We start from the raw sequence: 115,343 nt of genomic DNA, 5'->3' as shown, positions 1-115,343 counted from the left end.
GCCGGGGAGATGGGCCGTGGTTTCGCCGTAGTCGCCGAGGAAGTGCGCTCGCTGGCACAACGTACCGCCGGGGCCACGGCAGAAATCCAGACGCTGATCGCCGGCCTGCAGACGGCCGCGCGGCAATCGGTCGAAGGCATGCGCGCGCAGGTCGAACACGCCGAAGCCACGGCCAGTCAGGCGCAAGCGGCCGACGGTGCATTGGACAAAATCGTCGGCGCGATCCAGACCATCGCCGACACCGCCGTGCGCATCGCCGATGTCACCGCGCAGCAAAGTGGCGCGGTCAGCGAGATCCGCGATCACAGCGAGCGCATTCATCAATTGGGTGGGGATAACCTGCTGCGCATCGGTCAAGGGCGCGAACAGGGCGAGAATCTGTTGGTTCTCGGCGGCCAATTGCATACGGCCGTTCAGGCCTTCCGCGTCTGACATACCACCTTCGCCAGCAGGCTCACTCCCACTTTGGAATGCATACCCCTGTGGGAGCGAGCCTGCTTGCGAAGGCAGCGGCCCTGTCATTACAAGTGACCGGATCCTGATCCTCGGTCACAAATTTCGCGCAAACATCGCCCATCGTGCCGCCTATTGCATGGAACTGGACAGTCACAAAGGCTTTGCGGCATAGTCGCCGGGTTCTGACGACTGCTCATTGATAACAAGGACAACGCAGATGGCGACGCTACTGGTGCTGCACGGCCCCAATCTGAACCTGCTCGGCACCCGGGAACCGGGGACCTACGGGTCGACGACCCTGGCGCAGATCAATCAGGATCTGGAGCGGCGCGCCCGTGAAGCCGGCCATCATCTGCTGCATCTGCAAAGCAACGCCGAGTACGAATTGATCGATCGCATCCACGCTGCGCGCGGTGAAGGCGTGGACTTCATTCTGATCAATCCGGCGGCTTTTACGCACACAAGTGTCGCATTACGTGACGCGCTGCTGGGAGTGAGCATCCCATTCATCGAAGTGCATTTGTCCAACGTGCACAAGCGCGAACCTTTCCGCCATCACTCCTACTTCTCCGATGTAGCGGTAGGAGTGATCTGCGGCCTTGGCGCCAGCGGTTACCGACTGGCCCTGGAGGCCGCACTAGAGCAGCTTGAACACCAAGCTATACGCCCCTGACCGACCCTTGGGAGTTGATGATTCATGGATATCCGTAAAGTTAAGAAACTGATCGAATTGCTGGAAGAGTCCGGCATCGACGAGCTCGAGATCAAGGAAGGCGAAGAGTCCGTACGCATCAGCCGTCACAGCAAGACCCCGGCGCAGCAGTACTACGCGCCAGCCCCGATGCAGGCTCCGGCTGCTGCCCCTGCTGCCGCGCCAGTCGCTGCCGCTGCTCCGGCTGCCGCTGCTGCACCCGCGCTGAACGGCACCGTTGCCCGTTCGCCGATGGTCGGCACCTTCTACCGTAAATCTTCGCCAACCTCGCCAGCCTTCGTTGAAGTCGGCCAGACCGTGAAGAAAGGCGACACCCTGTGCATCGTCGAAGCCATGAAGATGATGAACCACATCGAAGCTGAAACCAGCGGTGTGATCGAATCCATCCTCGTCGAAGACGGCCAGCCGGTTGAGTACGACCAACCGCTGTTCACCATCGTTTGAACCGCGGAGAGCCTTTGATGACTGCGAAGTTGGAAAAAGTTCTGATCGCTAACCGCGGTGAGATCGCCCTGCGGATTCTGCGTGCCTGCAAAGAGATGGGCATCAAGACCGTCGCCGTTTACTCCAAGGCCGACAAAGAGCTGATGCACCTGGGTCTGGCAGACGAATCCGTCTGCATCGGCCCGGCGTCCGCCGCTCAGTCTTACCTGCACATTCCGGCCATCATCGCTGCCGCTGAAGTGACCGGCGCTACCGCCATTCACCCAGGCTACGGTTTCCTAGCGGAAAACGCCGATTTTGCCGAGCAGGTCGAGAACTCCGGCTTCGCCTTCATCGGCCCGAAAGCCGACACCATTCGCCTGATGGGCGACAAGGTATCGGCCAAGCACGCGATGATCGAAGCAGGCGTACCGACCGTTCCTGGTTCTGACGGCCCGCTGCCGGAAGACGAAGAAACGGCGCTGCGCATCGGTCGTGAAGTCGGCTACCCGGTGATCATCAAGGCCGCCGGTGGCGGTGGTGGTCGCGGCATGCGTGTGGTGCACAAGGAAGAAGACCTGATCGCCTCGGCGAAACTGACCCGCTCCGAAGCAGGTGCGGCGTTCGGCAACCCGATGGTCTATCTGGAAAAATTCCTCACCAACCCGCGCCACGTCGAAGTGCAGGTACTGTCCGACGGCCAGGGCCACGCCATCCACCTGGGCGACCGCGACTGCTCGCTGCAGCGTCGGCACCAGAAGGTTCTCGAAGAAGCACCGGCACCGGGCATCGACGAGAAGGCGCGCCAGGAAGTATTGGCTCGCTGCGTCAAGGCATGCATCGACATCGGCTACCGTGGCGCCGGTACTTTCGAGTTCCTCTACGAGAACGGACGTTTCTACTTCATCGAAATGAACACCCGTGTTCAGGTGGAGCACCCGGTTTCGGAGATGGTCACCGGTATCGACATCGTCAAGGAGATGCTCAGCATCGCCGCTGGCAACAAGCTGTCGTTCACTCAGGATGACGTGGTCATCCGCGGTCACTCGCTGGAGTGCCGGATCAACGCTGAAGATCCGAAGACCTTCATGCCGAGCCCGGGCACGGTCAAGCATTTCCACGCCCCAGGCGGCAACGGCGTTCGCGTCGACTCGCACCTGTACAGCGGTTATGCCGTGCCACCGAACTACGACTCGCTGATCGGCAAGCTGATCACTTACGGCGCAACCCGCGACGAAGCCATGGCACGCATGCGCAATGCCCTGGACGAAATCGTGGTTGACGGGATCAAGACCAACATCCCGCTGCACCGTGACCTGGTTCGTGACGAAGGCTTCTGCAAGGGCGGTGTGAACATTCACTACCTCGAGCACAAGCTGGCCAAACAGTCGTAAGGCTGAAGCGGCATGAAAAACCCGATCCCTGCGGATCGGGTTTTTTTATGCCTGCAACAAACCCATCAGAGCATTACCGTGGAGAACGCCTGCTGCTCGACCATTGCGGCAGATGCCCGCAGGCCGGCATCATCGACCACCGCTCCTGCGGCGTTTTCATGTAACGGCCTGCGGGTGAACCGTCTCGTAAAGTGTCGGGCACGTACCGAGAGCCCGTCCTTGGCATAGCTCGATCTGGCGATAAGCGGGTCGTACAGCCTGCCAATCTGACCAGGGGAATGCTTGAACACTCTCGAGACTCCATTGCTCAGATTCAGCACCACGCCATAGCTGTTGCCCAGGCACGACGAGTACGACCAGTAATCCCAGGTCGGCTGCAGGCCCTGTTCGCGCAACACGCGCCTGACCGGACTGCCGATGTCAGCGCCCGCCGACAGCCAGTCGCCACCCACCAGCGTGGCGCGAATGTTCTGCGGTGCGCCCCCCAGACGCTCCAGCACCTGCGTGACACTTCGCTCGATCAACGGGCGAATATTGTGATCAAAATGAATGACCGCCCCCACCCTTGTCGTCGGGTTATACAGCGAGGCGATGACGCAACTCTGCGCATTCAAAGAAAACAGATAGTTATCTGGCGATCCCGGACGAAAATGCGCCACCACCGCTTCGCCCTGCAGCGCGCCGCGGTTCAGCACTGGCTCGACACCTCCAGGAAAAGCATCATTCAAATCGCTCACGCGCCCAAGGTTGCGCACGTTGCCACCCGTGAGCCCGACCCTGGCGTGTGTCCACTTGCCCCCCGGAGCAAGCCGAATCGGTTGCTGATAGATGGCGGTCGGGCGACGGGCATCGACCAGGCTCAGCCCACCAAAATGCGGATTTTCCCTGACCAGGAAATACTTGCCCTTGTTGCGAATGTAATAGGCCGGTTGCGGCTGCGCAGCGCTGGGCGGACTGCGCCATGTGCCGAAAAAGACGCCTTCTTCGGTCACCTTTTGCAAACGCTCGGGCGCCTTGCTGACGGCCTGCCTGGCATGGAAGCGTACTTCCCGGATCGCTGGCAGTGCTTCCCTGCGCAGCGGAGCCACGGCGTTCAGACGCTCTGACAATAACGAGACCGGCCGCATGGTGTGCTTCAGACTTCTGGCCGCACCGCCCAGGTACTTGATCGCACTGCCGGCGCCGACCATAGCGAACAACGCGCCCCACGACGCCTCCAGCCAGTGGCCGAGCGCGCCATCGACGTCACCCTCCAGATGCGCAGCGACCGCCTGACCGGCGCTGACGGCGATGAACACGACATCGAGCAGCAAGGCAAACGGAGGGAACACCATGCAAAACGGTGCAGCTGCAAACATCAGCCCCTTGACCACTTGGCGTTCGATCATTTGCGCGCGGCTGGTGGTGATGTCCTGCACATCCGTGACCGCGCGCTCGATGTACGCGTTGAACTCGCTGCGCGCGTCAATCAGGCGCTGCGCTTCGTACAGCGTATCGACGCGTTGTTTTTTTGCCGCAATCGCATACAGGGTGCGCGACACGATGCTGCGCGCGGCAACCGGCGTACGCGCCATCAAGTAGTCATGCAAAGCGCCGGCGATGTCGCCGAACAGTGATTGATATGCGCGCACCACAATGCCGTCGGGCGCATCAGGCGTGTACAGCCACCAGGACGGCTCGGGGTTGAACGAGGTCAGGACATAAACCCCGAGCACGACGTGATGGCGCACGGTGAACCTGAACACGCCGTCACTTTCAACCATGCTGGCGCCGGGAAAATGCGTATCCGGCGCTGGCACCTGGCTCAACAGAGAGACCTGACGGACCAGCGCTGAATACACCGCGTCGCTCAATCGCGCCTGACTTCTGGCCACGCGCAAATCACGGTCCATCTTTGACAGCAATACGTTGCGGTAGGCAAAGCGACGCGGTTCGTAGGCAGCATCACGCGGGTCGAGATATTTGCCACGGATCTCGCTGGCGTATTTTTCACCCAGCCACGCCCGGCGCAGATACAGCGCCAGATCGGCGCTGCGCACCTGGCTCAGATCCTGGCCAACCGACGATCGCACGCCTCTTTTCGGATGTTCGATGCCGGAGTTGTCATCGTAGCCGTGAATGGCCAGGTCGAGCAGCGTGGCTACCTGCTGCTTCCTGCGGTCAGCGACGCCAGGGTTGTAATCGATCAACACAGTGGCCGGATCGACCGGTTCCAGCACGTTCTTGCTGCGCATATAGGGCGTGATCGCTGCGGCAACCGTGCGCCTGGCGAAATCGACGAAAACCTCGAAACCGCCCAGCAGCTCGTTGAACACCTGCTGATGAACGATCAGTTCCTGATTGAGGCTGCTGATGCGCCGGCGAGCCTCAAGCCCGAGCGTCGTGTACCAGCGCAGCGAGTTGTCCTGCTCGACCCGCTGCAGGTTGTTCGCCAGGCCCATTTTTGCAGCGGCTTCGACGCATTCGGTGAACGGCAGTGGCGCTCGGCGAAGGTCACTCTGCATGCCCCAGAGAGCGGGGCTGGCCGCAGCGGCCAACAGATAATCCCGTGCAGGGTGATGTGCAGCCGGCGAAAGCTGCTGCAACAGATACTCACGACCGGATTCGCTCTGCGTCCAGCTCCATACTTCGCCGGTCAACGCCGCGATCGAAGGTAACCGGACCCACTCCTGACCGTCCGGCTTGTTGGGCGCGTACAGCACCAGGTTATTCACCGCTTGCTCAGTCTCTGCCTGGTAGAACACCAGAAGATCGGCGCATTGCATGCCGTTGGGCAGCGTCAGTGCGGCCACTTGCAACGGTTTCTTTGTGGTTTGCCCAGACCACATCTGCTCCAGACGCTCATGGTCGGAGTCCGACAGATGAGCTGCGCAGCGCGCGACGAATGCGCTCTGCCTGAGCCGTAAGGCAAACCAGTCGACAAGTGCCTTTTGCACTTCTATACGCTGGTACTGCTCGGCGAGGGCTCGCAGGTAGTCCGCCGGATAATCCTGTTCCGCCAGCATGTCGACAATGAATGTCGGCTTCAGTGACTGGTTGCGCAATGGCGCAGGACCGCTGATCTCCAGTACCGCTGCGAAGTCCTGTCCGATCGGCCCGCATGCCAGCAGGTCACTGAGGCTGCGATTGTGGGTCGGCTCACCCACCGCCGAGCGCCATCTGAGCCGCACGTCGATCCGGTCCGGTTCAACCGTCATGTCGAGCTTGAGCTGAATGTATTCGATGGCCTGCTGGCGGGCAAAGTCGCGCAACGAGCCGTAGCCCAGCAGCAGGTCATCAAGTGCTGCCTGGGCCAGTGAGGTCTGCTCCTGATAATCACGCAACAAGGCGCGATCCGGCTCCTTCAGCGCCTTCATCCATGACGGCAGTTGCGCGAATGAATGGGCCTCGAGAATCTTTTTCTCTGCACCGGTTGCCAGGGCAGTCAATCGATACCGACGCGTGCTGCGGGCCTGAACCCGGTCGATTTTGCTGCGCAATTGATCCAGTGTCAGGCCAGCCAGTTGGTCACGGCGCAACAGCAACTCGATGTCCTTGATATAGCGCCGCAGCTTGCGTTTGATCAGGCGATCGAACAACGCCTCTCGCCCTTTTGTCGCCCAATGTTCTCGCAGGTATTTTTTGTACTGGTCGAGAAAGTGCAACGAAACGCTATCCACCGTCCGGATCACATGCTCATGACGGCTGGACGGCAAACCGGGATCGGCGCCCCCAGGCCAGCGAAATGGCGCGTCCTGGAGCGCCAGGAACATGACTGGCCGGCCGTCGATAAGCTTTTGCAGAATGGCGTCAAGCAGGGCAACCACAAAGCCCGGGGCGAAATGGCCGTCCGGGTAATGCCTGCGCAGTTCAGTCAGTGCGAAGTGCTCCAGCGCCTCGAGCAACGTCATCTGGCTGTTCAAGCGCTTGTCGATCATCACCTGCCAGCGCGTGATGCGCAGGAGGATCTCCTGCACCGACCCCGTAGACGCAGCGGCTATCGGTGGTTTTTCTTCTACAGTCCCTTGTTGATCCGCCATGTCGTCCAGCCTTTTGTTGCGTAGAGATGAGCGCTCACTCTATTTGCCGACAAAAGTGCTCAGGCCATACATATGTATATCGCGGCCGCGAATGTGTAACAGCCAAGCGGTGTGTCCACTTTGCCGGCGACCTGGCGTAAACTGCGCGCTTTTGCAGCTTCGGGCTGCCCCACAGATTTTCAAAGGTGCCCGCCATGCCTTGGCTGCAAGTCCGTCTCGCCATCACCCCGGAACAAGCTGAAACCTACGAGGACGCATTCCTCGAAGTCGGCGCCGTGTCGGTGACTTTCATGGACGCCGAAGACCAGCCGATCTTCGAACCGGAACTCAACACTACGCCGCTGTGGTCGCACACCCACTTGCTGGCCCTGTTTGAAGGCGGTACCGAACCGGCACCGGTGCTGGCCCACCTGGAGTTGCTGACCGGCAGCCCGTTGCCCGAGCACCACAGCGAAGTCATCGAGGACCAGGACTGGGAACGCAGCTGGATGGACGGTTTCGAGCCGATGCGTTTCGGCCAGCGCCTGTGGATCGTGCCGAGCTGGCACGCCGCGCCCGAGCCTGACGCAGTCAATCTGCTGCTGGACCCGGGCCTGGCGTTCGGCACCGGCACCCACCCGACCACCGCACTGTGCCTGGAATGGCTCGACGGTCAGGATCTGAAAGACTGCCACGTGCTCGACTTCGGCTGTGGCTCGGGGATTCTGGCGATTGCCGCCCTGCTGCTCGGCGCCAAGAAAGCCGTGGGCACCGACATCGACGTACAGGCACTGGAAGCCTCGCGCGACAACGCCGGGCGCAACAACATTGCCGATGAGCTGTTCCCGCTGTACCTGCCCGAGGATCTGCCGCCGGTTCCGGCCGACGTGCTGGTGGCCAATATTCTCGCCGGCCCGCTGGTGTCGCTGGCGCCGCAGCTGTCCAGCCTGGTCAAGAGCGGTGGGCGCCTGGCGCTGTCGGGCATTCTCGCCGAGCAGGGCGAAGAAGTAGCGGCAGCTTATGCGCAGGACTTCGAGCTCGACCCGATCGCCAATCGCGACGGCTGGGTGCGCATCACCGGGCGTCGGCGCTAAAATGACCGCTTGCCTGAACCGGATCGCCGCATGACCGACAGTTTCGTCACCCAATGCCCGCATTGCCAGACCAGTTTCCGCGTCAACCATGCTCAGTTGAGCGTGGCGCGCGGCGTGGTTCGTTGCGGCTCCTGCCTGCAAGTGTTCAATGCCGCCAAGCAGCTGCTCGAGCAACATTCTGGCAAGGACACGGTGACGCCGCTCGCACCAGCGCTGCCTGAAACGCCCGCGCCTGTCAGCGATTCTGCGGTCGTCGAACAGATCCCCGCGCCGCGCGCCATCAGCCAGAAGCAATGGAGCGCGTCGGAACTGGATCTGGACAGCCTCGATCTGGACGAAGAACTCGCCCGCCTCGAACAGCGTGAAATCCAACCAGCCGCCGAATTCGGCCGTACCCGCGAAGAATCCTTGAGCGCCCGGCGCGACAGCCCGGAACCGGACGAAGGCACATGGCCCGACAGCCTGTTCAGCGAACCTGCCGATGAGCGCAGCGCAGCGCCGGATGTCGAGCCGGATATCGACGGCATCGAAACCCTCGAACCCGAGCGCACCGAACCCTCGTTATCACTGGAACCGGTGGATCTGGATGACGAGCCGCCGATCCCGCAACTGCGCCTGCACGATCCGATTGACCCGGCCGCCCGCCGCGAACGCTTCTCGGCCAGCGACGACAGCGATGACGACGATCTGCCATTGATCACTTCGCCGCGCAAAAAACGCGAACGGGCCGAGCCCGGCGTGCGCGCCGAGGTCCTGCAGGATCTGACCGACGACCCGCTGCAACTGGACTGGCAGCAACGCCGCTCGCCCTGGGGCCGGCGCCTGCTGTGGCTGGTGCTGGTGGTGTTGGCGGCCGGCGGCCTTGCCGCCCAGTACATCGCCTATCACTTCGAGGAGCTGGCGCGGCAGGATCAATATCGACCGTGGTTCCAGCAGATCTGCCCGCAGATCGGCTGCACCGTGCCGTCGAAAGTCGATATCGGCAAAATCAAGAGCAGCAACCTGGTGGTGCGCAGCCATCCCGAGTTCAGCGGGGCACTGGTGGTCGATGCGATCATTTACAACCGGGCGACGTTTTCCCAACCGTTCCCCTTGCTCGAACTGCGTTTTGCCGACCTCAACGGTCATCTGATCGCCAGTCGTCGCTTCAAACCCGGCGAGTATCTGAGCGGCGATCTCGAAGGCCTGGCGGAAATGCCGCCGCAGACGCCGATCCACATCGCTCTGGATATTCTCGATCCGGGGCCGAAAGCGGTGAATTACAGCCTGAACTTCCACTCGCCGGAATGAACCGCTTCAGCGTTTCCCGATTGACGGCATTTTTCTGACTGATCGCGGCCGACCAAACCGTTGGCGATAACAGAATAACTGTTCAGATTTTGTTCAATTCAGCCTTTAACCAGTCATCGAGAGCGGGTATCATGCCCACCCTTTTTCGAACTCTCATGATCCGGCCCCACTTCAGGGAAGTCCTATGTCGGCGGTACGCATCGGCCCATATACATTGCAGAACGGTTTGATTCTCGCCCCGATGGCGGGCGTCACCGACCAGCCCTTTCGTCAGCTGTGCAAGCGTCTGGGCGCAGGGCTTGTAGTCTCGGAAATGGTCACCAGCGACATGAGCCTGTGGAATACCCGCAAGTCGCGCATGCGCATGATCCACGAAGGCGATCCCGAGCCGCGCTCGGTGCAGATTGCCGGTGGCGACGCGCAGATGCTGGCCGATGCGGCACGGGCCAACGTCGAGCTGGGCGCACAGATTATCGATATCAACATGGGTTGCCCGGCCAAGAAGGTCTGCAACAAGGCCGCCGGCTCCGCGTTGCTGAAAGACGAAGCACTGGTGACCGAGATCCTGCAGGCCGTAGTGGCCGCGGTTGATGTGCCGGTCACCCTGAAGATCCGCACGGGCTGGGATCGCGAGAACAAGAACGGTCTGAACGTGGCGAAGATCGCCGAACAGGCCGGGATCACAGCGCTGGCCGTACATGGCCGTACGCGCGCCGATCTGTACACAGGGGAAGCCGAGTACGACACGATTGCCGCGATCAAGCAGGCGGTGTCGATCCCGGTGTTTGCCAATGGCGATATCGATTCGCCGGAAAAGGCCCGATACGTGCTTGATGCGACCGGTGCCGATGGCCTGCTGATAGGCCGGGCCGCTCAAGGGCGGCCATGGATTTTTCGCGAGATCGATCACTTCCTGCGCACCGGCGAGAAATTGCCCGCGCCGGAACTGAGCGAAGTGGAACGCATCCTGCTGGAGCATCTGGCTGCCCTTCACGCCTTCTATGGCGACGTGATGGGCGTGCGCATTGCCCGCAAGCATGTGGGCTGGTATCTCGCAACCTTGCCGGGCGCCAGGGAGTTTCGCGCCCGTTTCAATCGTTTGGATGGTACGGAAACACAATGCGCCGACGTTCGGGAGTTCTTCGCCGAGCGTTACAAGAGCCTGACAGGGGACGAAGAAGGGGTGGCCGCATGACGATGATGACCGAGACTTTAGTGAGTGGAACAACACCCGTGAGCGACAACGTGAATTTGAAACAGCACCTCAACACGCCGAGCGAAGAAGGCCAGACCCTTCGCGGGAGTGTCGAGAAGGCGCTGCACAATTATTTCGCCCACCTTGAGGGCGCGTCCGTCACGGATGTGTACAACCTGGTGCTGTCCGAAGTCGAGGCGCCCCTGCTCGAAAGCGTGATGAACTACGTCAAGGGCAACCAGACCAAGGCCAGTGAGCTGCTGGGACTGAACCGCGGCACGCTGCGCAAGAAACTCAAGCAGTACGATCTGCTGTAAGCATTCAATCAAACCAGAAAGGCGCCCGCGTAAAAAACGGTCGCCTTTTTTGCTGACTTCCTTTGCTTTTGATGGAAATTGAGATGACCGACCAGACTACCCGCCTGCCGATCCGCCGCGCCTTGATCAGCGTTTCCGACAAGACCGGGATCCTCGAATTCGCCAAGGAGCTCGAAGCTCTGGGCGTCGAGATCCTCTCCACCGGCGGAACGTTCAAGCTGCTGCGTGACAACGGCGTTGCCGCAGTGGAAGTCGCGGATTACACCGGTTTCGCCGAGATGATGGACGGTCGGGTGAAAACCCTGCACCCGAAAATCCACGGCGGCATCCTCGGTCGTCGCGGTACTGACGATGCGATCATGAACGAGCACGGCATCAAGCCGATCGATCTGGTAGCGGTCAACCTGTACCCGTTCGAAGCGACCATCAACAAGCCAGGCTGCGACCTGCCGACCGCCATCGAGAACATCGACATCGGCGGGCCAACCATGGTCCGTTCCGCAGCGAAAAACCACAAAGACGTGGCCATCGTGGTGAATGCCAGCGATTACGCCAGCGTCCTGGAAAACCTCAAGGCCGGCGGCCTGACCTACGCCCAGCGTTTCGACCTGATGCTCAAGGCCTTCGAACACACCGCCGCCTACGACGGCATGATCGCCAACTACATGGGCACCGTGAACCAGGCCGCTGAAACTTTGAGCACTGAAGGTCGCAGCGAATTCCCGCGCACTTTCAACAGCCAGTTCATCAAGGCTCAGGAAATGCGCTACGGCGAGAACCCGCACCAGAGCGCGGCGTTCTACGTGGAAGCCAAGCCTGCCGAAGTCGGCATCGCCACCGCCACCCAGCTGCAAGGCAAAGAACTGTCGTACAACAACGTCGCCGACACCGACGCGGCGCTGGAATGCGTGAAGAGCTTCGTCAAGCCAGCCTGCGTGATCGTCAAGCACGCCAACCCGTGCGGCGTGGCGGTCAGCCCGGACGCTGAAGGCGGCATCCGTCAGGCTTACGAACTGGCCTACGCCACCGACACCGAGTCGGCGTTCGGCGGCATCATCGCCTTCAACCGTGAACTGGATGCCGAGACCGCCAAAGCGATCGTCGAGCGCCAGTTCGTTGAAGTGATCATCGCCCCATCGGTCAGCGAAGAAGCCCGTGCCATTGTTGCCGCGAAAGCCAACGTACGCCTGCTGGCCTGCGGCGAGTGGTCGGCTGAGCGCGCCGCTGCCTGGGATTACAAGCGCGTCAACGGTGGCCTGCTGGTGCAGAGCCGCGATATCGGCATGATCAGCGCCGATGACCTGAAAGTGGTGACCAAACGCGCGCCGACCGAACAGGAAATCCACGACCTGATCTTCGCCTGGAAAGTCGCCAAATACGTCAAATCCAATGCCATTGTCTACGCCAAGAATCGCCAGACCATCGGTGTCGGCGCCGGCCAGATGAGCCGCGTCAACTCAGCGCGTATCGCTGCGATCAAGGCTGAGCACGCCGGTTTGCAGGTGGCCGGTTCGGTCATGGCGTCCGATGCATTCTTCCCGTTCCGCGACGGTCTGGACAATGCGGCCAAGGTCGGCATCACTGCGGTGATCCAGCCGGGCGGCTCGATGCGTGACAACGAAGTGATTGCTGCTGCTGATGAAGCCGGCATCGCAATGGTATTCACCGGCATGCGCCACTTCCGTCACTGATTATTTTGCTTGATCGTACCCACGCTTTGCGTGGGCACGCAGCCCGGGACGCTCCGCGTCCCTCGGACGCGGAGCGTCCGTAGAGGCATTCCCACGCGGAGCGTGGGAACGATCAGCCCCCACAGAATTAGCGTCATCCGAGGTTTTTGAAATGAATGTTTTGATCATTGGCAGCGGTGGCCGTGAACATGCTCTGGCCTGGAAAGTGGCTCAGGATCCGCGTGTGCAGAAGGTTTTCGTTGCACCGGGCAACGCTGGCACCGCTATTGAAGCCAAGTGCGAGAACGTCGCCATCGACGTGCTGGCGCTGGAGCAACTGGCTGACTTCGCCGAGAAAAACGTTTCCCTGACCATCGTCGGCCCGGAAGTGCCGCTGGTGGCTGGCGTGGTCGATCTGTTCCGCTCCCGCGGCCTGGACTGCTTCGGTCCGACCGCCGGTGCTGCGCAACTGGAAGGCTCGAAAGCCTTCACCAAGGATTTCCTCGCGCGCCACAAGATCCCGACCGCCGATTACCAGAACTTCACCGAGATCGAGCCGGCCCTGGCTTATCTGCGTGAGAAAGGCGCGCCGATCGTGATCAAGGCCGATGGCCTGGCTGCCGGCAAAGGCGTGATCGTCGCCATGACCCTGGCCGAAGCCGAAGACGCCGTGCGTGACATGCTCGCCGGCAACTCGTTTGGCGACGCCGGTTCGCGCGTGGTGATCGAAGAATTTCTCGACGGCGAAGAGGCTTCGTTTATTGTCATGGTCGACGGCAAGAACGTGCTGCCGATGGCCACCAGCCAGGACCACAAACGCGTCGGTGACGGCGACAGCGGCCCGAACACCGGTGGCATGGGTGCCTACTCCCCTGCCCCGGTGGTCACCGCCCACGTGCATCAGCGCGTGATGGACCAGGTGATCTGGCCGACCGTGCGCGGCATGGCCGACGAAGGTAACGTCTACACTGGTTTCCTCTATGCCGGTCTGATGATCGACAAGGCCGGCAATCCGAAGGTTATCGAGTTCAACTGCCGCTTCGGCGATCCGGAAACCCAACCGGTGATGCTGCGTCTGCAATCGAGCCTGGTGCTGCTGGTTGAAGCCGCATTGGCGCAAGCGCTGGACAAGATCGAAGCGCAATGGGATCCGCGTCCGAGCGTTGGCATCGTGCTGGCCGCTGGCGGCTACCCGGGCGACTACGCCAAAGGCGCAGCGATCAACGGTCTGGATGCAGCGGCGGGCCTGGAAGGCAAAGTCTTCCACGCCGGCACCGCGTTGAAGGACGGTCAGGTCGTTACTGCCGGTGGTCGTGTACTGTGTGCCACGGCCATGGGCGCCACCGTGGGTGAAGCTCAGCAGCAGGCCTACAAACTGGCCGCTGCCATCGACTGGGAAGGCTGCTTCTACCGCAAGGACATCGGCTACCGCGCCATTGCCCGTGAACGCGGCGAAACCCAGGAGTAAGCGATCCATCAGGCCCGGCGCGGGATGCCATTCCTCGCCGGGCTGTTCGGTCGTCGCGCATCGTTATATTCTGGCATCAACCTACGAAGGGATTTCGCCGTGCGCTGGCTCAGGATTGCCATAAGCTTCACCGTCACGCTGATGACCTTGCTCTGCACGCTCCCGGCCCAGGCCGCGCAAGGCAGTGGCTGGTCGGTATTGCTTGACGATCAGGGCATCCTGCAACTGAGCGACATCCGCTCCGCTCGCTACACCAATCAATTCAGCCCCATCGAGCTTGACCGTCTGACCGCGGCCGAACCCGACGGCGCCCTGTGGCTGCGCTTCAAACTGGCGCCGGGCAAGCACGAACAAGTGCTGCGCATCTTTGCCCCCGACCTGTCCCAACTCAATCTCTACGTGCTTGACGGCGACCGGCTGATCGAGCAACGCAATACCGGCAACGAACGGCCGCAGGCCGAACATCCTTTGCCAAGCAGCGATTTCATGCTGCCCCTGCCCCAGGCCGACAAGCCGCTGGACGTCTACGTACGCATGGTCTCCGGCCATCAGCTACGCCCGCACATCACCCTGCAAGCGGCAATCGAGGGCGCAGCCGATCAGAAGCAGACGCTGATTTTCGGCCTGCTGTTCGGCTGCCTCGCCATGCTCCTGCTGCACAACCTGGTGCGCTACGCCTACTCGCGCTCGCGCAGCAGTCTGTGGCTGGCGATCTGTGAAGGCCTGCTGGGGCTGAGTCTGTTTCTGTTGCTCAACCTCGCCGGTCCGTGGCTGCCGAACTGGCAAGCCATTCAAACGCCGGGCGCTTATCTGGCACTGCTGCTGACCGCCCCAGCCGGGTTGATGTTCGCCCTGCGCTTCTTTGCACCACTGGGCCAGCACGCGCTGAACAAACTGCTGTGGGGCGACATTCTGTTGATCGTCACGTGCAGCCTGTTGCTGCTGTTCGTCAACACCTTGCCGCTGAACATCATCACCTACGCATTGGTCGCACTGGCCGGCCTGAGCATGTTGCTGGTGGGTTTCTATCACTGGCAAAAAGGCTATCGCCCGGCGCGTCTGTTCGTCGCCGCCATGGTCGTGTTCAACATCGGCACCCTGGTTATCCTGCCGGCGCTGCTGGGGCTGACACTGGTCACGCCGCAAGGCCTGATCATGACGCTGATGGTATTCATCTGCATCAGCGGCCTGCTGATGAGCATTGCCTTGGGCGAGCGACAGCGCAGCATCACCGAAAGCCGTTTCAGCATCAGCCGCGACCTCGCGGCAAGCAACGCCGAAATCAACGCCAAAGCCGAATTCCTCGCCAAGATCAGCCACGAAATCCGCACACCGATGAACGGCGTACTGGGCATGACCGAGCTGCTGCTGGGCACGCCGTTGTCGGTCAAGCAACGCGATTACGTGCAGACCATCCACAGCGCCGGCAACGAACTGCTGACGCTGATCAATGAGATCCTCGACATCTCCAAGCTCGAATCCGGGCAGATCGAACTCGATGACGTGCAGTTCGACCTCAACGCCCTGATCGATGATTGCCTGAGCATCTACCGGGCCAAAGCCGAGCAACAGAACGTCGAGCTGATCAGCTTCATCCAGCCGCAAGTGCCACGGGTGATCAGCGGCGATCCGACGCGCCTGCGCCAGACCTTGCTGAGCCTGCTGGAAAACGCCCTGAAGAAAACCGAAGAAGGCGAAGTGCTGATCGTCGTTGCACTGGACGAGCGCAGCAGCAAACCGCGCCTGCGCATTGCCGTGCAGGACAGCGGCGTGCCGATGGAGCCGGAAGAGCGCGAAGCACTGTTGCACGCCGAATTGCACAGCAAGCACTTCCTCTCGGCCAATCGCCTGGGCGGCAATCTCGGCCTGGTGATTGCGCGCCAACTGATCCGTCTGATGCAGGGCGAGTTCGGCATCAAGAGCGGCGCCACTCAGGGCAGCACCTTGTGGCTGACCCTGCCGCTGGACCCGGATCGCCTCGAACACCCGACATCCGATCTGGACAGCCCGCTGCAAGGCGCGCGGGTATTGGTGGTCGACGATAACGACACCTGCCGCAAAGTGCTGGTACAGCAATGCAGCGCCTGGGGCCTGAATGTCAGCGCCGTGCCGTCGGGCAAGGAAGCGCTGGCGCTGCTGCGCACCAAGGCGCACCTGCGCGATTACTTCGACGTGGTTCTGCTCGACCAGAACATGCCCGGCATGACCGGCATGCAACTGGCGGCGAAGATCAAGGAAGACCCGAGCCTGAACCACGACATTCTGCTGATCATGCTCACCGGCATCAGCAACGCGCCGAGCAAGATCATTGCGCGCAATTCGGGGATCAAACGAATACTGGCCAAACCGGTGGCCGGTTATACGCTCAAGACCACGCTGGCGGACGAACTCAATCAGCGCAACAAGGGCCAGGTGGTGTTCCAGCCGCAAGTCGTTACGGCGGCCACTGCTGCGAAAGTGCCGAGCGACTTCCGCATCCTCGTCGCCGAAGACAACACCATTTCCACCAAAGTGATCCGTGGCATGCTCGGCAAGCTCAATCTGCAACCGGACACCGCGAGCAATGGCGAAGAAGCGCTGCAAGCGATGAAGGCCCAGCGTTACGACCTGGTGCTGATGGACTGCGAAATGCCGATCCTCGATGGCTTCTCAGCCACTCAGCAACTGCGCGCCTGGGAAGTCAGCAATCAGCGCATCCGCACACCGATCGTCGCCCTCACCGCGCACATTCTCGCCGAACATAAAGAACGCGCACGCCAGGCCGGCATGGACGGGCACATGTCCAAACCGGTGGAGCTGTCACAACTGCGTGAACTGATCGAGCATTGGGTCGCCGAACGCGATCAGCAGAACCGGGCCACGACCCAGCCGTCGTAAACCGACAGATTGTCCGGTGCCTGATAGACTCCCCCCGACTCCATCGCCAGTGAGCTTGCATCATGCTCCATGTGTTGTTCAGCGTTTATCTGAAGATGCTGGTGCTCTACAGCCCGTTCTTCGTGTTGTCCTGCTTTATCAGCCTGACCCGTGGCTATTCGCGCAAGGAACAGCGGCGTCTGGCGTGGAAGGTCGCCCTCGCCACACTGATTTCCAGTGTTCTGCTGTATTTGTTCGGGCGGGTGATTTTCGATGTCTTCGGCATCACCGTGGACGCCTTCCGCATCGGTGCCGGCAGCGTGTTGTTCATATCCGCGCTGGGCATGGCTCAGGGCAAACCGGCGGTGCAGGCCGATAACGTGCAGCAGGATGTAACCATCGTGCCGCTGACCATTCCGCTGACGGTCGGCCCCGGCACCATCGGCGCCTTGCTGGTAATGGGCGTCAGCCAGCCACACTGGGACGACAAGCTCACCGCAATCATGAGTATTGCGCTCGCCAGTTTCACTGTCGGTGTGGTGCTGTACCTGTCCAATCGCATCGAGCGGATTCTCGGCGATCAGGGCTTGCAGATTGTCAGCCGCTTGATGGGATTGTTTGTTTGCGCGCTGGCAGCACAAATCATCTTTACCGGTGTGAAGGGTTACCTGGTGCCTTGAGCATTGCCGCAATGCAACCGCCACAACAAAACGCCGCGTACGGTCACCGTTCGCGGCGTTTTGCTGTGCGGAGCGACCTCAGCGCAGCGCTGCGATCAGCGCTGTCAGGCTGACCGTTGCTTCTGCGCCGCGCACAGTGGCAAACGCTTGCAGCCCTTGAGCCAGCGTGAACGTGTGTGGCCGCCCGGCAATGGGCAGCATCAGTAGCAGTGGGCGTTGTCCGTCGAAATTACGCAAGATCAGACTGTGCCCGGAGTCCGGATCGGTCAGTACCACATCGTCATCGACCCGCGACATCCACCAATGCCCGCACTCGTCCAGATCCAGATCCAGCAGGCAAGGTTCTGCCGTTTCAGCACCTGAAGCCTGTCGCCCATCGACCACGATGCAGTCCAGGCGCTGGAAGGACGCTTGCGACAGCCGATAACCCGAGGTCTGCGCACCGTAAGCCAGCAGCAGCCTGGCGACGCCTTCGGGCAGCAATGGCTCGATCTCTGTCATGTCATCACCCACCTCGAGCGCCAGGACTTCGGCGTCGCGATGGGCATAACTGCCGGGCAGCCAGACGCCGTCGTTCGGGCCGGCGCTGAAAATCAACTGGTCGACCGGGTCGAACAGCATCGGCTGCTTCGACCCGCGCGTACCGAGGAATGCCGACCACTGTCCGTCACTGCGACCGGCCAGATCGAACAGCCGGTCAAGTTGCGGCAGGTAATACAGATAGCGTCCGGTTGCACTTGCCACTTGTACGACAGGCGCGTGGGCATGCCCGTGCAACAATGCTCGCAGGCGCGCACGTAACTGTTGATCGCTGTGCCCCGGCACATGAGACCAGCGATTTTCCACGCCTACGATCATTGCCGGCTGGTTATCCAGCAATTGCAGATGCACCCCATCAAGGGTCTGCGCGGCCAGCCCTTCACCCTGGCGCCGCACCTCAGCAAAAGTCCATGACGTCCAGACCTTTTCAGGCCTGCCGAGCGCCTGCGGTTTCAGCAAGCGATGGTCCTCGGCAAACACTCCCCGCAGTGCTTCGATCGCCATCAGCGGCTGGCGATAAAGTTGTCCGGCGCTGACCTCAAGCAACCAGACAGCGCTTTGATCCGGGGTCAGACCGAGCAGCGCCAGCTCCTTGCCCTGACCGATATCGGCCACAGCGATTCTGCCATCGACACACCATGCCGCCAGGAAAGCCTGACCTGCCACATCACGTAGACCGAAGATCGGCAACGGCAGTAACGGCGCTTTCGTGGCCAACGCGGGCAATGCGCTCAACCAATCGGGATGTCGCTGCAGCCAACGCTGCCCGACACCGGCGAAGCGGAGAATCGAGGGCTTATCGGCCTGATCGAGCCACGCCTCATCGCTTCTGTGGGCAAGGGAAGGTACCCCGTACTGAAACACAATCGCGTCGTCGATCGCTGCCGCTGCCGGCACGTCGACGATATCGATTTCGAACAGTCGGCCGTCGTCCTTGGTGGCGATGAAACGCTGATTGGTCTGAGTGACCTCCACCACATCGTGTTCGATCACCACATTCTGCCAATGCCCGGCACGGGGTTCGATGCCGCGGCTGATCGTCCGCTCCTGCGGGCTATAGAACAGCACTGCGTTGTTTTCAGGATTGGACGGCGTCAGCATCAACAAGTCCTCGGGCCAGGACCGGTCCTGCCCGGCCTGAATGCACTTGCCCGTCGCCTTGTTCAGCCAGGCCCGGTCGCGCAGCTGCAACCCGGCATAGCCTTCCACGACAATGAACGGAGCATAAGCCCAGCCGCTGCTGCTGGCGGGCGTGTCTGGCGATTCGTGCCTGAACGGGGCATCGATTTGTCGAAGCGCTTCGCGCGGTTCGAACCGATAATCCTCTGCCGCGAAAGTGATCTTGCAAGCCGTCAGTTCCACATGCTGAGCGGTGATCCGATACTCGATGGTGGTAGTGCCATGCAACGCTTCTGCCGTCAGCCTCTGCGCAATCCGCAGCGCACCATCGGCTTGTTGTTGGCAGCCAATGATCGTCGATCCCATACGCGGATTTTTCAGTCGGTAGAGATGCTGGACGGTGCCGGTCAGCACATCGACCCGCCATAGCGATGGATGATCGGGATGATAAAACCACGCATGGCCCGCGCTGACGCCTGCCAGAACCACGCCCTCGTTGACTTCCTGCGGCAGATTACGTGCGAACAGCACCCGATCCCGCGCAGTGTCGTAATAGCCGGTGGTCACCACTGGCTGGCCGGGCGAATTGAACGGCACTCTGAAGTTACGTAACGGCAAATACGCTGCGGTCAATTGCCCGCTTGTGACCTGAGCGCGCAGATAGCGCAGAACCGGCGCCGGGATGCCGCTGGCTGCCATGTTGGTGCTGCGCTGCTGATCCGCAGCTTTGTTTTCGTAGTCGAGAACAACACCGATTAGATGCAGGCTGAGGCCTGTCCAGTCGATCCGGAACAGTCCCTCGGCGAGCTCGATGACACCGTCGAAACGATTCAACACCACGCCATCGACCACCATGTCAGGTGCGCTGTCGATGCTGTCCCGTGGCTTTTCCCGAAAGCTGACCTGTTCCACCCGGGCCCAGGACGCTTGCACCGTCCATGTCACCCGTTCCCAGCCCTGCGCTTGTTCGAAATTCACCGCCAGCAGGCCTGGCGCCAATCGAATCCGGTATTGCCCCTGCGGTGCGGTGATCCGGTAGGCAATCTTCTCGCGCCACTCTGGTGGCAGGTCCGGAACCACCAGTTGGCTGACCTCAGCACTCAACTGCACCTTGATCGTCGTGGCCATGAAGACCGGATGCAGCTTGTAGAGTATGTGCGGCGCAAACGGCGTACTGAACAGGTAGAACACCCGGTTACCGAGCGCGTCATATTCCAGCTGATGTGCCAGGCGGTCATGCAACCGCGGATAGCGGGTCGTGGAAAAAGGCACGGCCCCGGCGCTGCCGAGCTGATATTCGTAGCCGTAGTAACAGACGGGTGAACAGGGCAGCACCAGCGCCTCGGGCAAGGTCCCCCAGACGCTGCCGACAGCAGGCCGTTGAAAGGCTCTGGGAATGTTGATCGCGGCATGTCGCCTGGCTGGATCATCGTCGTACTGCGGCAGCTCCAGCGCACTGCCTTTCCAGGGGTAAAACTTCTGCCCCTCGAACGCCACCCTCCTGCTGTGCAGATCCACCTCGGTTATCACGGCCAGAGCGGGGAACTGCAAGACCGCACCAGCGCGTTCGTAAGATTGCTGATAAGCGTCGTGAATCTGCGAGAGGTGCTCGCCAATGGCCGCAGCCTTGTCCATGATCTGCCCGAGATTGCTGGCAATGGCGGCCACCCCGATACCCACGCCCAGTAGCGGCACGGCCAGCGCTGCGGCGAACGCGCCCACCGTTCCGCCCGCTGCCAGGGCGACAAGATCCAGACCCAGCGCCGCCGTGTTGAACGCCAGGGACGTGGAGAACCGCGCTCGCTGCTCATGATTCTCTGCCTGCGTCAGGTTGTAGATGTCGAAGCCGATATTGGCCACGGAAAATGCCACACCAACGCCCGTGGCGGCGTGTCCTGCCAGGCGTGCGGCGAATGAGCCCTGCTGCAACGCCCGCTCGGCCGCTGCTACCTGACGCACCAGTTGGACGATCTGCGCAGCATCGCTGGCGACACCAAAGCCCAGCTGTGCATAACTGACGTACACCTGGATCTGCAGAGCAACGGTCAACGCCGGCACGGTATCGCCAGCGCGGTAATCGCGCTGGCGCATTTCACTGATCAGCGTCTGGATCGCAAAGGCAAAACTCAGCCGGCTGCCACCGTCGTGGTCAGCCGTCTGCCCGGGCCTGGCCGCACCACCCTGCACGAGTCGTTCGACGTATTGCCTGATTTTCTGAAAGCGCGAATCGCGGGTGATCACCGTCAGGGTGTTTTGCGCATTGCGCGGATCGATCAGGGTAATGCTGTGGCCGCCGTCGGCTTTGTTGCCGAGGGTATCGAGCAACGGCACGTAATCACCCGCCACCTTGTGCTCAAGGCGCAAGCGCTTGGTCGCCTGCTCGAACTCGCTGGCCCAGTAGCGTGCATCCAGTTGCGCGAGACTGGCGCCCAGTCGAGCGTTTTCGCCCAGAGATCGGGTGCGGGCCAGCGCTTGCTTGTGCCAGATCGACGCTCCCTGCGGATCGGCCAGTGCTGCGTTGTGCAGAAAACTGTCCACGCGCAGATCCGATGACAGCCTGCGTTCGGCGATCGCCGAGGTGTCCAGTTCGATCACGTTGAATGGCGCATTGGCCGCATCGCCCAGACCATAAAGCTTCGCCAGCGCGTTATCGTCTGCGCTCAGATAATGCTCTACGCCACGCTGCAACTGCGCACCATCGGCAAACCCATAGAGAGCAAAGTTGGGGTCGTAGAAGCGATAGGCCGCGTGCTCACCGGTTCGCACTTTGGCCAGCAGCAGGGCGTGGTCGCCGGTGTCGAGCAGCAGCACCGCAGGTGCCGCACTGGCGTCAAGCGCGGCGATGATGCTGTCCATGCGTTGCACGCCGCGAGCGCTGCCGACCTCGCCGGTGGGCAAGGCGCGCAGTTCGTCCAGCGCACTGCGCAACGCCCGCGAGCCAAGTTCGTCGGGACTCGCGCTGGCGCTGGCGACATGCCCGACCAACGCCCGCTCCGCCGGCTCGCCAGCTGCAACGGCGGCGCCCATCAGCAGCACCAGCGGATAACAGCGGCGCCCCGGGTCGCCTGCGTTGTGCTGCAACAGATCCTGCGGCAACTGCTTGACCGACACCGCGCCGGCCTTGAAAAAGACCTCACGCACCTGGCCGCTGCGCTGCAAGATCTGCGTGCGAAACTCCTGCCGGGCGCTGCGCTTGATCTGGCCGATACGCTCGCCCCACTGGCGCAGCGTCAGCGGCTCGGACATGGCTTGCACCTTGAGCTCGCGAGTCGTCGATGTGGCCGTCGGCAGGTCGCGTTCCAGCCCGTTCTCGAACGCCGCCGAGCGGCGCTGGCGCACGGCTTTTTCAATCGCATCGTAGCGCGCGAAAGTGCCGTCGCGGTCGGTGGCGATGGCCAGGTCGCGCACCTGTTGCCAGGTATCGGCGAAGCCGCCCTCGTCCACGCTCGTCGCGCCGAAAATCCCCCCGAGTACGACCCGCATCGCGGGGCTCAGTTGCTCCAGCGGCAGCGTGCCGTGGGCGATGCGGCTGAACAGTTCGTTGAGATGGCTGACGGAATCCGCGCCACGGGAACTCGGCACCACGACAGGCCCTTGCGCCAGCACCTGTTGGCGGGTGTCGAAGTCGATGACCACGGCTTGATCGAAGGTAACCTCCCCGCTCAGCTTGTCTCGCATCGCTCGAATGAACGGCTCGCCCAGATCATCCATCAAGCGCTGCAGCACCGCGGTCAACAGCACCTGTTTGCCTTCGACAACGGGCCAGCCGCGTTCGAAGGTCAGGCTTCGATCACTGAGCAGGTCGGACAAGCGTCCGGCATAACGGGATTTGAGCTTGCCCTCGGCCCAGCGGGCGTGTTCCATCTCCAGCCAGTCTTTTTCCGTGCCCCTGACGATCCAGCCGGAAATGGTCTCTTCTTCGGTATTGACGTTATAACCCTCGCGCAAACGCTGTTGCGCCAACACCTGACGAGTGAAAAACGGATCGCAATTGGCTTCGACGTATTCATGCAATCCGGCGAGGGCCGCGCCCGGGCCAGTGAGCGTTACCGTCCCCCCCGCGTCATTACGAATGCCGTCCTGGTAATAGCTGACAACCGCTTTGAGCAATTGGTAGGCATAAGCTTCATTCCAGTTGGTGAAGTTCGACCTGACCAACATCTCTTCAATGACTGCCGCAGCGACCGTGGTCAGGGTTTCACTGTCGGCCCACCCGGATCCCGAGTTGGCCATGCGTCTTTCAACTTCAGTAAGCACGTCGTAATTAAGCCGAATGACTTGCATGATCGACATCGTCATGCCGCTGCCCGGCTGGGCGATGAAATGTGCATTCATTTCTTCGCCGATTTGCAGCCCCATGCGAAAGCCGTTCTCGCCGGCCTCCACGGTCTGTGGCGGCACGAACAGTTCAAGCACGTCCGGTTTGCTGCGAGCAAAATCCTCGAGAAGTTGTTTATGTTGTTCTGGGAGACTGCCGGTTCTGTCGGGGTAATGCTGTGGATCGCGTCCAGGCATCAACTGCGGGTTATTGTTCAATAGAAGTTGCAGAACACCGATTTTCTGCGTCTGGCTGTAATCGCTGATATCGACACCGCCCAACTTGTCGAGCAGTGGCGGCAGATAATCCATGTCGGTATAACGCCCGCCTTCACGAAGTTCCGCCTGCAAGCGCACTACATCGCTCGCCGCAGCGAAATTGCCACGCATCGACACTTCGCGACGGTAGACGTCCGCCAGCAAGTCATCGGCAAAAGCGTGAGATACATCGCGTAATTGCAGATCCGCGCCAACCATCGCCAGATGGCTGTCGAGGCAGCGCTGACGAAAAGCCTGCAGCGTCGCGCGGTCCTTGCCATAAGCACGCACCATCAGATCGATGCGCGCTTGATCGGCTCGCCCATTCCACTTCGGCTGGCTGAGGTAGTCGAACATCTGCTGTTTCAACACCCGTGCGCGGTCTTCAATCATCGTCGCCAGTTGCCCGGCATGCTTGAGTGCAGCGCCACCGGACGTCATCGCATCAGCCCTGGCACTGTCGAGAATGACCCGGTTCATCTCGAAAGCCAGCAACGCATCGCTGTCGTACCAAAGGTTGAAGCGATAACCCTCAGCCGCCATCACCTGGCGCCAGATATTCATGTAATCGCGCTGATTGACACCGACTTCGCTGCCGCCAACCCAAACGAAATGGATGACCTTCGGAACCGGCCGGGTCAGCCCCGACAACATTTCCACGGTCGTCGAAAGCCGTGACAGATAACGTTGCAGCCCGCGCGCAATGTCATCGACAGCCACCGGGACAGGGGTTTTCTTGCGTTTGAGCAGCGCTGCAAGTTGCTCTTGAAACAGGCTCGCCAGGGTCAACAACGACACCGGATCGGTCGTTTGACTGGCTTGCTGGTAACAGTCGTTAAGCGCTTGGTACTGCGCCGAGGCAGAGAACTCCCGTAACGCCCTCGAGATCACCGAATACTCTTGCGCAGATACGAACGCTCGCCCGAACGAATAATCGTTTTTCAAAGCCATTACACACTCCTTGTTTATTAAATGGCTCATTGACCGCGCACACTTTCGCGCCGCTGCAGAGCGGTAAATTGATTTGAACGACACTCGACAAGTGCTATGAACACAGCACCCTAGTGGGCTAATACGCGCCACACAAACAACAAGGAATACAAAGCTTGTCCCCGGCAATATCTGATAACACCGGAGCAGTACGCTGTAACGGCAGCGAAATAATTAGCGGACCGGCGCGACCGTCGGGCATAAAAAATGGCCCTGCCCTGTGGGACATGACCATTTGTTATTGCTGGTGGAAAACAATTGAAACTTCAATCGGACTTACAACCGCTCAAACTTTCCCGTCGCTGAGAATTGCATGAGCGGAGGGTTTTTCAGGACAGCGGTTTTTCACCATACCAACGCGGCGTATACACCCATTCACCGCCCCCGGCACGGGCGAAAGTGCAGGTGGTCGAAGAACCGATCAACACCATGGTGCGCATGTCCACCTGTTCCGGTGTCAATGCGCCCAGGGTCGTGGTGCGCAGCGTCTGCCCCGGCCGACCGATGTCCCGACCAAGGACCACCGGTGTTTCAGGCAAGCGGTGCTGCGCAACAATCTCCAGCGCCCGGCCCAACTGCCACGGGCGCGCCCGGGAAATCGGGTTGTAGAACGCCAGGGCCAGATCCGCTTCGGCGGCCAGATCCAGACGTTTCTCGATGATCGCCCAGGGCTTGAGGTTGTCCGACAGCGACATCACACAGAAGTCGTGGCCCAGCGGCGCACCGGCCTGAGCCGCAGTGGCCAGCGAGGCGGAAACGCCCGGGAGGATTTCCAGATCAACGCTGTGCCACGCCGGATCGTCCGATTCGTGCAGGGCTTCGAGCACCGCAGCGGCCATGGCGAATACGCCCGGGTCGCCCGAGGAAACCACGATCACCGAGCGGCCTGCGGCGGCGAGCCTGAAGGCATGGCGGGCACGCTGCATTTCTTCGCGATTGTCGGTGCAGTGCTGCACCTGATCATCGCGGAACGGGCCGGCCATGCGCACGTAGGTTTCATAGCCAAGCACATCGGTGGCGCGGGCCAGTTCGGCTTTCACCGCGGGCACCAACAGTTCGGCGGCGCCGGGGCCAAGGCCAATGACCGCGAGGCGACCACGCGGGCGGCCGATCTGCGCGATGTCCAGCGGTTGCTCGGCCATTGCGATCGCCAGATGTTCTGCGCTGATCACCTTCGCCGCTGGCACTGCCACCCGGGCCAACGCCTGAAGATCGTTTTGCGCTGCGACGAAGCGCAGCGGCACGCCCAACTCGAGCGCAGCCTCGCGCAAATTCGATGCGGCCATTTCAGCGTCCGCTGCCACCAGGCACGCCAGTGCTGGCACGGCGACGCTGGCCTGTTGCAACGCAGCGCGAATGGCGTTCGGCAGATCCGCCACGTCAGCGCTCACTGCCACCGCCACACTGCGCGGGTAAATCAGCAATTCATCGGCACTGGCCACCCGCTGCGCACTGCTTACATGAATCGACCGCTGCGCCTGCGGATCCTGCGGCAACTGCGCCTGATCCAGCCACGGCGCCGCGCCTTCGATGCGCACGCTGTGCCCGGCGAGCAGATCGGAAACGAAGCGTTTGCCCGATTCCAGATCAGCCAGTGCGTAGCCGCTTGGCGGATTGAGCAGGCAGGTGCCAAAGCGCAATTCGCCGCTGGTGGTGATCGCCGGCGCCACTTGCAGCGCCGCCGCAATCTCCCGGGCCATGACGTTGACCCCGCCGAGGCCACCGAGCAACGGCACCACCGCGCTGCCGTCTTCGGCCACCGCCAGCACAGCGGGTTCAGCGCCTTTCTCCACCAACAGCGGCGCCAAGGTGCGAATCACAATGCCGGCCGCGCACAGGGCAATGATCGGCGTGTCCTGTTGATACAACGCGCGCAGGGTCGCGCCGAATTCCTCATAGCTGCTGTCGGCGCCTTCAACCCGTCCGGTAAGGCCATGGACCTGCGCCGCCGGATAGACCTGTTGAATGCGCCGCGCCATGGCGAGGCTGCCCTGGCCGAGAATGACGATGGCGGGAGTCGCTTGGCTCATCAACCTTGCCACCGTTCGCCCGGGACGATGATCAGCGAGAAGTACGGCGAGGACATCGGCTCGACCTGATCCATCGGCACGATCTTCTGATTGGCCATGGTCGCGCGCTCGACATACAGCGCGCGCTCGGCGAGACCGAGTTCTTCCAGCACCTGACGCACCTTGGGAAAGTTGCGCCCCAGTTTCATGATCACCGCCGCATCGGCATCGGCCAGACGCCGCTTCAATTCTTCATGGGGCAGCACGCCGGAAAGCACCGACAGGCTCTGATTGCGATACACCAGCGGCGCGCCGAGCACCGAAGCGCCGCCGAGCATCGAGCACACGCCGGGCACGACTTCGGCCTCATAACGGCTGGCGAGGCGGTCGTGCAGGTACATGTAGGAGCCATAGAAAAACGGATCGCCTTCGCAAATCACCGCCACGTCGCGGCCGGCATCCAGATGTTCGGCGACCGCCACAGCAGCTTCGTCGTAGAAATCGCTGATGACCTGCTCATACGACAGCGGCGCCGGCAACGCCTCGGTGGTCACCGGATAGACCAGCGGCAGCAGATTCTGCGCCTCGACCAGATGCGCCTCGATGATGCCGAACGCATTGCCCTTCTTGCCCTTGGCCACGAAATACGCGACCACCGGCGATTCGCGCAGCAGGCGCAAGGCTTTAACGGTGATCAGTTCCGGATCACCGGGGCCGACACCGAGGCCGATCAGACGTCCTTTGGCCTGCATCATTCGATCTCCGTGGCGAGGGCATTGACGGCGGCGGCGGCCATGGCGCTGCCGCCCAGGCGACCCTGCATGATCACGAACGGCACGCCGCGACTGTCGGCGGCCAGCGCCGCTTTCGATTCGGCAGCGCCGACAAAGCCGACCGGGAAGCCAAGGATCAGTGCCGGTTTCGGCGCGCCGGCGTCGAGCATTTCCAGCAAGTAGAACAGCGCGGTCGGTGCATTGCCGATCACCACCACACTGCCTTCGAGGTGCGGGCGCCACAGCTCCAGCGCGGCGGCCGAGCGGGTGTTGCCCAGCTCACGAGCAAGCTCCGGCACGCTGTCGTCGCGCAAAGTGCAGATCACTTGGTTATGGGCCGGCAGACGCGCGCGGGTCACGCCTTCGGAGACCATCCGCGCGTCGCAGAGAATCGGCGCACCGGCCGCCAGTGCATCGCGCCCGGCCTTGCCCGCGCCTTCGGAAAATTGCAGACCGTCGACGGCCTCGACCATGCCGCAGGCGTGGATCACCCGCACCGCAAGTTTTTCCAGATCGGCGGGAATGCGCGCCAGATTGGCCTCGCGGCGAATGATCGCGAAGGAGTTGCGATAGATCTCCTGACCGTCGCGGATGTAATCAAGCATCAAGGGGGCTCCGGGAGCGGGCGTCGAGCAGGGTCGCGGCCACTTCAATAGTAAGGTTGCAGGCGTGCAGCGTGCCGAATCCGGACTGTGCTGCATCGCGAAAATAGAGGTCGTAATGACCGGGGGCGACGGCCAGCAGCGTGGCTGGCGCGCAATGGGCGGCGGCGCAGGAGCGCGAGCAGCCCGACAGGTGCACGCTGAGCCCTGCGGGCAGCAAAGGTGCCAGTTGCCGGGCATCCTGTTTGGTGTCGGCAAGGCCTTTGCCGCAGCCATCGGCGCCGGTGCAGGCGATCAGGCGAGCCAGCGGTTCGGCCTCGGTCGTCAACAGACCCAACGCCCGCAACTGCTCAAGCACGTTGTCGGTATCCGTAGCTTTCACGTTCGGCAGCAGCAGGCTCTGCCACGGCGTGAAGCGCAGACTGCCATCGCCAGACTGTCGGGCCAGTTGCGCCGCGCCACGCAGCATCGCCGGATCAAGTCGGCCCACTGGCGGCACCGCGCCGACGTAGCAGCGACCTTGCGTATTCTGCTGATGAGCGCCGATGTGCAGCGCGTCTGCCGACGTCGGGCGCTGCCAGTTGCTGATCGCTTTGAGCGATACGCGCTCGCGCAACGACTCAAGGAACGCGAGCCTGGGCAACTCGTCGAGCAGATGGCGCATCCGTGTTTGCTCTGGCCGGGCCAGGTCAAGGAACAATTCCAGCACGGCGACCACCAGTGCGTGAGCATTGTCCAGGCTCACCGCGCCCAGAGGGCGATCAGTCGGGCAACCGGCCAGACCGAATGCCCAGAGGATTTCGCCGTCACGCTCGAATGCCGACAGCCACAGATCGTGCGGATGTTCGAGCATTGCCAGCGCTTCGCCGCCATCGAGCTGCACGGCGAACTTGGCGCTCAACTCATGGAAGCGCGGATGGCTTTGCAAGGTGTCGAGGATTTGCCCTGCGAGCGGGCGCGTGTCGACCAGCATCTGCCGATCGATGCCGGCGGCCGGGCTGAGCATCAGATTGCGCACATCATCGCCGGCGGCGTTCTTTGGCCCGAGGCCAGCGGCCAGCAAGCGCTCGATCAACTCTGCAGATTGCGCACCGATGCCACGAATCTGCAGATTGCCGCGATTGGTCGCTTCGATCGCACCACTGGCAAACTCCTCGGCGGCAGCGGCCACCGCATCGGCCTGATCGGCACTGATCGAACCGCCATCAAGCTTGATCCGGCAGATACCGCCGTCCAGTGCCTGGACGATACGCAGCAACCCCGGGCAGGCCGAGGGGCGTAAGGCAGTGGACATCGGGCGTTCGTTCAAGGGGCTGACCGGTTGTGTGGCAGAAGCGCTTCGCGGGCGAAGGCGCGGTATTATGCCTGCTTTGTCCGGCGGCATGAAAAGTCTGCCCGTCGGAACGCCACGTTTTGAGGAATATAGATGTCACCCTGGCTGACGATCGTGGGAATCGGTGAAGACGGCTTCAAGGGCCTGGGCAAGAATGCCCGGCGTGCTCTGCTGGGCGCTTCGCGGATCGTCGGCGGCCAGCGTCAGCTGGATCTGCTGCCGCCGTGCATCGGCGGCGAGCGGCAATTGTGGCCGAGTCCGTTTTCCCTCGCGCCGGTGCTCGAGTCGCGTGGCGCGCCGGTCTGCGTGCTGGCCAGCGGTGATCCGATGTTTTACGGCGTCGGTGCCAGTCTGGCGCGTCAGGTGCCGAGCGCCGAGATGGCGATCATCCCCGCGCCTTCGTCCTGCGCATTGGCGGCGGCGCGCCTGGGCTGGCCGTTGCAAGAGGTGACGGTTGTGTCGCTGGTGGCGCGTCCGCTGGCGGCGCTCAATGCGCATCTGTTCAGCGGCGTGCGTCTGTTGTTGCTGAGCAATGACGGCAACAGCCCGGCCGCCGTTGCGCAATTGCTCCGCGAGCGTGGTTTCGGCCCAAGTCGCATGACTGTGCTAGAGCACCTGGGCGGTGCCGCCGAGCGGCGTATCGACCGCAGCGCCAGTGAATGGGACGACCTAGCGGTCGCCGACCTCAATATCGTCGCTGTCGAGTGTCTGGCCGACTCCGGTGTTGCCGGCCTGTCGCGCCTCGCCGGTTTGCCCGATTCGGCGTTCCGTCACGATGGCCAGTTGACCAAGCGCGACGTGCGCGCCATCACCCTCGCCCGCCTGGCGCCGAAACCCGGCGAACTGCTCTGGGATGTCGGCGCCGGCAGCGGCTCGATCGGCATCGAGTGGATGCGTGCGCACCCGAGCTGTCGTGCCATGGCGGTCGAGGCCGACGAGGGCCGTCAGCAATTGATCGAACACAACCGCGATGCGCTGGGCGTACCCGGCCTGCAACTGATTCGTGGCAAGGCGCCGCAAGCACTGGATAACCTCGAACGGCCGGACGCTGTTTTTATCGGCGGCGGCGTCACCCGTGAGGGTGTTTTCGAAACCTGCTGGGACCGGCTCAAGCCCGGCGGCCGTCTGGTGGCCAACGCCGTGACCCTGCAAAGCGAAGTCACCCTGATGCATTGGCGCGAACAATACGGCGGTGAGCTGACGCGCATCCATGTCGCCCAGGCGCAGCCGCTCGGCGAGTTCGACACTTGGCGTCAGGCGTTGCCGATCACCCTGCTGGAACTGGTCAAAGCCCTCGATGCGTGACGAAACCGCCGAACAACCCGCGCCCCTGCGCAGCGGCCTCACCACCGGCAGTTGCGCCACCGCCACCAGCCTCGCCGCCGCGCGCCTGTTGCTCGCCGGCATCGCTGCCGACGCGGTGCACATCACTTTGCCCAAGGGCAAACAGGTGCAGATGCGCCTGGAGTTCTGTCGCCTGAGCGCGGGCGGCGCCGAAGCCGGGACGATCAAGGATGCCGGCGATGACCCTGACGTCACCCACGGTGCCCTGCTCTATTCACAGGTGCGCCTGTCAGCCGAACCGGGAATTCGCTTCAACGCCGGTGTCGGCGTCGGCACGGTGACCCGACCCGGCCTGGTATTGGCCGTCGGCGAACCGGCGATCAATCCGGTGCCGCGCAAGATGATCAGCGATCACCTGGCCTTGCTCGCCGCCGAAACCGGCTACGGTGGCGGCTTCGAGGTTACAGTCAATGTCGAGGGCGGCGCAGAACTGGCGCTGAAAACCATGAATCCACGGCTGGGCATTCTTGGCGGCCTGTCGATCCTCGGTACCAGCGGCATCGTCCGGCCCTTTTCCTGCGCCGCTTACATCGCCTCGATTCATCAGGGCATCGACGTAGCGAAAACCAACGGCTATCTGCACATCGCCGCGTGCACCGGCAACGCCAGCGAAGACACCATGCGCCGGGTCTATGACCTGCCGGAAATCGCCCTGATCGAGATGGGTGACTTTGTCGGCGCGGTGCTCAAGCATCTGCGCAAAGTGCCTGTGGATAAACTCAGCCTGTGCGGCGGCTTCGGCAAGATCAGCAAACTCGCCGCCGGGCATATGGATCTGCACTCACGGCATTCGAGCATCGATTTGCCGCAGTTGGCCGAATGGGCGGCGGCGATTGGCGCGGAGTCGGCGTTGCAGCAAGGCATTCGCGAGGCCAATACCAGCCAACAAGCCTTGGCCATGGCCAACGCGGCGGGCATTGCTTTAGGGGATGAGGTTTGCCGCCATGCGTTGAATTTCGCCCGCAGCGTGGTGCCGGCACAGGTGCAGGTCGAGGTGTTTGCCATTGATCGTCAAGGCGGGATTGTCGGGCATGCCGGAGGTTTTGCATGAAACGGATCCTATTGCTTGGCGGTGTCACTGAAGCGCTGGCGATTGCTCGCACGCTCGGCCCGCAACATATCTACAGCCTCGCCGGCGTTGGCCGGGTGCCGAGCGATTTGCGCTGCCAGGTTCGGGTCGGCGGCTATGGCGGCGCGGAGGGACTGGCGCAGTTCATCGCCGATGAAGGCGTCGATCTGCTGCTCGACGCTACACACCCGTACGCCGCACAAATCAGCGCCAACGCCGCCCGCGCAGCACAGCTCGCCAGCATCCCCTGCTGGGCCTTGCGTCGCCCGGCGTGGCAACCGCAAGCGGGCGATGACTGGCGCGAGGTCAGTGACTGGGCCGAACTCATCGCCGCCCTGGAACCGTTCCACCGCCCGCTGTTCACCCTCGGCCGCGAACCGCTGCAACACCTCGACGAAATCCCGGCACACCAGTTCTGGACCCTGCGCGCCCTCGACGTCTATCCCGGCAACGCGCGCTGCGAAGTGATCGGCGCCCGTGGGCCGTTTCTGCTGGAAGACGAGCGCGCGCTGTTCGAGCGCAGGCAGATCGATGTGCTGATCAGCAAGAACAGCGGCAGCAGCGCGACTGAGCCGAAGCTCGAAGTGGCGCGCGAGCGTGGCGTGCCGGTGCTGGTGTTGAAGCGGCCGGGGTTGCCGGGGGTTGATCGGGAGTTTGGATCATTCGCTGAAGTCCTCGCTGCCCTTTCCCACTGAATCGGCACGGCCCTTTGTGGGAGCGAGCCTGCTCGCGAAGACGTCAGCACCAGTAGCCTTCCATTGTCTGACACAGCGCTTTCGCGAGCAGGCTCGCTCCCACAGGAACCGTGGAGGTTGCTGATATCTGTGCACACTCACAAAATTTGTGGGAGCGGGCTTGCCCGCGAAGGCGTCAGGTCTGGCACTGCAAATTCAAGTAGCTACACTCCTTTAACAGCTCAATGCGACACCAAACCGCACGACGCTTTTTTACTTATCGGCTCTGATCAGGCTAAATGGGCCGCGCCTGATCGCCCACCCAACGGACCTGTCCCATGAACCGACGCCGGTTAGCATTTGCCTGGATCGCCTGCCTTGCAGTGCTGTTCAACATGCTCGCCATGCCGCTGAGCGGGGCGATGGCGCAGGCGGCCAGTTCACCGGCCGAGCAGATACTCTGGAGCAGTTTCTGCACCGGCAGCGGCATGAAGATGGTGGCGATCGACATCGGTGCCTCGGATCAGAAGGCCGCGCAGAACGACAGCCATTCAAACATGCAGCACTGCTGGTGTTGCTCAGGTGGGGCGCCATTGCTGGCGCTGCCGGGGCATTCGCCGCAGCTGTATTTCGCGCAATTTGAAAGCAACCGCAGCGTTGCGCCCGTCTCCCTGCAAGCCCCGACGCCGCGCCAGCAATGGCCGAGTCTCAATCCCCGTGCTTCCCCTCTGGTCTGATTTGTTCGCGCCACAAATCCGCGTTTCAAATCGTTCTGGAGAACTGCCATGTTGAAGAAACTCTTCGTCCTCGCTGCGCTGTTGTTGCCGGCGTGCTTCGCCCATGCCCATGAATACAAGGCGGGTGCGCTGGAAATCGCCCATCCGTGGTCGCAGGAACTGCCGCCGAATGCGCCGACCGTCGCCGCCTACTTCATCATCCACAACACCGGCAAAAGCGCCGATCGCCTGCTCAGCGTCGACTCGCCCATCGCTGCACAAGCGCAGTTGCACGAGCACGTGATGCAGGGCGATCTGATGAAGATGCAGCAAGTGCCAAGCGTGGAAATCCCCGCCGGCGGCACCGTGACCTTCGCGCCGATGGCTTACCACGTGATGCTGCTCAACCCGAGCGATCGCAGCCTGCTCAGCGACGGCAAGCGTTTCCCGATGACCCTGCATTTCGAAAAGGCAGGTGACGTCAGCGTTGAAGTTGCCGTGCAGAAGAAAGCGCCGGAATCCGCCCAGGGCCACGTGCACGCTCAGTAACCGTTTCGGCTGACTTCGCCCATGCGTCCGTTGCGCGCCAGGCCCGTCCCGCATCACCGTCAGACTCAAGCGCTGACGCGTGGCAGCTGGATCGCCCTGTTCGCCATGCTGATGATCTTCATCGGTCCACTGATTTCTCAGTCGATGCCGATGGATCAACACGCCTCGACGTCGATGCCAATGAGCATGGACATGTCGATGGACATGCCCGGCATGGATCACAGCGGCCATGCAGCCCAGCCTGCGGCCGAGCATTGCCCGCCGCAATCTTCGCATCACGTGCTGTGGGAAAAATGCGGCTATTGCAGCCTGCTGTTTAACTGCCCGGCACTGACCGGCGGCGGCGATTTCGTCGCCTTCAACATCCCGCCACCGAACACCTTCACCCCACCCTCGCCGCGTCTGGGCCATGCCCGCCAACCCTTCTTCCCCGGCGCCCGCACCCGCGCCCCGCCCATCGCCACGTAAACACGCACCTCTGACTGCACACGGTTGAGAAGACAGCGCCAGGCTGCCGGCCGTGGTGTTTACGACTGTTCGATGGAAATTGTCATGTCCAGGTTTACTGCTGTCCCCTGCGCGGAATCTGCCCGCGCGCACTTTGCCCTGAATGAATCGCGGATTCGTTGCAGGCACGCTATTGCCGTCCTTTGCGGCGTGCTGCTGACTCCGCTGGCGCTGGCTGATGATCACACCGGCCACGAAAATGAACTGAGCCCGACGGTGATCACTGCCATCGCCCCGAGCTCGCCACTGACGATCGTCACCAACCCCAGGGATCCACGCCAACCAGTGCCGGCCAGTGACGGCGGCGATTACCTGAAGACCATTCCCGGCTTCGCTCTGGTGCGCAATGGCGGCACCAACGGCGATCCGGTGCTGCGCGGGATGTTTGGTTCGCGGCTGAACATCCTTACCAACGGCAGCATGATGCTCGGCGCCTGCCCTGGTCGGATGGACGCGCCGACCTCGTACATCTCGCCGGAAACCTACGACAAGCTCACGGTGATCAAAGGCCCGCAAACCGTCCTGTGGGGGCCGGGCGCATCGGCCGGTACGGTGCTGTTCGACCGTGAGCCGGAGAACTTCGACGAACTCGGCACTCGCGTCAACGCCAGCATCCTGGCCGGCTCGCATGGGCGTTTCGACAAGGTTGTCGACGCCGCTGCCGGCGGCCCTCTGGGCTACGTGCGAGTCATCGGCAACACCGCGCATTCGGATGATTACCGCGATGGCAACAACGACATCGTCGCCTCGCGCTACGACAAGTGGAACGGCGATGTCGCACTGGGCTGGACGCCGGATGCCGACACCCTGATCGAGCTCACCGCTGGCAAGGGTGATGGCGAGGCGCGGTATGCCGGGCGCGGCATGGACGGTTCGCAATTCCTGCGCGAAAGCCTCGGCCTGCGTTTTGAGAAATCCAACATCAGCGAGGTGCTGGAAAAACTCGAGGCGCAGGTCTACTACAACTACGCCGACCATGTGATGGACAACTACACCCTGCGCACGCCCTCCGGCACCGGCATGATGGCGGGACCGATGGCGTCCAACGTCGACCGTCGCACCCTCGGCGCGCGGCTCAAGGCGACCTGGCGCTGGGCTGATGTTCAGCTGATCACCGGCCTCGACGCACAGACCAACGAGCACCGCCAGCGCAGTGCAATGGGCGTCGATACCTACAAGAACCTGCCGTACAGCAAGGACGCTGATTTCCACAATTACGGCGTGTTCAGCGAAATGACCTGGTACGCCGCCGAGCGTGATCGCCTGATCACTGGCGCCCGTGTCGACCGTGCTTCGGCCAAGGATTACCGGCAGACCACCGGGTCGGGGATGATGTCCCGTCCCAACCCGACCGCCGACGACACCCGCGCCGACACCCTGCCCAGCGGCTTCATCCGTTACGAGCATGACCTCGCCGACAGCCCGACCACGCTCTACGCCGGCCTCGGCCATGCGCAACGCTTCCCGGATTACTGGGAGTTGTTTTCGCCCAAGTCCGGCCCGGCAGGATCGGTCAACGCGTTCGACTCGATCAAACCGGAAAAGACCACGCAGTTCGACTTCGGCGTGAACTACAAGAGCGCCGACCTCGAAGCCTGGGCCTCGGGTTACATCGGTGTGGTACGCGATTACATCCTGTTCGACTACACGCCGGGAATGATGGGCATGAGCACCTCGCGCGCCGAAAACATCGACGCGCGGATCATGGGTGGCGAACTCGGTGCTGCCTACAACCTCACCGACAACTGGAAAGCCGATGCGACCCTGGCCTATGCCTGGGGCAAGAACAGCAGCGACGGCTCGGCCCTGCCGCAGATGCCGCCGCTGGATGCGCGTTTCGGTCTGACCTTCAGCCAAGACAACTGGAGCGCCGCCGCACTCTGGCGAGTGGTCGCCGCGCAGCACCGCATCGACGCGAACAAGGGCAACGTGGTCGGCAAGGATTACGCCCAGAGCTCCGGCTTCGGCGTGTTCTCGCTCAACGGCGCGTACCGCATCAACCAGCACTGGAAGGTCAGCAGCGGCGTCGACAACCTGTTCGGCAAAGCCTACGCCGAGCACCTGAACCTGGCTGGCAACGCCGGGTTTGGTTACCCGGCCAATGACCCACAGGCAATTAATGAACCGGGGCGCACGCTCTGGACCAAAGTGGATATGAGTTTCTGACACCAACACCTACCCATGTGGGAGCGAGCCTGCTCGCGAAGACGGCGCCACGGTCGGCATTTATATCGGCTGAACAACCGCTTCGCGAGCAGGCTCGCTCCCACAGGTAACAGACAACGAAAAGAACCAAGCCAAGCGGAGCACACGTGATGCAAAAGCCTCAACCCAATTTCTACAACCTGGCCTGGCGCTGGCATTTCTATGCCGGGCTGTTCGTCGCGCCGTTCATGGTGATGCTGGCCCTGACCGGGATCATTTATCTGTTCAAACCGCAGCTCGATTTGCTGATGTACAGCAGCCTGCTCGAAGTACCGGTCGGGCACCACACGGTGCCGGCCGATGACCTGCTGCAACGGGTGAAAGCTGCCTATCCGCAAGGCCAGGTCACTCAGTACCTGCCGCCGGTGAATGCCGAACGCAGCGCGCAATTCGTGGTGAAAAACGCTGGTCACGAACTCAACGTATTCGTCGATCCGTACCACGGTGACATCCTCGGCGAGCAGGATGCCAAGCAGAATCTGCAAGCCATCGCCCGTGCGATCCACGGCGAATTGATGATTGGTACGGTCGGCGATCGGCTGATCGAAATGGCCGCTGGCTGGGGCGTGGTGCTGGTGGTCTCGGGGCTGTTCCTGTGGTGGCCGCGCGGTCAGGCGGCGGGGATTCTATGGCCGCGCCTGAGCACTCGCGGTCGGGTGTTGTGGCGCGACCTGCATGCGGTCACCGGTTTCTGGGGCGCGACATTGTTGCTAGTGATGTTGCTCAGTGGCATGACCTGGACCGGTTTCTGGGGCAAGCAATACGCGCAAGTGTGGAATGTGTTTCCGGCAGCGATGTGGGACAACGTACCGACCTCCGACATCGAGGCACGCAGCCTCAACAGCGCCACCCGCCAGACCGTGCCATGGGCGATGGAAAATACGCCGATGCCGATGTCCGGCGACCACGCCGAACACATGAATCACGGCAATGCCCATGCCGGTCCCGCAGCACCCGAAGTCAGCCTGCAGGATGTGCAGAACATCGCCAGCGAACGCAAGGTCGAGCCCGGCTACAGCATCACCCTGCCGACCACCGCCACCGGCGTGTTCACCATCGCCGTGTTCGCCGATGACCCGCGCAACGACGCCACCCTGCATATCGATCAGTACACCGGCAAGGTTCTCGCCGATGTGCGTTTCGAGCACTACGGCACCGTTGCTCGCGCCACGGAAATCGGCGTGATGCTGCACGAAGGCAAGATGTTCGGCACCTTCAACCAGATCGTCGTGCTGCTGATCTGCCTGATGATTCTGCTCAGCGCCGTCAGCGGTGTGGTGATCTGGTGGAAACGCCGCCCCGAAGGCAAGTTCGGCGTGCCGCCGTTGCGCCATGATTTGCCGACATGGAAAACCGGCGTGGCGATCATGCTGGTGCTGGCGGTGGTGTTTCCGCTGGTGGGGGCTTCGCTGCTGTTCGTGTGGTTGCTTGACCGGTTCGTCTTGCCACGAGTCGCCAGGCGCACCGTCGATCTACCGCGCTGATAGTGTGGCGCGGGCTCAGTGGCCCGCGCTCGACTCGGCATGCGAATTACAACTCATCTCTGATCCGCACGGCACCTTCGGCCGCCGGCTGTTGCCGACGGATTCGCCAACCACTGCCCAGGTGCCCGGTATGGCGCCAATACGCGCCTGCCACCAACACCTGAAATTCGCCCAATTGCAGGAGTCGCGAGACAAATTGCCCAGGCGTGAGGCGGCTGACCCATCGCCCGTTTTCATAAACGACCGAACGGGTCAGCAGCAGATCCCGTTCGGCGTCTGAGTACACTGGCGTGTATTTGAGCAACTCATGGCCGGGCGTGGAGTAGTAATACCCACGAATATCGAAACCTTGGTTTTTCAACTCGTGGGTGTGTGCATACACCAGCGCGGGTTCGGCGAAATTACTGCGGATCTGTTCGTTGTCAGCGACCAGCAAGGTATTGCCCGACAGGCTGAATTGATGACTGGCCACGACGGCATAACCGTCAGGAAAGCGCGGTGCCGGTCGGCGCCAGTCGGTCGCAGGGTCCTCGGCAGTACGGAAAAGACGCAGACGAAGATTTTCCTCGTTGGCGAACCACGCAACAGGCTCCAGCGGGACAAAGCGCTGGCCGGAGTCTTCCCCGAGAACCGCGCCCTCATAGCCGGTCCGAGCGAGTATTTCATTGTCGGTCCGTTGCTGGGCATAGCGGGCAGCATCGTCGGGATGCTGGAAGATCGGTCCCAGCGCCGGAACCGGATGATTTTGCCAGTGGCGCTCACGAGATATCTCGGCCAGACCCGGTTGCCAGCCCTCCCCGACCCGACCACGGCGAGACCAGCAGGCGCTGGTTTCAATGACATGCAGGTCACCGGCTCGCGCCATCCGATTTACGTATTCGACAAGGCTGAAAGTGCCCTTGCTGTTGTTGCGTTCATCAATCGCCGCCTGCTCCATTGACACAAAAGCGTTGGGGCGCAATTCCACTTGCCCGAACCGGTCGAAGAACGTGCCGGGCTCGAACGCGTGCAGTTGCAGCCTCAGCAGCGCTCCGTCGGCGCAGGAGAAGTAGATCGGCTTGTAACCCTGTGGCGTACTGGCCCGTCGACACGCCTGCTGGACTTCGCTGGGCATGATCAGCACATGCCGGATATCCCTGGGCCGTGCGCCAAGCGGTGGCAGGACGGCGCGCAGATAAATCGAATCCAGCAGAAAGCCTGATGGCAGTCGCCCGTGCTCGAAAATCCGGTCCAGAGCCAGCGCAGACCGTTGTGCAGTCAGCGGCAGACTGGCAAGAAACACACCGCCGTCCGAGCGCAGGATGACACCGAAAGTCTGCGTATCGCGGCTCACCGCCAGCTCATGGACATATCGAGCGGCCGCATCCGCCTGAAGGTATAACGGGCTGCACACCGCCGCAGTAGCGGCTTTGCTGTAATCCGTCACGATCTGCAGATCGGCGGAGAACGGCACCCAGCGCGATACTTGCCTGGGCAGGCCCCACAGGTCACTGCCGGTGACGACCTGCAAATAACCGGTTCTGGCGAGCGAGTCGATCCAGTCGATCGGTTTCAATTCACCGCTGTAAAGGCGCTGCTTGATGGTCTCGCCATCCAGTGATGCGGGCAGGCTATTGCTTGCCGTCAGGGCAATCGACAGATCGGCGCGCAGACGCTCCCACAACCCAGGCTGATAGCGAATCGTCGCACCGTCCGGCGCAAACAGGTATTCATCCCAGACCACAGGCTTGCGGGTGAATGCCGAGTACAAGGTATCGACCGACAGCATGTTCAAGTAGATCTGTTTGTCGATGGCCGAAAACGCTACCGACAGCTCCCTCGGGACTCTGGAGCGGTAACGCGCAACGATCCGGCAATTTTCTGGAAACAGTCCGGCAGCGCGAGTCTCGTCGGCGATGATCTCGCTACTGTCGAAATTTTCGCGTGTCACTTCAATCGGCGAGGTAGCGACGTAGAGGCCGTCGGAGCGTTTCAGAATGACACCCCCATAGAGCTTGCCGGTGCTCTGCGGCAACAGCGATCGGGCATGCACCGCCGCATCGTCGGCACTGTGAAAAACCGGCCCCAGGGCGCGTCGCTGCAGATTTGCGTAAGGCTGCCAGGTTTTCTTGACCAAACCCGGCCGGTCCCAGCACAGACTCGTACGCAGCACGTCAAGTTGACCACTGTCGACCACGGTGTGCACGAAGTCGGATGGCAACAGCCTTTGCGCAGCGAGATCGTCCTTGAGCGTTTGCAGCGTCGTCTGCGAGCTGTCGTCGTAGAACAACTTGCTGGAGCTGTTGAACACATACCTGAGCAGAGCACCATCACCAGTGGCGATATACAAAGTTCTGTGCCGGCCAGGGGCGACGACCGGGCGCCGCTCGGAGAGATACATGGCAACGGTCAGCGTCTCTGGCGTGACGAAGTAATGCGCGAGCCAGTCCTGGGGATGGCGCAAGGTTTCCCCGATTCGCTGGTGCATGTAATACACGGCATGCAGGTCGAAGCCATCCGGGTACTGATACCAGGGAGCTGTCCTGCTGGAACTGAACACCGACTCCTGACGAAACAGATTAGTGCCGCTATCGCTGACGGGTATCAGCTCGCTGGCGATGTATTCCTCCCGCCCCACGTGCTTGAGGATGAAGCCGAACCAGGTTTTCTTTTCGTCGTGCAAATACACGTCAGTACTGGATTGACTCAGTGCTGCCTCGTCCGCCGAGGAAAACACCGCACCAAAGAAAATCCTCGCAGGACGCTTCCACGGCATTGTCGTGGCGCCAGGCGCAGGCACTTGCGTTGGCGGATATGGCTGCAAAGAGAGATCTGGCAATGACGGTTTCGGTAACGTCGGCAGCGGCGGCTCAGACTCGCCTGGTTCAGCCACTGACGCTATTGGCAGGCTCCAGTCAGCGCCGATTTGCCCGCGATAGCCCCACAGTGCGTGATCGATCAGGTTGAACAAGACGCCGGCCTGCGCCTGTTCACGCACAAAGGCTTGTGGCCGTTCAGTGCCGTTGCGCAGCGCACTGGCTAGCTCGCCCGGGTGCTTGCCAGTGCCGAGGCGTCTGGCCAGCTCCCTGGCGACGATGGTGGTGTAGGGCTGGAACCTGATCAGGCTGTCACCAGCACCAGAGCAATACAGAGCGATCCCGTCGAGCAGGGTCTGCCGCAGCTCGTCAACGTTGAGCATCTGCACGTCCAGCAGAGCCTCGGCACGGGTCCAGCGCAGATACCGGATATGCACCGGGTCAAGTTGCGAAAGCGCAACGTGAGCGACATAACGCGCATGCATGGTGTGGTCGTCTGGAAACACCGGCCGACCGTGATTGTCCAGAGGATAAAGCCGCCCCTGGCTGAGCGTATCGATATCCCCGGGCAAGGGTTCGGTCACCACGAAACGCTTGTCGCTACGCTGAAAAACATACCCCGCGTGCTGCTGATCACGGCGAATGCCCACGAGCTCATGGGCATGGCGAACCGCATCATCGGCCGCCAGAAAAGCCCGGCTCAATCGCGGCCAGGGGAAATTGGCGAAGGGCTGCCATTGCAGACCCACCCGCCCCAGATGCGCCCACAACGCACTGCCGCGCACGACCTCCAGGGTCCCGGCCAGTACCAGCATTGAAACAAATGCGCGGGTATCCAGTGTGCCGGCCAACAGCCTTGCCTGCACACCGTTGTCACTGACCGTGCCGTCCGACTGCGTAACGCTCAGTGCCGCTTCGATCGAATCGCCGCTGAAGCGGTACTTCAACATCGCATGATCCTGCGCCCGCATGTACAGCGACAACGCACGCCCCGCTTGCGCCAGATGTTGGCTGCGGGCATTCGCTTCGATAGCCCAGGCGATCTCCCGGGGCGTGAAGAAGTTCTCGTAGAGCCACGGCTGGCCAGGTGGAAACTGTGCAGGGTCGGGCCGCGAGGCAAAGTAAAAGCCCTCCAGCAAATACCCCCTGGGCAGCTGCAATTGCCCTTGGGCATCAACCGGAAATATTCGCTCAGGATCCCAAGCGGCGAGCCCGGCCGGGCGCGCATGGGTGGCGACATACTCCTCGCCAGTCAACTTCTTCAACAGCAGACCCGCTGCGTACGCGCCTCTGGATTTCAACGCGGCCAGCACGGCGCGTTCGGCATTGACGCAGACACGGGTCATCAGCGGCAGTTCGGTGACCACACCCTTTGAAAACGACGCGCCGGCCTTCCAGTCCGCAGGTACGCGCCCCACCGAGTAGCCCCAGTCGGCATTCGAAACAATGACTTTGAGTTCACCCACGGTCGCCAGTTTGTTGATCACCGCCATCACGTCATAGGCCCCCGCCGGATGGCCCGACGGCCCGCCTGACTGCTGCCAGAGAAAGTAGTCGCGCTCCTCGGGCGAGCCGCTCGAGACGTATTTGAGCAAGCTGCCATCCGGGCCTGAAAGGTAAGCGCTGCGGAAAAAATCCCGCGCCGACACATCGCCAATGAAATCGCCGCCTGAATAGAAACTCATGAACAGCCGGAGCAGCGTTTCATCCTGACGCCGATTGCCATTGCGGAACTCGGCATGGATCGGCGGATGGCTGTGAACGCTGGCGACGCACCGGTAGCCCAGCGGATGAAGCATGCCGCCAAGGACATCGGTCTGCACAATTGTGCCGAAGTCAAAACCCGTGGCTTGCCCGGCGATGGGTGAAGTGGCGAGCAATTTCCCGTCCGGACGCAGCAGGATCACGCTGCCGTACTCTTTGTCCGGGTTCAGTGGAATCCGCGTGTGCACCCAATAGGCGGCGTCCTCTTCAGTCAGAAAGGCCGGGCTCAGTGGCGGCAGCTTGAACGTTGCTGAAGAACTTGCGGTACGACCGGATCGGCCTGAGACATGACTCATATAAACCTGCGCTGAGAATCGGATGAGCAACTGAGTGTGGCCCGTCGGTTTTCTCGAGCTGTGGTACAGGGTTATCGCTTTTGTATCCGCATCTGAGTGCCACCCCGCGCCCCAATCTGGCGCAACTGGACGCACCACCGCCCGACTACCGTCCCCTCCTGGTGCACGCCCACAGCGCGCAGGCGCTCTGGCACGACATTTTCTTGCCTGAACGCGACCGGGCACAGCCTTTGCAAAACACACCTTCAGTCGTCCGCATCTGCCAACCAGAAAAAATCGAATGTTCATGGAGATCGCACAATGAAGCGTCGCAGTTTGATCAAGGCTTTCACACTCACGGCATCCATTGCCGCGATGGGCATGACCTGGACTGTCCAGGCCGCCGAGACCATCAAGGTCGGGATTCTGCATTCGTTGTCCGGGACCATGGCGATCTCCGAAACGTCGCTCAAGGACATGGCGCTGATGACCATCGACGAGATCAACGCCAAGGGCGGCGTGAACGGCAAGATGCTCGAGCCGGTGGTGGTCGATCCCGCTTCCAACTGGCCGCTGTTCGCCGAAAAGGGCCGACAGCTGCTGACCCAGGACAAGGTCGCGGTGGTGTTCGGCTGCTGGACCTCGGTATCGCGTAAATCGGTACTGCCGGTGTTCGAAGAGCTCAATGGCCTGCTGTTCTACCCGGTGCAGTACGAAGGCGAAGAGATGTCGCCGAACGTCTTCTACACCGGCGCCGCGCCGAACCAGCAAGCGATCCCCGCCGTTGAATACCTGATGAGCGAAGAAGGCGGCAGCGCCAAGCGCTACTTCCTGCTCGGCACCGACTACGTCTACCCGCGCACCACCAACAAGATCCTGCGCGCATTCCTGCACTCCAAAGGCGTGGCCGACAAGGACATCGAAGAGGTCTACACGCCGTTCGGGCACAGCGATTACCAGACCATCGTTGCCAACATCAAAAAATTCTCCGCCGGTGGCAAGACTGCCGTCATCTCGACCGTCAATGGCGACTCCAACGTGCCGTTCTACAAAGAGCTGGCCAACCAGGGCCTGAAGGCTACCGACGTACCGGTGGTGGCGTTCTCGGTCGGTGAAGAAGAACTGCGCGGCATCGACACCAAACCGCTGGTGGGCAACCTCGCGGCGTGGAACTACTTCGAGTCGGTGGAGAATCCTGCGAACAAGAAATTTGTCGCGGACTGGAAAGCCTATGCGAAAAAACACAATCTGCCGGGCGCCGATAAAGCCGTGACCAACGACCCGATGGAAGCCACCTACGTCGGCATCCACATGTGGGCGCAGGCGGTCGAGAAAGCCAAATCCACTGACGTCGACAAAGTGCGCGAAGCACTGGCCGGGCAGACCTTCGCCGCACCATCGGGCTATACCCTGACCATGGACAAGACCAATCACCACCTGCACAAGCCCGTGATGATCGGCGAAATCCAGAGCGACGGGCAGTTCAACGTCGTGTGGCAGACCGAAGGCCCGATCCGCGCGCAACCATGGAGCCCGTACATTCAGGGCAACGACAAGAAGCCGGATTATGCGGTGAAGAGCAACTGAGTCACCGGATGTCAGTCTCGCGCCTGGCGTGAGGCTGATGCAATTCCCTGTGAGAGCGGACCTTTGTGGTGAGGGGATTTATCCCCGATGGGTTGCGAAGCAGCCCCAACGCCATCAGTCGCGGTGTATCAGATTGATCGCGTCGACCGATATCACGACTGCTTCGCAGCCGAGCGGGGATAAATCCCCTCGCCACAAAGGCTCGCTCCCACAATGTCCGCGTCAAGGCGACTGACTATGCCCACTGCCCTTTTCCGATTTATCTGTGCCATCGCACTGTTGCTGCCACTCCTGGCCCACGCTGGCGATGCCGAAGACTTCGTCGCGGCCAATCCGATGCAACAGGCCAAACTGCTGGAAGCCTGGGCCGCGCAGCCCGATCCGGCGCGTATCGAATTGCTCAACGCCCTGCAGCAAGGCGAGCTGACGATCGACGGCCAAGCGAAAACCCTGCGCCTGAACAATCGCCTGCGGGGTCTGATCGACACCGCGATGGCCAGCCATCAATTGCTCGCCGCTGACAGCAAGATCCGTCTGGGCGCCGCGCAGCAATTGCAGAAAAGCGCGAAACCCGCGCAGCTGAAATTTCTCGACCGGCAGCTCGCTGGGGAAAAAGACCCAAGCGTCCACGCGGCCCTGAGCCTGGCGCTGGCCAATCTGCAACTGGTCGACAGCGACCCGGCGGTGCGCCTCGCGGCGGTGCGGTTGCTCGGTGAAACCGGCGACCCGCTGGCACGCACGCGCCTTGAAGGTCTGCTCGAACCGGGCGTGGAAAGCGATGCCGGCGTGCGCACCGCCGCTGAAACCAGCCTCGCTCAGGTCAAGCGCAAACTGCTGATCGGCGAAGTGCTCGGCCAGGCCTTCAGCGGCATGTCGCTGGGCTCGATTCTGCTGCTCGCCGCCCTCGGTCTGGCGATCACCTTCGGCCTGCTCGGGGTGATCAACATGGCCCACGGCGAGATGCTCATGCTCGGCGCCTACTCGACCTATGTCGTGCAGTTGATTTTCCAGCGTTACGCGCCGCAGGCCATCGAGTTCTATCCGCTGATCGCGTTGCCGGTGGCGTTTTTCGTCACCGCCGCCATTGGCATGGCGCTGGAGCGCACGGTCATCCGCCACCTTTACGGTCGACCACTGGAAACCCTGCTCGCGACCTGGGGCATCAGCCTGATGCTGATCCAACTGGTGCGGCTGGTGTTCGGTGCGCAGAACGTTGAAGTGGCCAACCCGGCGTGGCTGTCCGGCGGCATCCAAGTGCTGCCGAACCTGGTGCTGCCGTACAACCGCATCGTCATCATCGCTTTCGCATTGTTCGTGGTGGTGCTGACCTGGCTGCTGCTGAACAAGACCCGCCTCGGCCTCAACGTGCGCGCCGTCACCCAGAACCGCAACATGGCCGCCTGCTGCGGCGTGCCGACCGGGCGCGTGGACATGATCGCCTTCGGTCTCGGCTCGGGCATCGCCGGCTTGGGCGGCGTGGCGCTGAGCCAGATCGGCAACGTCGGTCCCGACCTTGGCCAGAGCTACATCATCGACTCGTTCCTGGTGGTCGTGCTCGGCGGCGTCGGCCAACTGGCCGGCAGCGTGCTGGCGGCATTTGGCCTGGGCATCGCCAACAAGATTCTCGAACCGCAGATCGGTGCGGTGCTCGGCAAGATCCTGATCCTCGCGCTGATCATTCTGTTCATTCAGAAACGTCCGCAAGGCCTCTTCGCACTGAAAGGACGGGTGATCGACTGATGAACCAGCCTCTGTTAGTCACGGCCACACAAAAGGCCGGGCCGAAAGTCACGCTCGCGGTCGGCGGGGTGATCCTCGCGCTGCTGATCGTTCTGCCGCTGCTCTCGTTGTTGTCGCCAGACAATGCCCTGCACGTCTCGGCCTACACGCTGACCCTGGTCGGCAAAATCCTCTGCTACGCCATCGTCGCCCTGGCGCTGGATCTGGTCTGGGGCTATGCCGGCCTGCTGTCGCTGGGCCACGGTCTGTTCTTCGCCCTCGGCGGGTACGCGATGGGCATGTACCTGATGCGGCAGGCGGCCGGCGATGGCTTGCCAGCGTTCATGACCTTCCTGTCGTGGAGCGAATTGCCGTGGTACTGGACCGGTACCAGCAGCTTTATCTGGGCCATGTGTCTGGTGGTGCTGGCGCCGGGTCTGCTGGCGCTGGTGTTCGGTTTTTTCGCCTTCCGTTCGCGGATCAAGGGCGTGTATTTCTCGATCATGACCCAGGCCCTGACCTTCGCCGGTATGCTTCTGTTTTTCCGCAACGAGACCGGGTTTGGCGGCAACAACGGTTTCACCAATTTCCGCACGATTCTCGGTTTCGGCATCACCGAACCGGGCACCCGCGCGGTGCTGTTTCTGGCCACGGTGTTGTTGCTGGTGGCGAGCCTGTTCATCGGCTGGCGCCTGGCGCAGAGCAAGTTCGGCCGGGTGCTGACGGCGTTGCGCGATGCGGAAAACCGTTTGATGTTCTGCGGCTACGACCCGCGCGGTTTCAAGCTGTTCGTCTGGGTGCTGAGTGCGGTGCTGTGCGGCCTCGCCGGAGCGCTGTACGTGCCACAAGTGGGCATCATCAACCCCAGCGAAATGTCGCCGACCAACTCGATCGAAGCGGCGGTGTGGGTCGCCCTTGGCGGGCGCGGCACGCTGATCGGGCCGCTGCTCGGCGCCGGCGTGGTCAACGGCATGAAGAGCTGGTTCACCGTGGCCTTCCCGGAATACTGGCTGTTCTTCCTCGGTGCGCTGTTCATCGTCGTGACGTTGTACCTGCCCAAGGGCGTGATCGGTCTGCTGAAGAAACGAGGTGAACAATGAGAGTCACAGCGAGTGCGGAATTCATGCTGGAGCCGGCGTTTTTCCCCGTGGAACCGAACAAGGACGAAGGCACCAGTCGCGACTCGATCGGCCTCGGCCAGCGCGTCGGCCCGGGCCTCGATACGCGCCACGGCACCATCCTGACCCTGGAAGACATCAGCGTCAGCTTCGATGGCTTCCGTGCCTTGAACAATCTCAACCTGTACATCGGCGTCGGCGAACTGCGCTGCATCATCGGCCCCAACGGCGCGGGCAAGACCACGCTGATGGACGTGATCACCGGCAAGACCCGGCCCAGCCACGGCAAGGCCTGGTTCGGCGAAACCCTGGATCTGACGCAGATGAGCGAAGTGCAGATTGCCCAGTCCGGCATCGGCCGCAAGTTTCAGAAACCGACGGTATTCGAAGCCTTGAGCGTGTTTGAAAACCTGGAGCTGGCGCAGAAGACCGACAAGTCGGTGTGGGCCAGTTTGCGTGCGCGCCTGAGTGGCGAGCAGAAGGATCGCATCAGCGAAGTGCTCGAGACGATTCGCCTGACCACCTCGGTCAATCGCCAGGCCGGGTTGTTGTCCCACGGCCAGAAGCAGTTTCTCGAGATCGGCATGTTGCTGATGCAGGACCCGCAATTGCTCCTGCTCGACGAACCGGTGGCGGGCATGACCGACGCCGAAACCGAGTTCACCGCCGAGCTGTTCAAATCGCTGGCCGGCAAGCATTCGCTGATGGTGGTCGAGCACGACATGGGCTTTGTCGGCTCGATTGCCGACCACGTCACGGTGCTGCATCAGGGCAGCGTGCTGGCCGAGGGCTCGCTTGAGCAAGTGCAGGAAAACGAGCGGGTGATCGAGGTCTACCTCGGCCGCTGAAGACCTAGATCGTTCCCACGCTCTGCGTGGGAATGCCGCCATGGACGCTCTGCGTCCGCCGTTATGTGACGCGGAGCGTCACGGGATGCGTTCCCACGCAGAGCGTGGGAACGATCACCGGGGGAGAATTTGGACATGCTGCAAGTCGACAAGCTGCATCAGTACTACGGCGGTAGCCACATCCTGCGTGGCCTGAGCTTTGACGTGAAGGTCGGCGAAGTGACCTGCCTGCTCGGCCGTAACGGCGTGGGCAAGACCACCCTGCTCAAATGCCTGATGGGCCTGCTGCCGGCCAAGGAAGGTGCGGTGAACTGGGAAGGCAAACCGATCACCACGTTCAAACCGCATCAGCGTGTGCATGCCGGTATCGCCTACGTGCCGCAGGGCCGTGAGATCTTCGGGCGCCTGACGGTAGAAGAAAATCTGCTGATGGGCCTGTCACGGTTTCCAGGCTCAGAAGCCAAAGAAGTTCCAGGTTTCATCTACGAACTGTTCCCGGTGCTGCTACAAATGAAGCAGCGCCGTGGCGGCGATCTGTCCGGTGGTCAGCAACAGCAACTGGCGATCGGCCGCGCATTGGCCAGCCGCCCGCGCCTGCTGATTCTTGATGAGCCCACCGAAGGCATTCAACCGTCGGTGATCAAGGAAATCGGCGCGGTGATCAAGCAGCTCGCGGCGCGCGGTGACATGGCGATTCTGCTGGTCGAGCAGTTCTACGATTTCGCCGCCGAACTGGCCGATCAATACCTGGTGATGTCGCGGGGCGAGATCGTCCAGCAGGGTCGCGGTGAAAATATGGAGGCCGAAGGTGTACGCGGGCTGGTCACGATCTAACGCGCCGGTCTAATCTGTAGCTTCCTAACGATAATCACAAAACCATGAATTCGATTGTTGCACCTGCCCTGTTTACCCCGAGCTGGCACGCCGAGCTGGAACTGGCCTACGCGCGTTTCGGCGACTGCACGCGCCCGGTCATGCGCCGCCACCTCGGCCCGCTGCGCGTGCAAAAGCATCTGTACGCCGAAGGCCCCGAGGTCTGCCAGCACATCATCGTCCATCCGCCGGGCGGAATTGCCGGTGGTGATCGGCTCGATATCAGCGCGCGCGTCGAGCACAACGCCTGGGCACAGATCACCAGCCCCGGCGCCGCCAAGTGGTATCGCGCGGGCGGGCCGGCGTATCAGCAGCTCGACTTGCAAGTCGCTGCCGGCGCGACCCTGGAATGGCTGCCGCAGGAAACCATCGTCTACAGCGCCGCGCAGGCCGAGTTGAGCACAACGATCGAGCTCGAAGGCGATGCGCGGCTGTTCTACTGGGACGTGGTGGCGCTCGGTCGTCCGGCCAGCGGCGAGCGTTTTGACCTCGGGCATTTTCAGGCGCACCTGGATATCCGCCGCGATGGTCAGTTGCTCTGGCACGAACGGCAGCGCATTGTCGGTGCGGACGGTTTACTCGATTCGCCGATCGGCCTGGATGGTAATCCGGTGTTTGCGACGTTGTTGGTCACCGGTGAAATCGATGCTGAATTGCTGGAGCGTTGCCGCTCGCTGGGGCATGAGGTACGCGGGGATTTGACTCAGTTGCCGGGACTGCTGGTGGCTCGTTGCCTGGCCAGTGAGGCGTTGCTCGCCCGCGCCTGGCTCATCGATTTGTGGCGATTGCTTAGACCTGTGCTGCTGGGGCGCGAAGCTATCGCGCCAAGAATATGGAGCACCTGAAACCCCGACCCTCACCCCCCGCCCTCTCCCGGAGGGAGAGGGAGCCTGACCGAGTCGTCTGAAATGAATTTATCTGCCTGAACGAATATTGCTGACTGAATTGGCCATTGAAAACAACCAAGATCAGTCCCCTCTCCCTCGGGAGAGGGCTAGGGTGAGGGGCTGCTCCAACTGGCACCCCACACTTCTCGAGAGCCACCCGAATCTGCCCTGATGGAACCCGAACCATGGACCTGACCCCACGCGAAAAAGACAAGCTGCTGATCTTCACCGCCGGCCTCGTCGCCGAGCGGCGGCTGGCCCGTGGCGTGAAACTCAATTACCCGGAAGCCATGGCCTACATCTCCGCCGCGCTGCTCGAAGGCGCCCGCGACGGCCAGACCGTGGCCGAGCTGATGCATTACGGCACCACCCTGCTCAGCCGCGAACAAGTGATGGAAGGCATCCCGGAAATGATCCCGGAGATCCAGGTCGAGGCGACGTTCCCCGACGGCACCAAACTGGTCACCGTTCACCAGCCGATCGTCTGAGGCCGCGCCATGACTTACAGCATTCGCGATGCGAGCCGGGCCGACCTGCCGGCGATCCGCGACATCTACAACGACGCCGTGCTCAACACCACGGCGATCTGGAACGAACAAGCGGTCGACCTCGGCAATCGCCAGGCATGGTTCGACGCGCGGCAGTTGCAGGCGTATCCGATTCTGGTGATCGTCGACCATGAAAACGCAGTGCTGGGTTACGCCTCGTTCGGCGACTGGCGGCCGTTCGACGGCTTCCGTCACACCGTCGAGCACTCGGTGTACGTGCGCAGCGATCAACGCGGCAACGGCCTCGGCCCGCAACTGATGACCGCGCTGATCGAACGCGCCCGCACTTGCGGCAAACACGTCATGGTCGCCGCCATCGAAAGCGGCAACGCTGCCTCGATCCGCTTGCACGAGCGTGCCGGTTTCAGCATCACCGGGCAGATGCCGCAAGTGGGCACCAAGTTCGGCCGCTGGCTCGATCTGACCTTCATGCAGTTGACCCTCAATCCCGGCGCACAGCCGCCGGGTGCCCACAAGGAGTGATGTCGATGAACGCCGCCCAGTTGCGCCGCGTCAACGCTGAGAGCTTTGCCCACTATCGCCAGGGCCTGGTCGATCTGCTGCTCGACGCCGTCGGTTACGGCGCCAGCGTCGGCTTCATGGCCGACCTCGATGCCGCGCAGGCGCGCGCGTATTTCGATGAGGTGCAGGACAACATCAACAAGGGCAGCACGCTGCTCTGGGTGGTGGTGAAGGACGAGCAGGTGCTGGCCAGCGTGCAACTGGGCCTGTGCCAGAAGGCCAATGGTCTGAACCGCGCCGAAGTGCAGAAACTGCTGGTGCGCGAACACGCGCGGCGCCGTGGCCTCGGCCAGCAACTGATGCAGGCGCTGGAACTCGAAGCGCCCAAGCACAAGCGCGGCATGCTCTATCTCGACACCGAGGCCGGCTCGCCGGCAGAAGATTTCTACAAGGCGCTGGGCTACGTGCGCGCCGGCGAAATCCCCGATTACGCCTGCGACCCCAACGGCACCTATCGTCCGACCGCCCTCTATTACAAAGTCCTGCAAGGAGCCCAGCGATGATTCCTGGCCAATACCAGATCCAGCCCGGCGACATCGAACTCAACGTCGGCCGCCGCACCGTGAGCCTGAAAGTCGCCAACAGCGGTGACCGGCCGATCCAGGTCGGTTCGCACTTTCACTTTTTCGAAACCAACGACGCGCTGACCTTCGACCGTGCCGCCAGTCGCGGCATGCGCCTGAATATTCCGGCGGGCACGGCGGTGCGCTTCGAGCCGGGCCAGAGTCGTGAAGTCGAGCTGGTCGATTACGCCGGGCATCGCCGGGTGTTCGGCTTTGCCGGCCGCATCATGGGTGATCTCGACTGACGGATCGTTCCCACGCTCCGCGTGGGAATGCATCCCGTGACGCTCCGCGTCACAAAAGGCGGACGCAGAGCGTCCATGGCGGCATTCCCACGCAGAGCGTGGGAACGATCATTGAATCCCAAGGCAAGCACATGAAGATTTCTAGAAGCGCCTACGCCGACATGTTCGGCCCCACCGTCGGCGACAAGGTGCGCCTGGCCGATACCGAGCTGTGGATCGAAGTCGAGAAGGACTTCACCACCTACGGCGAGGAAGTGAAGTTCGGTGGCGGCAAAGTCATCCGCGACGGCCAGGGCCAGAGCCAGTTGCTCGCCGCCGAAGTGGTCGACACGCTGATCACCAACGCGCTGATCATCGACCACTGGGGCATCGTCAAGGCCGACGTCGGCCTCAAGGACGGGCGCATCGCCGCGATCGGCAAGGCCGGCAACCCCGACGTGCAGCCCAACGTGACCATCGCCATTGGCGCCGGCACCGAAGTGATTGCCGGCGAAGGCATGATCCTCACCGCTGGCGGCATCGACACGCATATCCACTTCATTTGCCCACAGCAGATCGAAGAAGCGTTGATGAGCGGCGTCACCACCATGATCGGCGGCGGCACCGGGCCTGCCACCGGCACCAACGCCACTACCTGTACCTCCGGCCCGTGGCATCTGGCGCGCATGCTCCAGGCCGCCGATGCCTTTCCGATGAACATCGGCCTGACCGGCAAGGGCAACGCCAGCCTGCCGGAGCCGTTGATCGAACAGGTCAAGGCCGGTGCCATCGGCCTCAAGCTGCACGAAGACTGGGGCACCACTCCGGCGAGCATCGACAACTGCCTCAACGTCGCCGACCAGTACGATGTGCAGGTGGCGATCCACACCGACACCCTCAACGAATCCGGTTTCGTCGAAACCACCCTCGGCGCATTCAAGGGCCGCACCATCCACACCTATCACACCGAAGGTGCCGGTGGCGGCCACGCGCCGGACATCATCAAGGCCTGCGGTTTCCCCAACGTGCTGCCGAGTTCGACCAACCCGACCCGGCCGTTCACCCGCAACACCATCGACGAACACCTCGACATGCTGATGGTCTGCCACCACCTCGACCCGAGCATTGCCGAAGACGTCGCCTTCGCCGAAAGCCGTATCCGCCGCGAAACCATTGCCGCTGAAGACATCCTCCACGACCTCGGCGCGTTCTCGATGATCAGCTCCGACAGTCAGGCCATGGGCCGCGTCGGTGAAGTCATCACGCGCACCTGGCAGACCGCCGACAAGATGAAAAAACAGCGCGGCCCACTGCCCCAGGACGGTGAGGGCAACGACAACTTCCGCGCCAAGCGTTACATCGCCAAGTACACCATCAACCCGGCGATTACCCACGGCATCAGCCATGAAGTCGGCTCGATCGAAGTCGGCAAGTGGGCCGATCTGGTGCTATGGCGTCCAGCGTTCTTTGGTGTGAAGCCGACGCTGATTCTCAAGGGTGGCGCGATTGCCGCGAGCCTGATGGGCGATGCCAACGCCTCGATTCCGACACCGCAACCGGTGCATTACCGCCCGATGTTCGCCAGCTACGGTGGCTCGCTGCACGCCACCAGCCTGACCTTTATCAGCCAGGCGGCGCAGGAGGCCGGGTTGCCGGAGGCTCTGGGGTTGAAAAAGCAGATCGCTGTGGTGAAGGGCTGCCGCGACGTGCAGAAAACCGACCTCATCCACAACGACTATTTGCCGAACATCGATGTCGATCCGCAGACCTATCAGGTCAAGGCCGATGGCGTGTTGCTGTGGTGCGAACCGGCGGAAACGCTGCCGATGGCGCAGCGCTATTTTCTGTTTTGATTAGGGGGCGCGCTGAATACGGACTCGCTGGTTCGTATTCAGCAGCTATCGCTCAGGCGATCACGGAAACAACTTCGCGATGTCCGCGTCGCTGTAGTTGTAATTGATGCGTAACTCGGTTCCTGCCGGAATATCTTCGGTAGCGAAGATGGCGTTGAGAATGAAGTCGCGGGTGACCAGTTCCTTGCCTATCAACTGTTGCGCTTCAACATCGAATGGCACGAATTCGACGTTATAACCGTCCGTGGCCTGGCGAACAGGCTTGCCCGTTGCGTTGTACCAGAAATGCGTATTGATCCTGGAGATGATCGTGTCACCGACCATCGCCAGCTGGACGGGGATCAGATATCCAGGTCCTGGCTGGTAACGCACGCCGACCTTCATGGTATATGACTGCTGGGGCAGCGGCACAAGACGTCCTGGCATGATGGCGCCAGCATAGACGCCGACCACCTCGCCTCGGCTGATGCGCCGGTTGGCAACCACCATGGACTGGCCGACCAGGGCCCGCTCACCGGGCGCACGCATGTCGGCCTCGGTGAACAGTCGCCATTGCAGCTTTTCTTCATACAGCCGCGCGACATGCTCGTAGGCGCCAAACTTGATGTACGGCTTGATCTGCTCGGAGGTGTATCGGCCGCCGTCTTCGAAACGCACGAGGGTCTGGAGCTTCTTTATGCGGATAGGTGTGCCGGCGATGTCCCGGAATGGATATTTGCCGTTATTGGCTCGGTCGTAGACCCCGGGCCGATTGCTGAGAAACGAAAAGCGCGTTTCGCTGCGCATCGCACTCAACTCGTCAGCAGTGAAAGGTTTGACGGGCATCGACTCGGACGCCAGATAGAAATGTTCATCTGCCGCATCGACATCGTCGGGCAGCTCTTCAAGGGCTGACTCATAGTCTTCATCACTCTGCCGCGCCGCCCTGCGGCTTTTACCCGGTACAACGGCGGCGTCCGGCGATGCGCTGAAATCCTCCAGCGAGTACCAGTGCTTGTTCAACGGATCGTAGGCAAGCACTGGACCGGACGGCTGCAGCTCGCTGGACAACCGGGCCCGATGCAGACCGGTCTCGGCATCGACGCCGATCAGCACCGTACCACCGCCCTGCAAGTCCGCGTATTGGCGACCCTTGAATAGGCGAAACCCGTCAACGTCCGCTTGCGGTAGAGGGGCTGTCGAGGCGATCAGGTAACGCTCCAGCGCGGAGGCTGCAACGGTTGGGGCGGAACCCGAGGTAGACGGCGTCGGATGGACTTGCACGCTGTGCGGCGCAATTGCAGTTTCCATTTGCTGCTTGCTGCTGCCGGGTTCGCTGGTATCGGGCGGGGTCTTGCGAATGAACGGACCGGGGGTCAGGTGCGGCGACTCGATACCGTGCGTGGCGGAATCCCGGGATGTGCGCCCAGGGGTGGTGATATCGACTGCGCCCGGCTTGGGCGGCTTGGGTCTGACTGGCATTGACAGGCTTCCTTGCAAAGATTGCGCAGCGCTGGCCAGTCTGGCTGGCGCTACGACCGTCGGCATCCATTGCCAACATGTGCCCGGAAAACTATCAGACCATCCTGCCGGTTCATACCGGGTGAAACACTCGCAAACACTAACCCGGCACAAGCGGGCCGACTCGCGATGAGGCCGGATCAGACCTCATCGCCTCAAACAACCTATTCGACCACCAACCGCCCCAACCGCTGGCGCAACATGCGGTTCTCGGCGCGCAACTGCTTCACCTCATCCAGCAGATCCAGCGCCAGCGCGACGCCTTCCCACTCCAGTTCCAGATCACGGCGCAGCTTCGCCGCGCGCTTGGCCAAGGCCAATTCGTAATCGGTGAAGCGCCATTCCCGGGGCTGCGCGCCCTGAGGTTCGAGGATGCCGTGTTCGACGATTTCGATCACGTAGACGTCCGACAAATCGGCCGCCTCACAGAATTCTGCCAGGTCCAGTTGAACGATCAGGGGGCTGCTCATGATGGGCTACTCCGTCGTCGGGTTCAGAAGTTCTCTCGCGGGTTGAACGCGGCTTTCTTCGCCAGTTCCTGCCACAGCGCCTTGACCTCATCGTCGGAGGCTTTCGGCATCACGGCCTTGAGCTGCACGAACAGATACCCGCGTTCGCCGGCCTTGTTCAGCAGGCCATGGCCCTTGGCGCGCATGCGCTGGCCGTTCTGGCTGCCGGCCGGGACCTTGAGGTTGATCTTGCCGGTCAGGGTCGGCACGGCCACTTCAGTGCCCAATGCCAATTCCCACGGAGCCAGGGGCAAGGTGATGATCAGGTTTTCGCCTTCGACATCGAATTTCGGGTGCGGCGCAAACCGGATGGTCAGGTACAGGTCGCCATTCGCCCCGCCACCGATACCCGGTGCGCCCTGGCCCTTCAGGCGAATCCGCTCGCCGTCGGTCACGCCGGCCGGAATCTTCACGTTCAGGCTCTTGCTGGTGTTGCTGACGTGTTGGCCGTGCGCGTTGTATTGCGGCACCTGAAAGGTGACTTTCTTCGATTCGTTCGACAGGGTTTCTTCGAGGAAGACCGGCAGTTCCATTTCCACGTCTTGCCCTCGGCGTCCGCGTGATTGGCGGCTCTCGGCGCCACCGAAACCGGGGCCGCGATTGCCGAAGATCGAACTGAAGAAGTCCGAGAAGTCGCCCGTGTCGCCACCGCCACCGCCGAAGCCGCCACGGCTCTGCCAGCCCGGCGGGCCCTGGAACGGCTGACCGTGCTGGCCATAACGGCGCAGTTCGTCGTATTCGGCGCGCTTGTCGGCGCTTTTCAGCGCTTCATAGGCTTCCGAGGCGTCCTTGAACTTGGCCTCGGCGTCTTTTTCCTTGCTGACATCGGGGTGGTATTTGCGCGCCAGCTTGCGATAGGCCGCCTTGATGGCCTTGTCGTCGGCTGTCGGCTCCACGCCGAGTATCTTGTAATAGTCTTTGAAGTCCATGGAAGGATCACCATCCGTTATCGATTTCGCGCCGAGACCAGCATGCGCCGATTGGCACGTGCCGGGTTGACCGATCTCAAGTTTGTGACCGGGTGGCGCCGCAGAAGTTTATCGGCAGTGGACGACGGTTCTTGCGACCGCCGGTGTGTCTGCCGGCCCATGCCAGCAAGTTTGGGGCGAAGCGGCGCTTTTCAAGCTGGCTGCCGGCGAAATAGCGGATGACCGGCCTTCGAATCTGCCGCGCACTGGCATACACTGCGCGGCCGTTTTTTTGACCGGAAACCGAAAGACATGAAAGACGCCTCTCCAGCCCGTGCCTGCGGCATCGACTTCGGCACGTCCAACTCCACCGTCGGCTGGCTGCGCCCCGGCATGGACACCATGATCGCGCTGGAAGACGACAAGATCACCCTGCCGTCGGTGGTCTTCTTCAACATCGAGGAACGTCGCCCGGTCTACGGTCGCCTGGCCCTGCACGAGTATCTGGAAGGCTACGAAGGTCGGCTGATGCGCTCGTTGAAAAGCCTGCTCGGCTCCAAGCTGATCAAGCACGACACCAGCGTCCTCGGCACGGCGATGCCGTTCAAGGACCTGCTCGGGCTGTTCATCGGCCAGCTCAAGAGCCGCGCCGAAACTGCCGCCGGTCGGGAATTCGAGCAAGTGGTGCTGGGTCGTCCGGTGTTCTTCGTCGACGACGATCCGCTGGCTGACCAGGAAGCCGAAGACACCCTGGTCGAAGTGGCGCGCAAAATCGGTTTCAAAGATGTGTCGTTCCAGTACGAGCCGATCGCGGCAGCGTTCGACTACGAGTCGACCATTGAGAAAGAAGAGCTGGTACTGATCGTCGACATCGGCGGTGGTACCTCCGACTTCTCGCTGGTGCGCCTGTCGCCCGAGCGTCGTGGTCTCGACAACCGTCACGATGACATCCTCGCCACCGGCGGCGTGCACATCGGTGGTACCGACTTCGACAAACAGCTCAGCCTGCAAGGCCTGATGCCGCTGTTCGGCTACGGCAGCCGCATGAAGAGCGGCGCCTACATGCCGACCAGCCACCACATGAACCTGGCGACCTGGCACACGATCAACTCGGTGTACTCGCAGAAATCCACGCTGGCGCTGGGCAGCATGCGCTACGACATCGAAGACACCGGCGGCATCGATCGCCTGTTCAAACTGATCGAACAGCGCGCCGGGCACTGGCTGGCGATGGAAGTGGAAGAAACCAAGATCCAGCTGACCCACGCCGACAGCCGCCACGTGCCGCTGGACCGCATCGAAGCCGGGCTGAGCGTCGAGCTGAGCCGCGCGCTGTTCGAATCGGCGATCGAGGCCTTGCTGGAGCGTGTGCGTGGCAGCGTTACGCAGTTGTTGAATGACGCTGGCGTGGCGGTCGATCAGGTCGACACGGTGTTCTTCACTGGTGGTTCCAGCGGCATCCCGGCCCTGCGCAACAGCGTCTCGGCAATGCTGCCGAACGCCCGGCATGTCGAAGGCAACATCTTTGGCAGCATTGGTAGCGGTTTGGCGATTGAAGCGATGAAGCGTTACGGTTCGATGGCCTGATCACAATCTGTGGCGAAGAGCCTTCGTGGCGAGGGGATTTATCCTGTGGCGAGGGGATTTATCCCCGTTGGGCCGCGAAGCGGCCCCGCTCCTGAGCTTGAAAGCAGGGGCCTGCTGCGCAGGCCAACGGGGATAAATCCCCTCGCCACAGATGCATTCAATTCAGTTGCCTGGCCTTAGACCATCCCGCCCAGCTTCAGCTCACTCTTCAGATACGCGTAATAAATCGGCCCTGCCACCACCCCCGGCAAACCGAACGCGGCTTCGAACACCAGCATCGCCAGAAGCAACTCCCACGACTTGGCACTGATCTGCCCGCCAACGATGCGCGCGTTGAGAAAGTATTCGAGCTTGTGGATAACGATCAGGTAGCCCAGCGCGGCGATCGCCACCCAGATCGACAGCGACAGGCCGACGATGGTGATCAGCGTGTTCGACATCAGGTTGCCGATCACCGGCAGCAGGCCGAGCAGGAAGGTCAGCACGATCAGGGTTTTGGTCAGCGGCAGCTTGATGCCGAACATCGGCAGGATCACCGCGAGGAAGATCCCGGTGAACACGGTGTTGAGCAGGGAAATCTTGATCTGCGCGAAGACGATATTACGAAACGCCTGCACCAGCAGATGCAAACGGTCGAACAAAGCGGCGGCCAACGGCTTGCGCTTGGTCACGTCGGGGATGCGCTGCAGGGCGATGATCGCGCCGAGCACCATGCCGATCAGCAGGGTGACGAACATGTGCGCAGCGTCCTTGCCGACCAGTTGCAGGTCGGCCAGATGCTTGCTCGCCCACTCGCCGATCGCCACGCGAAATTCCGCCGCGCTGGCCGGCAGATAAGCGTCGATGAACGGCGGCAACTGCCCGCGCGCGCGATCGACCACGCCCATGAACTTATCCAGCGAGGCGCCGGGGTTTTCCGCTTCATGCAGGAGGAAACTGATGGCGCCGGCGAAGATCAGCGCCAGCGCACTCACCACCAGCGTGCCGAGCAGCGCCACCGCCAACCAGCGCGCACGCCGCCCTTCGATCAGCCGTTGCAGTTGCGGGGTGAGCATGTTGACCAGCTCGAACACCAGCAACCCGGCCAGCAGGCTCGGCAACAGGCGCAGCGGCAGCACCAACAGCAAACCGCCAAAAATGATGATGCAACTGACCCAGAACACAACATGACGCTGAGAAAACGTTGGCATACAGCCTCAAAACGAACGGCGTGAAAGGATGGGCAGTCTGCCAGCGATCCGGGGTTAGCACTAGGGATATGCGGGGTTTCGGATTTTCGTGCAAGGCTTGCGAATTTCCCCCTCACCCTAGCCCTCTCCCAGAGGGAGAGGGGACAGATTGGGGGTTGCTCGAAAAATTTTCCGACCTGAACGTGCAGTGCCGAATCCGCAATCGACCCGGTATTTCAGACCCCAGTTCCTGTCGGCATCAATGCGGTCGGTCCCCTCTCCCTCCGGGAGAGGGTTAGGGTGAGGGAAAATCTCAAGCCGACCGAGTCAATCGGACACCCATGGCGCCCCCTTATTTTTTCTTCAGACACTCACTCATGAACGCCTTGCGCGCATCGCCCGTCAGCGCCTTGGTTTTCGCATCGGCATTGCAGGTGGTCATCTTCTGCTGCTGCGGGGTCAGCTCCTTGCCATCGTTGGCCGCTGGTGCCGCTTTCAGGCAGGTGCTCATGAACGCCTTGCGCTCGTCGCCCTTCAAGCTCTTGGCGGTCGCATCGGCATTGCAGGTGGTCATCTTGTTCTGTTGCGCCGTGGCGGCGAAACCCTGGGAACACACAAGCAGCCCGATCATCAACAACGGCACACGCAACATCTTCATGGAGTTTTCTCCTTGTTGCCGCACCGATGGATGCGGCCTCTGTCGCAGTGTAGTCAAAGCTTGTTACACCTTCCTGCCCTCGAGGTGGCTGCGCCGATACTGCTCCGGCGTACAACCCGCCTGACGGGCAAACATGGCGATGAATGCCGAGCCGCTGCTGTAGCCGAGGTCGAAAGCGATTTCCTGCACCGAACGCGAGGTTTCCAGCGCCTCGATCGCCGCCAGATAACGCAAGCGCTGACGCCACTCGCCAAAGCTCATGCCCAGCTCGCGGACAAACTGCCGGGCCAGGGTGCGCTCGCTGACATGCACTTGCGCGGCCCAATGCGCCAACGGTTGGTTGTCGCCCGGCGCGGCCTGCAAGGCGTCGAGAATCGTCAGTAAGCCCGGGCTGCTCGCATATGGCAGGTAACATTCCTGCACCGGTGCCTGTTGCAGTTGATCGACCAATACCTGGGCCAGACGCTGATCGGCCTCATGCTCCGGAATCTTCACATCGCGGGCAGCGAAGTCCTTGAGAATCGCCTTGAGAATGTCACTGATCGCCAAGGTGCAGGCCCGCGCCGGCAACCGTGTGCAAACACTTGGATCAAGACACACCGCGCGATAGTTGACCGGCTGATGGCTGTAGAAACTGTGCTCGACCTCGGGCGGCACCCACACCGCGTACTGCGGCGGCGACATGAAGCGGCTGCCGTCGACATCCATGTGCAATACGCCATGGGCCGCGTATTCCAGCGTGCCCCAAGGATGCCGGTGTGGCGCGGCATATTCGTGGGCGTTGAAATCGGCGTAGCGGAAATACACCGCTGACGGCAATTCGCTGAAATCGAGCAGATCGATGTGTTTGCTGTTCATGCTGTCCGGATGCACAGGCAGGTTGTCCGGTTCGCAGTATAGGCCTGCATCCAGACAGGCGATAATCGCGCTTCATCAACGTTCTGGTTTTTGTCCCATGCAATACGCGTTTCCCCTGCTGGCGATTTTCATCTGGGCCGGCAACACCGTGATCAACAAACTGGCGGTCGGCGCGATCTTCCCCGCCGAGATCGGTTTCTATCGCTGGCTGCTGGCCGGCGTGCTGTTCACGCCATTCATGCTGAAGAAAGTCATCGCCCACTGGCCGCAGATTCGGCCGAACCTGGGGCGGATTTTCATCCTCGGCGTGCTCGGCATGGCGGTGTATCAGAGCCTCGCCTATTTCGCCGCAACACTGACCACCGCGACCAACATGGGCATCATCCTGTCGTTGATGCCATTGATGTCGCTGGCCATGGCGATCATCAGCCTCGGCCAGCGCCTGACGGCTGGTGCGCTGGTCGGTGCGGTGCTGTCGTTCGCTGGCGTGCTGGTGGTGGTGTCATCCGGCAGCCTCGATGCGCTGCTGCAACACGGGGTCAATCTGGGCGATGCGATGATGCTGGTCGCGACGCTGGCCTATGCGGTTTACAGCACGCTGCTGAAAAAGTGGCAACTGCGCCTGCCGCCATTGGTGCTGCTGTACTTGCAGGTGCTGGTGGCGATTGTGGTGTTGTTTCCGCTGTTCGCGATGTCGCCGAAGACCGGGCTGAACCTGCAGAACGTACCGCTGGTGCTGTATGCATGCCTGCTGGCCTCGATGGTCGCGCCGCTGGCGTGGATGCAGGCAGTGCAGCGGCTGGGACCGAGCCGAACGACGTTGTTTTTCAATCTGCTGCCATTGATTACCGCGTTGATTGCAGCAGTGGTGTTGAAGGAACAGTTGGCGATGTATCACCTGGTGGGCGGGTTGCTGACCTTGGGTGGGGTGGTTTTGTCGGAGCGCTGGACCACGGTGCTGGGCCGGCGGGTCGGCGTTGCCTGATAAGGCCCCTTCGCGAGCAGGCTCGCTCTCACGTTGAAATGCATACACCTGTGGGAGCGAGCCTGCTCGCGAAGAACGATGACGCGGTCTGTTTGGCTATAACCCTGCAGCCTCCAGCCGCGCCGCATGCTCGACAAACAGCCGTACCGGATCCGCGCCTTTGCCCACCAGTCCCAGCGACTGATTGACGATGTCGAAATGATCCAGCGGATAGTCATCACCGATCACCGTGCCCAGATGCGAGCTGTAACGGCCGACCATGCCATCGCACTGCCCCGGCTCACGGACGAAGGTCCTGGCGAACAAGCGACAACTGCGGTTGGTGCCGTCAAAAAGATTGCCGCCACGATCGGTCTTGCCCGGTTGCAGCGTCCCTGACCAGGAGTAATAGCGCACACCATTGACCTCTTCCGGCCCCTGCCCGCCCCACGTTTGCGGCAGCCCCTGTGGATAACGTTGATTGAATAATGCGACGCCCGCCGTGGTCAGCGATTGGTGGGAAGCGTGGATATCCACCGGCAGTTTCGGCCCGTGATAACCCGTGTCGAGCAATGCCATGACCCAGCCGATCAGGCGCAGCAACGCTTCGAGCAAGCGCCCCTTGGCGCTGTTGGCGGGATAGTGCTTTTCCAGATAGTCCGCCAGTTCGGAGCCATGATTCGGCCCGGCGACCGATGTTACCGAGGCGACCAGATCCGGACGCTTCGCCGCCGCATACCGTGCAGTCAACGCGCCTTGGCTGTGGCCAAACAGATTGACCTTTTGCGCCTCGCTCTCGCGCAGGATTTCCTCGATCCGCGCCAGCAACTGCTCGCCGCGCACTTCAGTAGAGTTGAGCGGCGAGACCTGCACCGCGACCACCGTCGCACCACCACGGCGCAAGGCCTTGATGATGCCGAACCAATACGGGTAAAGCACCAGCCGGATAAAGCCGAGCATGCCCGGCACCAGCACCAGTGGATAACGTGTCGACATGGATTACATCCTTGTGCGCGGTGAGTGGATGCCAGACCTGCAAGACGCCCGCCAAGCATCCAGCGTGACGATGACAACTGAACGATGAGCCTACTTCAGCCCGCCACGATCCGCTCCACCGAAACCGGTCTGACTCTCCCGACATCGCAGTCTTCAGCAGTTCCTGCAGCGCGTCCGGCGTAAATCGCATAAAACTTTTCGCTTCGCTCAAGACTCACAACCTGGGTAGCGACCGCGTCTTCAGAACGTGGCGCCTATCGGATTAGCCTCCAGGAGAATGAAATGAGTGACGTGCATTTGTCTGATGTTCAAACCCTGCGCGAACGCGCGCGGCAACACGTGGAAAACGGCGCGGTCACCGAGGGCTACAACGCCAACCGTGAGGAAATACTGCGTTTGCTCAATGAGTCGCTGGCCACCGAGCTGGTGTGCACCTTGCGCTACAAGCGCCACTACTTCATGGCCAACGGCCTGAAAGCCAACGTCGCCGCCGACGAATTTCTCGAGCACGCCAACCAGGAAGCCGAGCACGCCGATCGCCTCGCCGAACGCATCGTGCAACTGGGCGGCGAACCGGAGTTCAACCCTGACCTGCTGAGCAAGATGTCCCACGCGCAATACGTGGCCGGCAACACACTCAAGGAAATGGTTTACGAAGATCTGGTGGCCGAGCGCATCGCCATCGACAGCTACCGCGAAATCATCCAGTACATCGGTGACAAGGACCCGACCACCCGCCGCATCTTCGAAGACATCCTCGCCCAGGAAGAAGAACACGCCGACGACATGGCGGATATCCTTAACGATCTGTAATCCCGTCACACCGCTTTCGCGAGCAGGCTCGCTCCCACACTGGAACGTATTTCAATTGAAGAAATGCGTTCGAATGTGGGAGCGAGCCTGCTCGCGAAGGCGCCTTCAGAGACGCCGCATTACTTGCTGGGTTTAACGGTCACCGGCGCCTTGCCCTGCTTCATCTGCTCCAGCAACGGCGCGCACTGATTCGGTTCGCCACCGCTCGGCGCCACCAGCGCCAGCAATCCCGCCGCCGGTGCGGCTATCACGCCCAGCGCAACCATCCCCGCCCCGCGCAGCATCAACGGTACGGCTTTGACGCCGGCATCCGGTTTGATGAACTTGCCGCGCACATACAGCGGCGAGCGCAGCGAGATCAGACGCCAGCCTTTGGATTCCGGGGTCACGGTCAGATCGAGTTGCTCGGTAGCCATGTTCGCTGTGCCATCGATGTAAATGATCGCGTTCTCGGTATCGAAGACAAACAGCCGTGTCGTGGCCAGGCCGGTCTTGATGTCGAAGTCCGCGGCCGCGCAATTGATCTTCACTTCCTTGTCACCAAAGATCTTGCCGACCACGTAGTTACCGACGTTGAGCCCGGCCAGCTCCATCAGCTCACGGCTGATCGCACCGTCGTTGATCAGCATCTTCAGATTGCCGTTGGCGCCGCCGAGCAGCTTGGCCACGGAGTTGCCCCGGCCACTGATGTCGGCGTCGCCATTGAGCTCACCGAAACTGGTTTTCATCGGCTCGAAAGTCGGGAACAGCTCCTTGAGTTTGAATTTGCGTGCGGTCAAACGCGCCCGGCCTTCCAGCGGCTCGGTGCGGCCATTGAGGCGGATCAGCGCATCCAGGGTGCCGCCGGCAACGCCAAAGCGCAGCGGTTCCAGGCTGAGTTCGCCGTCGTTGAGTTTCAGATGGGTATAGAGGTCGTTGAACGGCAGCTTCTCGCTGTGGACGATGCGTTTGCCGGTGAACTCGACATCGGCATCCATGGCGCGCCAGCGATCGGTTTTGAATTCTTCGACCGGCAGGACTTTATCTGCCGGCTGCTTGCTCGCGCCGCCACGGGCCTTTTGCTCGGTGTTGGAATCAGCCCCGATCAACGGTGCAAGGTCGGCGAACAGCAGTTGATTGGAGAGCAACGCACCGCTGAGTTTTGGCCGTGGCTGGCTGGCCACGTAGGTCAAGTCGCCGTGAATATCGCTGTCGCCGATCTTGCCGTTGAATTTTTCATAAGTGAATTTCGCCCCGGCCTCGTCATGCAGCTTGGCGATCAGGTGGCCGTCGGTGGAATACGGTGGGGTGTCCGGCAGCGTCACGCCGGTCAGCGGGTAAAGATTGCCGAGGCTGTCGCCAGCGAGCTTCAAGCGCAGGTCGAGGGCCCCGAGATTCAGCGGGTCAGTCAGGGTGCCGGCCAGTTCGATACGGGTGTCGCCGATCTTCGCCTGGGCCTGCAACGGGAACGGCTTGCTCGCGTCCTGCAAGGCCAGCAGCCCGCCGATCTTGCCCTGCCCGGTGAGGTTCTGCCCGTGGTATTGGCCTTTGACCTTGAGTGCAAAGGCATAGTCCTGCGGTGCGCCGCCCTTGTCCTGAGCGGTTTTCGCCGCTTTGTCGCCGACAATCTCGCTGAATGGAATCGGCTTGCCGAGCGGGTCGATCAACACATCGAGGTTGGTCTTCAGGGTCTGGTCGTCGAGGGTCACGTGGCCCTTGTCGAAACCGATCGCGCCGATATCGACCACCCAGCTCGACGGCTCGGCGTTCGGGTCCTTGGGATCGAATTTGAAGGTCCAGTTCGCGCGGCCATCGGCCAGACGTTGCAGTTCGGCATTCGGCTCGGTCAGGTCGATGCGCGGAATCACCACGCGCTGGGCCAGCAGGGCCAGCGGCGAAATGCGCAGTTCAACGCGTTTGAGCGTGACCATCTGCGGCTGTTTCGACCAGTCCGGGTTGCCCAGACTCAGATCCTCGGCGACCACGTGCGGCCACGGCACCCAAGAGCGCCAGCCGCCTTCTTCCGGCTCGCGCTGCCAGATCACAGCGAGGTTGCCATTGATGGCAAACGCCCGGTGCAGTTCTTCCGAAACTTTCTCGTTGATCGTGGGTTTGATCCGGTTCCAGTCGAAAAACACGATGATCAGAATCAAGGCTGCCAGTAGCAGCGCGAGGATGGCGAAGGTCCAGCTGAAGATTTTTCCAGTGCGCGTCATGCACAAAGCTCCTGATCACGACCGCACGCCGGACATCCCGACGCACAGCTGAAACGGCAGACCGAAGCGGCCCCTATGCAGTCTGTGACTGGCGAAAGGCCCGCAGGTTTAATTGAAAGGCAGTTTAAGCCATAAAAAGGCCGGCAAAACTGACCGATCGGTCGAGCAGTGTTACCGCGACCCGCACTTTTGCGAGGCGCGAGTGAGTCGAAAATACCCACGACGGTGCAAAACCGTCGCCCGCAAAGGCCCGATCTAGAGCCTTCGCGCCGAACAATCAATTCTGTTGATTATTACCATTGCGTTTATGAACTTTTATATCGACTTATCGAGAGTAGCATTGCCCTCGTACCCACTTTATTGCCCTCCCAAGGAGCCACTATCATGAAACGCCAATTACTGCTCAGCCTTACCCTGTCGATGCTAGCCAGCACTGCTTTCGCCCTGCCCGCTGCCGATCAGGCCACTCCGCAAGTCAAAGACAGCCACTCGGTGTTCAGCCAGACTCTCGCTGAAGACGGCTACGACAAAACCCCACAAGGTCAGACTCTGGCTGAAAACGGTCGCAACCGCCTCCAAGAAAAAGGTCTGGTTGAAGATGGCTATGACAAGACGCCACAAGGCCAGGCTGTAGCCGAAAACGGCCGCAATCGTCTCGAAGAAAAAGGTCTGGTGGAAGACGGCTACGACAAGACTCCACAAGGTCAAGCCCTCGCCGAAGGTGGTGGTGACCGTGTGATCGAACGCAACAGCGCCGTGAGCTGAGCCTATGACGGCCCAGCGAAAAAGCCCAATCAGCGGATTGGGCTTTTGACTTTTCAGCTTCTGTGAATCCCTCGCTGCATGACTCCCCGTTCGACGCCGACAAAGCCGATTTGCTAGAGTGCGGCGCTTGTCCTGCCGAAGAACACACCCTGCGATGCTGCCCCGCGCCGAACAGAAACAACAGACCCGCAACGCCCTGATGGACGCTGCCCGCCACCTGATGGAAAGCGGCCGAGGATTCGGCAGCCTGAGCCTGCGCGAAGTGAGCAAGACCGCCGGCATCGTGCCCACCGGTTTCTACCGGCACTTCGCCGATATGGACGAGTTGGGGCTGGTGCTGGTCAGTGAAGTCGGCCAGACCTTCCGCGAGACCATCCGCCTGGTGCGGCACAATGAATTCGTCATGGGCGGCATCATCGACGCTTCGGTGCGCATCTTCCTTGATGTGGTCAACGCCAACCGCTCGCAATTCCTGTTTCTCGCCCGCGAACAATACGGCGGCTCGCTGCCGGTACGTCAGGCAATCGGACGCCTGCGGGAGAACATCAGCGCCGACCTCGCGGCGGACCTGGCGCTGATGCCCAAGCTGCAACATCTGGATCTGGCCGGCCTCAGCGTGATGGCCGACCTGATCGTCAAATCGGTGTTCGCCACCCTCCCCGACATCATCGACCCACCCGCCGAGGCCTTGCCGGAGCACCTGACCCCGCAGGCGAAGATCACCCAGCAACTGCGCTTCATCTTCATCGGCCTCAAGCACTGGCAAGGGCTGGGCAGTACTGAGTAATCCCTTCTCTATCTGACACAGCGCAAAGCCCCGTGGGAGCGAGCCTGCTCGCGAAAGCGCTGGATCAGCTGAATACATCTGTCTGACACCGCGCATTCGCGAGCAGGCTCGCTCCCACATTGAACATCCGTCATGGCCTCGCTTTGGTGCATGACAAATCCTTCATGCACCAAAACCTTCCAGAATCGCCGCACCTGTTGAAAGATCAGGCACGCGCCGACAGCTATTTCCTACAGATCGCCCGATTGGCGCGGCGCTTGCTCTAGCCCAATCAACGTTCATTGCTGGAAGCTTTCCGATGCTGGTGATTCATCGCAGAATCGACCCTCAACCCGTCTGGGCCGCCGAGCTGCACCTGACCTTCGAAGCGCGCAGCAAAAGCCGTTTGCGCTGTTTCAGTGCCGAAGGCGAAGACGTCGGGTTGTTTTTGGAGCGCGGCCAGCCACCGCTGTATGACGGCGAATGTCTGCAGGCCGAAGACGGCCGTGTCGTGCGCGTCTGCGCCCGTCCCGAACAACTGCTCCACGTCACTTGCGCCAATGCGTTCGAACTGACGCGCGCGGCCTATCACCTCGGCAACCGCCACGTCGCCCTGCAAGTCGGCGACGGCTGGCTGCGCCTGCTCGACGATTACGTGCTCAAAGCGATGCTCGAACAGCTCGGCGCCCGAGTCGAGGCCATCGAAGCGCCGTTCCAGCCGGAACACGGCGCCTACGGTGGCGGCCATCATCATTCCCGCCACGGTGACGAAGACTTCAACTACGCGCCGAAACTCCATCAGTTCGGCGTGCGCCTGTGAATCCGGCCTGGGCGCTGCTGCGTCTGGCCAGTCCGCAACTGCCGATTGGCGGCTACAGCTATTCCCAGGGTCTGGAAATGGCGGTGGATAACGGCCGGGTCCACAACCCTGACGCCGCCCGCCGCTGGATCAGCGATCAACTGCTGCTCAATCTCGCCCGCTTCGAAGCGCCGCTGCTGTTGGCGCATTGCCAAGCCGCAGCAGATGAAAACTGGGCCGAATTACGACAACTCTGCGAGAGCCACCGCGCCAGTCGCGAAACCCGTGAGTTGCATCTGGAGAGCCGGCAGATGGGTTACTCCTTGCAGCAGTTGTTGAACGGTTTGCCGGAACTCGATGCGCCCGCCCGCGACTTTCTTGACCAGACCACAGAACCGCACCTGGCCTTGTGCTGGGCACTGGCGGCACGCGCCTGGGGCATCAGCCCGCAGGACGCTCTTGCCGCGTGGCTGTGGAGCTGGCTGGAAAACCAGCTCGCCGTGTTGATGAAAACCCTGCCGCTGGGCCAGCAAGCCGCCCAGCGCCTGACCAGCGAACTGCTGCCACTGCTGCAACAGGCGCAGCACGACGCGACTCGCATAAATCCCGAACACATCGGCAGCGCCGCGTTTGGCCTGTCCCTGGCGTGCATGGCCCACGAGCGCCAGTACAGCCGTCTGTTCCGCTCTTAGGGCTGTTTATTTTGGAGAATGAAATGGATACACAACCTCTGCGCGTCGGCATCGGCGGCCCGGTCGGTTCCGGCAAGACCGCGCTGACCCTGGCCCTGTGCCTGGCCCTGCGCGAGCGTTACAACCTCGCCGTGGTCACCAACGACATCTACACCCGCGAAGACGCCGATTTCCTGGTGCGCAACGAAGCCCTCGCGCCGGAGCGGATCATCGGCGTGGAAACCGGCGGCTGCCCGCACACGGCGATCCGTGAAGACGCCTCGATCAACCTCGAAGCGGTCGATCAACTGAACCGGCGCTTTCCCGGGCTGGATCTGATTCTGGTGGAGTCCGGCGGCGACAACCTCTCGGCGACCTTCAGCCCGGAGCTGTCGGACCTGACCATCTACGTGATCGACGTCTCCGCCGGCGACAAGCTGCCGCGCAAGGGCGGCCCGGGGATCTGCAAGTCCGACCTGCTGGTGATCAACAAGATTGACCTGGCGCCACTGGTGGGCGCCTCGCTGGAAATGATGGACAGCGACACCAAACGCATGCGCAACGGCAAGCCGTTCGTTTTCAGCAACCAGAAAACCGGTCAGGGCCTCGAGGAAATCATCGCCTTCATCGAACGTCAGGGCCTGCTGACCGCCGCCTGATCCACTTATCAACAAGGAAGCTTATCCATGACACTCAAACGCATTCTTGGCGCTCTGGCGTTGCTGCTGACACCGGCACTGGCGTTCGCTCATCCGGGGCATGGCGACAGCGGCCTCGTCGCGGGCATCAGCCACCCGATCGGCGGGCTCGACCACTTGCTGGCAATGCTCGCCGTCGGTTTGTGGGCGGCGCAGCAACAAGGCGCGGCGCGCTGGGCGCTGCCGTGCACTTTTGTCGGCACCATGTTGCTCGGAGGTTTGCTCGGTTTTGAAGGGCTGGAGTTGCCGGCGCTGGAAAGCGGGATAGCTGCTTCGGTATTGGCGCTGGGCCTGGCCGTGGCACTGGCCGTGCGTCCGCCGCTGGTGATGGCGGTGACAGCGACGGCGCTGTTTGCGCTGTTCCATGGCGTGGCGCATGGGCTGGAGTTGCCGGACATGAGCAGTCCGTGGGCGTATGCGGCCGGGTTCGTCGCAGCGACAGCGGTTTTGCATGCGCTCGGTTATGGCGTGGTGCGAGTTCTTCCGCAGGCAGCGGCGCCGCTGGTGCGGTTGGCGGGTGCGGCTTCGGCGGCGACTGGGGTGTGGTTGCTCGCAGGCTAATTTTTTATTGCCTGAACTGGCCTCTTCGCGAGCAGGCTCGCTCCCACAGGTTTTGTGTTCGCTGCAAATCCACTGTGGGAGTGAGCCTGCTCGCGAAGACGGCCTGACAGACACCGCCTCTCTCAAGCAGTGCTCTCTGCTACCATGTCGCGCAATCGCCCCAGCCCGTGACGCCCGCCCATGCCCCACGCTTCCCGCTCCACCGCCCTGCCCGAATTGACCGCCCTGTTTGGCCAAGTGCAGCAGCACTTCCTCGACGTGATCGTGCCGCTGTGGCAAGGCCCGGGCTGGAATGCCGACATGGCGTTGCCCTATGAGGCGCTGGACGCTACACACCAGCCGTTGCCAGCGCAACGCTATCGGGCGATGGCCTGCGCACGGCAGCTGTATCTGTTCTCCAGCCTGATCGGGGTTGTGGATAACGCCGAAGTCCGCGCCGCCGCGCTGTTCCGTTCCCTGCAACGGCACTTCCATGATGCCGAGCATGGCGGCTGGTTCTACAGCATCGACGCACAGGGCAAGCCGCTGGACCAGCGCAAGGATCTCTACACCCACGCCTTCATCCTCTTTGCCTGCGCGCATTACTGGGACAAGTCCCGGGATTCGCTGGCCGAGTCGACATTGAACGCCGCGCTGGAAATCATCGGCCGCCGATTCGCCACCGGCGACGGTTTGTACGAAGCCTGCCTTGAGCGTGACTGGCTCACCCTGCAAACCGGTCCCTTGCAAAATCCGCTGATGCATCTGGCCGAAGCTTTTCTGGCGACCCTCGCCGTTCGTGAAGACTCGCAGACGCACAACGCCCTGCTTGAGTTATGCACAGCCATGCACAAGCAATTCGTCGATCCGCAATATGGCGTGTTGATGGAGAAGCCGCTGGGCGCTGTGGATAACTGGTACGAGCCGGGGCACCAGTTCGAATGGTATTTCCTGCTCCAATCGTCGGCGCTGTTGCGCGATTCGAAACTCCACCGGGCGCTGGATCGGGCATTTGCCTTCACCGAGCAGTACGGCGTGCTGGACTCCTGCGGCGCGGTACGGGCGATGCTCGATCTGGATGGCAGTGGACGGCCGAGGGATTCGACCCAGCGCATCTGGGCTCAGGCCGAATACCTGCGTGCGCTGACCTTGCGGGCGGACAGCGAAGCGATGGTGCTGCGCCAGTTGCAGGCGTTGCAGCAGCGGTTTCTGCATGCCGGCGGCTGGCATGAGTGTCGGGATGAAAATGGGGAGGTCAGCCGCAAGGACATGCCTTCGACTACGCCTTATCATTTGGCGACTTGTTATAGCGGACTGGCTGAATATCTTCGCTGACTCGTGCAAAGCAGGATTTTGGGGCTAGAGGGTTACTGTGTTCTCAGCAGACATCCGGATCAGATCAGGCAATCCACTTCTTGTCCCCGGTGAAGCTGATCGTCAGCCACCTCGCCGCATCCGGTTCACCCAACTGCGCCGATATCTGCTCACGTAGCGCATCCAGCTGCGCGACATCGCGCAGCGGATAATCCGCCGGCAACACCACATGAATTTCGATGAACCGCGCCCGACCGTGCTTTTGCACGTAGGACACGTAATCGTCGAAACCATGCTCGACCTTCGCCACCTCCATGACCTGCCTGACCTGCTCGTCCAGAGTGTCTGGGGCAATACCCAGCACATCACGCAATGCCGGGCCGAGGATCTTTAACGCCGGGGGCAGCATGGTCAGGGCCAGCACGATGAGGATCAGTGGGTCGACATACACCGCCCACTCGCCATAGCCCTGAGACTTGAGCAGCAGCGCCGCGAGGAAACTGATCAACAGGCCCACAGACAGCATCGCGTCCACCAGCCAACTGATGTTGTCGAACTGGATCAGGCTGGATTTGAGCGTGCGATTACGCTGACGCACGTAGAAGAAGTAGGCGAACTCGACGACGGTGAATACCGCCGCGTAGACGATCACCAGACCCAACTCGATATCACGGCCACCATTGATGATGCCGAACACGCCGTTGAGAAAGGCGTAGATGGCGATCAACAGCAGGAAGCTGCCCTCGATCAGCAACACCATCGGTTCCAGATGCCAGAAGCCGAACTGGAAACGCTGATTGCTTTGCTTGGCGATCAGCCGGGCGGTGATCAGCATCAGGATTTTGATGAATGTCGCGATCAGCGAAAAAAAGCCATCGAACAGGATGGATTGCGAACCTGAAACAAAACCGGTGCCGATCCCGGCAATCGACACCGCCAGCATCAGCAGCGTCGATTGTTTGAGCAGTGCCTGCTCACCTCGGTTACTCACTTGAACTCCTCATGAAACCTTGCACACCGCCGAATGCAGTGGGCTGGTTGAGTGCGGAGTTTAGCTTATCGTCCTGTTTTGCCTGTGCCGGCCTTTTCGCGAGCAGGCTCGCTCCCACAGGGAAAAATGCATGTCCAATGTGGGAGCGAGCCTGCTCGCGAATGGCCTCAATGCGGTATCAAGCCTTGTTACGCTCGATGGCAAACCCGGCCCAGGTCTGGCTCACCGGCATCAGCTCCAGGCTGTTGATGTTGATATGCGCCGGGGTGTTCATGACCCAGAAGATCGTCTCGGCGATGTCCTGCGGCTGGATCGGCTCGGCGCCAGCGTAAGTGGCGTTGTAGCGTTCCTGATCACCGGCGAAACGTACCAGCGAGAACTCGCTTTCGCACAGGCCGGGTTCGATGTTGCTGACCCGCACGCCAGTACCCTGCAGGTCGCAACGCAGGTTCAGCGAGAACTGTTTGACGAAGGCTTTGCTCGCGCCGTACACGTGGCTGCCCGGGTACGGATAGTTGCCGGCGATGGAACCGAGGTTGACGATACCGGCGCCACGGCCGTGGGCGATCAGCCGAGGCAGCAGCAGGCGGGTGGCGTACATCAGGCCTTTGACGTTGGTGTCGACCATGGTGTCCCAGTCATCCAGATCGCACTTCGGCGCCGGGTCGACGCCGAGCGCCAGGCCAGCGTTGTTGATCAGGCCACGGAGTTTGGCGAACGACGGCGGCAGGTTGGCGATTGCCTCCTCCATCGCCTTGCGATCGCGCACATCGAGGACCAGACCATGCACTTCGGTCTGCTTCGACAGTTCGGCGCACAGGGCATTGAGGCGTTCTTCACGACGGCCGGTCAGAACCAGCTTCCAGCCAGCCTCGGCAAAACGACGGGCACAGGCTTCACCAAAACCGGACGTCGCGCCGGTGATAAACAGGGTGTCGGACATCGTGTTCTCCTTGCTTCGGCCGCCACGGCAGCCCTTGGAATAGAAAATCAGCAGGCAGCATGCCCGCCCTCGCGGATACGGGCAACACTTGCCAGCTGTACAAAAAACAACCAGACCTGCCAAGACCATAGCCAGCGTGGCCTGTAGCCATGTGCACGCATGTTATCCACAGTCTGCTCCACAGTTTCCGGGGGCAAGTGCAAACGCGCAAAGCCACGCCACACAAGGCTTTGCGGGCGAAATGGAAAGTTTTTTGCTTGACCGTGAGGCGGGGGATGTGCGGCACAGGGCATTTTGCACGACGGACGGTGCAACCGGGTGATTGCGCGAGGCCAGCAATTACGGCGCTCCGCGAGGTCTTTCCAGAGTTTAGTCACAGACTTATCCACAGGCTTTTACACACGACAGTACCCGACCCGGATGCACTATAAAAAGGTTGACAATGGCGCCTCACGCCTGCTTGAAACTTACTGATCAAAAAACAACCACAAGCCTGGAGGCCACGGATTACAAGGCCTTCAACTATATACACCCACGTTATTCACAGCCAGTTCCACAGTAACCGGGGACAAGTCAAAACTGTGGAAAAACAGCCATTTGCAGCGTCTATATGTCGCGCTTTGGCAGCTTGGGGAATTTGTTTTCCACAATTTTGGGAATTACTAATTTACCTGTGGTGGATTCCAAAAAATAAAAAAGCCCCGGGACTCTCGTCGCCGGGGCTGTGTACAACCGCGAGAAGAATCAGTGCCCGCCCAGATAGGCGTTACGCACCTCCTCATTCACCAACAGTTCTTTACCGGTGCCGGTCAGGCGAATCTCGCCGTTGACCATTACATACGCCCGGTCCGACAGCTTCAGCGCATGGTTGGCGTTCTGCTCGACGAGGAAAATCGTCATCCCGGTTTTCGCCAACTCGCGCAGCGTGGCGAAGATCTGCTTCACCACGATCGGTGCCAGACCCAGGCTCGGTTCATCGAGCAGCAACAGCTTCGGCCGGCTCATCAGCGCACGGGCGATGGCGAGCATCTGCTGTTCACCGCCAGACATGGTCATCGCCCGCTGATTGCGCCGCTCTTCAAGCCGTGGAAACAGCTCGAACATGCGCTGCATGTCCTCTTTGGCGTACTTGTCGCCAATCGGGATGGTGCCCATCAGCAGGTTTTCCTCGACGGTCATGTCGGGGAAAACCCGCCGCCCTTCCGGCGACTGCGCGATGCCATTGGAGGCGATGTAGTGCGAGGACTTCTGCGTGATGTCGACGCCCTGATAGAGAATCTGCCCGCCCGCCGCTCTCGGCTGGCCGAAGATCGACATCAGCAAGGTCGACTTGCCGGCACCGTTGGAGCCGATCAGGCTGACGGTCTCGCCTTCGTTGATCTGCAGTGAAACGCCTTTGAGCGCCTGGATCGGGCCGTAGAACACGTCAAGATTGCGCAGTTCGAGGATCGGTTGGCTCATACCAGCTCCTCTTCGTCGGCGCCCAGATAGGCCGCGATCACTTTCGGATCGTTGCGGATCGCTTCCGGCCCGCCTTCGGCGATGACGATGCCGTGGTCGAGAACCACGATGTGATCGGAAATGCTCATGACCATGCCCATGTCGTGTTCGATCAGCACCACGGTCAGATCGTGCTCGTCGCGCAGCAGCCGGATCATCGCGCTGAGCGCTTCGGTTTCCTGAGGGTTGAGGCCGGCGGCCGGTTCGTCGAGGCAGATGATCTGCGGCCGCGTGCACATGGCCCGAGCGATCTCCAGACGGCGTTGTTGGCCGTACGAGAGTTCACCGGCGAGACGGTTGGCGCAGTCGACCAGATCGACCACTTCGAGCCAGTAGAACGCGACATCCAGCGCATCGCTCTCGGCCTTGCGATAGCCCTTGGTGTTGAGGATGCCGGCGAGCATGTTGCGGTTGACCCACATGTGCTGCGCCACCAGCAGGTTTTCCAGCACCGACATTTCCTTGAACAGGCGAATGTTCTGGAACGTACGGGCAAGACCTGCACGGTTCACCAGGTGAGTACCGCCGAACATCTTGTAGTACATGCGGCTGAGGAAGGATTTCGGCGAGACGAAATCGGTCGCTTTGAACGACTCGCCCAGCAACTGGATGACGTTGGTCTGCTGGCCGCGCACATTGAGTTCGATCTTGCCGCCCGTGGCCTTGTAGAAACCGGTCAGGCAGTTGAACACCGTGGTCTTGCCGGCACCATTGGGTCCGATCAGGGCGAAGATCGAATTGCGTTTGACCTTCAGGCTGACATCGCTCAACGCCTTGATGCCACCGAAATGCATCATCAGTTTTTCAACAGAGAGTACGACTTCACTCATGGCGCAGTCCTCTCGTAGTGAATGGCACCTTTGCGTGGTTTGACCCCGGTGCGGCTGATGCGGATCAGCCCGCGTGGTCGCCAGATCATCATCAACACCATCAGGATGCCGAACAGCAGCACGCGGTATTCAGCGAAGCCGCGCAGCAGTTCCGGAGCGACGGTGAGCACAAACGCGGCGATGACTACGCCAATGGTCGAGCCCATGCCGCCGAGCACGACGATGGCGAGGATCAGCGCCGATTCGAAGAAGGTAAACGAGGTCGGGTTGACGAAGCCTTGATAGGTGGCGAAGAACACCCCGGCCAGACCCGCCGTCGACGCACCGATGGTGAACGCCGAGAGCTTGACCAGCACATGGTTGAGACCCATCGAGCGGCAGGCGATTTCATCTTCACGCAGCGCTTCCCAGGCGCGACCGACCGGCATCTTCACCAGCCGATGCTTGACGTACAGCACCGCCAGCACCACCAGGAACAGCACTGCGTAGATGAAGTAATACTTCACGTCGGGGTTGTAGGTCAGACCGAAGAACTCATGGAACGGTACTCCGCCATCCTTCGCCCGCTTGCCGAACTCCAGGCCGAAGAACGTCGGCAGTGGCGCCGGCATGCCGTTCGGGCCGCCGGTCAGGGACAGCCAGTTGTTCAGCACCAGACGAATGATTTCGCCGAAGCCCAGGGTCACGATCGCCAGATAGTCACCGTGCAGACGCAGCACCGGGAAACCGAGAATGCAACCGGCCAGGCCTGCGGTGATCGCCGCCAGCGGCAGCACGGTCCAGAAACCCAGACCCAGATATTGATAACCCAGTGCCAGACCGTAGGCACCGATGGCGTAGAACGCCACGTAACCAAGGTCGAGCAGCCCGGCCAGACCGACCACAATGTTCAGCCCCAGCCCCAGCAGCACGTAGATCAAACCGAGGATGACCACGCCGAGCAGGTAGGAGTTGGAAACAAACGGCACGATGATCGCCAGCACAATGATCAGCGGGATGATCCAGCGCAGCCGCGATTTGTAATCTGCCGGCAGCACGTGCACGCCGGAACCGCTGCTCTCGAACCCGTCGAGGATCTTCAGGCCCTTGGGGGTTTGCAGGAACAGGCTGAGGGCAAAGCGACCGGCCATGACGATGGCAATGATCCACGCCACGCGAGTCGCTTCGAGGTTGAAGCTGTAGCCGTCGAGGACCACGCCGACAATCGGCCCGAACACGATCAGCGCAATCAGGCCGGCAAGAATCGCCTCGACCAGACTTTTTTTGATATCGATGGATTTTTCAGTGGTTGCAGACATCGCTTACACCTTCGACACAAGAGGACGGCCCAACAGACCCTGCGGCCGGAAGACCAGTACGAGGACGAGCAGCGAGAAACTGAACACGTCTTTGTAGTCGGAGTTGACCAGACCGGAGAACAGCGACTCGGAGATGCCGAGGATGATCCCGCCGAGCATCGCGCCGGGCAGTGAACCGATGCCGCCCAGAACCGCTGCGGTGAACGCCTTGATGCCGATGATGAAGCCGGCATAGAAGTCGAACGTGCCGTAGTTCATGGTGATCAGCACACCGGCCAGTGCCGCCATGGCTGCACCGATGATGAACACGTAGGAAATCACCCGGTCGGTGTTGATCCCCAGGATCGAGGCCATCTTGCGGTCTTGCTGGGTCGCGCGGCACATGCGGCCGAGCTTGGTGTATTTGATGACGTAGGTCAGCAGCCCCATGCCGACGAACGCGGCGATCAGGATGAAGACTTTGGTGTAGGTCAGTTGTACGAAGCCGGTACCGACTTCAACACGCCAGGCACCGGTCAGCAGCGTAGGCACGCCCTGTTGTTTGGCGCCCTGAGCGATCTGCGCATAGTTCTGCAGAATCAGCGAAATACCGATAGCGCTGATCAGCGGCGCCAGGCGGGTCGAGTTACGCAGGGGTTTGTAGGCAACACGCTCGATGACCCAGCCATACACCGCCGTGACGACGATGGTGAAGATCAGCGTGCCGAGCATCAGCAGCGGGAAGGATTCGATACCGAAGTAAGCCAGCAGAGCCAGACTGATTGCCGCCAGGTAAGCGGAAATCATGTAAACCTCGCCGTGGGCGAAGTTGATCATGCCGATGATGCCGTAGACCATTGTGTAGCCGATGGCGATCAGGCCATAGACCGACCCGAGGGTCAGGCCATTGACCAGTTGCTGCAGGAAAATACCATCCATAACGCAATCTCACGCAGTGAGAACCTGCGCGCCAAGGGCGCGCGGTTCTTCTAGGAAAAATACAGATGTACGTCGGAGCAATGTCGGAGCGTGATCAGCCCTGACCACACGGAACCCCTTTGTGGGAGCGAGCCTGCTCGCGAAAGCGGTTGAACATTCAACGCAGAGGTTGTTTGTCAGTGCGTCTTCGCGAGCAGGCTCGCTCCCACAGGGGCTCGGTAGTGATCAGATGATCGCTTCAGCCCTTACTTCTGCTTTTCCAGCTGGTGGTATTTGCCGTCCTTGTCCCACTGGTAAACCACGTAGTCGGAGACTTTCAGGTCGCCTTTGGCGTCCCAGGTCTTCTCGCCCATCACGGTTTTCACCGGGTTGGCCTTCAGCCACTTGGCAGCGGCTTCGCCGTCGTTTTTCTTCGCGCCATTGAACGCTGCCGCCAAGGTCTGAACCGAGGCGTAGGCGTACAGGGTGTAGCCTTCAGGCTCGGTGCCGGCCTTGCGGAACGCGTCCACTACGGTCTTGCTTTCAGGCAAAAGGCGCGGGTCGGCGCCGAAGGTCATCAGCACGCCGTCGGTGAATTGCGGGCCGCCAGCGGTGGTCACCAGCTCGTCGGTCACGATGCCGTCATCGGACATGAACTTGACGTCTTTCAGACCTTGTTCGCGCAGCTGGCGAACCAGTGGACCGGCTTCCGGGTGCAGGCCGCCGAAGTAGACGACATCGGCGCCGGCGCCACGGATCTTGGTAACGATGGTGCTGAAGTCTTTCTCGCCGCGGGTCAGGCCTTCGTACAGCACAGGCTTGACGCCGCGTTTTTCCAGCTGAGCCTTGGTGGCGTCCGCCAGGCCTTGGCCGTAGGTGTCCTTGTCGTGCAGCACGACGACTTTCTTGCCCTTGAGCATGTCGACGATGTAGTCGCCGGCAACGATGCCTTGCTGGTCGTCACGTCCGCACATACGGAACATGGCGCTGAGACCGCGTTCGGTCACTTGCGGGTTGGTCGAGCCCGGGGTGATCGCGATGATCCCGGCTTCGTCGTAGATTTCCGACGCTGGAATGGTCGACGAGGAGCAGAAGTGCCCGACCACGCCGGCGACTTTCTGGTTGGTGAGGTCCTTGGCGACCGTCACTGCCTGCTTCGGTTCGCAGGCGTCATCGCCTTTGACCAGGACGATTTTTTCCCCATTGACGCCACCCGCCGCGTTGACCGCATCGGCCGCCGCCTGTGCACCCTTCATGTACTGCTCGCCGAATGCCGCGTTGGCACCGGTCATAGGACCCGCTACACCGATCTTGATATCAGCTTGAGCAAACGCAGAAACACCCAGCGCAGTAGCGACTGCGAGGGCCAGAAAGCCTTTCTTGTAAAACGTCTGGGACATGAGGTGGTGCTCCAAGGTTTTTTTTAGTTGGCACTGCGACTTCACTTCACTCAAAGCTCAGAGCAAGGCCCGTGCCATCGGTTTTTTATTCTTCAAAAAGTCGCTGCGTTGTTGTTATTTCGACTGTTTCGGTCCCATTTTCATTGGGCGTGCAACCGTCTAAACCGCGGAAGGTGAAACCATTTGTTTTTTCAGGCGCAACCCGCACGCGCCATCATTGCAACCGCAGCGGCAAACGACGTGCAACCAGCCTGTAACAGCCCGCGTCACCGAACTGCACACTGCTGGTGCGGGACTGCTACAACCCGCACCATTACAGGCTAGTCGCTGGATGCAAAAGCGCCGCTTGCGGCAACAAATTTCAACACTCAAATGACGATGCGCAGGCACTGGCCCGCGTGATACAGGGAAAACCCCGCCTCGTACAGGCAACTGCGCAAGCCCACACCGGCCAGGGGTTGCATCGGTGCGAAGGGAATCGGCAGTGCCTGCGGATTGCCGTTGCACAGGTAATCGGCAAAAGCTTTGCCGACCACCGTGCCGGTGGTGACGCCGCGACCGTTATAACCGGTGACGGCCACCAGTCCCGGCGCCGGTTCGAACAGGCGCATCAGGTGATCAGGGGTAAACGCAATGCGCCCGGTCCAGGTGCATTCCCACTCGACCGGCTTCAGATTGGGGAAGTAATGCTGCTGTACCCGATCAGCCCAGGCCTTGAGAAACCAGGTCGGTTTCTGGTTGCCATTGCCGAGGCTGCCGAGCAACAGGCGCCCGTCCTTGTCGCGGCGGATGCTGCTCAGCACCTGACGGGTGTCCCACGAGCCCTGCCCGCCCGGGAGAATTTCCTGCGCGGCGTCTTCGCTGAGCGGCACCGAGGCGACCTGGTAGTAATAACCGGGAAAGAAATTGCGCTTGAGTTCGGTCCAGTCGCCTTCGGTGTAAGCATTGGAGGCGATGACCACTTGTTCGGCGAGTACCGAACCCTGGGCGGTTTGCACCGACCAGTTCTGCCCGATGCGCTCGAGGCGAGTCACCGGCGAATGATCGAACATCTGCCCGCCGAGCCCGCGCACGGCATTGGCCAGCCCGGTGACATAGGCCATCGGATTGAGCGTGCCGGCGCGGCGATCAAGCAACGCGGCGGCGATTTTCTGCGTGCCGGTGGCTTGCTCGCAGGCCTTGCCGGTGAGCAGTTCGACCGGCGCGCCACGACGTTTCCATTGCTGCTCGCGACTGCGCAGATCCGCCTCGCCCTTGGCGTTATGCGCCATGTGCAAAGTGCCTTCGCGGCGCAATTGGCAATCGATGGCGTATTTATCCACAAGGCTGAACACCAGCGCCGGCGCCGCACCGAGCATGCGGTTGAGCTGACTGCCGACCGCCTCGCCGAACCCGGCTTCGATCTCGTCCGGAGGAATCCACATGCCGGCGTTGACCAGCCCGACGTTGCGCCCGGAGCCACCATGCCCTGCGCGATGCGCTTCCAGCACGCAGACGCTTTTGCCTTTTTCCAACAGATGCAGCGCCGCTGACAACCCGGTGAACCCGGCGCCGATCACACAGACATCGACCTTGACCTCGCCACTGAGCGCGGCGTTATCCGGGCGTTGTGGCGTGAGCGTTTCCCACAGACATTCTTCGCGTAACGGCATTGCCAGACTCCAACAGAAACCCAACAAACACACAAACCTGAGTGAGCCCCCTGTGGCGAGGGGATTTAGCGAAACGTCGCACCGCCCCGCTGGGTCGCGGAGCGGCCCCAAAATTTCAAAAGCGACGACTGCTTCGCAGCCGAACGGGGATAAATCCCCTCGCCACAGTGCTCACTCCTACAGACGATCTCCACCTTTCAGTCGAATGTAATGCCCTGCGCCAACGGCAATTCCAGCGAGTAGTTGACGGTGTTGGTCTGCCGGCGCATGTACGCGCGCCAGGCATCGGAGCCGGATTCACGGCCGCCGCCGGTCTCTTTCTCGCCACCAAATGCACCGCCGATTTCCGCACCGCTCGGGCCGATGTTGACGTTGGCGATGCCGCAGTCGCTGCCGACCGCCGACATGAACCGCTCGGCCTCACGCACGTCGGTGGTGAAGATGCACGATGACAGGCCTTGCGGCACGGCGTTGTTCAGGCGCAGCGCTTCTTCGAAATCGCTGTAGCCGACCACGTAGAGAATCGGCGCGAAGGTTTCGCTGCAGACCACGTCGCTCTGCTCGGGCATTTCCACGATGGCCGGCGATACGTAGTAGGCGTTGGGGAATTGCTCTTCCAGTTGGCGCTTGCCGCCGAATACCCGGCCGCCTTCGCTCAGCGCCTGTTCCAGCGCATCCTGCATGTTTTCGAAGCTGTGCCTGTCGATCAGCGGGCCGACCAGATTGCCTTGCAGCGGATGGCCGATGCGTACTTTCGAATAGGCAGCCCTGAGGCGAGTGACGATTTCTTCCTTGACCGACTCATGGGCAATCAGACGGCGCAAGGTGGTGCAGCGTTGCCCGGCGGTGCCGACGGCGCTGAACAGAATCGCGCGCACCGCCATATCCAGATCGGCGCTCGGGCCGAGGATCATCGCGTTGTTGCCGCCCAGCTCAAGAATGCTGCGGGCGAAACGCGCGGCGACTTTCGGCGCCACTTCCCGCCCCATCCGCGTGCTGCCGGTGGCGCTGATCAGCGCGACACGCGGGTCATCGACCAGCGCTTCGCCGGCATCGCGACCGCCGATCACCACCTGGCACAGGCTCGGTGGGGCATCGCTGAAATTCTTCACTACGCGATCAAACAGCGCCTGACAGGCCAGCGCGGTCAGCGGGGTTTTCTCTGATGGCTTCCACACCACCGGGTTGCCGCAGACCAGCGCCAGGGTGGTGTTCCACGCCCACACTGCGACCGGGAAGTTGAACGCGCTGATGACGCCGACCACGCCGAGCGGATGCCAGGTTTCACGCATATGGTGGCCCGGGCGCTCGGAGGCGATGGTCAGACCGTACAGCTGGCGCGACAGGCCGACGGCGAAGTCGCAGATGTCGATCATCTCCTGCACTTCACCCAGACCTTCCTGAGTGATCTTGCCGGCCTCCCACGACACCAGCTCGCCGAGGTCGGCCTTGTACTCGCGCAACACTTCGCCGAACTGGCGCACCAGCTCACCGCGACGCGGCGCCGGCACCTTGCGCCAGTGCTCGAATGCATGATCTGCGCGACTGATGTGTTGCTCGACTTCGGCAGCGCCTTCCCAGTTCACCGAGGCAATTTCGCTGCCGTCGATGGGCGAATGCACCGGCACTTTGCCGTTCTGGTACAGGGCCGGGTTGACTCCCAGACGATCAAGCAATGCAGCTACCATCGGTCTCTCCTCAAGCAAAAACAGAATGTGTGCGGCCATCTTTCGCATGGCCGGGCAGGTCTTTAGTTGTAGCCTCACTGCGGCGATGCAACAAACGACCTTTACGCCAGATATCATTCCGTTTATTCATGCTGCCTGGCGAAAGACAAGAAAAAGGACTGGCCATGCTGAACAAACGCCACTTGCCCTCGATCACCGCGCTGCAATGCTTCGAGGCCGTGACCCGGCACCTGAGTTTTACCCGCGCCGCCGAAGAGCTGAACCTGACCCAGAGTGCGGTGAGCAAACAGGTCGCGCAGCTTGAAGAACTGTTGCAGCACTTGCTGTTCCGCCGCGTGCGTCGGCGCTTGCAGATGACGCCGGCCGGGGATTTGTATCTGGTCGAGGTCAGAAAAATCCTCAGCCAAGTGGAGATGTCGACGCATTACCTGCGTTCCTACGGCGGCGAAACCGAAGTCCTGCGCGTTTCCACCCCTTCGACCTTCGGCGCCCGTTGGCTGGTGCCGCGCCTGAAAGGCTGGCGCCTGCGCCATCCGTCGATTCATCTGGATCTGTGCAACGAACAGGAAGCCGATGATCTGTTGCAGGGGCGCAGCGATCTGGCCTTCTATTTCGGCCAGGCTTCGCGTCCAGGCACCGAATGCCTGAAGTTGTTCGGCGAACAACTGGTACCGGTCTGCGCCCCGGGCAGCCTGCCGGACGCGCCATTCACTGACCCGACGCAACTCACCGACCTGGTGCTGCTGCAAAATGCCTCGCGACCGCAAGCCTGGCACGACTGGTTCGACAGTCAGGGCTACCACACCGAACACAGCTACCACGGGCCGCGTTTCGAAACCTTTTACATGTGCATCCGCGCCGCCCAGGTCGGTTGTGGCGTGGCGCTGCTGCCGCGGTTTCTGGTGGAAGAGGAATTGGCCGAAGGCAAACTGGTCATACCCTGGCAGCATGCGATGCCCAGCAGCGATGCCTATTACCTGGCCTACCCGGAGCACGCGGCGGAAGTGCCGAAAGTGCGGGATTTTGTGAAATGGATGCTTGAACAAATCGATAGCCCGGTGTGAGGTCAACCGGGATCCCTGTGGGAGCGAGCCTGCTCGCGAAAGCGTCGGGTCAGCCACATCATCTTTAACTGACACACCGCATTCGCGAGCAGGCTCGCTCCCACAGTGGATCTGCGGTGCTCTGAAAAAATGCTGGCAATCCCCACCGCCGATATGCGCCACTAGCGCCATCGATATAGACCGCGCCAGGCGCGGCGCAACTGGAGACCCGTTTATGAGCGAGAGTGTGTTTGCCGATCGCATCGTGCAGAACCTGCTCGACACCGACTTCTACAAGCTGACGATGATGCAGGCGGTGCTGCACAACTACCCCAACGTCGAAGTCGAATGGGAGTTTCGTTGCCGCAATGCCGAGGATCTGCGTCCGTATCTGGCCGAGATCCGTCATCAGATCGAGCGTCTGGCCGAGCTGAGCCTGAGTGCCGATCAGTTGAGCTTCCTTGAGCGCATCAGCTTCCTGAAACCGGATTTTCTGCGCTTCCTTGGCCTGTTTCGCTTCAACCTGCGCTACCTGCACACCGGCATCGAGAATGGCGAGTTGTTTATCCGCCTGCGCGGACCCTGGCTGCACGTAATCCTCTACGAGGTGCCGCTGCTGGCGATCGTCAGCGAAGTGCGCAATCGCTATCGCTACCGGGAGACCTCGCTGGAGCAGGCACGCGAACAGCTGTATCGCAAGTTCGACTGGCTGACCGCCAATGCCTCGGCCGATGAGCTGTCGCAATTGCAGGTCGCCGATTTCGGCACGCGCCGGCGCTTTTCCTTTGGCGTGCAGGCCGAAGTGGTCAACGTACTCAAGCATGACTTCCCGGGGCGTTTCGTCGGCACCAGTAACGTGCATCTGTCCCGCGAGCTGGACATGAAACCGCTGGGCACCATGGCCCATGAGTGGATCATGGCCCACCAGCAACTCGGCCCGCGTCTGATCGACAGCCAGATCGCCGCCCTCGATTGCTGGGTTCGCGAGTACCGTGGCCTGCTCGGCATTGCCCTCACCGATTGCATCACCACCGATGCGTTTCTTGGCGATTTCGATCTGTTCTTCGCCAAGCTCTTCGACGGCCTGCGCCACGATTCCGGGGACCCGGTGGCGTGGGGCGAAAAGTGCATCGCGCACTACCACAAGCTCGGCATCGACCCGATGAGCAAGACCCTGGTGTTCTCCGACAGTCTGACCCTGCCGAAATCGTTGGAGATTTTCCGCGCGCTGCACGGTCGCATCAATGTGAGCTTCGGCATCGGTACCAACCTCACCTGCGATATCCCGGGTGTCGAACCGATGAGCATCGTGCTTAAAATGACCGCCTGCAACGGCCAGCCGGTGGCGAAGATCTCCGACGAGCCTGGCAAGACCCACTGCAAAGATCCGAATTTCGTCGCCTATTTGCGACATGTGTTTCAGGTTCCTGCCGAATCCAGTCTATCTAGCAAGGAGTGAATTCATGCAAGCCGTACAGCGTGAGATTGCTGAGCAGCTCAAGGTGCAACCACCGTTCGCCGACGACCAGGCCCTGCAGGCCGAAATCGCCCGGCGCCTGACGTTCATTCAGGATTGTCTGGTCAATTCCGGGCTCAAGACCCTGGTGCTGGGCATCAGCGGCGGCGTCGACTCACTGACCGCCGGCCTGCTGGCCCAGCGCGCGGTACGTGAACTGCGCGAAAAAACCGGCGACGACCGCTACAAATTCATCGCCGTGCGCCTGCCCTACGAAACCCAGTTCGACGAGCACGACGCCAAGGCCTCGCTCGACTGCATCGCCCCTGACGAAATCCACACCGTGAACATCGGCCCGGCGGTCAAGGCGCTGGCAGCTCAGGTGTCGGCGTTCGAAGGCAAACCGGCGGCGTCGGTCGACTTCGTGCTGGGCAATACCAAGGCGCGTATGCGCATGGTGGCGCAGTACACGATTGCCGGGGTGGCGGGCGGCCTGGTGATTGGCACCGACCACGCGGCGGAAGCAGTGATGGGTTTCTTCACCAAATTCGGCGATGGCGCCTGCGACCTCGCCCCGCTCAGCGGCCTGGTGAAAAATCAGGTGCGCGCCATTGCCCGCAGTTTTGGCGCGCCGGAGTCATTGGTCGAGAAAGTGCCGACGGCTGACCTCGAAGACTTGTCACCGGGCAAGCCGGACGAAGCGGCGCACGGCGTGACCTATGCCGAGATCGATGCATTCCTGCACGGGGAAACGGTGCGGGACGAGGCGGCGAAGATCATCGTCGATACGTACAACAAGACTCATCACAAGCGGGTCATGCCGTTTGCGCCTTGATTTTTCAACGGCATGAAAAAGCCCGCTGAGGAGCGATCCTCCGCGGGCTTTTTCTTTGGCCATCAGTGAAGCGGATGGCCTCTTCGCGAGCAGGCTCGCTCCCACATTGGCCCTGATTACTTGACGACGATGGTGCCTTTCATCATCGAGATGTGGCCAGGGAACGAGCAGAAGAAGCCGTAGCCACCGTCAGCTACCTTGGCCACATCGAAGGTCACCGAGTCGGTTTCCTTGGCGCCGATGATCTTGGTGTGGGCGATGATGCGGGCGTCGCCGTCCTTCAGGTAGTTCTTGTCGATACCGGCTGCCAGGCCGTCGGTAGCGATTGGCTGCATGTCAGCTTCTTTGCTGATCACCAGGTTATGGCCCATGACGTTCTTCGGCAGGTTGCCGGAGTGGGTCAGTTCGACGGTGAAGGTCTTGCAGCTCTTGTCGATCACGATTTCCTTGGTGTTGAAGGACATTTGATCGGTGGAATCAACGGTGGTTTTGCACTCGGCAGCCATCAATTGGCTGCTGGCCAGCGCCAGCAGGGATACCGCAACAACTTTGGAAAACATGGTGAATCTCCAAGGCAGGGTTAACAAAAACACTAGTGGTGGAAAGACTGCCTGAAATCATCGCAAGTTCATATGACTTGAGTCAAAAATTGTATACAACTTTCAGGCTATGACACTCATCGACACAATCTAACGGCCATTTCGTTGGGCCAGGCCTATGATCGGTCCACCTACTGAAACGGAGTGCCAGTCATGTTCTTCAACGGCCTGTTGTGCAGCTTGCTCGCCGCCTACGCTTGTGGCGCCAGCGGCACTTTTGAATCACCCGAACGCGAAGTCTAGTCCTTGGAGCGCAGCGTGCCAGCCGTTACCCTGTGCGACTGATCGACTCAGGAGTAACGCATGTCGCTGAAATCCGTTTGTGTGTTTTGCGGTGCCAACGCCGGTACCGTGCCGGCCTACACCGAAGCTGCCGTGGCCCTCGGCCGGGCATTGGCCGAGCGTAATCTGACGCTGGTCTACGGCGGTGGTGCCGTCGGTTTGATGGGCATTGTCGCTGATGCCGCGCTCGCCGCTGGCGGCGAAGTGATCGGCATCATTCCGCAAAGCCTGATGGACAAGGAGATCGGCCACAAAAGCCTGACGCGCCTGGAGGTGGTCGACGGCATGCATGCGCGCAAGGCGCGGATGGCTGAGCTAAGCGACGCGTTCATCGCCCTGCCCGGCGGCCTTGGCACGCTGGAAGAGCTGTTCGAAGTCTGGACCTGGGGCCAGCTCGGCTACCACGGCAAGCCTTTGGGGCTGCTGGAAGTGAACGGTTTCTACAGCAAACTCACGGCTTTTCTCGATCATATCGTCGGCGAAGGCTTCGTTCGCGCGCCACACCGTGACATGCTGCAAGTGAGCGAATCGCCAGATTCCCTGCTCGACGCCCTCGATCAGTGGCAGCCGACCGTCACGCCCAAGTGGGTCGACCAAAAACCCGGTTAACCCCCGGACACCGATACAGGGCAGAATACGCGCCGCTCAACCTCACCTTCGACCCCAGAGGATCGCCCATGGCCAAACCCAATTACTCCTTCGCCAAACGTCAACGAGACCTGGCAAAGGAACAGAAGAAAGAGGAAAAGCTTCAGCGCAAGAAGCAAACCGCTGAAGAAGCGGCACTGAACCCTGACGGTGAAGTGGCGACCGATGATGATGTTGATGCATCCGATGCACCGAAAGATCAGACGCCCGACGCCTGAGCCCCACCGGGTTTGATGATCGAATCAGACCCTGCGGATTTGTGACGGGGCTGGCAGTTCTGCTGCCGGCCCTCACAGCCCTGATTTCCCTGACACACCAAAATCCCTGTGGGAGCGAGCCTGCTCGCGAAAGCGGTGTATCAGTTACAAATCCATTGGCTGACCTGACGCTATCGCGAGCAGGCTCGCTCCCACATCTGAAAACTCATCAATTCTGAGGCATCACCGTGACCCGCACTTCCGGGTCGTGATTACCGCCACCGAGAATCACCCCACGCAGCGGCGACACATCGGAGAAATCCCTCCCCCACGCCAGCGTGATGTGTTCCAGCGCCGGCTGCACATTGTTGGTCGGATCGAAATCCACCCAGCCCGATACCGGACAGAACACCGATACCCACGCATGCGAGGCGTCGGCGCCGATCAGGCGTGGCTGCCCCGGCGGCGGCTGGGTGAGCAGGTAGCCGCTGACATAACGCGCCGCCAGACCGCGCGAGCGCACACAGGCCAGCATCAGATGAGCGAAGTCCTGACAGACGCCGCGTCGACGCTCCAGCACTTCCACCAGCGGCGTCGCCACCTGGGTGGCTTCGGCATCGAAGGTGAATTCGCTGAAGATCTTCTGCATCAGCGCCTGCACCCCGAGCAGCAACGGTCGCCCTGGCGGAAAACAGCTTTGCGAGAACTCGACGAAGCTGCGCTTCAAATGCACATAAGGCGACTGGAACCGGTAGCGACAGGCTTCGAGCAAGTCGGCGGACAACGGCTGACTGCTGTAAGTCAGCGCATCGCGGGTCTGCTCCCACGCTGGCGACTGGTTGAATTCCAGCGCCGGCCGCGCCAGCACCTCGACCGTCAGCCGGGCGTTGACCTGCAATTGGTCATGGGGCCGTTCAAATGCCAGACGCGTCAACGGATTGCCAAACACGTCCAGTTCGTCACGGCGCATGGTCGGCTCGGGGCTGATCAGCAACTGCTGCTCGGTGCAGCGCTGCCAGCTGCATTCGCGCGGCCACAGGTGCGCCAGTTGCTGCGCGAGGGAAACCGGGCTGTCGTAGTGATAACAGGTGTCGTGGAAGATCTGATATTGAGCGCTCATCACACGGACACCGTTCGCTGGCTGACATCATCGACATGGGCGAAATGGCGCAGGGCCAGACGATCCGATACCTGGCCGCTGGCTTCGGCGATGTCCTGCAACAGATCGGCCAGACCATCCAGCGCGGCACGTACGCTGGATTTGCCGAACAAAGGATTTTCCAGACAACCGAGATCAAACCGCGCCAGGCGCTCGACCAGTTGCGGCAGCGCGGTTTCCCGAGGCGCGGCGAAATCGTCGTTCAGGCGTTTCAGCGTGCGTGTCACCAGTTTCAGCTGAAACAGCACCGCGTGGGGGTTCTGCTCATCCAGCAGCAGCAAATCCAGCACCGGAATCAGTTGCGCCACCGCCAGATAGCGCGAGCGATAGGTAATGCTGCTGTTACCCAACTCCAGCAACCACTCCAGCCCCGCCTGATCGAACGCACCCGCACCGCGCAGAAACGCCGCCAGACTGCTGCTGAGAAATTGCAGGCGTTCGATGCGCCGGCCAATCATCAGAAAACGCCAGCCTTCGTCACGGGTCATGTCATCCAGGGCAAACCCCGACAGCGCTGCCAGCGACATCACCAGACGGTTGAGAAAATCCAGCAGTTCGCCGAAGTCCGGTTCATCGACTTCCAGCTCCAGCGCCTCGCGCTGCAATTCGACCAGCGCCTGCCAGTTTTCCCGGGACAGCTTGCCGCGCACTTGCGAGGCGGCCCATTGCAGGCGTTGCAAATTGGAGCGCAGGCTGAACGACCAATCCTCGCCCAGCATCGCAGCGAGCAGGCGCTCCGGCAGTTCGCCCTCATCCGGCAACAGCGCCAGCCGCTCGCCGAGATCGACCGCTGCTTGCAGCGCCTGCGGATCATCGCCATCGACGTAACGCGTGAGCATGATGCGCAGCAGCCGCGCACTGTCGTCACAGCGCTCGCAGTAGCGACCGAACCAGAACAGATTTTCCACCACCCGCGACGGCAGGTACGGATCGCGCCGCACCAGATCGTGCACGCCGACATTGCGCTGCGCCTTCCACTGCTCGCCACTCGGCGCACGGTCGCTGAGCACCCAGGTGTCCTTGCTCGCCCCGCCGCGCTGCATCGACACCACCTCGGCATCGGCGTCGGCCGCCACTCGAGTCAGACCACCCGGCAATACGCGGTAGCCATCGTGGCTGGCCACCGCATACATGCGCATGCCGATCGCGCGGGGTTGCAGATGACCGTCTTCGGCTTGCCAGACCGGCGCCTGCGACAGTTGCGCAAGCTCTTGCGCGACGTAGGCATAAGGCCGTGCCTGCATACGCTGCGCCAGCTCGAGGCGCTGACTTTCATTCAAGTCACGGCCGAAAACAGGCGCGAAACTCTGCGACGGGAACGCCGGTTTGATCAGCAGCTCCGGAAGTTTTTCCAACGCCTGCGCCAGCACTGGCGCTTCACCGCACCACCAGGTGGCGATCGACGGCAGGATCAGTTCTTCGCCGAACAGGTATTGATTGATCTTCGGCAAAAACCCCAGCAGCCCCGGCGATTCCAGCACCCCGCTGCCTAGCGCATTGGCCACCAGCACCCGCCCCTGACGCACCGCCTCAAGCAGACCGGGGACGCCAAGCGCCGAGTCGGTACGCAGTTCCAGCGGGTCGCAGAAATCATCGTCGAGGCGGCGCATGATCGCGTGCACCCGGCGCAGGCCGCTGAGGGTTTTCAAATACACCGTGGCATTGCGCACCGTCAGATCGCCGCCCTCGACCAGCGGATAACCGAGCTGACGCGCCAGATACAGGTGCTCGAAATAACTTTCATTGAACCGCCCCGGTGTCAGCAGCACCACCAGCGGTGCGTCATCGCCCTCCGGTGCCTGACGGGCCAGGGTTTCCTGCAAGGTGCGGAAGAAACCGGCCAGATGCTGGACCTTAAGATCCCGGTACAAATCAGGAAAGGCCCGAGAGACGATGGTGCGGTTTTCCAGCGCATACCCGGCCCCGGACGGCGCCTGGGTGCGATCGGCAGTGACCCACCAGCGACCATCCGGCGTGCGCGCCAGATCCACGGCATACAAATGCAAAAAGGCTGACTCGGGCGGGGCAATGCCCTGACAGGGCCAGAGAAAATTGTTGTGTCCGAATACCAGCTCGGCGGGCAGCAGGCCTTCGCTGATCAACCGCTGCGGACCGTACAGATCCGCCAGCACTGCATTGAGCAAGCGCGCACGCTGAGCGATGCCGGCGGACAATTGCTGCCACTCATCTGCCGCGATCACATGGGGCAGCAGATCCAGCTCCCACGGCCGGTCAGCGCCCTTTGGATCGGCATAGACGTTGTAGGTGACGCCGTTTTCCTGAATCTGCCGCGCCAGCAAGGCCTGGCGCTGCACCAGTTGCGCCGGGCTGCTGCGCTGCAACTGATCGAACAGGCGCTGCCAATGCGCACGCACTGCGCCGCTGCCGTCGAGCAGTTCGTGATAGGTGCCCGCAGTCAGCGGGTAGCGGTCTAACAGGTCAGGCATGGAAAGCTCGGCAGACAGCAGGGAACGGTCAGACTAACGCAGGCACATGACACGCGGATATACGAAAAATCCGCGTGTTGCGTAGGCTCTAGTAACGGCGCAGGTCGATGGTCATCGGTAGCTCGTCATTGATTTCTACCTTTGGTACGGGAAGTTTCCCCGGCGTGTGTCCGAGGCGGAAAAACCGCGCCATGCGCCGGCTCTCCGCTTCATTGGCATTGACCGGCAAGGTCTCGTAATTGCGCCCACCGGGATGGGCGACGTGGTACTGGCAACCACCCAGCGAACGCCCCATCCAGGTATCGAGCAGGTCGAACACCAACGGCGCGTGCACCGGTATGGTCGGATGCAGGCAGTTGGCTGGTTGCCAGGCCCGAAAGCGCACCCCGGCGACAAACTCACCCACCCGCCCGGTCGAGTGCAACGGTACCGCGACGCCGTTGCAGGTCAGCAGATAGCGCTGTGGCGGCAGGCCGTTGAGTTTGACCTGCAAGCGCTCCAGCGATGAATCGACGTAGCGCACCGTGCCGCCCGCCGAGCCCTCCTCGCCCAGCACATGCCAGGGTTCGAGCGCCTGACGCAGCTCCAGCTCGATGCCATTGACGGCGTAGTCACCGACCTTGGGAAAACGAAACTCCAGATGTGCGGCAAACCATTCCGCACGCAGCGGATAACCGGCGTTGTTCAGTTCGACGATGACGTCGGCGAAATCCTGTTCAATAAAGTGCGGCAGCAGGAAACGGTCGTGCAGCTCGGTGCCCCAGCGTGCCAGTTTCGCCGGCGCATAAGGCTCGCGCCAAAAGCGCGCGACCAGTGCCCGCAGCAACAACTGCTGAGCCAGACTCATGCGCGCATGGGGCGGCATTTCAAAAGCGCGCAGTTCCAACAAGCCGAGACGCCCGGTGGCGCCGTCCGGTGAATACAGTTTGTCGATGCAGAATTCGGCGCGATGGGTATTGCCGGTGACGTCGATCAGCAGATTGCGCAACAGTCGATCGACCAGCCACGGTGCACATTCCTCGCCCGGTTCCGGCATCTGCGCGAAAGCGATTTCCAGTTCGTACAAGGCGTCATTACGCGCCTCGTCGACGCGTGGTGCCTGGGATGTCGGGCCGATGAAGAGGCCGGAAAACAGGTACGACAGCGAAGGATGGTTGTGCCAGTAGCTGATCAGACTGCGCAGCAGATCCGGCCGCCGCAGAAACGGTGAGTCCGCCGGTGTCGCGCCGCCGAGTACGAAATGGTTGCCGCCGCCGGTGCCGGTGTGGCGCCCGTCGATCATGAACTTTTCGGTGGTCAGGCGGGTTTGCCGTGCCTGTTCATAGAGAAACTCGGTGCGCTCGACCAACTCGTCCCAGCTTGCCGATGGCTGCACGTTGACCTCGATCACGCCCGGGTCCGGAGTGACACGGAAGTTGCTCAGGCGCGGATCACTTGGTGGTTCATAGCCTTCCAGCAGCACCGGGCAGTGCAGTTCTTCGGCGGTGGCCTCAATGGCCGAGACCAGTTCCAGATAATCCTCGACCCGCTCCAGCGGCGGCATGAACAGATACAGCCGCCCTTCGCGGGCTTCGGCGCAGAATGCGGTACGGGTCAGCCAGTCAGCGGACTCATCGATTTTCGGCACGCGCTCATCCAGCGCAGCAGGTTCGCCGTGCACACCGAGCTGCGCGGCATCCGGCAGTTCAGCGAAGTCCTGATTCGGATCGTTGGGATGGATGAACGGATATTCCGCCGCTTTCACCCACGGCTGCGACGCCAGCGGCAAGCGATAACCCAGCGGCGAATCCCCGGGCACCAAGCGACAGTGCTCATCGCGCAGATACCAACGGCCGCTCTGCCATTGATCGCCCTTGGCCGTGCGCGCCAGCGGCAGCACCTGGCCGATCACCTTGTTCAGACCCTGACTGAAGACCTTGCGCAATCGCGCGCGCTCCAGCGGTTCCTCCAGACGCGAATCTTCGGCGCTGACGTTGCCGGGCAACGCGCCCTCACGCCAGAGGTAATAGAGATGATCCTCGTAAGCCGGGAAGACGAAGCGTGCAGGCAACTTCAGGCGCTCGGCGACGCTGGCGAGAAAGCGTCCGGCCAGTTCGCCGTCGGCGCCGTAGTCCTGCTGTTCGTCGGCGATCAATGCGTCGTTGTGCCAGATCGGCTGACCGTCGCGGCGCCAGTAACAATTGAGCGACCAGCGCGGCAATTGCTCGCCGGGATACCACTTGCCCTGACCGAAATGCACCAGCCCCTGCGGTGCATATTGCTTGCGCATGCGCTGAAACAGTTCGGCGGACAGCCGGCGCTTGTCCGGCCCCAGCGCGGCGGTGTTCCATTCGGCGCCGTCCGGGTCGTCGATGGAAACGAAGGTCGGCTCGCCGCCCATGGTCAGGCGCACATCGCCTTCGAGCAGGTCGGCATCGATTTGCCGCCCCAGTGCCTGGATCGCCCGCCACTGTTCATCGGTGTAAGGCTTGGTGACGCGCGGCGCTTCCCAGATTCGCTCGACCGACATTTCATGGCTGAACTGCGTCTCGCAAGGTTCGACCAGACCACTGATCGGCGCCGCCGAGGACGGATCGGGACTGCAGGCCAACGGAATATGCCCTTCCCCGGCGAACAGCCCGGACGTCGCATCAAGGCCAATCCAGCCGGCACCCGGCAAATACACCTCGCACCAGGCATGCAGGTCGGTGAAGTCGACTTCAGTGCCGGACGGGCCGTCGAGGCTTTTCACGTCGGAGGTCAGTTGAATCAGGTAACCGGAAACAAACCGCGCCGCCAGACCGAGATTGCGCAACAGCTGCACCAGCAACCATGCCGAATCACGGCAGGAACCGGAGGCGTGTTGCAGTGTGTGCTCCGGAGTCTGCACGCCGGGCTCCATGCGGATCAGGTAGCCGATGTCTTCGCTGAGGCGCTGGTTGAGCGCCACCAGAAAATCCACCGCCGGCAGTGGCGTGCGGTCGATGGAGTCCAGGTAAGCCTTGAACGTTGGCGTCAGCGGCAGGGTTTCGAGGTACGGCGCCAGCTCCTTGCGTTCATCGGCGGCGTAGCTGAACGGGATTCGCTCGGCGTACGGTTCGAGGAAGAAATCGAACGGATTGAACACCGCCATTTCCGCTACCAGATCGACTTCGATGCGCAGCTCTGCGGTTTTTCCCGGGAACACCAGACGTGCCAGGTAATTGCCCTGGGGGTCCTGCTGCCAGTTGATGAAATGCTGCTCGGGCGAGACTTTCAGCGCATAGGAAAGAATTCGCGTGCGGCTGTGGGGCGCCGGGCGCAGGCGGACGATCTGCGGGCCGAGTTCGACAGCGCGGTCGTAGCGATAATGCGTGACGTGATGCAATGCGACATGAATCGACACGGCGTGCCTCCTGCGAGCCTTGGGCGTATGGGAAAGCGCGCAAGACTTATGCCATGCACAGGCTTGCGCGCTTTCGCGAAATGCTCAAGGCAGTACAGCACCAAAACCGGGCGATGCGAGGAAATGCTTTGGCTCAGTTGCACGCAAATGTTGCGGACGCTGATTCTTGCTGTGTTTGATCGGATGCTTTCGCGAGCAGGCCAGCGGCAACAACTTGATCATTCCCACGCTCTGCGTGGGAATGCAGCCCGTGACGCTCCGCGTCACAACCATGTTCGACAATACTACGAGTAACGGCTGGAACGCGGAGCGTCCCGAGAGGCATTCCCGCGCGGAGCGTGGGAACGATCAGCAAAACGCCAACCCGAAGGTTGGCGTTCTGTTCAGCTCAAGCAGTGTTTAGCGCGGCACGACCGGCTTGCGTGTCGGCTTCGGCCCTTTGCCTTTGGCCGCATCCTTGCGCTCCTTGGCCGCCTGCTGGTTGCGGGCGAACGCAGCAGCCTTGGCCTGTTCACGCTTGTCCCACGGATTACCGCCATCACTGGCACGCGGCGGCAGACCGGTATGCTGGGTGAGAATTTTGGTGGTCTTCTCTTTGGCGACCTTGTGGCTGCCGGCCGGCGTCGAGTTCTTGCGGCGGGCGCTCTGGTAGCTGTCGGTGGCAGGCTGATGCGCCGGGATCAGTTGATCCTTGCCCGGCCCGATCAGATCGGCGCGGCCCATGCGGATCAGCGCTTCACGCAGCATCGGCCAGCCTTTCGGGTCGTGATAACGCAAGAACGCCTTGTGCAGACGACGCTGATCTTCGCTCTTGACGATGGTCACGCCGTCGCTCTTGTACGTCACCTTGCGCAGCGGGTTCTTGCCCGAGTGGTACATCGCCGTGGCGGTGGCCATCGGCGACGGGTAGAACGCCTGCACCTGGTCGGCGCGGAAGCCATTGCCCTTGAGCCACAGAGCGAGGTTCATCATGTCTTCGTCGGTGGTGCCCGGGTGGGCGGCGATGAAGTACGGAATCAGGTACTGCTCCTTGCCCGCTTCCTTGGTGTACTTCTCGAACATGCGCTTGAACTTGTCATAGCTGCCGATGCCCGGTTTCATCATCTGGTTGAGCGGACCTTCCTCGGTGTGCTCCGGAGCGATCTTCAGGTAACCGCCGACGTGGTGGGTCACCAGCTCCTTGACGTACTCCGGCGACTCGACGGCGAGGTCGTAACGCAAACCGGAGGCGATCAGAATCTTCTTCACACCCGGCAGGGCACGGGCGCTGCGATACAGCTGGATCAGCGACGAGTGGTCGGTGTTCAGGTTCGGGCAGATACCGGGGAACACGCACGACGGCTTGCGGCAGGCGGATTCGATTTCCGGGCTCTTGCAGGCGATGCGGTACATGTTCGCAGTCGGGCCGCCGAGGTCGGAAATGACCCCGGTGAAACCCGGCACCTTGTCGCGGATCTCTTCGATTTCGCGAATGATCGACTCTTCGGAACGGTTCTGGATGATCCGCCCTTCGTGCTCGGTGATCGAGCAGAAGGTGCAGCCACCAAAGCAGCCACGCATGATGTTCACCGAGAAACGGATCATGTCGTACGCCGGGATCTTCTCCTTGCCGTACGCCGGGTGCGGCACACGGGCGTAAGGCATGCCGAACACGTAGTCCATTTCTTCAGTGGTCATCGGAATCGGCGGCGGGTTGAACCAGACATCGAGCTCGCCATGCTTCTGCACCAGCGCACGGGCGTTGCCCGGGTTGGTTTCCAGGTGCAACACGCGGTTGGCGTGGGCGTACAGCACCGGGTCGTTACGCACCTTCTCCATCGACGGCAGGCGGATCACGGTCTTGTCGCGGGTCATGCGCGGGCTGGCCAGGATCTGCACGACCTTGGCTTCCTGCGGATCTTCGACCGGGCCTTTTTCCTGCTCGATGGCGCAGGCCTGGGTGTCCTGGGTATTCACGTACGGGTTGATGATCTTGTCGACCTTGCCCGGACGGTCGATGCGCGTCGAGTCGACTTCGTACCAGCCCTGCGGCGTGTCGCGACGGATGAACGCGGTGCCGCGCACATCGGTGATGTCTTCGATCTTGTGGCCCCACGACAGGCGCTGGGCGACTTCAACAATTGCGCGCTCGGCGTTGCCGTACAGCAGAATGTCGGCGCTGGCGTCGATCAGGATCGAGTTGCGCACGCGATCCTGCCAATAGTCGTAGTGGGCGATGCGGCGCAGCGAAGCTTCGATGCCGCCGAGCACGATCGGCACGTGCTTGTAGGCTTCCTTGCAGCGCTGGCTGTAAACCAGGCTGGCGCGATCCGGACGCTTGCCGGCCATGCCGCCGGGGGTGTACGCGTCATCGGAACGGATTTTCTTGTCCGCGGTGTAGCGGTTGATCATCGAGTCCATGTTGCCCGCCGCGACGCCGAAGAACAGGTTCGGCTCGCCGAGCTTCATGAAGTCGTCTTTGGACTGCCAGTTCGGCTGCGCGATGATCCCGACGCGGAAGCCTTGCGACTCCAGCAGCCGGCCGATGATCGCCATGCCGAACGACGGATGATCGACGTAGGCATCACCGGTAACAATGATGATGTCGCACGAATCCCAGCCAAGCTGATCCATCTCCTCTCTGCTCATCGGCAGGAATGGCGCTGGACCGAAACATTCGGCCCAATATTTTGGATAGTCAAATAACGGCTTGGCTGCTTGCATGTCGACGACCGGTGTTGAAGTGAAAAATCGCGGGCGCGGAATATAGCACAAATTTTGACCAATTCCGACGACGGTGGTCGGTTTCTCTGTGCGCTGCTCTCGCGCCGCCAACCCGCCACACATTACGCGTTTTTGTTGAACGCACGACGCACGAAACGGCAAGGAAGCCGCCCGCCCGTCGCACTCCCAAGAGCAGCGGGGCATTAAACGTAAAGGAAGACAGGCAATGGCACCCAAACCGCCAACCAGAGGCATCACGACCGTCTCGGTTCATAACCCGCGACCCGATTATTCGATCACCCGGCCTGGTTTCACGGCGCTTTCCGATGGCGGACCGGGGCACAGAATTCCTACACGCCCGACTCCGACAACGGTATCGACATCGATCGATCACGGGCTCAACCGCATTACCTCCGTGCCTGTGCGGGCAATGGTCAGCACGACAGCGGCCGCCGAATCGGCTGCAGTTGTGCATGAGCGGCCCTTGGGAGATTACTGGATCACTTCGCTGGTCTTGTTGCCGTCAGCCAATGCCGAAGGCATTTCGACGCTTAAGGGACGTCAGTATGTCCAAGTGCCTGAGGGTGGCACCGTGCAGGTCGGTCTGGACCCCGCCAGCGGTCTTTACCGGGCGAAATTGCCCAGCGAATTACACCCGTCTGGTCCGCTGTTGCAGTTCGATATCGAGAGCCGTCTCTGGCAACCCGTCGATACCTGGGCGCCATCGACCTACCCGCTATCCCCGAGCCGGCTGGAAGCGTTTCGCACCGATCTGGATTTCAGCACGGCCGAGCCGGGCGGCGATGGCCTGTTGCGCTTCAACGGCAAACTCTATGTGCAGATCGAGAATCAGGCCTATCAGGTCCTGCATGATCTTGATGCATCAGCGCCGCAGAGGGCGGTCATGCGCATCGTTCGCCCCGACGATCCCATCGCCAGCGATGCCACGAATGTCTACGTCGCATCCCGTCCAGGCAGGTCGGAACCGATCATTTTCGACGCTCGCTACGGCTGGCGAGGGACCAGTGTAACGGGGGCAGCCGGGATGCAGAGAGGGACAGGAGTGGCGCCCTCAGAGCTATGGCAGCGGGTGGAAGTCGGAATCAGACTTGACCACTTCAACAAGCGAATCGAGCAGGACACCGCTAAAAGTGAACACCTGAAGGAGGTGTGGCGCAGCATCAGGGAAGCGGGGGGCGAGCGCCCAGAAGCGGTCAAGCGCGAAACGATTGCGCTGCTTGATCGTGAATTACACAGCCACCAGGCGCTGAGGTCCCTTGCAAAAGCAATAAAATTCCATAAGCAGCAAAAACCCGCGGTACGGCACTTCATAAAGAAGGAAGACTACGACAAAAAAATGATTGCGATGCACAAGATCCAAATGAGCTTTTACGATCAATTGGTCGAATGCGGCTTGACCCGCCATGCGCTGGGAGGGCCACTGATCGACATCGACAGGCTCCCGCGAACAGTCAACGTCCTGGGGAAAATTCTCGGCCATATGCGAGAGCGCCAGCACATTGCCGACAATCTGGTGAACACATGGCGGGTCCCGCCGGACGAATTCAGTGCATACGCTCTGACACCAATGGACACTCACGACGTCGTGGCTTCTTGGGTATTGGCCAAAAGCCTGATGCTGGACGACCATCAATCAGGCGGAAACTGCCCTCAGGCCTCCGAACTGGCGACCAGGTTTGGTCAGGTAACTTTCGTTTATGGAGCGCTGGGTAAAATTCCGGAGATTTCGCACCCTGCGATATTGCGTGATCTGCTCCAGGAATGCACAGCGCTTCGCTACTGGTACGAGCGCCTTGATCTGGCACCCGATGAGCAGCACGCAACGTCACGCACGGCAATCACCGCCGAGCTGAAAATATTCGAAGAGACGCTGACTCATCGCCTGTTCCAATATCAACGCCAGCCTGATGCCCCGGCGCTGCCGATCAACGATCAGGCCATTGATTTCGAGTATGTTCCGGAGCAGGACAGATCCGGCTTCCAACCGCCACCCAAGCGCATTTTCAAGGCAAAGAAACACGGTATTTACAAGATCCATGTCGGCGAGTCCCGACGTACCGCGCACAACGAAGAAGTCATCGATGTACGCAGTCTGCACGACCCGCAACAGCCAGTGCAGACCTATGAACAAAGGGCTGGTGAGTGGCACCCCGTCCGCGCAACGCAGGACACAACCCTGCCCGACCTGACTCTCAGAGCCAATCAGCACCTTGAGCAAACCGACGCACATGTGCGCGAAGCCCGGCGCGAAGAGTCGCGCAAAAACCATCCGGACAACATTGTCGAGATGCTTGAGCGCAAGGCCGGGGCAATGGATGAGATCGCACTCCAGCTTCGGCGACAGGAGCCGACCGATGGCGAAACAGATGCGCTGATCCAACGCCTGGAGGACACCAGTGAACGCCTGCGCAGCGAGGGCGAAAACATTCGTGTCCGGATCTACAAGGACAAACATTTTCTGAGCCCCGACCGATTGTTGTATCTGATCGACAAGGGCGAAGTACGTGCGCAGAAAATCGAGACCCGGTTGAAACGCGGCAAGGGGCAGAATCGAGACTTTATCGACGTCTATCTACTGACGGATGCGCACACCTACGACCCCCTCTGGCACGCGCACTTTCATTACGCGAAACCGGATACGCCCGATCTCAACTTCAATGTTTCCGGCGGGCACCTGAAAACCCTTGAGCAAAGCCGCATGGGCGTGCGTTCGCAGCGCCGGGAAGAACTGGCGCAGCGGCCACACAAACCTATCTGGCGCGCCGCCCTCGATGGCCACGCAGCGCAGAAAATTTTCGACCTCGCCGCCACCTCTTTCCATCCCGAGACACATCATCAGGCATGACGCCGAACCGGCCGGCAGCGTCCGTTGCGGACGCGACCGCTCAATCACTACAAGGAACGTAAGACATGCGCAGCAAAACGCCGCACCCAATTACTCCCCCCGGTAATTTTCATCTTCGGCCGGATACATCCGCCGATGCCATCCCGCAGCGTCCCCTCCTCACGCCGCGCCCCAGTCTTGACCCAACCGCGTTGAGCGGCCCGCCAATCCGCGCGGGCCGGCGCACGGACAGCAACGATCCTGATGCGATCATCCCGGCGCCGAATGTCACAGTGCATGCGGCTGCATCAGCGCTGCAAACCATGGTCAACACTGGCCACCCCGTCGAGCATTACCGCCTCGCTGTCGCAACCGGCTTGCCTGACGCCGACGCCGAAGGCCTGAGGACATTCAAGGGTCGTCACTACGTGGAAATGGCCGACGGCGGTTTCGTGCAGGTGAGCAAGGATTCGCCGAGCGGCCTCTGGCGCGCCGGGCTGGCGAGCGAATCGAAGCCCTCCGGACCGCTGATGCTGCACAATCCCGAGAGTGGCAGGTGGCATGCGCTGGAGTTCTCTCCGCCGAGCACCTTCGCTTTATCGGTGACACGCCTGCAAGCGTTTCGCACGCCGCTCGACTTCAGCCATAGCTCACGCGACAGCGATGGGCTGTACCGCCATGACGGCAAACTCTACGCAGTGATCGACAATCACAGCTATCAGGTCCTGCACGATCACGATGCTTCGACGCCTCTGGCCGAGGTGATGCGCATCGTCCGCCCTGAAGATCCTGTCGCCGCTGACGTCGATAACATCTACAGCGCTACGCGCCCGGGCAGATCAGAGCCTGTCGTGTTCGATGCCGATCAGGGCTGGCAGGGCATTGTGGTCGGCGGGGCCGGCGGGATGCAGCGCGGCGGTGCCGACCAACCTGCTTCACCGGGGCTGCGCGAGCGGCTCAATGCCGCGGTCAATCGACTGCGAACGCCCCAGTCGCGACTGCGAAAACTCTACCCGTCTCTGGACAGCGAGCAAATCCGCACGCTGCTGCGCACCCAGGGTGACGATGTACCAAGCTTTTTGACGCGCCTCGAGAATGAATACAAGACCCTGAAGCTGGAGCTCGCGACGTGGTCGAAAACCAGTGAGCTGGCCGGCGGGGCGACCCATCCCTCGGTGGAGCGCGCCGCGCAAGAGATCAAGCGCTGCTGGAAACGTCAGACAGGTACAACGTTGCAACTGGATCTTGGCGACGCAGGCATTGTTGCGCTGTCCGCAGATTTCAGCCATGTCCGCACGCTGCACTTGCAGGCGGTCGCCTGGTCGGAGGGGGGCGAAAACTTCCTCAAGGGGTTCACTGCCCTGGAGCGTCTGAAAATCAACGCCTCGGCGCTCGCCAGGCCGCCGGCGAACCTTGCGCAAATGCCTGCCCTCAAGGAGTTGGACCTGCGAGCGAACCACATTGAACTGAGCGACCAGACCGCCAGCGAGCTGGCTTCGCTCAGCCAACTGGAAACACTCGACCTGTCGGACAACCCGCTGGGCAAGGCCCCGGATTTCAGCGGCATGCTTGAGCTCAAGTCCGTGGGTCTGCGCAATGCACAACTGGATGACTGGCCAACCGGATTGCAGCATCAGTTGGCGATGGAGTCGCTCGATCTGCGCAATAACCGATTGCGTGAAATTCCGCAGACAGTCATCAGCCCGGCGAGTGATCAATTGCTCGCCATAGCCAACATCAACCGCATCACCCTGATCGAAGGCAACCCCTTTGCCAGCGGCTATTGGCGGCGGCTGGAAGTCTACTGGCAGCGGGTTACGGCCGAATATCCTGCCCTGATCACCAGCGCACGCACAGGTGCATTCCGGATTGATGGCGACATCCCTGAAGTCGCCATGCTGCTGCAGATGTATCCGGACAAAACGCCACAAACAGCCCGGGAATACCTGATTGGCCTGGGGGACAATGCAGAAGCCACGATCAGCCAGCGTTTCGCAGAGTTCAAGGCGCTCGATGCGCAACTGCTGGCCTACGTCGCCGACAGCCTGCCGGGAACATCCAGCGTGGCCGGCCGGGAAAAGGCTCGGGCAGAACACATTGCCCGGATCATCAAGGACTGCTGGCTCCAGCAATCGCCGTACCTTGCGCTGCCACCACTGAAAGGACCGCTACCACCACTGACTGCCGACTTCAGTCGGTTGACGTTGCTCACTCTTGATAGCGTCGTCTGGTCCGACACTGCCGACACGTTCCTGTCGCGGTTGCCGAATCTGGAGAATTTGACGATCAGCCATTGCGGTCTGGAAAAATTGCCCGCAGACATCAGCGCGATGAGCCGGCTCACCCACCTGAATCTGACCTCAAACCAGATAAAACTCGATGAGAACAGCGCTGGTGCATTGAGTGCATTGCATCAGTTGGTCAGCATCGACCTGTCGAACAACCCACTCCAGATGCTGCCCGATTTCAGTGCGATGTCCGGGCTGCAGACACTGGACCTGAAGAACACCGGCATCAGTGAGTGGCCCACCGGCCTGGCTGACAAGATCACCTTGACCGGCCTCGATCTCAGCAACAATAAATTGCGCGAAGTCCCCGACGCACACATCAACCCGCCAGCCGATCAATTGGCCGTGGTCGCGCGGATCAACAACCACACGCTGCTTGAAGGCAATGACTTCCCTTCGCCTTACTGGAGGAAGTTCGATCGCTACTGGCGAAAACTCAACGAACTGCATCCGCAGTTGATGACTCCGGCCCACCCCGCTGTATTCGACAGTGAGAACTCGCGCGCGCAGCGCTATCGAAAACTGTTTCCGAGCAAAAGCATCAAGGAATGCCGGGAGTTTATCTGGAACCATGACAAGGCCACTGTAGCGACCAGGCTGTTGGAGCTCGAGCAGGATTTCGCCGTGTTGAAAAACCAGCTGGATAACTGGGTGTTTTCGGGAGGCAGCAATCCTCTGCGCTATATCCGAGTCAATCAGTTGCAGATCAACACCCAAACCCGCAATGAGCGCATCGAGGCACGGGATCGGATCATCAGTTGCTGGCGACGTGAAACGCCGCAGAAACACGCCTTCGACGGCACGCCGATAGGTCTGGAACTGGATTTGAGCGGCCTCACGTTGCCGACCCTGCCGGATCTGAACACCGATTTCAGCCATGTCGGCTCGCTCAAACTCAACAACATGAATCTCACCGAATCCCCGGAAGGCTTTCTGACCCGCTTCCGCCATCTGCGCTGGCTGAACATGGCCAACAATCGTCTCAGGGATCTCCCGCCGGCCATCGGCGAAATGCACGGGATGACCCGTCTGTTCCTGCAGGGGAATCAACTCGAACTCACCGCCGAGACCGCGCAGATACTGGCCGGAAGAACGACCTTGAGGGCCTTGTGGATACACGACAACCCGCACTTGAACGTGAGCCCGGATTTCAGCGCGATCACTGATATCCGCGAAGTCGACATGTCAAACACCGGCATCGGAAGCTGGCCAGCCGGACTGTTCGATCAGCCCCTGTTGGGCAGGATACTTCTGAACAACAACCGGATCACGAACCTGCCCAGCTTTGTCGTCGCACCGGCAGCGGATCGCCTGAGGCATTCGATTCAGGTCAACAGCGGCACTCAGATAAGCGATAACCCCCTGAACGAATACACCCGAGAACGCTTGGCCGGCTACAGTGAGCGGCTGCGCCACTCCGCAACATCGCTTTACAATCCTCTGAACCTGCTGACCACTTCTGCCCCGGCAGCCCGCCCGCAGCCGGCGCTAATGAACGCTGCGTCGGCCTATCCGCAGTTGACCATCGGTATGACGGCAACCGAGGCGACGAAACGCACCGCGCAGCTGGACAGACTGAAAGCACAGGACGGCTCGGATGGATTTTTCAATATCATTTCCCGACTCGGCCACCACGCCGATTTCCGTCGGCAGGTCTGGGACGTGGTCGATGCCATCAGCGAGAACAACGTGCAATCACGCGCTCTGCGCAGAGATGTGTTCGATCGCGCCTGCGAAGCCGGCTGCACTGACCTTGCCGCCGCCACGTTTACTGACCTGCAAGTGCTGACCATGACGCATACGGCCAGAGTGCAGGCAAGGCAAGACGGGGATGGCACTCGCCTGGTGGACCTGTCCGGAAGTCTGTTCAGGCTAAGGCAGGTCGATGAACTGGCCGCAGCAGATATCGCTGCGAGCAGGACAATCGCCAACGATCCACAGGCTCCAGCGCGTGAGCGCAATACCCAGCGCCTGCGCCTGAGCGACCCGCATGAAATGACCATGGCCTACCGCTTTGGCCTCAAGGATCGGCTGCAGTTGCCGTTTCAGCCGCAGACGCTGTCCTTTATCGGCATGGCCGGCGTCACACCGCCCATGCTGGAAGTCGCCTACCGCAAAGTCATCGCCTTGAACGGCTCCCCCGAAGAGTTTCAGGCTCTGGTGTCGATGGAATTCTGGCAGGACTTCATCACGCACAAATATCCGTCCCGGTTCGACGCCGCACGTCAGCCTTATCAACAGAGACAGGCGGCACTGGACGATCAATTCGCGAAAAAAGTACTGACCCAGGCCGAATACGACGCGCAAACCAATGACGTCACTGCACAGTTGGCCATTAGCGAAGCGACGCTGATCCAGTCACTGACGCGCGAGGAAATTCGCTCCGGTGAGGCAGTTGAAAAACCTGCCAGCAGCGAGACGGCAGTTTCGGCCGATTGAAGCAGGCCAAGACAGCAGCCGGATGATCCGGCCTACTGTCATTCGTCGTCGTCGAAGTTGTAACTGCCCGGTGCGAGGTTTTCGAAGCGCGTGTATTTACCGATGAACGCCAGCCGAATGAAACCGATCGGGCCGTTACGCTGCTTGCCGATGATGATTTCGGCGATGCCCTTGTGCTCGGTTTCCGGGTGATACACCTCGTCTCGGTAAACGAACATGATTACGTCGGCGTCCTGCTCGATCGCTCCGGATTCCCGCAAGTCGGAGTTCACCGGGCGTTTGTTCGGGCGCTGTTCGAGGGAACGGTTGAGCTGCGACAGCGCCACTACCGGACAGTTGAATTCCTTGGCCAGGGCTTTCAGGGATCGCGAGATCTCGGAAATCTCGTTGGTGCGGTTGTCACCGCTGGACCCGGGAATCTGCATCAGTTGCAGGTAGTCGATCATGATCAGGCCGACATCGCCGTGCTCACGCACCAGACGACGAGTGCGCGCGCGCATTTCCGAAGGACTGATGCCGGCGGTGTCATCGATGAACAGTTTGCGGTCGTTGAGCAGGTTGACCGCCGACGTCAGGCGCGGCCAGTCGTCGTCTTCGAGTTGGCCGGAACGCACTTTGGTCTGGTCGATTCGGCCGAGCGAAGACAGCATACGCATGATCAGCGATTCGCCTGGCATCTCGAGCGAGTAAACCAGAACAGCCTTCTCGCTTCGCAGCACGGCGTTTTCCACCAGGTTCATCGCGAAGGTGGTTTTACCCATCGACGGACGGCCGGCGACGATGATCAGGTCGGACGGCTGCAAGCCGCTGGTCTTCTCATCGAGGTCGGTGTAGCCGGTGGACAGCCCGGTGATCGCGTCGGCCGTGTTGAACAACGTGTCGATGCGATCGATGGCCTTGGTCAGCAGCTCATTGACGCCGACCGGGCCGCCGGTCTTGGGCCGCGCTTCGGCGATCTGGAAGATCTGCCGTTCGGCTTCGTCGAGGATTTCTTCAGCGGTACGGCCTTCGGGGTTGAAGGCGCTGTCGGCAATCTCGGTGCTGATGCCGATCAATTGGCGCAACGTCGCACGCTGGCGGACGATCTGCGCATAGGCCTTGATGTTGGCGACGGACGGGGTGTTTTTCGCCAGTTCGCCGAGATAGCCAAGGCCGCCGACCTGCGACGTCTGACCTTCCTTGTCCAATTGCTCGGCAAGGGTCACGACGTCGATCGGCGAGTTCTGATCGGCCAGTTTGGCGATCGCACGGAAAATCAGACGGTGGTCATGTCGATAGAAATCGCCATCGGAGACTTGATCAAGCACGCGTTCCCAGGCGTTGTTGTCCAGCATCAGACCACCGAGTACAGCCTGTTCAGCCTCGATGGAATGCGGCGGCACCTTTAGGGCAGCGGTTTGCAGATCGTATTGCTCGGGAGCGGAGATATCGTTCATGGCCACTTGAGTATTAGTGAAAAGCAGGGAATTCAGAAAGACAAAGGGCACGACCTGTAAACAGGATCGTGCCCGATGTTAACCGCCTGACGGACAAGCCGCCAGCCGATCCGTGTTGCTTAAGCTGCTACCACGACAACGCGTACGGTGGCTTCAACTTCGGCGTGCAGGTGCACGGCCACGTCGAATTCACCCACGTTGCGGATGGTGCCGTTCGGCAGACGAACTTCGCTCTTCTGCACTTCAACGCCGGAGGCGGTCAGTGCGTCAGCGATGTCGTGAGTACCGATCGAACCGAACAGCTTGCCTTCGTCGCCAGCGGTGGCAGTGATGGTCACTTCCAGCTCGGCCAGTTGGGCAGCACGGCTTTCAGCCGATGCCTTACGGTCTGCGGCGGCTTTTTCCAGCTCGGCGCGACGCTCTTCGAACGCAGCCAGGTTGGCAGCGGTCGCAGCGGTAGCCTTGCCGAAAGGCAGCAGGTAGTTACGGCCGTAACCGGCCTTAACGTTTACTTTGTCGCCCAGGTTGCCCAGGTTGGCGATTTTTTCCAGAAGGATCAGTTGCATGTGAAAATCCTCTAACTTTTAACCTTCACCGTTCGCGCTGTCGGTGTCTTTCGACACGTGACGACCGCGAAAATCAATCAGGCTGTCGACAATGGCCAGAACCACGAGCAACGGATAGATCAGCTGCATGAACAACAGCAGCGTGACGTACAACCCCACCAGCCAGAAACCGGCCAGTCGCTTCTGCCCGACCAGCCCGTGAATCAGGGCCAGCCCGGCGAACACCAGCGGTACACTGCACAACGGCGTCAACATGGCCATCTGTGCACCGAGATTCGGGCCCAGAAGCATCAACGCCAGCAGTAACATCGCCGGCCCCAGCGGGATCCGGATGGCGCGAAACTCGCGACCGAAACCACCCGGGTTGTACAACAACGCCTGCCAATGCCGCCCGACAATCAGGCTCAGCACGCTGACGATCTGCAACAAGGCCGCAATCAGTCCGGTCAGAACCGGTGCAATCAGGGACGCGAAACGCGCTTGCTCATCGACCGACAATTGCTTGTAGGTCTCACCAAGAAGTGCCGGCATGACCTTTATAAGGGCCTGTGCAAGCATCTCGATCTGGGCCGCAAACGCGACCCCGAGCACCACTGAAAACACCACTCCGATCACTACGCTGACCAGCAGCGTGCGGACCCAGGATTCGCTTGCGCGCAAAACCAACGCAAGCCCCGAAGACCCCAGCAGCACCAGAAGTGCCCGTGGGTCGTCGGCATACAGCCACCAGATCAAGGCCGGCAGCAGTCCCAGCGACAGAACGCCAAGGGCGTCCGTCAATCCGCGCCGCAGCAGCACAAGGCTCCCGGCGGCAGCACCCAACCAATACAACAACGGCAATGTTGCACATCCGGCCACCACGAGAGTGGCCTGCATTCGGCCTCGCATGATGAACTCAGCTAAGGCGCGCATGCATTCAATCCTTTGCTACTTGTCGACTGCCCGGTCTCAGCGGCCGTGGCTGTCGGTGTAGGCCAGCAGGGCCAGGAAGCGGGCGCGCTTGATAGCGGTGGCCAGCTGACGCTGATAACGAGCTTTGGTACCGGTGATGCGGCTTGGAACGATTTTGCCGGTCTCGGATACGTAAGCTTTCAGAGTGTTGAGATCTTTGTAGTCGATCTCTTTCACGTCTTCAGCGGTGAAGCGGCAGAATTTACGACGACGGAAGAAACGTGCCATTTGATAGGCTCCTTAATAAGGTCCGTGGATTACTCGTCAGCGTTATCGCTGTTGTCGCTGTCATCACTGTCGGTGCCTTCGGCGCCTTCGTGCTCAGGACGGTCGCGACGCTCACGGCGCTCACTGCGGTTTTCTTCAGCCTTGAGCATCTCGGACTGGCCGGTAACGGCTTCGTCGCGACGGATGACCAGGTTACGGATCACTGCATCGTTGTAGCGGAAGTTGTCTTCCAGCTCGGCCAGGGCCTTGCCAGTGCACTCAACGTTCAGCATCACGTAGTGAGCCTTGTGAACATTGTTGATTGCGTAGGCCAGTTGACGACGGCCCCAGTCTTCCAGACGGTGGATTTTGCCGCCGTCTTCTTCGATCAGCTTGGTGTAACGCTCAACCATGCCGCCGACTTGCTCGCTCTGATCCGGGTGGACCAGAAAGATGATTTCGTAATGACGCATGAATGCTCCTTACGGGTTGTAGCCTGCCGCTCAAAAACGGTCAGACAAGGAGTGAATGACACTTATGGACTTGCTGGCGCGGGGCACATGCGTGCCTGCCGTCACAGCAAGGGGCGCAATTGTAGAGAAGGGACTGCGGGGGCGCAAGGCAATTGGTGATTATTTGAACAACCACCGATCTTCCAGACACCGTAACCGAATGTGGGAGCGAGCCTGCTCGCGAATGCGGCCTGTCAGGCAACAATGACGTCGACTGACACTCCTCTTCGCGAGCAGGCTCGCTCCCACAGTTGATTGCGTGAAGCTTATTTCTTCGCGGCAGCCTTGGCCTTCGCACCGCGCTGGCGCTGGGCTTCGAAAAGGCACACGCCGGTGGCGACCGACACGTTGAGGCTGCTGACGCTGCCGGCCATCGGCAGGTTCACCAGATAGTCGCAGTGCTCGCGGGTCAGGCGGCGCATGCCTTTGCCTTCGGCGCCCATGATCAGGATGGTCGGGCCGGTCAGGTCCTGGTCATAAATGCTGACCTCGGCTTCACCAGCGGTGCCGACTACCCACAAACCGCGCTGCTGGAGTTTTTCCAACGTGCGCGCCAGGTTGGTCACGGCCACAAGCGGAATCACTTCCGCGGCGCCGCAGGCGACTTTACGCACCACCGGAGTCAGCGTGGCCGACTTGTCCTTCGGCACGATCACCGCCAGCGCACCGGCCGCATCGGCCGAACGCAGGCAGGCGCCGAGGTTGTGCGGATCGGTCACGCCGTCGAGCACCAGCAACAGCGGCGCGCCTTCGGTGCGATCGAGCAACTCGTCGAGCATCGCCTCGCCCCACACCTGACTTGGGCTGACTTCAGCGACAACGCCCTGGTGCACGCCTTCAACCCAGGCGTCCATTTCGCGACGCTCGGCCTGGCCGACCTGAACACGGTTTTCATTGGCCAGCTCGACCAGCGTCTGCACGCGCGGATCGTTACGGCTTTCCGCCAGCCAGATCTGCTTGACGCGTTTGGGGTGGTGACGCAGCAACGCTTCTACCGCATGAACGCCGTAGATTTTTTCCAACTGACTCATGACTTCGCCTTCGGTTTACGCGCCCCGCCACTTTTGGCTGGAGCGGAACCCGCTTTTGGCGGGCCCTTACGGTGTTTGCTCGGCTTGGCTGGCTTGCCGTCGGTCGCCCTGTCAGGCGCCGACCGTCCGGTCTTTCCCCCGGACGCCGCTTTACCACCGTTTTTCGCATCGGCCAGCAAGGCCTTCTTCAATTCACGGCTTTTGCGCAGCTCGGCGTTTTTCGCCACGGCGTCGCTCGGGCGATAGGCTTCGGCGACCTTTTCCTTGGCCGGACGACGGCTGGCGGTTTTCGCTGGAGCCTTTTCTTCCGCAGCCCTGGCAGCAGGCGCAGCAGTTTCGGTGCCACGTTTCTTGCGACCAATCGGCGCGCTGATGGTTTTCTCGGCCATCTCGAAGTCGATCTTGCGCTCGTCTAGGTCGACGCGCATGACGCGTACTTCAACGGTGTCGCCAAGACGGAAACTGCGACCGGTGCGCTCGCCCGCCAAGCGGTGATGCACAGGATCGAAGTGGTAGTAATCGCCTGGCAGCGCGGTGACATGCACCAGGCCTTCGACGTAGATATCGGTCAGCTCGACGAACAGACCAAAACCGGTCACGGCGGTGATCACGCCCGGGAACGACTCGCCAACGCGATCCTTCATGAACTCGCACTTGAGCCAGTTCACCACGTCGCGGGTCGCTTCGTCGGCACGGCGCTCGCTCATCGAGCACTGCTCGCCGAGCTGCTCCAGTGCCGCTTCGTCGTACGGATAGATGCGCGCTTTCGGAATGGTCATCGCCCCGGCACGACGAACGTGCGGGGTGTCCTGTTTCGAATGGATCACGCTGCGGATCGCGCGGTGCGTGAGCAGGTCCGGATAACGACGGATCGGCGAGGTGAAGTGGGTATAGGCTTCGTAATTCAGGCCGAAGTGGCCATCGTTTTCAGCGCTGTACACCGCTTGACTCAACGAACGCAGCATGACGGTCTGGATCAGGTGGAAATCCGGACGATCCTTGATGCTCGCCAGCAGGGCCTGATAATCCTTCGGCGACGGACCGTCCTTGCCTTTGTGCAGGGACAGGCCGAGCTCACCGAGGAACGCGCGCAGTTTTTCCAGACGCTCTGGCGGCGGACCGGCGTGAACACGATACAGCGCAGGAATTTCGTGCTTCTTGAGGAATTCGGCAGTGGCCACGTTGGCGGCCAGCATGCACTCCTCGATCAGCTTGTGCGCATCATTACGCACGGTCGGACGGATTTCGGCAATCTTGCGCTCGGAGCCGAAGATGATCCGGGTTTCCTGGGTTTCAAAATCGATCGCGCCACGTACGTGACGGGCAGCCAGCAACACCTTGTACAAGGCGTAGAGCTGTTTGAGGTGCGGCACGACGTCGGTGTACTCACCGCGCAGTTTGCGCGCTTCGGTCGCCTTCGGCGTTTCCAGCATCGCGCTGACCTTGTTATAGGTCAGACGAGCGTGGGAATGGATCACCGCCTCATAGAAGCAGTAGTCGGTCATTTCGCCGGACTTGGAGATGGTCATCTCGCAAACCATGGCCAGACGATCGACTTGCGGGTTCAGCGAGCACAGGCCGTTGGACAGTTGCTCGGGCAGCATCGGAATCACGCGCTCGGGGAAGTACACCGAGTTGCCGCGAACCTGAGCTTCGTTGTCCAGCGCCGAGCCGATCTTCACGTAGCTGGAAACGTCGGCAATCGCCACGTACAACTTCCAGCCACCGGAGAACAGGCGCAGTTTGCCCGGTTTGGCTTCGCAGTAGACCGCGTCATCGAAGTCGCGGGCGTCTTCGCCGTCGATGGTGACGAACGGCAGATGGCGCAAGTCGATGCGCTTCTCTTTGTCTTTTTCTTCAACTTCCGGCTTGAGCTTGGCAGCTTCTTTCACAACCGCTTCAGGCCAGACGTGCGGAATGTCGTAAGTGCGCAGGGCAACATCGATTTCCATGCCCGGCGCCATGTAGTTGCCGACCACTTCGACCACATCGCCTTGCGGCTGGAAGCGCGGCGTTGGCCAGTGGGTGATTTTCACCTCGACGAACTGACCGATCTGCGCATTGGCGTTGCGGCCCGGGGTAACCAGCACTTCCTGCTGGATCTTCGGATTGTCGGCAACGACGAAACCGATGCCGCCTTCTTCGAAGTAGCGGCCGACGATGGTTTCGTGAGCGCGGGATACCACCTCGACGATCACGCCTTCACGGCGACCACGACGGTCGAGACCGGAAACCCGGGCCAGCGCGCGGTCACCGTCGAACACCAGACGCATTTGCGCCGGGCTCATGAACAGATCGTCGCTGCCGTCGTCCGGCACGAGGAAACCGAAACCGTCACGGTGACCACTGATGCGGCCGAGGATCAGGTCGAGCTTGTCCACCGGCGCGTAAGTGCCACGGCGGGTGTAGATCAGTTGAGCGTCGCGCTCCATGGCGCGCAAGCGGCGGCGCAGGGCCTCGATCTGGTCTTCTGTGGTCAGACCAAACTCTTCGACCAGTTGCTCGCGGGCAGCAGGCGAACCCCGATCGGCGAGGTGCGCCAGGATCAGTTCGCGGCTGGGAATAGGGTTTTCGTATTTTTCCGCTTCACGAGCGGCCTCGGGATCGAGGGACTGCCAATCGGCCATTAGAGAGTTTTCACCTTGTCTATATACGGGTTAGTTTGGCATAGGCGCCGGGAAACGGGAAATTTCCGCTTCTATAAGGCTGTGCAAGGCCTTGTATCGACGCTCGGACACCGTTTTGAACGCCGCTGGTAAAAAAATTCAGTTTTTTCTGCGGCAGGGGTTTACAGTTAAAAAGACGCTCCGTATAGTGCGCGCCATCGACGACGCACAAGCGCTTTCGATGATGCCCAGGTGGTGAAATTGGTAGACACGCCAGCTTCAGGTGCTGGTGACCTTACGGTCGTGGAAGTTCGAGTCTTCTCCTGGGCACCAATTTCGAGTTTGAGACTAGATCAGTTTCAACACTCACACAAAACCCGCGAAAGCGGGTTTTTTGCATTTGCGGGAAAGCTTTTGCTCACACTGATTTATTAAAACCAAATCAGGGGTTTACAGATCAAAAAGGCCTCCGTATAGTGCGCCACATCAACAGCGGCAACGCTTGCGATGATTGCCCAGATGGTGAAATTGGTAGACACGCCAGCTTCAGGTGCTGGTGACCTTACGGTCGTGGAAGTTCGAGTCTTCTTCTGGGCACCAATTCAAATTCAAGGTTCAGGCCTTGGATTTCACAAAAACCCGCGAAAGCGGGTTTTTGCGTTTCTGCTTTCCTGAATTTCCGCAGGTCTTGTAGGAGCTGACGAGTGCAACGAGGCTGCGATCTTTTGATCTTGCTTTTGACCCCCTACCGTTTAACAGCAAGATCAAAAAGATCGCAGCCTTCGGCAGCTCCTACACAATCACCAGCCGCCCCATAAGGCGCACTTGAGAAACAATATCGTTTATCATTGTTGCAAGTTTTTGCAATGCGACAGTGAGGAACCCTGCGAATGACGTTTCGAAATACCCTGCGCCGAGGCCTGACCTTCACCCTCCTCGGCCTGGCACTCGCCACTCCCCTCACCCAGGCTGCCGATGCGGTTTCCCTGACTCTCTACAACGGCCAGCACAAGGAAGTCGGCGACGCAATTGCCAAGGCTTTTGAAGCCAAGACCGGCATCCACGTCAACGTGCGCAAAGGCAGCAGCAACCAGCTCGCGAGCCAGATCATCGAAGAAGGCGACCGCTCGCCCGCCGATGTGATCTACACCGAAGAGTCGCCGCCGCTGAATAACCTCGGCGAACAGGGTCTGCTGGCCAAGGCCGATGACGCCACGCTGGCAGTTCTGCCGGAAAAATATGTAGCAGCAAACGGTACCTGGATTGGCGTTACCGCCCGCGTCCGCGTGGTCGCGTTCAATCCGAAACTGATCGATGAAAAAGATCTGCCGAAATCGGTAATGGAATTTTCCGAGCCGCAGTGGCAAGGCAAGGTCGGCTTCGTTCCGACCAGTGGCGCCTTCCAGGAACAGGCCGTAGCAATCATCAAGCTGCACGGTCGTGACGCCGCCGAAGAATGGCTGACAGGCCTGCGCGCGTTCGGCAAGACCTACAGCAACAATATGGTCGCGCTCAAAGCGGTGGAAAACGGCGAAGTCGCTACCGTCCTGGTGAACAACTACTACTGGTTCGCCCTGCAACGCGAGAAAGGCAAGCTCGACTCCAAGCTGCATTATTTCACCGGCGGCGACGCTGGCGGCTTGATCACCGTGTCCAGCGCTGCCGTGCTGAAATCCAGCAAACATCCAAAAGAAGCCCAGCAATTCCTCGCCTTCATGGCCAGCGAAGAAGGTCAGCGCGTGATCACTCAGACCACCGCCGAATACCCGCTGCACAAAGGCATGGAGTCGGATCGCGGCCTCAAGCCGTTCAGCGAACTGGAAGCGCCGAATGTCACTCCGGCGGATCTGGGCAATGCTGAAGAAGCGCTGGAGCTGGAACGCGAAGTTGGCCTGAACTGATGGCAGCATCGTTATCGGCCCCCGCCGCGCGCGGGGGTTACGTGCCACGACGCAAAAGACCGTCAATCTGGCTGGTGCTGCCAGTATTGCTACTGGTGGTCATGAGCCTGCTGCCACTGGCCTATGTCGGACTGAAAGCCTGGCAGGCCGGCTGGGCCGAGGCGCTGCATTTGCTGTGGCGCCCGTATGTGTTTGGCCTGTTGCGCAACACCTTGGCACTGATGGTCGGCGTGACGGTTACCTGCGCCGTGATAGGTCTGTCGCTGGCGTGGCTGCTGGAGCGCAGCAATCTGCCGGGGCGGCGCCTGTGGGGCGTGATCCTGTGCCTGCCGTTTGCGGTGCCGGCGTTTGTCAGCAGCTTCACCTGGGTCTCGCTCAGCGCGCAATTCGAAGGCCTCGGCGGGGCGATTCTGGTGATGAGCCTGTCGAAGTATCCGCTGATCTTCCTGCCAGTTGCGGCGACCCTGCGCAATCTCGATCCCTCCCTCGAAGAATCCGCCCGCACGTTGGGACAGAATCGCTGGGGCGTGTTTTTCCGCGTCACCCTGCCGCTGCTGTGGCCATCGCTGCTGGCCGGTTCGCTGCTGATTGCCCTGCACATGCTGGTGGAATTCGGCGCGCTGTCGATCATCGGCCTGCAAACCTTCACCACGGCGATCTACCAGCAATTCGAACTGGAATTCAGCAATGCCAATGCTGCGATGCTTTCGGCGGTGTTGCTGGCGCTGTGTCTGCTGCTGTTGTGGCTGGAGCTGCGCGTGCGTGGCAAGGGCCGGCATGTGCGCACCGGCCAGGGCGCGGCGCGGCAAGCTGAACAAGTAAAGCTTGGAGCGTGGGCGGCGCTTGGTCAGTTGTATTGCCTGTTGCTGGCAATTATCGGCAGTGGCGTTCCGCTGGGGATGTTGGCGTATTGGCTGGCGGTCGGCTCATCGGCGGCGTTCCCGGTAGCGGCGATCACCGAGGCGCTGCTGTCATCGCTGGCATTGTCATTGGGCGGCGCGGCGCTGTGTCTGGTGCTGGCGGTGCCGGTCGGGTTGCTGGTGGTGCGCTATAAAGGCCGATTGGCAATCTGGGCCGAACGCCTGCCTTATCTGTTGCACGCGCTGCCGGGGCTGGTGATTGCGTTGACGCTGGTGTATTTCGCCCTGCATTACGTGCCAGTGCTGTATCAGACGTCGGGCTTGCTGCTGATCGCCTATGCGCTGCTGTTCCTGCCATTGGCGCAGGCGCCGATCCGTACTGCGCTGAACAAGGCTGCACCGCAGCTGGAAGAAGCGGCGCGGACATTAGGCGCATCGTCG

87 protein-coding genes and 2 tRNA genes (2 of these 89 cut by a window edge) are annotated in these 115,343 nt (G+C 61.2%); 52 read left to right on the top strand and 37 right to left on the bottom strand.

Going from position 1 to position 115,343, the window contains the following annotated elements; translation table 11 throughout:
• The 4 genes from AAEZ10_RS18765 to accC form a co-directional block, all read left to right on the top strand.
• Positions 1–432: the end of a methyl-accepting chemotaxis protein gene (locus AAEZ10_RS18765; RefSeq protein ID WP_350570450.1), read on the top strand. Its footprint begins 1,515 nt before the window's first position; 432 of the gene's 1,947 nt are visible here — the last part of the coding sequence; its start codon lies off the left edge, out of view; it ends in the stop codon at positions 430–432.
• Between the two features lie 241 nt (positions 433–673).
• Positions 674–1,129, top strand: coding sequence for a type II 3-dehydroquinate dehydratase (gene aroQ / locus AAEZ10_RS18760; RefSeq protein ID WP_016771861.1), 456 nt, complete (start codon positions 674–676; stop codon positions 1,127–1,129).
• 24 nt (positions 1,130–1,153) lie between these two features.
• Positions 1,154–1,612: an acetyl-CoA carboxylase biotin carboxyl carrier protein gene (accB, locus tag AAEZ10_RS18755; protein ID WP_016771862.1), complete on the top strand. Its 459-nt coding sequence runs from the start codon at positions 1,154–1,156 to the stop codon at positions 1,610–1,612.
• Positions 1,613–1,629: 17 nt separating this feature from the next.
• Positions 1,630–2,985 carry an acetyl-CoA carboxylase biotin carboxylase subunit gene (gene accC / locus AAEZ10_RS18750; RefSeq protein ID WP_024011424.1) on the top strand — a complete coding sequence of 452 codons (1,356 nt, stop codon included), beginning with the start codon at positions 1,630–1,632 and terminating at the stop codon, positions 2,983–2,985.
• Between the two features lie 65 nt (positions 2,986–3,050).
• On the opposite strand, the gene AAEZ10_RS18745 is transcribed toward accC, so the two are convergent.
• Entirely contained in the window at positions 3,051–7,004 is a 3,954-nt protein-coding gene (locus tag AAEZ10_RS18745; RefSeq protein WP_350570447.1) for a type III effector 1, read from the bottom strand.
• 194 nt (positions 7,005–7,198) lie between these two features.
• On the opposite strand from AAEZ10_RS18745, the gene prmA reads away from it, so the two are divergent.
• The 8 genes from prmA (at position 7,199) to tspR (ending at position 17,553) form a co-directional block, all read left to right on the top strand.
• Positions 7,199–8,077: a 50S ribosomal protein L11 methyltransferase gene (prmA, locus tag AAEZ10_RS18740; protein WP_350570445.1), complete on the top strand. Its 879-nt coding sequence runs from the start codon at positions 7,199–7,201 to the stop codon at positions 8,075–8,077.
• A gap of 30 nt (positions 8,078–8,107) precedes the next feature.
• Entirely contained in the window at positions 8,108–9,367 is a 1,260-nt protein-coding gene (locus AAEZ10_RS18735; RefSeq protein ID WP_350570443.1) for a DUF3426 domain-containing protein, read from the top strand.
• A gap of 184 nt (positions 9,368–9,551) precedes the next feature.
• Positions 9,552–10,562: a tRNA dihydrouridine synthase DusB gene (gene dusB / locus AAEZ10_RS18730; RefSeq protein ID WP_016771866.1), complete on the top strand. Its 1,011-nt coding sequence runs from the start codon at positions 9,552–9,554 to the stop codon at positions 10,560–10,562.
• On the top strand, positions 10,559–10,879 hold the full coding sequence (gene fis, locus AAEZ10_RS18725; RefSeq protein WP_002555375.1) for a DNA-binding transcriptional regulator Fis: 321 nt from the start codon (positions 10,559–10,561) through the stop codon (positions 10,877–10,879). The genes dusB and fis overlap by 4 nt, the downstream gene beginning before the upstream one ends.
• Before the next feature lie 83 nt (positions 10,880–10,962).
• The gene (purH, locus tag AAEZ10_RS18720; RefSeq protein WP_122699750.1) at positions 10,963–12,570 is read left to right on the top strand and encodes a bifunctional phosphoribosylaminoimidazolecarboxamide formyltransferase/IMP cyclohydrolase; all 1,608 of its coding nucleotides are present in this window, start codon (positions 10,963–10,965) and stop codon (positions 12,568–12,570) included.
• Between the two features lie 151 nt (positions 12,571–12,721).
• Positions 12,722–14,017 carry a phosphoribosylamine--glycine ligase gene (gene purD, locus AAEZ10_RS18715; RefSeq protein WP_350570439.1) on the top strand — a complete coding sequence of 432 codons (1,296 nt, stop codon included), beginning with the start codon at positions 12,722–12,724 and terminating at the stop codon, positions 14,015–14,017.
• A 99-nt stretch (positions 14,018–14,116) separates the two neighbouring features.
• Positions 14,117–16,894 carry a hybrid sensor histidine kinase/response regulator gene (locus AAEZ10_RS18710; RefSeq protein ID WP_122610421.1) on the top strand — a complete coding sequence of 926 codons (2,778 nt, stop codon included), beginning with the start codon at positions 14,117–14,119 and terminating at the stop codon, positions 16,892–16,894.
• A gap of 62 nt (positions 16,895–16,956) precedes the next feature.
• Positions 16,957–17,553 carry a type III secretion system genes modulator TspR gene (gene tspR, locus AAEZ10_RS18705; RefSeq protein WP_016771870.1) on the top strand — a complete coding sequence of 199 codons (597 nt, stop codon included), beginning with the start codon at positions 16,957–16,959 and terminating at the stop codon, positions 17,551–17,553.
• 78 nt (positions 17,554–17,631) lie between these two features.
• Here tspR and AAEZ10_RS18700 read toward each other — a convergent pair whose 3' ends face one another.
• From AAEZ10_RS18700 to cobG, 5 genes are all read right to left on the bottom strand, one after another.
• Positions 17,632–24,738 carry a TcdA/TcdB pore-forming domain-containing protein gene (locus AAEZ10_RS18700; RefSeq protein ID WP_350570437.1) on the bottom strand — a complete coding sequence of 2,369 codons (7,107 nt, stop codon included), beginning with the start codon at positions 24,736–24,738 and terminating at the stop codon, positions 17,632–17,634.
• Positions 24,739–25,106: 368 nt separating this feature from the next.
• A complete protein-coding gene (gene cobJ, locus AAEZ10_RS18695) occupies positions 25,107–26,807 on the bottom strand; it encodes a precorrin-3B C(17)-methyltransferase (RefSeq protein WP_350570435.1) in 1,701 nt (566 codons plus the stop codon).
• Positions 26,807–27,541 (bottom strand): precorrin-2 C(20)-methyltransferase, encoded by a 735-nt coding sequence (locus AAEZ10_RS18690; RefSeq protein WP_370695113.1) that lies wholly within the window; start codon positions 27,539–27,541, stop codon positions 26,807–26,809. The genes cobJ and AAEZ10_RS18690 overlap by 1 nt, the downstream gene beginning before the upstream one ends.
• A complete protein-coding gene (locus AAEZ10_RS18685; protein ID WP_073471771.1) occupies positions 27,538–28,164 on the bottom strand; it encodes a precorrin-8X methylmutase in 627 nt (208 codons plus the stop codon). The genes AAEZ10_RS18690 and AAEZ10_RS18685 overlap by 4 nt, the downstream gene beginning before the upstream one ends.
• Positions 28,157–29,455, bottom strand: coding sequence for a precorrin-3B synthase (gene cobG / locus AAEZ10_RS18680; protein WP_350570433.1), 1,299 nt, complete (start codon positions 29,453–29,455; stop codon positions 28,157–28,159). The genes AAEZ10_RS18685 and cobG overlap by 8 nt, the downstream gene beginning before the upstream one ends.
• Positions 29,456–29,587: 132 nt before the next feature.
• Between cobG and cbiE the strand changes: the two genes are divergently transcribed.
• From cbiE to AAEZ10_RS18640, 8 genes are all read left to right on the top strand, one after another.
• Positions 29,588–30,799 carry a precorrin-6y C5,15-methyltransferase (decarboxylating) subunit CbiE gene (gene cbiE / locus AAEZ10_RS18675; RefSeq protein ID WP_350570431.1) on the top strand — a complete coding sequence of 404 codons (1,212 nt, stop codon included), beginning with the start codon at positions 29,588–29,590 and terminating at the stop codon, positions 30,797–30,799.
• Positions 30,792–31,889 carry a cobalt-precorrin-5B (C(1))-methyltransferase gene (locus tag AAEZ10_RS18670; protein ID WP_243242455.1) on the top strand — a complete coding sequence of 366 codons (1,098 nt, stop codon included), beginning with the start codon at positions 30,792–30,794 and terminating at the stop codon, positions 31,887–31,889. The genes cbiE and AAEZ10_RS18670 overlap by 8 nt, the downstream gene beginning before the upstream one ends.
• The gene (locus AAEZ10_RS18665; RefSeq protein WP_243242454.1) at positions 31,886–32,602 is read left to right on the top strand and encodes a cobalt-precorrin-6A reductase; all 717 of its coding nucleotides are present in this window, start codon (positions 31,886–31,888) and stop codon (positions 32,600–32,602) included. Before AAEZ10_RS18670 ends, AAEZ10_RS18665 begins: the two co-directional genes overlap by 4 nt.
• 317 nt (positions 32,603–32,919) lie before the next feature.
• Entirely contained in the window at positions 32,920–33,318 is a 399-nt protein-coding gene (locus AAEZ10_RS18660; protein WP_243242453.1) for a DUF2946 domain-containing protein, read from the top strand.
• Positions 33,319–33,366: 48 nt separating this feature from the next.
• On the top strand, positions 33,367–33,846 hold the full coding sequence (locus AAEZ10_RS18655) for a copper chaperone PCu(A)C (protein WP_073471757.1): 480 nt from the start codon (positions 33,367–33,369) through the stop codon (positions 33,844–33,846).
• Between the two features lie 21 nt (positions 33,847–33,867).
• Positions 33,868–34,314 (top strand): DUF2946 domain-containing protein, encoded by a 447-nt coding sequence (locus AAEZ10_RS18650; protein ID WP_071174270.1) that lies wholly within the window; start codon positions 33,868–33,870, stop codon positions 34,312–34,314.
• A gap of 84 nt (positions 34,315–34,398) precedes the next feature.
• Complete coding sequence (locus AAEZ10_RS18645) at positions 34,399–36,519, top strand: TonB-dependent copper receptor (RefSeq protein ID WP_350570427.1); 2,121 nt, start codon at positions 34,399–34,401, stop codon at positions 36,517–36,519.
• A gap of 149 nt (positions 36,520–36,668) precedes the next feature.
• Positions 36,669–38,042: a PepSY-associated TM helix domain-containing protein gene (locus tag AAEZ10_RS18640; protein WP_350570425.1), complete on the top strand. Its 1,374-nt coding sequence runs from the start codon at positions 36,669–36,671 to the stop codon at positions 38,040–38,042.
• Positions 38,043–38,088: 46 nt separating this feature from the next.
• Here AAEZ10_RS18640 and AAEZ10_RS18635 read toward each other — a convergent pair whose 3' ends face one another.
• Positions 38,089–43,185 (bottom strand): DUF4329 domain-containing protein, encoded by a 5,097-nt coding sequence (locus tag AAEZ10_RS18635; protein ID WP_350570423.1) that lies wholly within the window; start codon positions 43,183–43,185, stop codon positions 38,089–38,091.
• Positions 43,186–43,197: 12 nt separating this feature from the next.
• On the opposite strand from AAEZ10_RS18635, the gene urtA reads away from it, so the two are divergent.
• The 11 genes from urtA to ureC all read left to right on the top strand — a co-directional run bounded on the left by urtA (position 43,198) and on the right by ureC (position 53,618).
• Positions 43,198–44,463: an urea ABC transporter substrate-binding protein gene (urtA, locus tag AAEZ10_RS18630; RefSeq protein WP_016771886.1), complete on the top strand. Its 1,266-nt coding sequence runs from the start codon at positions 43,198–43,200 to the stop codon at positions 44,461–44,463.
• 237 nt (positions 44,464–44,700) lie between these two features.
• Entirely contained in the window at positions 44,701–46,203 is a 1,503-nt protein-coding gene (gene urtB, locus AAEZ10_RS18625) for an urea ABC transporter permease subunit UrtB (protein WP_350570420.1), read from the top strand.
• Positions 46,203–47,282 (top strand): urea ABC transporter permease subunit UrtC, encoded by a 1,080-nt coding sequence (gene urtC / locus AAEZ10_RS18620; protein WP_122751722.1) that lies wholly within the window; start codon positions 46,203–46,205, stop codon positions 47,280–47,282. Before urtB ends, urtC begins: the two co-directional genes overlap by 1 nt.
• Positions 47,279–48,148, top strand: a complete 870-nt coding sequence (gene urtD, locus AAEZ10_RS18615; protein WP_016771888.1) for an urea ABC transporter ATP-binding protein UrtD — start codon at positions 47,279–47,281, stop codon at positions 48,146–48,148. The genes urtC and urtD overlap by 4 nt, the downstream gene beginning before the upstream one ends.
• A 135-nt stretch (positions 48,149–48,283) precedes the next feature.
• Complete coding sequence (gene urtE / locus AAEZ10_RS18610; protein ID WP_016771889.1) at positions 48,284–48,982, top strand: urea ABC transporter ATP-binding subunit UrtE; 699 nt, start codon at positions 48,284–48,286, stop codon at positions 48,980–48,982.
• Between the two features lie 44 nt (positions 48,983–49,026).
• Entirely contained in the window at positions 49,027–49,866 is an 840-nt protein-coding gene (locus AAEZ10_RS18605; RefSeq protein WP_130927420.1) for an urease accessory protein UreD, read from the top strand.
• Positions 49,867–50,093: 227 nt separating this feature from the next.
• Positions 50,094–50,396: an urease subunit gamma gene (gene ureA, locus AAEZ10_RS18600; RefSeq protein WP_003221215.1), complete on the top strand. Its 303-nt coding sequence runs from the start codon at positions 50,094–50,096 to the stop codon at positions 50,394–50,396.
• 9 nt (positions 50,397–50,405) lie between these two features.
• On the top strand, positions 50,406–50,939 hold the full coding sequence (locus AAEZ10_RS18595; RefSeq protein WP_122707774.1) for a GNAT family N-acetyltransferase: 534 nt from the start codon (positions 50,406–50,408) through the stop codon (positions 50,937–50,939).
• A gap of 5 nt (positions 50,940–50,944) precedes the next feature.
• Positions 50,945–51,481: a GNAT family N-acetyltransferase gene (locus AAEZ10_RS18590; protein ID WP_024011401.1), complete on the top strand. Its 537-nt coding sequence runs from the start codon at positions 50,945–50,947 to the stop codon at positions 51,479–51,481.
• On the top strand, positions 51,478–51,786 hold the full coding sequence (locus AAEZ10_RS18585; protein WP_016771893.1) for an urease subunit beta: 309 nt from the start codon (positions 51,478–51,480) through the stop codon (positions 51,784–51,786). The genes AAEZ10_RS18590 and AAEZ10_RS18585 overlap by 4 nt, the downstream gene beginning before the upstream one ends.
• A gap of 131 nt (positions 51,787–51,917) precedes the next feature.
• Complete coding sequence (gene ureC / locus AAEZ10_RS18580) at positions 51,918–53,618, top strand: urease subunit alpha (protein ID WP_071174262.1); 1,701 nt, start codon at positions 51,918–51,920, stop codon at positions 53,616–53,618.
• A 60-nt stretch (positions 53,619–53,678) separates the two neighbouring features.
• Here the strand turns inward: ureC and AAEZ10_RS18575 are convergent, their stop codons facing one another.
• From AAEZ10_RS18575 to AAEZ10_RS18565, 3 genes are all read right to left on the bottom strand, one after another.
• Positions 53,679–55,079: an SET domain-containing protein gene (locus AAEZ10_RS18575; protein ID WP_073471737.1), complete on the bottom strand. Its 1,401-nt coding sequence runs from the start codon at positions 55,077–55,079 to the stop codon at positions 53,679–53,681.
• 203 nt (positions 55,080–55,282) lie between these two features.
• Positions 55,283–55,588, bottom strand: a complete 306-nt coding sequence (locus AAEZ10_RS18570) for a chaperone modulator CbpM (protein WP_016771896.1) — start codon at positions 55,586–55,588, stop codon at positions 55,283–55,285.
• A gap of 23 nt (positions 55,589–55,611) precedes the next feature.
• The gene (locus AAEZ10_RS18565) at positions 55,612–56,556 is read right to left on the bottom strand and encodes a DnaJ C-terminal domain-containing protein (RefSeq protein WP_024011397.1); all 945 of its coding nucleotides are present in this window, start codon (positions 56,554–56,556) and stop codon (positions 55,612–55,614) included.
• A gap of 291 nt (positions 56,557–56,847) precedes the next feature.
• Here AAEZ10_RS18565 and AAEZ10_RS18560 point away from each other — a divergent pair, with 291 nt between their 5' ends.
• Positions 56,848–58,122: an Hsp70 family protein gene (locus AAEZ10_RS18560; protein ID WP_016771898.1), complete on the top strand. Its 1,275-nt coding sequence runs from the start codon at positions 56,848–56,850 to the stop codon at positions 58,120–58,122.
• 176 nt (positions 58,123–58,298) lie between these two features.
• On the opposite strand, the gene AAEZ10_RS18555 is transcribed toward AAEZ10_RS18560, so the two are convergent.
• The 3 genes from AAEZ10_RS18555 to AAEZ10_RS18545 all read right to left on the bottom strand — a co-directional run bounded on the left by AAEZ10_RS18555 (position 58,299) and on the right by AAEZ10_RS18545 (position 60,807).
• The gene (locus tag AAEZ10_RS18555; RefSeq protein WP_016771899.1) at positions 58,299–59,312 is read right to left on the bottom strand and encodes an AI-2E family transporter; all 1,014 of its coding nucleotides are present in this window, start codon (positions 59,310–59,312) and stop codon (positions 58,299–58,301) included.
• A 331-nt stretch (positions 59,313–59,643) separates the two neighbouring features.
• Entirely contained in the window at positions 59,644–59,949 is a 306-nt protein-coding gene (locus AAEZ10_RS18550; RefSeq protein WP_016771900.1) for a PsiF family protein, read from the bottom strand.
• Between the two features lie 63 nt (positions 59,950–60,012).
• Positions 60,013–60,807 carry an AraC family transcriptional regulator gene (locus AAEZ10_RS18545; RefSeq protein ID WP_016771901.1) on the bottom strand — a complete coding sequence of 265 codons (795 nt, stop codon included), beginning with the start codon at positions 60,805–60,807 and terminating at the stop codon, positions 60,013–60,015.
• 97 nt (positions 60,808–60,904) lie between these two features.
• On the opposite strand from AAEZ10_RS18545, the gene AAEZ10_RS18540 reads away from it, so the two are divergent.
• Positions 60,905–61,792: a DMT family transporter gene (locus tag AAEZ10_RS18540; RefSeq protein WP_350570414.1), complete on the top strand. Its 888-nt coding sequence runs from the start codon at positions 60,905–60,907 to the stop codon at positions 61,790–61,792.
• A gap of 96 nt (positions 61,793–61,888) precedes the next feature.
• Here AAEZ10_RS18540 and AAEZ10_RS18535 read toward each other — a convergent pair whose 3' ends face one another.
• Positions 61,889–62,767, bottom strand: coding sequence for an esterase/lipase family protein (locus tag AAEZ10_RS18535; RefSeq protein ID WP_350570412.1), 879 nt, complete (start codon positions 62,765–62,767; stop codon positions 61,889–61,891).
• Positions 62,768–63,049: 282 nt separating this feature from the next.
• Here AAEZ10_RS18535 and AAEZ10_RS18530 point away from each other — a divergent pair, with 282 nt between their 5' ends.
• A complete protein-coding gene (locus AAEZ10_RS18530) occupies positions 63,050–63,580 on the top strand; it encodes a ferritin-like domain-containing protein (RefSeq protein ID WP_016771904.1) in 531 nt (176 codons plus the stop codon).
• A gap of 119 nt (positions 63,581–63,699) precedes the next feature.
• On the opposite strand, the gene AAEZ10_RS18525 is transcribed toward AAEZ10_RS18530, so the two are convergent.
• Entirely contained in the window at positions 63,700–65,775 is a 2,076-nt protein-coding gene (locus AAEZ10_RS18525) for an AsmA family protein (RefSeq protein WP_130929368.1), read from the bottom strand.
• A 384-nt stretch (positions 65,776–66,159) separates the two neighbouring features.
• On the opposite strand from AAEZ10_RS18525, the gene AAEZ10_RS18520 reads away from it, so the two are divergent.
• The 7 genes from AAEZ10_RS18520 (at position 66,160) to AAEZ10_RS18490 (ending at position 71,349) form a co-directional block, all read left to right on the top strand.
• The gene (locus AAEZ10_RS18520) at positions 66,160–66,540 is read left to right on the top strand and encodes a DUF2790 domain-containing protein (protein WP_122751712.1); all 381 of its coding nucleotides are present in this window, start codon (positions 66,160–66,162) and stop codon (positions 66,538–66,540) included.
• Between the two features lie 154 nt (positions 66,541–66,694).
• The gene (locus AAEZ10_RS18515; protein ID WP_016771906.1) at positions 66,695–67,327 is read left to right on the top strand and encodes a TetR family transcriptional regulator; all 633 of its coding nucleotides are present in this window, start codon (positions 66,695–66,697) and stop codon (positions 67,325–67,327) included.
• Positions 67,328–67,625: 298 nt separating this feature from the next.
• Positions 67,626–68,126: an urease accessory protein UreE gene (gene ureE / locus AAEZ10_RS18510; protein WP_016771908.1), complete on the top strand. Its 501-nt coding sequence runs from the start codon at positions 67,626–67,628 to the stop codon at positions 68,124–68,126.
• Complete coding sequence (locus AAEZ10_RS18505; RefSeq protein ID WP_071174255.1) at positions 68,123–68,797, top strand: urease accessory protein UreF; 675 nt, start codon at positions 68,123–68,125, stop codon at positions 68,795–68,797. The genes ureE and AAEZ10_RS18505 overlap by 4 nt, the downstream gene beginning before the upstream one ends.
• A gap of 23 nt (positions 68,798–68,820) precedes the next feature.
• The gene (gene ureG / locus AAEZ10_RS18500; RefSeq protein ID WP_016771910.1) at positions 68,821–69,435 is read left to right on the top strand and encodes an urease accessory protein UreG; all 615 of its coding nucleotides are present in this window, start codon (positions 68,821–68,823) and stop codon (positions 69,433–69,435) included.
• A gap of 27 nt (positions 69,436–69,462) precedes the next feature.
• The gene (locus AAEZ10_RS18495; protein ID WP_122508603.1) at positions 69,463–70,035 is read left to right on the top strand and encodes a HupE/UreJ family protein; all 573 of its coding nucleotides are present in this window, start codon (positions 69,463–69,465) and stop codon (positions 70,033–70,035) included.
• Positions 70,036–70,215: 180 nt separating this feature from the next.
• Complete coding sequence (locus AAEZ10_RS18490; RefSeq protein WP_350570407.1) at positions 70,216–71,349, top strand: AGE family epimerase/isomerase; 1,134 nt, start codon at positions 70,216–70,218, stop codon at positions 71,347–71,349.
• Between the two features lie 64 nt (positions 71,350–71,413).
• Here the strand turns inward: AAEZ10_RS18490 and AAEZ10_RS18485 are convergent, their stop codons facing one another.
• The 9 genes from AAEZ10_RS18485 to amaB all read right to left on the bottom strand — a co-directional run bounded on the left by AAEZ10_RS18485 (position 71,414) and on the right by amaB (position 82,527).
• The gene (locus tag AAEZ10_RS18485; RefSeq protein WP_324175207.1) at positions 71,414–72,319 is read right to left on the bottom strand and encodes a cation diffusion facilitator family transporter; all 906 of its coding nucleotides are present in this window, start codon (positions 72,317–72,319) and stop codon (positions 71,414–71,416) included.
• A gap of 178 nt (positions 72,320–72,497) precedes the next feature.
• On the bottom strand, positions 72,498–73,262 hold the full coding sequence (locus AAEZ10_RS18480; RefSeq protein ID WP_016771914.1) for an SDR family oxidoreductase: 765 nt from the start codon (positions 73,260–73,262) through the stop codon (positions 72,498–72,500).
• Between the two features lie 744 nt (positions 73,263–74,006).
• On the bottom strand, positions 74,007–74,723 hold the full coding sequence (locus AAEZ10_RS18475) for an ABC transporter ATP-binding protein (protein WP_016771915.1): 717 nt from the start codon (positions 74,721–74,723) through the stop codon (positions 74,007–74,009).
• Entirely contained in the window at positions 74,720–75,592 is an 873-nt protein-coding gene (locus AAEZ10_RS18470) for an ABC transporter ATP-binding protein (RefSeq protein ID WP_041480710.1), read from the bottom strand. The genes AAEZ10_RS18475 and AAEZ10_RS18470 overlap by 4 nt, the downstream gene beginning before the upstream one ends.
• Positions 75,589–76,890, bottom strand: a complete 1,302-nt coding sequence (gene livM / locus AAEZ10_RS18465; protein ID WP_016771917.1) for a high-affinity branched-chain amino acid ABC transporter permease LivM — start codon at positions 76,888–76,890, stop codon at positions 75,589–75,591. The genes AAEZ10_RS18470 and livM overlap by 4 nt, the downstream gene beginning before the upstream one ends.
• 3 nt (positions 76,891–76,893) lie before the next feature.
• Positions 76,894–77,808, bottom strand: a complete 915-nt coding sequence (locus AAEZ10_RS18460) for an ABC transporter permease subunit (protein WP_016771918.1) — start codon at positions 77,806–77,808, stop codon at positions 76,894–76,896.
• 245 nt (positions 77,809–78,053) lie between these two features.
• Complete coding sequence (locus AAEZ10_RS18455; protein ID WP_041480713.1) at positions 78,054–79,187, bottom strand: ABC transporter substrate-binding protein; 1,134 nt, start codon at positions 79,185–79,187, stop codon at positions 78,054–78,056.
• Between the two features lie 368 nt (positions 79,188–79,555).
• Positions 79,556–80,839: an L-pipecolate oxidase gene (gene amaA / locus AAEZ10_RS18450; protein WP_243242442.1), complete on the bottom strand. Its 1,284-nt coding sequence runs from the start codon at positions 80,837–80,839 to the stop codon at positions 79,556–79,558.
• A gap of 197 nt (positions 80,840–81,036) precedes the next feature.
• Positions 81,037–82,527 carry an L-piperidine-6-carboxylate dehydrogenase gene (amaB, locus tag AAEZ10_RS18445; protein ID WP_350570403.1) on the bottom strand — a complete coding sequence of 497 codons (1,491 nt, stop codon included), beginning with the start codon at positions 82,525–82,527 and terminating at the stop codon, positions 81,037–81,039.
• A 164-nt stretch (positions 82,528–82,691) separates the two neighbouring features.
• Between amaB and AAEZ10_RS18440 the strand changes: the two genes are divergently transcribed.
• The 3 genes from AAEZ10_RS18440 (at position 82,692) to nadE (ending at position 85,861) form a co-directional block, all read left to right on the top strand.
• Entirely contained in the window at positions 82,692–83,591 is a 900-nt protein-coding gene (locus AAEZ10_RS18440) for a LysR family transcriptional regulator (RefSeq protein ID WP_122707749.1), read from the top strand.
• A gap of 214 nt (positions 83,592–83,805) precedes the next feature.
• The gene (pncB, locus tag AAEZ10_RS18435; RefSeq protein WP_024011382.1) at positions 83,806–85,029 is read left to right on the top strand and encodes a nicotinate phosphoribosyltransferase; all 1,224 of its coding nucleotides are present in this window, start codon (positions 83,806–83,808) and stop codon (positions 85,027–85,029) included.
• A gap of 4 nt (positions 85,030–85,033) precedes the next feature.
• Positions 85,034–85,861 (top strand): NAD(+) synthase, encoded by an 828-nt coding sequence (nadE, locus tag AAEZ10_RS18430; RefSeq protein ID WP_071174248.1) that lies wholly within the window; start codon positions 85,034–85,036, stop codon positions 85,859–85,861.
• Between the two features lie 116 nt (positions 85,862–85,977).
• Here nadE and azu read toward each other — a convergent pair whose 3' ends face one another.
• Positions 85,978–86,421, bottom strand: a complete 444-nt coding sequence (azu, locus tag AAEZ10_RS18425; protein ID WP_073471702.1) for an azurin — start codon at positions 86,419–86,421, stop codon at positions 85,978–85,980.
• 342 nt (positions 86,422–86,763) lie between these two features.
• On the opposite strand from azu, the gene AAEZ10_RS18420 reads away from it, so the two are divergent.
• Complete coding sequence (locus tag AAEZ10_RS18420) at positions 86,764–87,351, top strand: cytokinin riboside 5'-monophosphate phosphoribohydrolase (RefSeq protein WP_024011379.1); 588 nt, start codon at positions 86,764–86,766, stop codon at positions 87,349–87,351.
• Between the two features lie 68 nt (positions 87,352–87,419).
• The gene (locus AAEZ10_RS18415) at positions 87,420–87,608 is read left to right on the top strand and encodes a hypothetical protein (protein ID WP_016771927.1); all 189 of its coding nucleotides are present in this window, start codon (positions 87,420–87,422) and stop codon (positions 87,606–87,608) included.
• Between the two features lie 208 nt (positions 87,609–87,816).
• Here AAEZ10_RS18415 and AAEZ10_RS18410 read toward each other — a convergent pair whose 3' ends face one another.
• The 4 genes from AAEZ10_RS18410 to AAEZ10_RS18395 form a co-directional block, all read right to left on the bottom strand.
• Complete coding sequence (locus AAEZ10_RS18410) at positions 87,817–88,707, bottom strand: transglutaminase family protein (RefSeq protein WP_073471699.1); 891 nt, start codon at positions 88,705–88,707, stop codon at positions 87,817–87,819.
• Positions 88,707–91,193 (bottom strand): circularly permuted type 2 ATP-grasp protein, encoded by a 2,487-nt coding sequence (locus AAEZ10_RS18405; protein ID WP_350570398.1) that lies wholly within the window; start codon positions 91,191–91,193, stop codon positions 88,707–88,709. The genes AAEZ10_RS18410 and AAEZ10_RS18405 overlap by 1 nt, the downstream gene beginning before the upstream one ends.
• A gap of 88 nt (positions 91,194–91,281) precedes the next feature.
• On the bottom strand, positions 91,282–94,557 hold the full coding sequence (locus AAEZ10_RS18400) for a transglutaminase family protein (protein WP_350570396.1): 3,276 nt from the start codon (positions 94,555–94,557) through the stop codon (positions 91,282–91,284).
• 399 nt (positions 94,558–94,956) lie between these two features.
• Positions 94,957–97,260, bottom strand: a complete 2,304-nt coding sequence (locus AAEZ10_RS18395; protein ID WP_016771932.1) for a YgiQ family radical SAM protein — start codon at positions 97,258–97,260, stop codon at positions 94,957–94,959.
• 226 nt (positions 97,261–97,486) lie between these two features.
• Between AAEZ10_RS18395 and AAEZ10_RS18390 the strand changes: the two genes are divergently transcribed.
• The gene (locus AAEZ10_RS18390) at positions 97,487–100,126 is read left to right on the top strand and encodes a hypothetical protein (RefSeq protein ID WP_350570394.1); all 2,640 of its coding nucleotides are present in this window, start codon (positions 97,487–97,489) and stop codon (positions 100,124–100,126) included.
• Positions 100,127–100,413: 287 nt separating this feature from the next.
• Here the strand turns inward: AAEZ10_RS18390 and AAEZ10_RS18385 are convergent, their stop codons facing one another.
• Entirely contained in the window at positions 100,414–100,668 is a 255-nt protein-coding gene (locus tag AAEZ10_RS18385) for a hypothetical protein (protein ID WP_243242436.1), read from the bottom strand.
• A gap of 288 nt (positions 100,669–100,956) precedes the next feature.
• On the opposite strand from AAEZ10_RS18385, the gene AAEZ10_RS18380 reads away from it, so the two are divergent.
• Positions 100,957–104,832 (top strand): NEL-type E3 ubiquitin ligase domain-containing protein, encoded by a 3,876-nt coding sequence (locus AAEZ10_RS18380; RefSeq protein ID WP_350570392.1) that lies wholly within the window; start codon positions 100,957–100,959, stop codon positions 104,830–104,832.
• 38 nt (positions 104,833–104,870) lie between these two features.
• Here AAEZ10_RS18380 and dnaB read toward each other — a convergent pair whose 3' ends face one another.
• The 7 genes from dnaB to rnr form a co-directional block, all read right to left on the bottom strand.
• Positions 104,871–106,268 (bottom strand): replicative DNA helicase, encoded by a 1,398-nt coding sequence (gene dnaB / locus AAEZ10_RS18375; RefSeq protein ID WP_016771936.1) that lies wholly within the window; start codon positions 106,266–106,268, stop codon positions 104,871–104,873.
• A 119-nt stretch (positions 106,269–106,387) separates the two neighbouring features.
• Positions 106,388–106,834, bottom strand: coding sequence for a 50S ribosomal protein L9 (gene rplI, locus AAEZ10_RS18370; protein ID WP_003221136.1), 447 nt, complete (start codon positions 106,832–106,834; stop codon positions 106,388–106,390).
• Positions 106,835–106,852: 18 nt separating this feature from the next.
• On the bottom strand, positions 106,853–107,746 hold the full coding sequence (locus AAEZ10_RS18365) for a hypothetical protein (RefSeq protein ID WP_016771937.1): 894 nt from the start codon (positions 107,744–107,746) through the stop codon (positions 106,853–106,855).
• A 36-nt stretch (positions 107,747–107,782) separates the two neighbouring features.
• Positions 107,783–108,013 carry a 30S ribosomal protein S18 gene (gene rpsR, locus AAEZ10_RS18360; protein ID WP_002551829.1) on the bottom strand — a complete coding sequence of 77 codons (231 nt, stop codon included), beginning with the start codon at positions 108,011–108,013 and terminating at the stop codon, positions 107,783–107,785.
• Between the two features lie 29 nt (positions 108,014–108,042).
• The gene (gene rpsF / locus AAEZ10_RS18355) at positions 108,043–108,465 is read right to left on the bottom strand and encodes a 30S ribosomal protein S6 (protein ID WP_016771938.1); all 423 of its coding nucleotides are present in this window, start codon (positions 108,463–108,465) and stop codon (positions 108,043–108,045) included.
• Between the two features lie 305 nt (positions 108,466–108,770).
• A complete protein-coding gene (gene rlmB / locus AAEZ10_RS18350) occupies positions 108,771–109,535 on the bottom strand; it encodes a 23S rRNA (guanosine(2251)-2'-O)-methyltransferase RlmB (RefSeq protein ID WP_024011372.1) in 765 nt (254 codons plus the stop codon).
• Entirely contained in the window at positions 109,532–112,162 is a 2,631-nt protein-coding gene (gene rnr, locus AAEZ10_RS18345; protein ID WP_073471681.1) for a ribonuclease R, read from the bottom strand. Before rnr ends, rlmB begins: the two co-directional genes overlap by 4 nt.
• Before the next feature lie 225 nt (positions 112,163–112,387).
• Between rnr and AAEZ10_RS18340 the strand changes: the two genes are divergently transcribed.
• The 4 genes from AAEZ10_RS18340 to AAEZ10_RS18325 all read left to right on the top strand — a co-directional run.
• A tRNA-Leu gene (locus tag AAEZ10_RS18340) sits at positions 112,388–112,474 on the top strand.
• A gap of 180 nt (positions 112,475–112,654) precedes the next feature.
• Positions 112,655–112,741, top strand: a tRNA-Leu gene (locus AAEZ10_RS18335).
• 290 nt (positions 112,742–113,031) lie between these two features.
• Positions 113,032–114,042: an extracellular solute-binding protein gene (locus tag AAEZ10_RS18330; RefSeq protein ID WP_016771941.1), complete on the top strand. Its 1,011-nt coding sequence runs from the start codon at positions 113,032–113,034 to the stop codon at positions 114,040–114,042.
• Positions 114,042–115,343, top strand: the 5' portion of a protein-coding gene (locus AAEZ10_RS18325) for an ABC transporter permease (RefSeq protein ID WP_350570387.1). 264 nt of this gene lie beyond the right edge of the window; the window shows 1,302 of its 1,566 coding nt (coding positions 1–1,302); it begins with the start codon at positions 114,042–114,044; its stop codon lies beyond the right edge, outside the window. Before AAEZ10_RS18330 ends, AAEZ10_RS18325 begins: the two co-directional genes overlap by 1 nt.

The sequence above is a fragment of the Pseudomonas sp. H26/SER47-MNA-CIBAN-0231 genome, assembly GCF_040310465.1.
Lineage (GTDB): Bacteria > Pseudomonadota > Gammaproteobacteria > Pseudomonadales > Pseudomonadaceae > Aquipseudomonas > Aquipseudomonas atacamensis.
Note: the sequence above shows the minus strand (reverse complement) of the source record. Positions and strands in the feature narration are given on the sequence as shown.

Bases quoted from the DNA above. Each gene is read 5' to 3' on its own strand.
- aroQ (WP_016771861.1), top strand. From the start codon at position 674: ATGGCGACGCTACTGGTGCTGCACGGCCCCAATCTGAACCTGCTCGGC.
- accB (WP_016771862.1), top strand. From the start codon at position 1,154: ATGGATATCCGTAAAGTTAAGAAACTGATCGAATTGCTGGAAGAGTCC.
- accC (WP_024011424.1), top strand. From the start codon at position 1,630: ATGACTGCGAAGTTGGAAAAAGTTCTGATCGCTAACCGCGGTGAGATC.
- AAEZ10_RS18745 (WP_350570447.1), bottom strand. From the start codon at position 7,004: ATGGCGGATCAACAAGGGACTGTAGAAGAAAAACCACCGATAGCCGCT.
- prmA (WP_350570445.1), top strand. From the start codon at position 7,199: ATGCCTTGGCTGCAAGTCCGTCTCGCCATCACCCCGGAACAAGCTGAA.
- AAEZ10_RS18735 (WP_350570443.1), top strand. From the start codon at position 8,108: ATGACCGACAGTTTCGTCACCCAATGCCCGCATTGCCAGACCAGTTTC.
- dusB (WP_016771866.1), top strand. From the start codon at position 9,552: ATGTCGGCGGTACGCATCGGCCCATATACATTGCAGAACGGTTTGATT.
- fis (WP_002555375.1), top strand. From the start codon at position 10,559: ATGACGATGATGACCGAGACTTTAGTGAGTGGAACAACACCCGTGAGC.
- purH (WP_122699750.1), top strand. From the start codon at position 10,963: ATGACCGACCAGACTACCCGCCTGCCGATCCGCCGCGCCTTGATCAGC.
- purD (WP_350570439.1), top strand. From the start codon at position 12,722: ATGAATGTTTTGATCATTGGCAGCGGTGGCCGTGAACATGCTCTGGCC.
- tspR (WP_016771870.1), top strand. From the start codon at position 16,957: ATGCTCCATGTGTTGTTCAGCGTTTATCTGAAGATGCTGGTGCTCTAC.
- AAEZ10_RS18700 (WP_350570437.1), bottom strand. From the start codon at position 24,738: ATGGCTTTGAAAAACGATTATTCGTTCGGGCGAGCGTTCGTATCTGCG.
- cobJ (WP_350570435.1), bottom strand. From the start codon at position 26,807: ATGAGCCAAGCGACTCCCGCCATCGTCATTCTCGGCCAGGGCAGCCTC.
- AAEZ10_RS18690 (WP_370695113.1), bottom strand. From the start codon at position 27,541: ATGATGCAGGCCAAAGGACGTCTGATCGGCCTCGGTGTCGGCCCCGGT.
- AAEZ10_RS18685 (WP_073471771.1), bottom strand. From the start codon at position 28,164: ATGCTTGATTACATCCGCGACGGTCAGGAGATCTATCGCAACTCCTTC.
- cobG (WP_350570433.1), bottom strand. From the start codon at position 29,455: ATGTCCACTGCCTTACGCCCCTCGGCCTGCCCGGGGTTGCTGCGTATC.
- cbiE (WP_350570431.1), top strand. From the start codon at position 29,588: ATGTCACCCTGGCTGACGATCGTGGGAATCGGTGAAGACGGCTTCAAG.
- AAEZ10_RS18670 (WP_243242455.1), top strand. From the start codon at position 30,792: ATGCGTGACGAAACCGCCGAACAACCCGCGCCCCTGCGCAGCGGCCTC.
- AAEZ10_RS18665 (WP_243242454.1), top strand. From the start codon at position 31,886: ATGAAACGGATCCTATTGCTTGGCGGTGTCACTGAAGCGCTGGCGATT.
- AAEZ10_RS18660 (WP_243242453.1), top strand. From the start codon at position 32,920: ATGAACCGACGCCGGTTAGCATTTGCCTGGATCGCCTGCCTTGCAGTG.
- AAEZ10_RS18655 (WP_073471757.1), top strand. From the start codon at position 33,367: ATGTTGAAGAAACTCTTCGTCCTCGCTGCGCTGTTGTTGCCGGCGTGC.
- AAEZ10_RS18650 (WP_071174270.1), top strand. From the start codon at position 33,868: ATGCGTCCGTTGCGCGCCAGGCCCGTCCCGCATCACCGTCAGACTCAA.
- AAEZ10_RS18645 (WP_350570427.1), top strand. From the start codon at position 34,399: ATGTCCAGGTTTACTGCTGTCCCCTGCGCGGAATCTGCCCGCGCGCAC.
- AAEZ10_RS18640 (WP_350570425.1), top strand. From the start codon at position 36,669: ATGCAAAAGCCTCAACCCAATTTCTACAACCTGGCCTGGCGCTGGCAT.
- AAEZ10_RS18635 (WP_350570423.1), bottom strand. From the start codon at position 43,185: ATGAACATTCGATTTTTTCTGGTTGGCAGATGCGGACGACTGAAGGTG.
- urtA (WP_016771886.1), top strand. From the start codon at position 43,198: ATGAAGCGTCGCAGTTTGATCAAGGCTTTCACACTCACGGCATCCATT.
- urtB (WP_350570420.1), top strand. From the start codon at position 44,701: ATGCCCACTGCCCTTTTCCGATTTATCTGTGCCATCGCACTGTTGCTG.
- urtC (WP_122751722.1), top strand. From the start codon at position 46,203: ATGAACCAGCCTCTGTTAGTCACGGCCACACAAAAGGCCGGGCCGAAA.
- urtD (WP_016771888.1), top strand. From the start codon at position 47,279: ATGAGAGTCACAGCGAGTGCGGAATTCATGCTGGAGCCGGCGTTTTTC.
- urtE (WP_016771889.1), top strand. From the start codon at position 48,284: ATGCTGCAAGTCGACAAGCTGCATCAGTACTACGGCGGTAGCCACATC.
- AAEZ10_RS18605 (WP_130927420.1), top strand. From the start codon at position 49,027: ATGAATTCGATTGTTGCACCTGCCCTGTTTACCCCGAGCTGGCACGCC.
- ureA (WP_003221215.1), top strand. From the start codon at position 50,094: ATGGACCTGACCCCACGCGAAAAAGACAAGCTGCTGATCTTCACCGCC.
- AAEZ10_RS18595 (WP_122707774.1), top strand. From the start codon at position 50,406: ATGACTTACAGCATTCGCGATGCGAGCCGGGCCGACCTGCCGGCGATC.
- AAEZ10_RS18590 (WP_024011401.1), top strand. From the start codon at position 50,945: ATGAACGCCGCCCAGTTGCGCCGCGTCAACGCTGAGAGCTTTGCCCAC.
- AAEZ10_RS18585 (WP_016771893.1), top strand. From the start codon at position 51,478: ATGATTCCTGGCCAATACCAGATCCAGCCCGGCGACATCGAACTCAAC.
- ureC (WP_071174262.1), top strand. From the start codon at position 51,918: ATGAAGATTTCTAGAAGCGCCTACGCCGACATGTTCGGCCCCACCGTC.
- AAEZ10_RS18575 (WP_073471737.1), bottom strand. From the start codon at position 55,079: ATGCCAGTCAGACCCAAGCCGCCCAAGCCGGGCGCAGTCGATATCACC.
- AAEZ10_RS18570 (WP_016771896.1), bottom strand. From the start codon at position 55,588: ATGAGCAGCCCCCTGATCGTTCAACTGGACCTGGCAGAATTCTGTGAG.
- AAEZ10_RS18565 (WP_024011397.1), bottom strand. From the start codon at position 56,556: ATGGACTTCAAAGACTATTACAAGATACTCGGCGTGGAGCCGACAGCC.
- AAEZ10_RS18560 (WP_016771898.1), top strand. From the start codon at position 56,848: ATGAAAGACGCCTCTCCAGCCCGTGCCTGCGGCATCGACTTCGGCACG.
- AAEZ10_RS18555 (WP_016771899.1), bottom strand. From the start codon at position 59,312: ATGCCAACGTTTTCTCAGCGTCATGTTGTGTTCTGGGTCAGTTGCATC.
- AAEZ10_RS18550 (WP_016771900.1), bottom strand. From the start codon at position 59,949: ATGAAGATGTTGCGTGTGCCGTTGTTGATGATCGGGCTGCTTGTGTGT.
- AAEZ10_RS18545 (WP_016771901.1), bottom strand. From the start codon at position 60,807: ATGAACAGCAAACACATCGATCTGCTCGATTTCAGCGAATTGCCGTCA.
- AAEZ10_RS18540 (WP_350570414.1), top strand. From the start codon at position 60,905: ATGCAATACGCGTTTCCCCTGCTGGCGATTTTCATCTGGGCCGGCAAC.
- AAEZ10_RS18535 (WP_350570412.1), bottom strand. From the start codon at position 62,767: ATGTCGACACGTTATCCACTGGTGCTGGTGCCGGGCATGCTCGGCTTT.
- AAEZ10_RS18530 (WP_016771904.1), top strand. From the start codon at position 63,050: ATGAGTGACGTGCATTTGTCTGATGTTCAAACCCTGCGCGAACGCGCG.
- AAEZ10_RS18525 (WP_130929368.1), bottom strand. From the start codon at position 65,775: ATGACGCGCACTGGAAAAATCTTCAGCTGGACCTTCGCCATCCTCGCG.
- AAEZ10_RS18520 (WP_122751712.1), top strand. From the start codon at position 66,160: ATGAAACGCCAATTACTGCTCAGCCTTACCCTGTCGATGCTAGCCAGC.
- AAEZ10_RS18515 (WP_016771906.1), top strand. From the start codon at position 66,695: ATGCTGCCCCGCGCCGAACAGAAACAACAGACCCGCAACGCCCTGATG.
- ureE (WP_016771908.1), top strand. From the start codon at position 67,626: ATGCTGGTGATTCATCGCAGAATCGACCCTCAACCCGTCTGGGCCGCC.
- ureG (WP_016771910.1), top strand. From the start codon at position 68,821: ATGGATACACAACCTCTGCGCGTCGGCATCGGCGGCCCGGTCGGTTCC.
- AAEZ10_RS18495 (WP_122508603.1), top strand. From the start codon at position 69,463: ATGACACTCAAACGCATTCTTGGCGCTCTGGCGTTGCTGCTGACACCG.
- AAEZ10_RS18490 (WP_350570407.1), top strand. From the start codon at position 70,216: ATGCCCCACGCTTCCCGCTCCACCGCCCTGCCCGAATTGACCGCCCTG.
- AAEZ10_RS18480 (WP_016771914.1), bottom strand. From the start codon at position 73,262: ATGTCCGACACCCTGTTTATCACCGGCGCGACGTCCGGTTTTGGTGAA.
- AAEZ10_RS18475 (WP_016771915.1), bottom strand. From the start codon at position 74,723: ATGAGCCAACCGATCCTCGAACTGCGCAATCTTGACGTGTTCTACGGC.
- AAEZ10_RS18470 (WP_041480710.1), bottom strand. From the start codon at position 75,592: ATGAGTGAAGTCGTACTCTCTGTTGAAAAACTGATGATGCATTTCGGT.
- livM (WP_016771917.1), bottom strand. From the start codon at position 76,890: ATGTCTGCAACCACTGAAAAATCCATCGATATCAAAAAAAGTCTGGTC.
- AAEZ10_RS18460 (WP_016771918.1), bottom strand. From the start codon at position 77,808: ATGGATGGTATTTTCCTGCAGCAACTGGTCAATGGCCTGACCCTCGGG.
- AAEZ10_RS18455 (WP_041480713.1), bottom strand. From the start codon at position 79,187: ATGTCCCAGACGTTTTACAAGAAAGGCTTTCTGGCCCTCGCAGTCGCT.
- amaA (WP_243242442.1), bottom strand. From the start codon at position 80,839: ATGCCGTTACGCGAAGAATGTCTGTGGGAAACGCTCACGCCACAACGC.
- amaB (WP_350570403.1), bottom strand. From the start codon at position 82,527: ATGGTAGCTGCATTGCTTGATCGTCTGGGAGTCAACCCGGCCCTGTAC.
- AAEZ10_RS18440 (WP_122707749.1), top strand. From the start codon at position 82,692: ATGCTGAACAAACGCCACTTGCCCTCGATCACCGCGCTGCAATGCTTC.
- pncB (WP_024011382.1), top strand. From the start codon at position 83,806: ATGAGCGAGAGTGTGTTTGCCGATCGCATCGTGCAGAACCTGCTCGAC.
- nadE (WP_071174248.1), top strand. From the start codon at position 85,034: ATGCAAGCCGTACAGCGTGAGATTGCTGAGCAGCTCAAGGTGCAACCA.
- azu (WP_073471702.1), bottom strand. From the start codon at position 86,421: ATGTTTTCCAAAGTTGTTGCGGTATCCCTGCTGGCGCTGGCCAGCAGC.
- AAEZ10_RS18420 (WP_024011379.1), top strand. From the start codon at position 86,764: ATGTCGCTGAAATCCGTTTGTGTGTTTTGCGGTGCCAACGCCGGTACC.
- AAEZ10_RS18415 (WP_016771927.1), top strand. From the start codon at position 87,420: ATGGCCAAACCCAATTACTCCTTCGCCAAACGTCAACGAGACCTGGCA.
- AAEZ10_RS18410 (WP_073471699.1), bottom strand. From the start codon at position 88,707: ATGAGCGCTCAATATCAGATCTTCCACGACACCTGTTATCACTACGAC.
- AAEZ10_RS18405 (WP_350570398.1), bottom strand. From the start codon at position 91,193: ATGCCTGACCTGTTAGACCGCTACCCGCTGACTGCGGGCACCTATCAC.
- AAEZ10_RS18395 (WP_016771932.1), bottom strand. From the start codon at position 97,260: ATGCAAGCAGCCAAGCCGTTATTTGACTATCCAAAATATTGGGCCGAA.
- AAEZ10_RS18390 (WP_350570394.1), top strand. From the start codon at position 97,487: ATGGCACCCAAACCGCCAACCAGAGGCATCACGACCGTCTCGGTTCAT.
- AAEZ10_RS18385 (WP_243242436.1), bottom strand. From the start codon at position 100,668: ATGCCACCTGCCACTCTCGGGATTGTGCAGCATCAGCGGTCCGGAGGG.
- dnaB (WP_016771936.1), bottom strand. From the start codon at position 106,268: ATGAACGATATCTCCGCTCCCGAGCAATACGATCTGCAAACCGCTGCC.
- rplI (WP_003221136.1), bottom strand. From the start codon at position 106,834: ATGCAACTGATCCTTCTGGAAAAAATCGCCAACCTGGGCAACCTGGGC.
- AAEZ10_RS18365 (WP_016771937.1), bottom strand. From the start codon at position 107,746: ATGCGCGCCTTAGCTGAGTTCATCATGCGAGGCCGAATGCAGGCCACT.
- rpsR (WP_002551829.1), bottom strand. From the start codon at position 108,013: ATGGCACGTTTCTTCCGTCGTCGTAAATTCTGCCGCTTCACCGCTGAA.
- rpsF (WP_016771938.1), bottom strand. From the start codon at position 108,465: ATGCGTCATTACGAAATCATCTTTCTGGTCCACCCGGATCAGAGCGAG.
- rlmB (WP_024011372.1), bottom strand. From the start codon at position 109,535: ATGAGTCAGTTGGAAAAAATCTACGGCGTTCATGCGGTAGAAGCGTTG.
- rnr (WP_073471681.1), bottom strand. From the start codon at position 112,162: ATGGCCGATTGGCAGTCCCTCGATCCCGAGGCCGCTCGTGAAGCGGAA.
- AAEZ10_RS18330 (WP_016771941.1), top strand. From the start codon at position 113,032: ATGACGTTTCGAAATACCCTGCGCCGAGGCCTGACCTTCACCCTCCTC.